The sequence below is a fragment of the Rhodococcus sp. ZPP genome (genome assembly GCF_017656075.1).
Lineage (GTDB): Bacteria > Actinomycetota > Actinomycetes > Mycobacteriales > Mycobacteriaceae > Rhodococcus_F > Rhodococcus_F oxybenzonivorans.
In genome coordinates this window covers 230,687-346,029 of the sequence record NZ_CP058638.1, presented here as the reverse complement: position 1 = coordinate 346,029, position 115,343 = coordinate 230,687, and the positions used below count along the sequence as shown (strand labels likewise).

Below are 115,343 nucleotides of genomic sequence, written 5' to 3'. Positions count from 1 at the left end.
TACGCCGATGCGCCCGGCACCACCGGGAAGAGCTACCTCACCGTCGACGAGATCGCGGCCCACCTCCGGGCCTGCACGATCGCCGGCATTCAGGCGGGCTTCCACGTGATCGGCGACGCCGCAGTCCGGGCCGCGGTCGATGCCCTCGCGCTGGTAGCCGGCGAACTCGGCGGACCCGCCGTCGCCGCGGCCGGACACCGGCTCGAGCACGCCGAGATGATGAGCACCGAAGACGCGGCCCGCCTCGCGACCTGGGGTGTGATCGCCAGCGTGCAGCCCGCGTTCGACGCCCTGTGGGGTGGGACGAACGGTCTCTACGCACAGCGTCTCGGCCGCGACCGGGCCATCACCTTGAACCCGTTCTCCGCGGCCGCGTCCGCCGGAGTGTCGCTGGCGCTGAGTTCCGACGCTCCCGTGACCCCGGTCGAACCGTGGGCGATGGTCCGTGCGGCAGTCCAGCACCGGACACCGGGAAGCGGCATCTCGCCGCGTGCCGCGTTCTCCGCGGCCACTCGTGGGGCCTGGCGGGCCGGCGGGGTCCGGGACGGGCTGGCGGGCACCCTCAACCCGGGCGCCCCGGCGTCGTATGCGGTGTGGGATGCCGGGGAGCTGGTGGTCAGCGCCCCCCAGGATTCCGTCCAGCGGTGGTCGACCGATCCGCGGTCCCGGGTGCCCGCCCTGCCGCGACTCGACGAAGACGCACCCACGCCGGTGCTGCTGCGTTCGGTGCACCGGGGGAGCATCGTCCATGAGCGCTGACGAGGCCGTGCCCGGCCGGTCGACTGGCGTTCGCGGGCTGGTGTGGCGTGCCCTCGTGTCCGTGGCCGCCGGGTTTCTGATCTTCGCCGGGTTTCCTCCCCGGCCGCTGTGGTTCCTGGCACCGGTCGGTATCGCACTGCTCGTCCTGGTTCTCACCGGCGCGGGCGGGCCGGCGCCGCGACTCCGCGCCGGCTTCGGCTACGGGTATCTGGCGGGTCTGGGCTTCCTGGTACCGCTGTTGCCGTGGATCGGTGTGTTCGTCGGCGCCCTGCCGTGGCTGGCGCTCGCGGCCGTCGAGGCGGTGTTCGTGGGCCTGTTCGGGGTGGTGGCCGTCCTCGTGTCCCGGTTGCGCTGGGCGCCCCTGTGGATCGCGGCCGGCTGGTCACTCACCGAATGGTTGCGTGCCAGCGTCCCGTTCGGCGGTTTCCCTTGGGGCAGGCTCGCTTTCGGGCAGTCGGAGGGATGGCTACTGCCGTTGGCGAGTCTCGGCGGCGCCCCACTGCTCAGCTTCGGGGTGGCCCTGACGGGCGCCGGACTGGCCTCCGCCGCCGTGACGGTGTGGGCTCGGGCGCACGGCGCGGCGGACTGGAAGCGACCTCTTGCCGGCGGTCTGGCCGCGGCCCTCGCTGCCACGGTGCTGTCGGTGGCGTTGGCGCCGGCGCTCGCCGACATGGGGTCGGGGGACCGGACGATCACCGTCGCGGCAATCCAGGGGAGCGTGCCCAAACTGGGGCTCGACTTCAACGACCAACGCAAACGGGTCCTCGACAATCACGTGCGGCGCACCCTCCAACTGGCCGACGAGGTGGCCGCGGGGTCGGCGCCGCAACCGGATGTCGTCGTCTGGCCGGAGAACGCGTCCGATATCGATCCGCTGCGTAACGCGGACGCGGCCGCGGACATCTCCCGCGCGTCCGACGCGATCGGCGCGCCGATCCTGGTGGGTGCGGTGCTGGTCAACGCAGACCGCACCACGACCAATTCGGTGATCGTCTGGGACGGCGACGAGGGACCGGGCGAACGACACGACAAACGCATCATCCAACCGTTCGGCGAGTACTTGCCCTACCGCGATTTCTTCCGGCACTTCTCCTCCTACGCCGACCGGGCCGGCAACTTCGTACCCGGCGGCGGGGACGGCGTCGTCCACGCGAACGGTGTCACGGTCGGGGTCGCCACCTGCTATGAAGTGGCGTTCGATCGGGCCTTCGAGGGGTCGGTGCGGGCCGGCGCGGAACTGCTCGCCGTTCCGACGAACAACGCCACCTTCGGCGATACCGAGATGACGTATCAGCAACTCGCCATGTCGAAGGTGCGGGCCGTCGAGCACGGGCGGGCGGTGGTGGTCGCTGCCACCAGCGGTGTCAGTGCGATCATCGCGCCGGACGGCTCCACCGTGGAACAGACGTCACTGTTCGTGCCCGCCGCCCTGGTGTCGGAGGTGCCGCTGCGGACCCAGCTGACTCCGGCGAGTCGCCTCCGGCCTCTGCCGGAGGTCCTGCTCTGCATCGCCGCCGCCGCTGCGGTCGTGGCCGCTCTGGTGCCGCGCCGACGATCCGCCCGCCCACCATCAGGCAAAATGCGGGCCGTTCCAGAATGTGGAATGGGTGAAACGCTTCGAACCGGAGGCCCGATAGGGAACCCGAGGCGTACTCCTGAGTAAGGTTTGGAAAATTCCCAGGGTCGCCGGTCACTGTCGGGTGGTGACGGGGTGGTTCGTCCGCCCGCCGAGATGAGAAACGGGGGGGACGGGTGGTCGACGCTGTGCCGGTTCGGCCCCTGCCTCCGACAGGTGATCTCCCGGAGAATGCCTTCCCGCTTACTGCCGCGCAGCAGGGAATGTGGTTCGCCCAGCAGCTCGAACCCTCGGTGCCGGTCAACATCGCACAGTGTGTCGAACTGGTCGGGGAGCTCGATGCGCCCCTGCTGTCCGAGTCGATAATCACCGCCGGCCGCGAACTCGGGTCCGCGTTCCTGCGCCTGATCGAGGTCGACGGTGTCCCGTATCAGGTGGTCGATCCCACCCTCGAAGCCTCGGTCCGCTTCGTCGATCTGCTGCATCAACCCGACCCGCGGGCCGCCGCCAAGGAGTGGATGCGGCAGGAGTACACCGCCCCGATCGACGTGTTCCGGGACCGGTTGGTGTTTTCCGCGCTGCTTCGAATCGCGCCCGACCGCCACTATTGGTACAGCCGGGTTCATCACGTGGCCCTCGACGGAATGGGCTCGGTCACGCTCGTCGACCGAGCGGCGGAGCTTTATACGGCCACCGTCCGAGGGGTGATCGCTGCGCCGTCCAAGGCGGCAGATTTGACGGAGGTCGCCGGCGTCGACCACGACTACCGCACCTCCGCCCGCTACGACGCCGACCGCCGATACTGGTCGGAACTCGTCGCTCGCATCGGCGAGCCGCACAGTTTGGTGGACCACACCGCACCGGCGCGCGCCCGCAGTCGTACCACGGGCAGTCAGCTGCCCGGCACCCTCGTCGATCACCTCGACGCAGCCGTCGATCGGCATGCCTCCTCCGTCGCGTTCGAGGTGATCGCGGCATTCGCCGCATACCTCGCACGCATGACAGGCCGCGAGGACGTGGCCCTCAGCTTGCCCGTCACGGCCCGAACCACCGCGCTGCTCCGCCGCTCCGGCGGCATGGTGTCGAACGTGGTTCCCCTGCGACTGCAGGTCCGCCCCGACATGACGAGCGCCGACCTCGTCGCCGCGGTCCGGCTCGAGGTGACGGCGGCGCTGCGCCACCAGCGGTATCCGCACATCGACATCCGCCGCGACGCCGCCGCCGACGACCAGGGCTTCTACGGACCACTGATCAACGTGATGCTCTTCCATAACGAGATCACGCTCGGCGACATCGTCGGCAGACTGGAATTGCTGTCGACCGGCCCGATCAGCGATCTGGCGGTCAACGTCTACCACGGGGTGGCCGGCACCAGCCTCAACCTCGATTTCGAGGCCAATCCGGACCTCTACTCGGAGACGGCGCTCGACGCGCATCACATCCGGTTCACCCGATTCTTCGGTGAGTTCCTCACCTCTGATGCCCTTCGGCCCGGTCGGATCGGCGACCTCGGCATTCTCGGCGAGCACGAACACCGCAGCCTGGTGCCCGCGACCGGCCGTGCCGGGTTCGCACCGGTCACCCTGCCGGATCTGCTCGCCGGGGCCGTCCGCAGCAACCCGGACGGTGACGCCCTGGTCGCACCGGGAACGGAAGCACCCGCCGGCGTCCTGAGCTACCGCGCCCTGGACGAGACGTCGAACCAGCTGGCTCGACTGCTGATCGACCTGCAGGTCGGCCCCGAGGTCGCGGTCGCCCTCGCGCTGCCCCGCTCGCTCGACTCGGTGTCGAGTGTGTGGGCGGTGGCGAAAACCGGGGCAGCCTTCGTTCCGGTGGATCCCCGCTATCCGCGCGAGCGGATCCTGCACATGCTCGAAAACTGTGGGGCGCCGATCGGCATCACGACCGCGGCCCTGCGCGCCGACCTGCCGGACTGCACACACTGGATCATCCTCGACGACAACGAATTCCGGGCCGAACTCGCCTCGTATCCGACCGGTGCCGTCGTCGACGCCGACCGCACCGCGGCCCTGTCGCTGGACCACCCTGCGTACGTCATCTACACCTCCGGGTCGACGGGCCGGCCCAAGGGTGTGGCGGTGACACACCGCGGTCTGGTGAACCTCGCCGCGGACGAACGCGACCGGCTCGGGGTCACACCGGACTCGCGGACACTGCATTTCGCATCCCCGAGCTTCGACGCCTCGGTGTTCGAGCTGGTGATGGCGGTGTGCGCGGGTGCGACGCTGGTGATCGCGCCGACCACGATCTATGGCGGCGACGAGCTTGCCGAGTTCCTCTCCGAGCAGCACATCACGCACGCCTTCTGTACCCCCGCCGCCCTGGCGTCGCTCGATCACCGCGCGCTGCACGACCTTCGGACGATCGTCGTCGCGGGCGACGTGTGCCCACCCGAGCTGGTCGCTCGCTGGGCACCCGGCCGGACGATGATCAATGCGTACGGCCCGAGCGAGACGACGATCATGTCCTCCGCCACCACCGCTCTGACGGCCGGACAGCCGGTGAGCATCGGAGCGCCCACCGTCGGTGTGGATCTCGTGGTCCTCGATCATCGGCTGCGGCCCGTTCCCGCCGGGGTTCGCGGCGAGCTGTACGTTCTCGGCACGAGCCTGGCCCGGGGGTACGTGCACCGGGCCGGGCTGACGGCGGAACGGTTCGTGGCCTGCCCGTTCGGAACGGGTGGACGGATGTATCGCACCGGCGACGTGGTCCGCTGGGTGTCCGCAGCCGACGGGACACCGGTGCTCGACTTCCTCGGCCGCAGCGACCATCAGGTCAAGATTCGCGGGTTCCGCATCGAACTCGGGGAGATCGACGCGGCCCTGTCGGCGCATCCGCTGGTGGAGTTCGCCCACACGATCGGCCACGAGGGCGCCGGAACCACACGCCTCGTCTCGTATGTGTTGCCCGCGCCGCATTCCGTGGTCGACACCCGGGAGTTGGCCGAGTTCGCCGGGCGGAGCCTGCCCGCGTACATGGTGCCGTCCGCGATCATGGTCCTCGACTCGCTGCCGCTCACGCCGGCAGGCAAACTCGACCGCAACGCCCTGCCCGCCCCCGTTTTCGCCGAGCGGTCCGGCTCGATCATGGGACCCCGGTCCGGCACCGAGGAGGTGCTCGCCGGGATCTTCCGGGACGTCCTCGGCGTCGACGACCTGAGCGTCGAGACCAGCTTCTTCGAACTGGGCGGCAACTCGTTGATGGCCACCCAGGTCGTGTCCCGGGTCGGATCCGCGCTGAAGGTGCGGATCGGTGTTCGTGACCTCTTCGAGTCGCCGTCGGTGGCCCAGCTGGCCGTCGCCGTGGCCGAGTCGACGTCGCACACGCGCGCGCGACCGGTCCTTCGGCCGCGGGAGCGCCCGGATCGGGTGCCGTTGTCTGTTGCGCAGCAACGGATGTGGTTCCTCAACCAGTTCGACCCGGCGTCTCCGGCGTACAATCTGCCGATCGCCCTCCGGCTCACCGGGGACCTCGACCACGACGCCCTCCGGTGGGCACTCACCGATGTCGCGGAACGTCACGAAACGCTGCGCACGATCTTCCCGGATAGTACTGACGGACCACGCCAGGTGATCCTGCCGTCCGGCGCGGTGCTGCCGCCGGGCGCGCCGGTCGCGGTGGACGCCGATTCCCTCACAGCCGCAGTGGCGTCGCTCGGGAGCACCGGCTTCGACCTGACCACCGATCCACCGCTCCGTATGGGGCTCTTCCGCGAGGCCACCGACCGTCATGTGCTGGTTCTGGTGGTTCACCACATCGCCGCCGACGGGTGGTCGATGACTCCCCTCGCCGGCGACGTGATGGTCGCCTACGCGGCGCGTGCCCACGGGCAGACACCGTCCTGGGCGGCGTTGCCTGTGCAGTACGCCGACTACGCGCTCTGGCAGCGCGACATGCTCGGCTCGGAAGCCGATCCGGACAGTGTGGCGGCCCAGCAGCTGAGCCATTGGCAGGGCGTTCTCGCCGGTCTGCCGCAGGTGCTCGACTTGCCGACCGACCGTCCACGCCCGGCCAAGATGTCGCATCGCGGCGGCCGAGTCGACTTCACGGTGCCGGCCCTCGTGCACGAGCAATTGACGCAGCTGGCTCACCGCACCGGCACCACGCCGTTCATGGTGACGCACGCGGTCCTGGCCGTGCTGTTGCACCGCCTCGGTGCCGGCTCGGACATCGTGATCGGCACCCCGATCGCCGGCCGCGGTGAGGAAGAACTCGACCACCTCGTCGGCATGTTCGTCAACACCCTGGTGCTGCGGACCTCCCTGGAACCGGACGACACGTTCGCCGACCTCCTGGGCCGTGTCCGCACCGCCGACCTCGCCGCGTTCTCGCACGGCGACGTTCCCTTCGAGCGCCTCGTGGAGGTCCTCAGCCCGGAGCGCTCGTCGGCGTATCACCCGCTGTTCCAGGTGATGCTCTCGTTCCAGAACACCGCGACCACCCGAGTCGAACTCGACGGCCTCACCGTGGAGGCGGCCGAGATCGACGTCCACATAGCGAAATTCGACCTCCAGCTCACCGTTGTCGAGCATGTCGACGCCGAGGGCCGGGCCGCGGGCATGTCGATGGACCTCTCGTACGCGACCGACCTGTTCGACGAGCGCACGATCGTGGCGATGGGCGCACGGTTCCGCGGAATTCTCGACGCCGTACTCGACGACGACCCGGTCACTATCGGCGACATCGAGCTGCTCGATGCACCGGAACGGGCCGCCCTCGACGCGCGCAATGCCACCGACCATCCCGTGCCCCCCGACACGTTGGTGTCGCTGTTCGCAGCCGGTGCCGCCGCGACCCCCGACGCCGTGGCACTGATATTCGAGGACGAGTGGCTCACCTACGCACAGTTCGACGAGCGTAGCAACCGCCTTGCCCACCACCTGGTTTCGGAAGGGGTGGGACCGGAATCGATGGTCGCCGTGGGCATGCGGCGCTCGCTCGACCTCATGGTCGCCATCTACGCGATCCTGAAAGCCGGTGCCGCCTACCTACCGGTCGACCCGGACCATCCGGTGAACCGCACCACGTATGTTCTGGAGACCGCGCAGCCGGTATGCCTCCTCACCCGCAGCACAGAGGGCGTCGAGTGGGTCACCGATGCACCGGTACTGCACGTTGACATTCTCGACCTGTCGACCGGCGAATCCGGGGCGCTGCCGCTGGCACCGGCTCCCGAGCACGCCGCTTATGTCATCTTCACGTCGGGGTCGACGGGACGACCGAAGGGCGTCGTGGTCACCCACGGTGCGATCGTGAACCGGTTGTCCTGGGCGCAGGATGAATACGCCCTGACTTCCACCGACGCGGTGCTGCAGAAAACGCCGGTCACCTTCGACGTGTCGGTGTGGGAATTGTTCTGGCCCCTCCAGGTCGGCGCGACACTGGTGATCGCCGCACCGGACGGACACCGCGACCCCGAGTACCTCGCCACGCTGGTGCGCCGACACCGCGTCACCGTCATGCATTTCGTGCCCTCGATGTTGTCGGTCTTCACCGCCGAACCGTCCGCAGCGCACTGTGATTCGTTGCGTATGGTCATTTGTTCGGGTGAGGCGCTGACACCGGATCAGGCCGCGAAGTTCCGGGCCATCAGCGCCGCCGACCTGCACAACCTGTACGGGCCGACCGAGGCCGCGGTCGACGTCACCTTCTGGCGCACCAGCTCCGCAGACACCGTTACGGTGCCCATCGGCCGACCGGTGTGGAACACCCGACTGCACGTGCTCGACGCCCGGTTGCATCCGGTGCCCGACGGGGTGGCCGGTGAGCTCTACCTCGCGGGCGCGCAGCTGGCCCGTGGCTATCTCCGCCGTGCCGATTTGACGGCAGACCGGTTCATCGCGGATCCGTTCGCGGTGGGCGTCCGGATGTACCGGACGGGCGATCTGGTGCGACGCCGCCCGGACGGTGCCGTTGAATACCTGGGCCGCACCGACTTCCAGGTGAAGCTGCGCGGGCAGCGCATCGAACTGGGGGAGATCGAGAGCGCCTACGAATCGCACCCGGACATTCGACGCGCAGTGGTGACGGTGCACCGCGACGACCGCGGTCAGGAGTCCCTCGTCGCGTATGTCGTGGGTGAGGAGCGGGTGAACCCAGCCGCAGTGCGCGAGCACGTATCGGCTGTGCTGCCGTCGTACATGATTCCGGCCTACGTGGTTCCGCTCGACGGTCTTCCTGTGTCGGCCAACGGCAAACTCGACCGGGCCGCGCTGCCGGCCCCGGTCATCGAGACCGTGAGCACCGAATATGTGGCACCTCGGACCGCCGTCGAGATCGCAGTCGCCGAGGCGGTCGCCGACGTACTCGATCTCGGCCGGGTGGGGTTGACCGACAACTTCTTCGAACTCGGTGGCAACTCGCTCGTCGCCACCCGCCTGGTGTCCCGGCTCCGCAGCGCCGCGGATCTTCCGGTGTCGCTGCGCGACGTCTTCGACGCGCCGACCGTCGGCGGGCTCGCACAACGATTCGACGGTGCCGATCGCCAGGTCCACCCCGATGTCCCGCCGCTGTCCGCTCGGGCCCGGCCGGAGCGGGTGCCGTTGTCTTCCGCTCAGCAGCGGGTGTGGTTCCTCAACCAGTTCGACACCGGCAGCCCCGTCCACAATCTTCCTCTCGCCGTGCGGTTCTCCGGCGACCTGGATGTCGCTGCACTAGGTCGGGCCGTGTACGACGTAGTCGAGCGGCACGAATCGCTGCGCACCGTCTTCCCCGATTCCGACACCGGACCGTGGCAGCACGTTCTCGACCCCGGCGATGTCGATGTAGAGGTGACCGTCACCGATGTGGACGTCGACCGACTCGACGACGCGATCCGTCAGTTCGTTCTCGCCGGATTCGATGTCACTGCCGACATCCCCGTGCGGGCCCGGCTCTTCCGAACGGGAGCCGGCGAGCACGTCCTCGCGTTGGTTCTCCATCACATCGCCGCCGACGGCTGGTCGTTCGCCCCCCTCTCACGCGATGTGATGGTCGCCTACGCGGCGCACAGCGCCGGACACGACGTGCCGTGGTCGCCGCTAACCGTGCAGTACGCCGACTACACCCTCTGGCAGCGCGAAGCGCTCGGTGACGAGACCGACCCGCAGTCGCGGGCGGCGCAGCAACTGGGGTACTGGGACACCGCGCTGGCCGGGCTGCCGGACAGCCTCGACCTGCCCACCGACCGTCCCCGACCCCCGGCCGCGTCGCAGCGTGGTTCGACGCTTGCCTGGGACATTCCCGCTGACCTGCACGAACGCCTTGTGGCGTTCGGCCACACACAGAACGTGACCCTGTTCATGGTGGCGCATTCGGCGTTGGCGCTGTTCCTGAGCCGGTTGAGCGCGTCCCGCGACATCGCGATCGGAACCCCGGTCGCAGGCCGCGGAGATCGTGAACTCGATGAGCTGGTCGGCATGTTCGTCAACACCCTCGTCCTGCGGACCGAGGTCGACCCGGCGATGTCGTTCACCGCCCTGCTGAACCACGTGCGTGAGGTCGACCTCGGGGCCTTCGGTCACGCCGAGGTGCCGTTCGAGCGGCTGGTGGAGCATCTCGATCCCACCCGCACCACCGCACACCATCCGTTGTTCCAGGTGGCGCTGTTCTTCCAGAATCATGCGCCCGCGCATCTGGAACTGCCGGGGTTGTCGGTGTCGAGTGAGCCGATCGTGCCCGATGTCGCTGCATTCGATCTGCAGCTCGTACTCACCGAAACCCACGACGACGGCCGCCCAGGCGTTATCGGGGCGCAATTCAACTACGCTGCAGATCTTTTCGACGAAGCCACAATCCACGGCTTCGCGGCGCAGTTCGTGCGCATCCTCGAGGTCGTCACCGCCGAACCCGGCATGGCGGTCGGCGACGTGGCGATCACCGATCCTGCGGTGCGCGCCCGGGAGTTGACGACCTGGAATGCCACCGACCATTTCGTTCCGGCGGGGACGTTGCCGGAGTTGTTCGGGGATCGGGTGGTGCGGTCTGCGGGTGCGGTGGCGGTGGTGTTCGAGGGTGTGTCGTTGACGTATGCCGAGTTGGGTGCGCGGGCGAATCGGTTGGCCCGGTATCTGATCGGGTTGGGGGTGGGGCCGGAGTCGCGGGTGGTGTTGGCGATGCGGCGGTCCCTGGATTTGGTGGTGGGGATGTATGCGGTGCTCGGGGCGGGTGGTGCGTATGTGCCGGTCGATCCGGATCATCCGGTCGAGCGGATCGGGTATGTGCTCGACTCCGCTGGGCCGGTGTGTGTGTTGAGCACGGCGGTGGATCGGGTGGGGTTGCCGTCGGGGGTCGAGGTGGTCTCGATCGACGAGGTGGATGTGTCCGGTTTCTCCGATGCGGCGGTCAAGGATGCGGAGCGGGTGGTTCCGTTGCGGCCGGAGAATCCGGCGTATGTGATCTTCACGTCGGGGTCGACGGGGAAGCCGAAGGGTGTGGCGGTGCCGCATGCGGGCATCGTGAATCAGTTGCGGTGGATGCAGGCCGAGTACGGGTTGACCGGTCGGGATGTGGTGTTGCAGAAGACGGCAACGACGTTCGATGTGTCGGTGTGGGGGTATTTTTGGCCGTTGCAGGTCGGTGCCAGGTTGGTGTTGGCGACCGCGGACGGGCATCGGGATCCGGGGTATCTGGCGCAGGTGATCGATGAGCAGGGGGTGACGGTCACCGATTTCGTGCCGTCGATGCTCGATGTGTTCGTCGCTGCGGTGCCGGCGGGTTCCTGTCGGAGTTTGCGGCATGTGTTCGCGATCGGTGAGGCGTTGCCGCCGGAGACGGTGGCCCGGTTCCGGGCGGTGACGTCGGCCCGGTTGCATAATTTGTATGGTCCGACCGAGGCTGCGGTGTCGGTGACGTTCTGGGAGTGTGGGGTCGCCGACACGGTGTCGGTGCCGATCGGTGTTCCGGAGTGGAATACGCAGGCGTATGTGCTCGATTCCCGGTTGCATCCGGTGCCGGCGGGGGTGGCGGGGGAGTTGTATCTCGGTGGTGTGCAGTTGGCTCGCGGGTATGTGGGGCGGGCCGATCTGACGTCGGATCGGTTCCTGGCCAATCCGTTCGGGGTGCCGGGTGCGCGGATGTATCGGACGGGGGATCTGGTGCGTCGGCGTCGGGACGGGGTGCTCGAGTATGTCGGGCGCACCGATTTCCAGGTCAAGTTCCGTGGTCAGCGGATCGAGCTGGGGGAGATCGAGTCGGTGTTGCGGGCGTATCCGGCGGTGACCGGGGCGGCGGTGACGGTGTATGCCGACGCGGTGACCGGTGATCATCTGGTGGCGTATGTGACGGCGGAGTCCGCGCTCGAGGTGTCGGTGGTGCGTGCTCATGCGTCGGCGGTGTTGCCGTCGTACATGGTGCCGTCCGCGTTCGTGGTCCTGGACGAGTTCCCGCTCAATACCAGCGGCAAGCTCGACCGGAAAGCGCTCCCGGCACCCGAATTCACCACTACCGGAACCGAATACACCCCACCGCGTACTCCGGGTGAGGGGCAGGTGGCCGCCGTTTTCGCCGACGTGCTCCAGGCCGACCGGGTCGGGGCGCACGACAACTTCTTCGACCTCGGCGGCAACTCGCTCATCGCGACCAAGCTGGTATCCCGGATCCGCGCCGAACTCGGAGTGCCGTTGGGGGTGCGAGACCTTTTCGAGGCGCCGACCGTGGCGGAACTCGCGGCCACGGTGTCGGGGACGACGGGTGATGAGGTCCGTCCGGCGCTGATGCCCTGGCCACGCCCGGAACGGATTCCGTTGTCCCCGGCGCAGCAGCGGATGTGGTTCCTCAACCAGTTCGACACCACCTCACCCGCCTACAACCTGCCCGTCGCGGTACGCCTGTCCGGCGTCATAGATACCGGCGCCCTGACCGCCGCGGTCGCTGATGTGATCGAGCGGCACGAAACCCTCCGCACCGTGTTCCCGGACTCGGAGACCGGACCGCACCAGGTCGTCCTCGACGCCGACTCGGCAACTCCCGAGTTGCCGGTCGCCGTCGTCGACGAGACCGGGCTCGACACCGAACTTGCCGACTTCCTCGGTGCCGGTTTCGACGTGACGACCGACCTCCCTGTCCGCGTCGCCCTGTTCCGGATCGACGCCGAGGAGCACGTCCTCGCGCTGGTCGTTCATCATATTTCCGGCGACGGCTGGTCGATGGCGCCCATGGTGCGCGACACGATGACCGCGTACGCGGCACGCACACAAGGGAAACCGCCCACCTGGTCACCGTTGCCGGTGCAGTATGCCGACTACGCGTTGTGGCAACGCGAACTTCTCGGGGACGAATCCGACCCGGACTCGCTCGCGGCACAGCAGCTGAACCATTGGACGACCACACTCGCCGGGGCGCCCGACGAACTTACCCTTCCGGCCGACCGGCCCCGGCCGGCTGAGCAGTCCTATCGCGGGGGCCACGTCGACCTCGCACTCGACGCGTCCGTGCACCGGGCCCTGGCGTCGCTCGCACAGTCCGAGCGGGCAACGCTGTTCATGGTGGTGCACTCCGCGCTCAGCGTCCTGCTCAGTCGTGCGAGTGCGACGCCGGTCGTCACGATCGGCACCCCGGTTGCAGGCCGCGGTGAACGTGAACTCGACGACCTGGTCGGCATGTTCGTCAACACGATCGTCCTCCGCACGGAGGTCGATCCCGGGGCGACCTTCCGCGAACTCCTGGGCCGGGTTCGAGACGCGGACCTGCAAGCGTTCTCCCACACGGACGTGCCGTTCGAGCGGCTGGTCGAGATACTCAGTCCCACCCGCAGTACCGCCCGCCACCCACTGTTCCAGGTGATGCTCACCTTCCAGAACCTCGAGCAGACCACGCGCGAACTCGACGGTCTCACACTGCGCGGCCTCGACGCGACCCTCGATGTCGCGAAGTTCGACCTGCACTTCACGCTCGTCGAACGGTTCGACGAGCAGGGGCTGCCGGACGGCATCTCCGCCCAGCTGATGTATGCGACCGACCTGTTCGACGAGTCGACGGCCGCGGCAATCGCCGAACGCTTCAGCAGGATCCTCGGTGCCGTCGCCGCGAACCCGACGGTGCGCGTCGGTGACATCCCGCTGCTCGACACCGCCGAACGCTCCGCGTTGGAGGCCTGGAACTCGACGGCACAGGACGTTCCGGCGGGGACGTTGCCGGAGTTGTTCGGGGATCGGGTGGTGCGGTCTGCGGGTGCGGTGGCGGTGGTGTTCGAGGGTGTGTCGTTGACGTATGCCGAGTTGGGTGCGCGGGCGAATCGGTTGGCCCGGTATCTGATCGGGTTGGGGGTGGGGCCGGAGTCGCGGGTGGTGTTGGCGATGCGGCGGTCCCTGGATTTGGTGGTGGGGATGTATGCGGTGCTCGGGGCGGGTGGTGCGTATGTGCCGGTCGATCCGGATCATCCGGTCGAGCGGATCGGGTATGTGCTCGACTCCGCTGGGCCGGTGTGTGTGTTGAGCACGGTTGCGGATCGGGTGGGGTTGCCTGCGGGGGTCGAGGTGGTCTCGATCGACGAGGTGGATGTGTCCGGTTTCTCCGATGCGGCGGTCAAGGATGCGGAGCGGGTGGTTCCGTTGCGGCCGGAGAATCCGGCGTATGTGATCTTCACGTCGGGGTCGACGGGGAAGCCGAAGGGTGTGGCGGTGCCGCATGCGGGCATCGTGAATCAGTTGCGGTGGATGCAGGCCGAGTACGGGTTGACCGGTCGGGATGTGGTGTTGCAGAAGACGGCAACGACGTTCGATGTGTCGGTGTGGGGGTATTTTTGGCCGTTGCAGGTCGGTGCCAGGTTGGTGTTGGCGACCGCGGACGGGCATCGGGATCCGGGGTATCTGGCGCAGGTGATCGATGAGCAGGGGGTGACGGTCACCGATTTCGTGCCGTCGATGCTCGATGTGTTCGTCGCTGCGGTGCCGGCGGGTTCCTGTCGGAGTTTGCGGCATGTGTTCGCGATCGGTGAGGCGTTGCCGCCGGAGACGGTGGCCCGGTTCCGGGCGGTGACGTCGGCCCGGTTGCATAATTTGTATGGTCCGACCGAGGCTGCGGTGTCGGTGACGTTCTGGGAGTGTGGGGTCGCCGACACGGTGTCGGTGCCGATCGGTGTTCCGGAGTGGAATACGCAGGCGTATGTGCTCGATTCCCGGTTGCATCCGGTGCCGGCGGGGGTGGCGGGGAGTTGTATCTCGGGGGTGTGCAGTTGGCTCGCGGGTATGTGGGGCGGGCCGATCTGACGTCGGATCGGTTCCTGGCCAATCCGTTCGGGGTGCCGGGTGCGCGGATGTATCGGACGGGGGATCTGGTGCGTCGGCGTCGGGACGGGGTGCTCGAGTATGTCGGGCGCACCGATTTCCAGGTCAAGTTCCGTGGTCAGCGGATCGAGCTGGGGGAGATCGAGTCGGTGTTGCGGGCGTATCCGGCGGTGACCGGGGCGGCGGTGACGGTGTATGCCGACGCGGTGACCGGTGATCATCTGGTGGCGTATGTGACGGCGGAGTCCGCGCTCGAGGTGTCGGTGGTGCGTGCTCATGCGTCGGCGGTGTTGCCGTCGTACATGGTGCCGTCCGCGTTCGTGGTCCTGGACGAGTTCCCGCTCAATACCAGCGGCAAGCTCGACCGGAAAGCGCTCCCGGCACCCGAATTCACCACTACCGGAACCGAATACACCCCACCGCGTACTCCGGGTGAGGGGCAGGTGGCCGCCGTTTTCGCCGACGTGCTCCAGGCCGACCGGGTCGGGGCGCACGACAACTTCTTCGACCTCGGCGGCAACTCGTTGTCCGTCACGCGGGTGGCGGCGCGGCTCACGGAACTGTCCGGCAACAGACTGTCGGTCCGGGATGTCTTCGACGCCCCCACCGTGGCCGCGTTGGCTCTGCGCTTGGCGCAGCCGGTGCCCAGTGGGCCCCGCCCGGCACTGACCGCGGTGACTCGCCCCGAGCACATTCCGCTTTCGCTTGCGCAGCAGCGGATGTGGTTCCTCAACCAGTTCGACACCACCTCACCCGCCTACAACCTGCCCTTCGCGGTACGCCTGTCCGGCGTCATCGATACCGGCGCCCTGACCGCCGCGGTCGCTGATGTGATCGAGCGGCACGAATCACTGCGCACCGTGTTCCCGGACACCCCGGACGGACCCGCACAGGTGGTGCTCGCGTCAGCCGATGCCGCCGTCACGGTAGAGACCGTCGACGCGACCGAGGGCGAACTCGGCGCCCGGATCATCGCCTTCGCCTCGCGGGGATTCGATGTGACGGTCGAGACTCCTCTTCGTGCCCTCCTCGTCCGCACGGGACCCACCGAGCACGTACTTGCCATGTCCCTGCACCACATCGCGTCCGACGGCTGGTCGTTCGGACCGCTCAGCCGCGATGTCGTGACCGCCTACGCGGCGCGCACGGCCGGTGTCCTCCCGCAGTGGGCGCCTCTGACGGTGCAGTATGCCGACTTCACCCTGTGGCAGCGAGCGGTTCTCGGCACCGACGACGACCCCAGTTCGCTGATGTCGACCCAACTCGCGTACTGGACGAACACCCTCGCCGGCGCTCCCGACGAACTCCGGCTTCCGTTCGACCGGCCTCGCCCGCCGCAACCCACGTTCGCCGGGGCGACGGTCGCCTTCGACATCGACCCCGCTATCCACCGCGGCATCGACCGGTTGGCTCGCCGGGACGGGGCCACCACCTTCATGGTGATGCACGCTGCGTTGGCCCTGCTGCTGGGACGCTTGTCCGCCACCGACGATGTCGTCATCGGAAGTCCTATCGCCGGCCGGGGCGAGCGGGCCCTCGACGACCTCGTCGGAATGTTCGTCAACACCCTCGTCCTGCGGACTGCCCTGCGCGGCGGCGACACTTTCCGTGAACATCTCGGCCGCGTGCGGGATGCCGACCTCGAGGCGTTCGGTTCGGCGGACGTTCCGTTCGAGAGGCTCGTCGACGTCCTCGCCCCCGTCCGCACCACCGCCCATCACCCGATCTACCAGGTCGCCCTGTCGATGAGCCCGATGCCCACCGGAACCTTCGACCTGCCGGGCCTGCGAGTCGGGGTCGAAGACATCGACCCGGGGGTCGCCAAGATCGACCTTCAGCTGACCCTGGGTGAGAACATCGACTCGGACGGTACCCCGTCCGGTATCCGCGCGGAATTCCTCTACGCCACCGCACTGTTCGACGCCCACACGGTGCGTGGCTTCGCGCGGCGATTCCAGCAGATTCTCGCCGTAGTCGTCACCGATCCGGACGTCGTCGTCGGCGACGTCGACATTCTCGAAGCGGACGAGCACGCCGCCCTGACGCCCGCCTCGGGCAGGGCGGGTTTCGATCCGGTGCCGTTGCCGCGGTTGCTCACCGCAGCGGTGCGGAGCAACCCGGAAGGTGTGGCGGTGACCGGGCCGTCGGTGGCCGGTGTGTGGGCGTCGCTGTCATACCGCGAACTGGACGAATCCTCGACACAATTGGCGCGGCTCCTGATCGATCTTCAGGTCGGCCCGGAGGTGGCGGTGGCGGTGGCGCTGCCGCGTTCGCTCGAATCGGTGTCGAGCGTCTGGGCGATAGCGAAAACCGGGGCGGCGTTCGTGCCGGTGGACCCGGGGTATCCGGCCGAGCGGATCGGGCACATGCTCGACGACTGCGGTGCCCCGGTGGGAATCACCACGACGGCGGTGCGTGCGGCGCTGCCCGACGGTGTGGAGTGGATCGTCCTCGACGATGACGAGGTGCAGGCTGCGCTGGCGGGATATCCGTGCCTGCCGGTGACGGATGCGGACCGGGCGGCAGCGCTGTCGGTGGACCATCCGGCGTACGTGATCTACACCTCGGGGTCGACGGGACGACCGAAGGGTGTGGCGGTCACGCATCGCGGACTCGTCAATCTCGTTGCCGACGAGCGTGATCGGCTGTCCGTGACCCCGCGGTCGCGGACTCTCCATTTCGCGTCCCCCAGTTTCGACGCCTCGGTGTTCGAATGGATGATGGCCATCGGTGCTGGGGCGAGGATGGTTGTGGCGCCGCCGACGATCTTCGGTGGTGCGGAACTGGCAGAGTTCCTGGCCGAGCATCGGATCACGCATGCGTTCTGCACACCGGCGGCATTGACGTCGGTGGATCATCGCGGCCTCGACCACCTCGAGACGGTGGTGGTGGCGGGGGACGTGTGCCCGCCGGAGCTGGTGGCGCGGTGGGCGCCGGGCCGGCGGATGGTCAACGCCTACGGGCCCAGCGAGACCACGATCATGTCGTCGGCGACGTCGCCGTTGGCGGCGGGGGAGCCGGTGACGGTCGGCTCGCCGACCGTGGGGGTGGACGTACTGGTGCTCGACGCGCGGTTGCGTCCGGTGCCGCGAGGGGTGCGGGGCGAGCTGTACGTGTCGGGACCGAGCGTCGCCCGCGGATATGTGGGCCGCGCCGGGCTGACGGCCGAGCGGTTCGTGGCCGATCCGTCGGGATCGGGCGGGCGGATGTACCGCACCGGTGACGTGGTGCGGTGGGTGCGCGACACGGCCGGTACCGATCTCCTGGAATTCCTCGGGCGCAGCGACTTCCAGGTGAAGATTCGCGGGTTCCGCATCGAGCTCGGCGAGATCGACGCGGTGCTGTCGGGGCACGAGGCGGTGGAGTTCGCGCACACCGTCGGGCACGAGGATGGTGCGGGACTGACCCGGCTGGTGTCGTATGTGCTTCCGGCGTCCGGCGCCGTGGTGGATCCCTCGGTGTTGACTGCGTTCGCCGGACGAAGTCTGCCGGGATACATGGTGCCGTCGGCGATCGTCGTTCTCGAGACGCTGCCGCTGACCCCGGCCGGGAAACTGGACCGGGCCGCGTTGCCCGCACCCGTCTTCACCCGACGGGGAGATTTCGCTGCGCCCGAGACCCCCCAGCAGCAGGCCGTCGCCGCGGTGTTCGCAGACGTGGTGGGGGAGACATCGATCAGCCTGGACGACAACTTCTTCGACCTCGGCGGTAACTCGCTGTCCGCCACCCAGGTAGTTTCGCGTGTCGGCTCGGCGCTGGGCACCCGCATTGCGGTCCGGACCCTGTTCGACAACCCGACCGTCCGTCTGCTCACAGCGGCCGCAGAGTCCGGGGCCGTCGTCGACCGCCCCGCGCTGGTAGCGACGGAGCGGCCGGTGCAGGTTCCGTTGTCACCGGCGCAGCAGCGGATGTGGTTCCTCAACCGGTTCGACCCCACCTCCCCGGCGTACAACATCCCCCTCGCCCTGCGCATGTCCGGGCGAATCGACGTGGCCACGCTGCGGGCGGCGCTCGCCGACGTCCTCGCCCGTCACGAGACCCTCCGCACCGTGTATCCGCCGACCGACGACGGCGCGGAACAGGTCATCGTCCCTGTCGACACGATTCCGCTCGACCTGACCCCGCTGCGGTTGTCGGGTGAAGACCTGACCACCGCCGTCCTGCGGTACGCCTCGACCGGCTTCGACGTCACCGCGGAGCCGCCGCTGCGCGTGCACCTCTTCCGCGAGAGCCGCTCCGAGCACATCCTTCTGTTCGTCGTGCACCACATCTCCGCCGACGGCTGGTCATTCGTGCCCCTGGCCACGGACGTCATGACGGCCTACGCCTCCCGCGCCGCGGGCCAGCCCCCGGTGTGGGCGCCGCTACCCGTGCAGTACGCGGATTACGCGGTGTGGCAGCGGACGCTGCTGGGTGACGCGGCCGACCCGCAGTCGCTGGCGGCCGGACAGCTCGCGTACTGGACGACAACGCTCGCCGGGCTGCCCGATCACCTGGCGCTGCCGACCGATCGGCCCAGGCCGCCCGTTCCGTCGAACCGAGGCGGCACCGTGCGGTTGTCCCTCGACAGCGACAGCCACCGCGCTCTGCTGGATCTGGCCCGGGCCCACAATGCCAGCCTGTTCATGGCGATCCACACCGGCCTCGCCGCCCTGCTGGCGCGGGTCGGTGCGGGCGCGGACGTCGCCATCGGCACCTCGGTGGCCGGACGTGGCGAGCAGGCGCTCGACGCCCTCGTCGGCATGTTCGTCAACACGCTGGTGTTGCGCACCGAGGTGTGGCCGCACGCCACGGTCGCTGAACTCCTGGGCCAGGTCCGGAGCGTCGATTTGGAGGCGTTCTCCCACGTCGACGTGCCCTTCGAGCAACTGGTCGAGGTGATCAACCCGACCCGATCGACGGCATTCCACCCGTTGTTCCAGGTGGCGCTCGCGCTGCAGAATCTCGAACGCCCGACGCTGGAACTGCCGGGACTCGAGGTGTCCGGACTCGACATCGACTCGCCCGTCGCCAAATTCGATCTCAACTTCGTTCTGGCCGCCCGGCACGACGACGACGGCACGCCGACCGGTCTGGACCTCGAGCTCGGCTACGCGCGAGACCTCTTCGATGAGGAGACGGCCCACCGGATCGGTGCTGCCTTCCTCCGCGTGCTCGCCGAGATGGCGCACCGTCCCCGCACCCGGATCGGCGACCTCGACCTGCTCGGCGACGACCAACGTGCCGCCCTTACCGAATGGTCCCGCGGTCCCGTCCGGGAACACCGGCACCGCACGCTCGTCGACCTCCTCGAGGAGCAGGCCCGCACCACACCCGAGGCGCCGGCCGTGCACTGGCGTGATTCGGCACTGACCTACCGCGACTTCGATGCCCGGGTGAACCGGCTCGCCCGCAAGCTCATCGGCGCCGGTGTCGCGCCGGATACCGTTGTCGCGGTGGAAGTTCCGCGGTCTCTGGACCTCCTCGTCGCGATTCACGCCGTGATCAGGGCGGGCGGCGCGTACACCCCACTGGACCCGGACCAGCCGGCGCAGCGGAACAACGACATCGTCGAGCAGTCCGGGGCCCGCCTGCTCCTGACGACGAGCGCACTCTCCGACGACGGGGACACCGCACGCCGGTACGGCATCGATGCGATCGTCGTCGACCACCTCGACCCGCACGAGTTCGCCTCGGCGCCGATCCGTCTGGACGAGCGCATTGCGCCGCTCCGCCCCGACAACATCGCCTACGTCCTCTTCACCTCCGGTTCCACCGGCCGCCCGAAGGGGGTCGCCATCAGCCATGCGGCGATCAGCGGGCAGCTCGACTGGTTGTGCGCCCACTACGAGATCGGCGGCGGCGACACCCTGCTACTCAAGACGCCGATCACGTTCGACGTATCGGTGTGGGAGTGCTTCGCCCCCTTGGCCGCCGGCGCCCGGCTCGTCATCGCCGAACCCGACGGGCATCGCGACCCCGATTACCTCACGGCGGTCATCCGGCAGCACGAAGTCAGCGTCATCCATTTCGTTCCCGCCATGCTCGCGGCCGTGGCCGGTGGACCGGGCCTCGCGGACCTGCCGTCCCTGCGATACGTGCTCGTCGGGGGAGAAGCGGTGTCCCCGGAAGCCGTCGACGATTTCCGGGCCGCGCACCCGGCGGAGATCGACAACACGTACGGCCCCACTGAGGCGGCGGTGACCACCGCCTCTTTCGCCGCCCGGTCCGACAACGGCGACACGGTGCCGATCGGTTCGCCCGTGTGGAACACCAGCACGCTCGTTCTCGACGAGCGTCTGCGTCCAGTGCCCATCGGTGTGCCGGGTGAGCTGTATCTCGGCGGGGCGCAGCTTGCACGCGGGTACCTCGGACGCCCCGACCTGACTGCCGAACGCTTTGTCGCCGACCCCTATTCGGCGGCCGGGGAGCGACTGTATCGCACCGGCGATCTGGTTCGCTGGAAGCGGGAAGGCCGGCTCGAATACCTCGGACGCACCGACTTCCAGGTGAAGGTGCGCGGTTTCCGCATCGAACTGGCCGAGGTGGTGTCCACCCTGCTGCGCCACGAAGACGTGCTCCAGGCCGTCGTGGTGTCACACAGCGACCCGCACACCGGCGATCACCTCGTCGGATACGTGGTGCCTCGCGCCGGGATCGACCTGGACGTCGACGCGGTCCGCGACCACGCCGCCGGGACGCTGCCGTCGTATATGGTTCCGTCGCTGCTGATTCCGCTGACCACACTGCCGCTCACCCCCAACGGCAAGGTGGACCGGAACGCTCTGCCCGCACCGGTGTTCGCGGTGACCGCCGACTACACAGCTCCCCGAACGGAGACCGAACGGCTCGTCGCCGACATCGTCGCCGACCTACTGGATGTGCCGCGCGTCGGGGTGCACGACAACTTCTTCGCACTGGGCGGCAACTCGCTGTCCGCCACGAAGCTCAGTACCCGCCTCGGCGCGGCGACCGGAACGCGAATCGCCATCCGCGACGTGTTCGACGCCGCCACGGTGGAGGCGCTGGCCCGCCGGGTCGCGGCGCAGGTGCCCTCGAGTGCCACCGCGCCGTTGACCGCAACGGAACGCCCGGCCCGCATCCCGCTGTCCCTGGCGCAGCAGCGGATGTGGTTCCTCAACCAGTTCGACACGTCCTCACCTGCCTACAACCTGCCCGCGGTAGTGCGGTTGAGCGGGGCGCTGGACACGGCGGCGCTCGCGGCGGCGATCGACGACCTGATCGCCCGCCACGAGTCGCTGCGCACCGTGTTCCCCGATTCGCCGGCCGGGCCGCACCAGATGATCCTCGAATCCGGCGACGTCGTCCACGACCTCACCCCGGTGCCAGTGACCGAGACCTGCCTGCGCGACGATCTCTCGGAGTTCGTGCTCACCGGTTTCGACGTGTCGCACGCGGTGCCGGTGCGAGTGCGGGTGTATTCGCTCGGCGCCTCCGAACACGTCCTCGCGCTCGTCGTGCACCACATCTCCGCCGACGGCGCCTCGATGGACCCGCTGATTAACGATGTGATGACGGCATACGCGAGCCGCGCCGCCGGATCGGAACCCCTGTGGGCACCCCTGCCCGTGCAGTATGCCGACTACGCGTTGTGGCAGCGACAAATGCTCGGCGATGATTCGGACCCGGCGAGCCTCGCCGCCGAACAGGTGCGTTACTGGACCCGTGCGCTGGACAATGTGCCCGACCAGCTTTTCCTGCCCCGCGACCGGGCCCGGCCCGCGGTTCCGTCGCATCGCGGTGCTGCCGTGCGTTTCTCGCTGTCCCCGGACACCCATCGCGCCCTGGCGGAGCTGGCCCGGGCTCACGGCGCGAGTCTGTTCATGGTGGCGCACGCCGCCCTCGCGGTACTGCTGAGCCGACTCAGCACCACCTTCGACATACCGATCGGCACCGCTGTCGCCGGGCGCGGTCGCCGGGAACTCGACGACATCATCGGCATGTTCGTCAACACTCTCGTTCTGCGCACCGAGCTCGACCCCGGGGCCTCGTTCGTGTCGCTGCTCGGGCAGGTACGGGACGTCGACCTGGAGGCGTTCGCGCACGCGGACTTGCCATTCGAGCGTCTGGTCGAGGTGCTGAGCCCCGTTCGCTCCACCTCCCATCACCCGCTGTTCCAGGTGGCGCTGGGCGTTCAGGCCCCGTCCCTGGACCGGCTCGAGCTCGACGGCGTCACCGCCTCGCCGCTGTCGGTCGACGTGGACATCGCCAAGTTCGATCTGCACTTCACCCTCGTCGAACGGGTCGACGGCTCTGCGGAGCCCGCCGGCATCGACGGCGAATTGGTGTATGCCACAGACATCTTCGATGCCGGTACCGCGGCGGAATACACACTGCGGCTGCAGCGGATCTTCGAGTCCGTCGTTGCCGACCCGCAGCGCGCCGTCGGGGACATCCCCGTACTCGGAAACGACGAATACGAGGCGCTGACGCCGGTTCGGGGCGCCGACGCCCGCCCGGTGCAGATGCTCACCGAGATCCTCGCGGACGCGGTGGCCGCCGCTCCGGACGAACCGGCCGTCGTCTTCGACGGCCGAAGCATGTCCTACCGCGATCTGGACGAACGGTCGAACCAGCTGGCCCGACTTCTGGTCGATCGGGGCGTAGGACCCGAAACGCGGGTGGCGCTGGCTCTGCCGCGCTCGTCCGAATCGGTGATGGCCGTCTGGGCGGTGGCGAAGTCCGGTGCCGCCTTCGTGCCGATCGATCCCCGCTACCCCGAGGACCGGATTCGGCACATGGTGCAGGACTCGGGCGCAATGGTCGGCATCACCGTGTCCGCGGAACGCCACCTCCTGCCGGATTCGATCCGGTGGCTGTTGCTCGACGACACGGCGCTCGAGGAGCGCTGCACCCACGAATCACGGCTGCCCCTCACCAACCGGGACCGCATGCGGCCGATCCTGCCCGACCAGGTGGCGTACGTGATCTACACCTCTGGGTCCACCGGGCGCCCCAAGGGAGTCGCGGTGACCCACCGTGGCCTGGTGAACCTGGTGACCGACGAACGCGAGCTTCTCGCGGTGACGTCCGGGTCCCGCGTCCTGCACTTCGCGTCCCCGAGCTTCGACGCCTCGGTGTTCGAGATGTTGATGGCGCTGAGCGCCGGCGCCACCCTGGTGGTCGCGCCGCCGACCATCTACGGCGGCTCCGAACTCGCGGAGCTTCTCGCCGCGGAACACGTCACCCACGCGTTCTCCACGCCCGCGGCCCTCGCCTCCGTCGACCATCACGGGCTCGACGACCTCGCTGTCGTGGTGGTGGCCGGCGACGTGTGCCCCCCGGAGTTGGTGGCCCGCTGGGCTCCCGGGCGTCGCATGGTCAACGCATACGGGCCGAGCGAGGCGACGATCATGTCGTCGATCACCGCGCCGCTCCGGGCCGGCGAACCGGTCACCATCGGCGGGCCCAGTCGCGGCGTGCAGGCACTCGTGCTCGACGGGCGGCTGCGTCCGGTGCCGGTGGGCGTGCCCGGGGAGCTGTATGTCAGCGGGCCGAGCCTGGCCCGCGGCTATCTCGGCCGCCCGGGCCTCACCGCCGAACGGTTCGTGGCCGACCCGTTCGGCGAACCCGGGGCACTGATGTACCGCACCGGCGACCTCGTCCGGTGGCGCGAGGATCGGGTTCTCGACTTCGTCGGCCGTACCGACCACCAGGTGAAAATTCGGGGCTTCCGAATCGAACTCGGCGAGATCGACGCCGCGCTGACCGCGCACCCGCAGCTCGAGTACGCCACCACGATCGGTCACCAGCATCCCAACGGGGACACCTCCCTCGTCGCGTACGTGCTGCCGTTCAGCGGCGAGGACGTCGACCGGGTGGAGGTGGCGAAGTTCATCGGCGAAACTCTGCCGGGGTACATGATTCCGTCGTCGATCACGATCCTCGACGCCCTGCCGCTCACCCCCGCCGGCAAACTGGACCGTGCTGCACTGCCCGAGCCGGTGTTCGCCGCTGCGGACCGCCCCTTCGAGGAGCCCCGCAACCCGCTCGAAGTGATCGTCGCGGGTGTCTTCGCGGAGGTCCTGGCGCTGTCGGCAGTGGGAATCCACGACGGATTCTTCGACCTCGGCGGCAACTCCCTGCTGGCCACGCAGGTGGTGTCGCGGATCAACGCCGCTCTCGACGTGCACGTCGGCGTCCGCGAGATCTTCGAAGCGCCGACGGTCGCGGCGCTCGCGGCCCGTCTCACCGAGTCCGCCCGCCAGGGTGTGCGCCGCCCGCCGCTCGTCGCCGGGCCCCGCCCTGAGCACATTCCGCTGTCACTCGCCCAGCAGCGAATGTGGTTCATCAACCAGTTCGACACGGCGTCGCCCGCCTACAACCTCCCGATCGCGCTGCGGTTGACGGGGGAGTTCGACCTACCCGCGATACGCGCCGCTGTCGCCGATCTGGTGGGCCGGCACGAATCGCTGCGCACCGTCTACCCCGACTCCGAATCCGGTCCACATCAGGTTGTCGTCGACGACGTGGGCGCGGTACCCGATCTGACCCCGATTTCCGAGCATCCCGACGACGTGCTCGAGCGGGTAATCGACTTCGTGACGACCGGATTCGACGTCACCGCAGAGGTGCCGCTGCGCGCCCGCATCTACCGCGTCGCCGCCGACGACCACGTCCTGGTCATGGTGGCTCATCACATCTCCGGTGACGGATGGTCGCTGGCACCGCTCGCGCGGGACGTCATGCTGGCCTACACCGCACGGGCCGAGGGGCACGTGCCCCAGTGGTCGCCGTTGCAGGTGCAATACGCCGACTACAGTCTGTGGCAACGGGAACTGCTCGGCGACGAGACTGATCCCGAATCTCTTGCCAAAGAACAGATTACGTACTGGAAGTCCGCGCTGGCGGGAATACCGGACCGGCTCTCGCTGCCGACCGACCGGCCCCGGCCCGCGGTGGCGTCGAATCGCGGCGCGCACGTCACGTTCACGATCGATGCCGACACCCACACCGCGCTGCTCGCGGTGGCACGCCGTCAGAACGCCTCGCTGTTCATGGTCATGCACACCGCCCTCACGGTGCTGCTGGCGCGGTTGAGCAACGACACCGACATCGCGGTGGGCGCACCTGTCGCCGGGCGCGGTGACCAATTCCTCGACGAGCTGGTCGGGATGTTCGTCAACACGCTGGTGCTGCGCACCTCGGTCGAGCTGGGTGGTTCGTTCGCCGACAATCTCGCTGCCGCACGAGCAACAGACCTCGGCGCGTTCGCGCACGCCGACATTCCGTTCGAACGGCTTGTCGAGGTGCTGAACCCCGCCCGCACCCGGGCGCACCACCCGCTGTTCCAGGTGGCGTTCTCGTTCCAGAACCTCGCCCGGACCGCCCTCGAACTCCCCGGACTGCACGTCGAGGGCCTCGACGTGCCGAGTGCCATCTCCAACTTCGATCTGCATCTGACGTTGTCGGAAACCTACGACCACGATCGGAACCCGGACGTGATCGAGGCGCAGTTCACCTATGCCACCGACTTGTTCGACGAGTCGACGGTGCAGTCCTTCGCGGACCGGTTCCTGCGGATTCTGGGATCGGTCGCCGGAGATGCCGATGTCGTGGTCGGTGGTATCGACCTCCTCGACGGCGCGGAGAAGGTGCGAATTCTCGGTGGATTCAACGACACCGCCGCTGAACTGCCGGCCGCCACACTGGTCGACCTGTTCTCCGCGCAGGTGGCGCGCACACCCGACGCGGTCGCGCTGTCCTTCGACGGCGTCGACGTGACCTATGCGGAGTTCGACCGCCGCGTCGGCGTGCTCGCCCGGAACCTCGCCGATCGTGGGGTGGGCCCGGAATCGGTGGTGGGGCTGGCGATGAACCGGTCCGTCGAACTTCTGGTCGGGATGTACGCCATCCTGCGCGCCGGTGGTGCCTACCTGCCGATCGACCTCACCCACCCCGCGGACCGCCTCGCCTACGTTCTCGACGTCGCGGCACCGGTCTGCATTCTCACGACGTCCTCGGACGGTTTCGTCGCCGGCGGCGTGCCCACCATCGAGATCGACGGGTCCTTCCTCGACACGCCGATAGCGTTCGACGCGCCGAACCTCGCGGCGCCGCGACCGGAGAACACCGCCTACCTCATCTTCACCTCCGGCTCCACCGGCCGACCCAAGGGTGTTGCGGTACCCCATGCCGCCATCGTGAACCAGCTGCTGTGGAAACAGCACCAGTACCCGCTCGACACCACCGACGCCGTGGTCCAGAAGACACCGGTCACCTTCGACCTCTCGGTGTGGGAACTGTTCTGGCCGCTCGTCTCGGGGGCGCGGTTGGTGATCGCCCGACCGGACGGCCACCGTGATCCGGCGTATCTGGCCGACCTCATGCGCGAACAACAGGTCACCGCAGCGCATTTCGTTCCATCCTTGCTCGAGGCGTTCCTTGCGACACCGGGTGCGGCGCAGCAGCCTGCCCTGCGACGTGTGCTGTGCATCGGCGAGGCCCTGCCCCCCGACCTCGCCGCCCGCTCCCGCAGCGCGTTTGGCTCGGCCGTTGCGCTGCACAACCTGTACGGGCCGACCGAGGCCGCGGTGTCGGTCACCTCCTGGCAGCACAGCGTCGACGATCGCGACAGCGTTCCCATCGGCACCCCCGCCTGGAACACGCAGGCGTTCGTGCTGGATGGGCGTCTGCAGCCGGTTCCGCTCGGGGTAGCCGGCGAGCTGTTTCTCGCCGGTGACCAGCTGGCCCGCGGGTATGTCGCCCGGCCCGAGCTCACCGCGGAGCGTTTCGTCGCCAACCCGTTCGGAGCGGCCGGCTCCCGGTTGTACCGGACCGGTGACGTGGTTCGCTGGCGCCTGCGCGGCACCGAGGGCGTGCTCGACTACCTCGAGCGCTCCGACTTCCAGGTGAAGGTACGCGGATTCCGGATCGAACTCGGCGAGATCGAGTCGGCGCTGAGCGGATGCCCCGGCGTGCAGCAGGCCGTCGTCGTCGCGCATCAGGACCCGACGACCGGAACGGCTCTGGTCGGATACGCCGTGCCCGAGGATGGCGCGACCCTCGTCGTCGCAGACGTGCTGGCGGACGTGGCCCGTCGAGTGCCGGGCTACATGGTGCCCGCGGCGCTCGTCGTCCTGGATGCCCTGCCCCTGACCGCCAACGGAAAACTCGACCGCAAGGCGCTGCCAGTACCGGAATTCGGGACCGCGCACGACGAGTACCGGGCCCCGGAAACGGATATGGAGGCCGCTGTCGCCGCGGCATTCGGGGACGTGCTCGGGGTCGAACGCGTCGGCGCCGACGCGAGCTTCTTCGAACTCGGCGGCAACTCGCTGGTCGCCACCCGGGTGGTGGCGCGGCTGTCCGAAACCCTGGGACGCCGGGTAGAGATCCGCACACTCTTCGAGGCCCCGACGGTGGCCGGCCTCGCTAGGCTGCTCGAGTCGACGGAGAACGCCGACGCCGACCGTCCGCGCCTCGCACCGGCCGAACGCCCCGCACGCATCCCGCTGTCGTCGGCGCAGCGCCGGATGTGGTTCCTCAACCGGCTCGACCCGGACTCGGCCGCCGACAACATTCCGGTGGCGGTGCACCTGTCCGGGTCGCTCGACGTGGACGCGCTGCAACACGCGGTCACCGACGTCGTCGGCCGCCACGAGTCGCTGCGGACGGTGTATCCGGATTCCCCGGAAGGGCCGCACCAGATGATCCTGCCCGTCGACCAGGTCGGGGGTGAACTGTCCGTGGTCAGCGCCGACGCAACGGAGCTGGCCGGGCTGATCGCCGCAGTGGCCACGACCGGGTTCGACGTCACCGCCGAGGTCCCGTTTCGAGTGCGAATCTTCCGGTTGTCCGACACCGAGCATGTGCTGGCGCTCGTCGTGCACCACATCTCCGGCGACGGCTGGTCGATGGCACCGATGGTGCGGGACGTGATGACGGCGTACGCGGCCCGCTCGGCGGGTGCCGCACCGCAGTGGTCGCCGCTGCCGGTGCAGTACGCGGATTACGCGTTGTGGCAGCGGGATCTGCTCGGCGACGAGTCGGATCCGACCTCGCTGGCGGCGCAGCAGTTGGCGTTCTGGACCCGCACCCTGGCGGGTGCCCCCGACCAGCTGAATCTGCCCACCGACCGGCCACGTCCGGCTGTGTCGTCGTACCGGGGTCGGAGCATCGACTTCCTCGTTCCGGCCGCCCTGCACCACGGCCTCCACCAGACGGCGCGGGACGCGAACGCCACCCTGTTCATGGTGGTGCATTCGGCCCTCGCGGTGTTGCTGAGCCGGCTCGCCGGGACGAGCGACATCGCGATCGGCACCCCGGTCGCCGGCCGCGGCGAGCGCGTACTCGACGACCTGATCGGCATGTTCGTCAACACCCTGGTGTTGCGACAGCAGGTCGACGGCGCACGCACCTTCGCCGAGTTCGTCGCAGACATCCGCGACACCGACCTGGCCGCATTCGCCCACGCGGATGTCCCCTTCGAGCGTCTCGTCGAAGTGATCAATCCCGCGCGGTCCACCGGGCGGCACCCGCTGTTCCAGGTGATGCTCACCTTCCAGAACCTCGACCAGGAAACCCTCGAGCTGGGGGATCTGGCGGTGAGCGGTGTCGACCTCGACGTCGACCTGGCCAAGTTCGATCTGCAGCTGACGCTGATGGAACGCGTCGACGCCGACGGCCGCGCGGACGGGATCACCGCCCGGCTCACCTACGCCTGCGATCTCTTCGACGAATCGACCGTGCACGTCTTCGGTGAGCGCTTCCTGCAAGTGCTGGCATCCGCCGTCGACGATCCGGGTGTTCCGGTCGGCGACATCGACGTCCTCGGCGCCGGTGAACGGAGGCAGATCGTCGGCACCAACGCGACGTCGCACGACGTCCTGGCGGGAACCCTGCCGTCGCTCTTCGGTGGGCAGGTCGCCGCCACCCCGGACCGGACCGCCCTGGTCTTCGACGGGGAGGAGTTGACGTACGCCGAGTTCGACGCGCGCGCGAACGCGCTCGCGCGCCGACTGATCGAGCAGGGGGTGGGCCCCGAATCGGTGGTCGCAGTTGCCATGCGCCGCTCCGTCGAATTGCTGGTGTCGATCTACGCCGTCGGAAAGGCCGGCGGCGCCTACCTTCCCGTCGACCCCGATCACCCGGCCGAACGCACGGCCTCGGTGCTCGAGACGGCGGCACCGGTGTGTGTGCTCGTCGACGGTGAGACCGTGGATACCGCGGTGCCGGTCATCGACATCGCCGCCGAGGATTTCACCGGATACAGCCGGGCCGTCGTCACCGACCGGGAACGGCTGGCGCCGCTGTCGTCGGCGAACACCGCGTACGTCATCTTCACGTCAGGATCGACCGGCCGGCCCAAGGGCGTCGCCGTCACCCACGGTGCGATCGTGAACCGGCTGCTCTGGATGCAGCACGAATACGGACTCACCAGCGAGGACGTCGTTCTGCAGAAGACACCGGTCACGTTCGACGTGTCGGTGTGGGAATTGTTCTGGCCGCTGCAGGTGGGCGCCGGCCTGGTGATCGCCGCACCCGACGGGCACCGCGATCCGCGGTATCTGTCCAGGCTCGTCCGGGAACGGCAGGTGACGACCATTCACTTCGTGCCGTCGATGCTTTCCGTCTTCCTCGCCGAACCCTCTGCCGCCCAGTGTGAGTCGCTACGATTGGTGTTCTGTTCGGGTGAGGCTCTCACCCCGGAGCAGGCGCAGCGGTTCCGGTCGGTCAGTGGGGCGGACCTGCACAATCTGTACGGCCCCACGGAGGCGGCCGTCGACGTAACCTACTGGGCCACAAGTGCCGCCGACCTCCACGCGGTGCCCATCGGGCGTCCTGTGTGGAACACTCAGCTCCACGTCCTCGATGCGCGGTTGCATCCGGTGCCCAACGGTGTGGTGGGGGAGTTGTACCTGGCTGGAGACCAGCTGGCGCGCGGCTATCTCCGGCGGCCGGACCTGTCGGCGGACCGCTTCGTCGCCAACCCCTACACGCCGGGGGCACGCATGTACCGGACCGGTGACCTCGTGCGACGCCGGGGCGATGGAGCGCTGGAGTATCTGGGCCGCAGCGACTTCCAGGTGAAGCTGCGCGGCCAGCGCATCGAACTCGGCGAAATCGAAACAGCCCTCGAAGCGCATCCGGACGTCAACCAGGCGGTGGTGGTCGTGCACCGCGACTCCCGTGGGGACGAGGCACTGATCGCGTACCTGGTGCGAGGGCACTCACCGAGTTCACCCGACGTGCGCGCCCACCTGTCCGCGCGGCTCCCGTCGTACATGATCCCGGCGCACGTCGTCGAACTCGGCGCCCTCCCGCTGTCGCCGAACGGCAAACTCGACCGCGCCGCGCTGCCCCTACCGGAGCTGTCCTCGGCTGCCGTCGAATACGCGGCGCCTCGCACCGCGGCCGAGAAAATGGTTGCCCGCGTCTTCGAGGAAGTGCTCGGCCTGGAACGGGTGGGCCGCACGGACAACTTCTTCGATCTGGGCGGCAACTCGCTGATCGCGACCCGTGTCGCCTCCGCACTCGCCGATGAACTGGCAAGCGACTTTCCGCTTCAGTGGATGTTCACCGACCCCACGCCGCAGTCGCTGGGGGAGCGGATCGCGAAGTCGACGGCGGACGGTGTCCTCGACACCGGTGCGTCCCTCGACGTCCTCCTGCCGATCCGCACCCGCGGAGCGGCGGAACCGCTGTTCTGCGTTCACCCCTTCATCGGGCTCGCGTGGAGTTACGCCGGGTTGAGTGGGCACCTGACCCAGGATCGGCCGATCTACGGGCTGCAGTCCCCGGCACTCACCGAGGACGAGGCGCCGCTCGCGTCGATCACCGAGTTCGCCGCGCGGTATGTGCGCGAGATCCGCTCAATTCAGCCCCACGGCCCCTATCACCTGCTCGGATGGTCCCTCGGTGGGGTGATCGCCCAGGAAATGGCCGTGCAGCTGCAGGCGGCCGGCGAGATCGTCCGACTCCTCGGGATGCTCGACAGTTACGTCGGGCTCGAGCGCAGTGCGAGCACCGAGAACCCCGCTACCGTGGCGGACCTCCTGGGCGGCTTCGGTCTCGAACTGCCCACGACGGGCGGATTCGACGAGCTCGCGGCGGACGGCATATTCGACGCAGAGCGAGCCGCAGCGCTCCTCGGGGCGATCGGGGGACCGCTGGCGAGCCTCACCGCGCCGCAACTCGCCCGTATCTACGCAAACGCGCAGCGGGCGCCGGAGCTGATCGATCGGCACCAGCCGCGGATGTTCGACGGCGACCTCGTATTCTTCACTGCTGCACTGGACGACGGATTCCACGTCGATCCGGTGACGTGCTGGAAGCCTCACGTCGGCGGCCGCATTCACGAGCACCCCGTCGACGCGACGCACTGGACGATGACGACGCCGGAGGCGCTCGCGGTGATCGGGCCGCGCCTCGCGACACCCGATCCGATGCGTGATGCCATCAGCGGACCCGATGGCAACGACCCGGACGACAGCGAGGAACGGCAGCCGTCCGTCCGCTAGGTGAGAGTGCCCGAAAGTCTGCCGCTCCGTGGGGCAGGTCCTGCTCGCCGACCAGTGCATACCCGTGGGTTCCGGAAACGAGGGGCATGCCTACAACCGGCGCAATTTCGACGAGGGCTCAGCGGCTTTCCATTGAGACCGACAGGTCCTCGAACCGGACTGGCGGATGTGCAGTGTTCGGGCACCTGCGGCATTCGCACCGAAGGCCGGCTTGGCAACCACACAGGGAAGGGCGCTTTTCGTAGTGCCACCGACAGACCCGGTTACAGAAGCGAAGAGACGAACGGCACGATCGCGATCACACACGCGGAGCGGGTAACGGCACCGCCTAGTGCCGCGATCACCGAGAGGACTGCCAGGGGGGCATGCACTTCGCGGACAAGTATTGCGGGGCCTCTCGCTGCCTCGCTTCTCTCGGTCTTCGACATTGTCAATTCGCCTCGGCCGCGGAACCGGGCACGGTAGGTGGGGTACCGGCGAGGATCTCTGCACGCGCTGCAACGACCGCGTCGTCGTGCGCGGACTGTGTCGCCGCATTGGGGCCCAGTGCGAGGTATTCCAAGAGAAGTCCGCGATGCACCGCAACGATCCGCGCAGCGATCGACCGAGCTGCCCGAGGCGGTGCCCCCGCTCTTTCGATCGCATCGGCCATTGGGGTAAGCCACTCGTCCACGGCGGGCCGGAGAAAGCTCTCACACAAACCTGGATCTCGCGCTGCTGCTGAATAGATTTCGAAGAACAGAGCAATTCGACGTCGCCCGGATGGAGCCGAAGCCTCCGCCCATGCCAGGTTCAATCCTTCGGCAATGACGTCCGCAACTGCTTCGGGTCCCGATCGCTGCTCCGACTCGGCAGCGAGGCAACGGATTCGGGAAATCAACTCGCGCGACATGTCCAGGTAGGACGCACGCACCCTGTCCACCACAGCGTCGATCAACACCTCACGGCTGCCGAAATGGTGAAGGAGATTGCGAGTTGACGTTCCGAGATCTTCAGCGAGTGGGCGCAGCGTCAGGCCGAACAAACCGTGCTCCTCGGCATATGCAGTACATCCGTCGAGCAACTCTCGGTACCTGGCGGCATCCTTGTGACGACCCATGCCGGCAATTTTATACTACGATCGGTTCATGAATCGTTCGTAGCAACAAAAAGGGATGGACATGCAGAGCCTGACGAAGAAGGAGATCCTTCGCTCCTTCGTCAACAGCTCCCAGAGCCGAATCAAGACAGTGGCCTTTCCTCCGAGCTTCGATGAGACGGAGTGGAAGGAGTTGGACTTTTACGGATGGGTCGATCCACGCTCCCCTCAACGGGCGTATCTGGTCACCACACACGCGTCCGGAGTGACTGGCATCGAACTCCGGAGGGCGAACTCCGAGGGTGCTCGTCCACGCAGCGCCATGTGCAACCTCTGCCACGCGGTACATCGTCACGGCGGGACTGCTCTTTTCACCGCGCGTAAGGCCGGCGCGTCGGGAAAGGCAGGTAACAGCATCGGCACCTACCTGTGCATCGATTTCTGCTGCTCGCTCTATGCCCGGGGCCTGAAATTCTTGCCGGACAATCAGCCCGAACATGCCCTCCCCACACAGACGCGTATAGCACAGCTATGCCATCGACTCGACGGATTCGTCGCCCGCGTTCTCACTACGTGATGAATACGCACTCCGCACGCGTATATGGTGTTCGAATCTCTTGACTCCGAGGACTACGAAGCTGGGCGGGGTGGATGGATACCGGATTATCTCCGGCTTGCGAATGCGGAAAACCCGGTCACCGTTCGCTGTGTTCTGGTTCCCGCGAGGAAAGCGAGACTTCATGGGAACGGCGCGTTGTTCCCAGTTTTCGAGTCGCACGCGAGGACGCAACGCCCTGTGAGGGCAAGAAGTGGGTCGCCGCATCAGGCGTTGTTCCTGTGTGCCGGTCAGGTGGAGGTGAAACCATCGGAGTATTGCAGCGAGTCGACCAGCACATAGACCGACCAGTTCTGATACATGTAGAGCCCGAGCGTGGCGCCGAACCAGCCGAAGCATTTTCTTGTTTCGCATCAGTTCGCGCAAGGTGTATTGGGTGCCGATTTCGATGCGTACGATGGGCTCCGGCAGCGTTTACCCGCTTGCCGAGCAATGCCTTCGAGGCCGCCATACAATTCCACCGGCCAGCCGGAAGTTGACCCACCCAACGACTCCGAGTTGAGGACCGTGCCGCTCAGGGATCACTCGGCATTGTGGACCCGTTCGGGCCCACCACTCGAATGGTGCCGAATGAGAACATCCTGGCCGGTGGTGAGCGTCGTGAGGACCTCGATTCATGCCGTCATCTCTTGAGACTGAATCATCGGCTCACATCAAACAGGCGTGCTGCGAACGGATCTCAGAGCGAGATGACAGCTTCGATTGCAGGCGCGGACACGTGAGCAGTAGCGGTACTCAGCCAGAACCGGACGCGGCCGAGGCCCGACGCGACATAGGCCGCGTTACCCGAGGTTTGATATCGATCCGGGCGGCTGTCCATCGGATAGACCGTGCGACTGCCCGCCGCGCCCGTATCAAGGTTCTCCCAATGCACGGTCACCGGGATAAGGCACGAGGTCAGTTCGTGCGGTACTCCTCGTAGCTCCGCGGGCACATAGAACTCTGGTGACAGCAGAATGTATGCCTCGGCACCTGGCCACCCGCTCGACAGACCCACCGTCATAGGGATCCGGGCAACACCGCATTGACTGACGTCCTCGGCCATAGCCCATGTGTCACCAGCTTGCACCGGCACCGGAGCGGCGGAGACCGATCCACCACCGACCACAGCGGCCGCAGAGACCGCGGCAGACGCAAACACAATCCGACCAACAGATTTCAACATCGCCCCCCATTTCGGCGAGGAAGGCTGTCCCACAGCCACTCGCATCTCCGTGAATCCATTCGAGTGGATATCACCATCTCCGAATCGATCGTTACACACTGGCGAGGGCTGACCGAAAGCACACGTTAAATGTGATTGGAGAGAGTCGGCCTACGCGGCAGGGTTCAATCATCTGCACCCTAGTCCGGAATGCCACCGGTGGACGCGCTGGTTCGCGGCGGCCTCGGCGCGGGTAGTTGGTACTCGCTCACAGGCAGGATCAGGCGGAGGTGATCGCCGAAGTGTGGGGGACAGGCTGGCGGGTTTACCTGAACGTGGGCAGATGGGTGCGGCTCTCGCCGCTTCCGTTGGCGGTTCGCATCGCGTCTAGCAACGATCTGATGTCGGCGGTGTGGGTCGCGGTGTCGAAGACGAACCAGACGCCGCGTGCGGGTACCGTGCCTGGGTTGTAGAACAGGTGTGGCCGGCTCGAGTCGAAGCAGAACGAGTCGCCGGGGCCCAGGTCATTTTCGTCGAAGTCGAGCCGATGATGCCCTCGCCAATCTTCCACAACCGTCGGCCGGAGGCCGCTTCCACCCATTGTCCGTCGATAAAACATCTGTTTGGGAGATCGCCTTGCGTGCCATTCTCTGGGCGGCGTATCGCAACGAGTGTGCGGCTCGTACGGACCTGTGTCTTGTCCCGAGTCAGGTGGGATTCGACCACTTAATTGAGGCCTCGAACTCGGCCTCGGGGTCTCCGAAAAGTTCGGTCACAGCGGCTGCAACTTCTGTATCGGACCCTGCCGGTATCGATTTGTCGGCAGTCCCGTCATGCCGATCTGGGCGCGGGCGCCACGGCCGGTGAGCACCGGCTTTCGAGCGACCGGCGGAATCTGTCAATGTTTCCGAACAGCCGTTCTGTTCGGTCGAACGGCTCTCCAAGGTCTATGGAAAGTCGCGTAGCGCCCTAGACGGCATTTGCCCCTGCCATCAGTCCCTGGTTTGTTAACAGTGAGGTAGACTGTTAGTAACTGTTAGGAGGTGTTGATGGGCACGATCGATGACCGCTACCTCGCCGGCGACGTCGACTTCGAGGCCGCGGTGGGGGAGGCGCTCGGCACCCCGGTCTCGCGGGAAACGATGCTGCCGCTGCTGCATGCGCTGCGCCGGGGAGCGCACCCCAACGCCCAGCTCAGCGACCACGACGCCGCCTTGTACGACGCGGCCGGGTTCACCGAGGACCCACTTGCCCCGGCCGCTGCGGCCGCCGAGCGGGAACGACGTATGCGTGAGCTGACCGCCTCCGCCAAGACGGTCGAGGAGGTGGCCCGCCTGCTTGGGGTGTCGACGTCCCGGATCCGGCAGCGGGCCGGGACGGGCAGTGTGTGGACGATCAAGGTCGGCAACAAACTGTTGCTACCTGCGGTGCAGTTCACCGGTGCGGCGATGGTGCCGAACCTCGACCGTATCCTGACGGCCCTCCCGGACGGTTTGCATCCCCTCGCGCTCGAGAGGGCCCTGACCGACCCCAGGGCCGACCTGGCTCTGGACGGGCGCCCGGTCTCGGTAATCGATTGGCTTGCCAGCGGCGGCGACGTCGAAACCGCACTAGAAGTGATCGCCCAAATCGAATGGGAGGCAGCGTAAGTGGCGAGGATGCTCCCGCACCCTCCGGCCGTCGACGACCTTTCCCACCACGGCATCCGCGACAACGAATACGCCCTGATCCCTACCACCGGGATGCTCTGGCGGGTGCACCGCACCACCAGCAGCCACGCGCTGGCCTGGAACGAGCTCCGCACCTATGGTCCGGTGCTGCGGTTCGACCCGCACCCGCTCCCGCGCGGTCACCACCCGCGGCACGGTGTCTGGTACGGGGCCACTGATGTGCACGGCGCACTCGCTGAAGCGTTCCAGGCCACCCGCACGATCGACCGGTTGGAGGAGGCGCCGTATCTGACCGGGCTGCATCCGGCCCGAGACCTGCGGCTCCTCGACGTCGGCGGGTTCGGGGCCGGCCGCTGGCCGACCCGGGTCGGTGGCACCTTAGCCCTCGATTCCGCCCCCCACGGCCTCACCCAACGGTGGGCCCGCACCATTGCTGCCGCGCACCCCGGGCTCGATGGACTGCTCTACCGGGGTCGGTTCTCAGGCGGCCCGTGTGCAGCGCTGTTCCCTCCGGCCGCCGACGCCTTCCCCGTCCGGCCGGCAACGTCGAATCCGCTCGCGCATCCCGGTCTGCAACGCCGTCTCGCCACGGCCGCGGAGGCGCTGGGCTACACCCTCGTCTGAGGTTGCGACGACCAACACGGGTGGAATCGATCTGACTCAACGGCTCAACGGCTCAACCGTGCGTTTCGGGTGAGGTTAGGGCCGTGGTCAAGAAGATGTTCCGTACTCAGTTCTGACGCGGGCAATTCGTTGGCGCCGCGCCCGGTGTGCACGTACGTGTGGATGATTCGCATTGCCCTGTCGTCCGCTCGTGATGAGGTGGTTCGCTGACGATCGGGGCGGTCGCGGGCAGCAGCCACCAGACCGCGGGCCGCCACCAGGCTGTTGCCCTGGGTTGATCTACTCGAATGGAGCCGAACCCGCCACTCCCCGAGAAAGGAGAACCCGACATCGAACGCGCTCTAGCAGAACCACTTCCATATTTCTTCGCGGCAGTGGCGAATTCGGAAAGTATCTGTGTATGCACTACCGCTCGGTGCGAATCCCAAGGGCTTGAACGGGATTACCCCTGACCTGGTTCGAATTCTCGCCTACCGCCGTGTGGCCGGCGATGAAACGGGGCGAGAACAGAAGTGGTGACGTGCGGTGAACATCAGGTTCCATGAGCGCGTAGTTCCGGACTTCGTGTACTGCGGTCCTGTTGCCCTACAGCCGAGCTTGCTCCGGGCTACTCGCCGGTAGAAGTTTTCGTGTGGGATCCGTGGTTTTTCTCGGGTACGCTCTCGTGATCCCGAGCCGGAAGGACCACACGTGAACGACTCATATCTCGTCATCGGCGAAACCACCGTGGCCCGACGGGTCTGTGCCTCCCTCCGCGAGAGGGACTTTCACGTACGCCATCTCGTTGCCCCCGACGACGACGAACTTCGCCTGGCGATGGCGGACGAGCCTTGCGGTATTGCCGTACTGGTGCGCGACGATGTCGTCGCGCTGCGCTACGCGCTGGCCGCGGCGCACATCTCGGCGTCGATCCCGTTGGTGGTGACTATCTTCGACCGCACGGTCGCGGACCAGCTGTCCCAGCTGCTTCCGCAGTGCGAGGTGACGTCACCGGCCGACCTCGCCGCACCGACGCTCGCCGGACCTTGTCTGGAATCCGGACTTGTCGCTGCCCGGCATGCGGGCGAGCACATGCTGACGGTCCGCATGATCGACGGCCACCCCGAGGGCGCGCACGTCGACCTGCCCCGGCGGGGCTGGTGGCGCACCGCGGCGACCGGCGCGACCGGACTGTTGCGGTCGCACGACATCGGCACGCGCATTCTGCTCGGTGGACTCGCCGGACTTCTCGTGGTCCTGTTCGCTGACTGGCTGTGGTTGATGCTCGGTCAGCACGTGGCACCGCTCGACGCGTTCAACGAGGCGGTGCGCGTGGTGACCACCGTGGGCCCGGGAACCGATACCCACGGCAGCCCCGCCTACGCTGTCTTTTCCTCGGTGGCGATGCTGTTCACCGTCGTCTTCACGGCCATGTTTACCGCCGGGATCATCGAGCGCCTGCTCGGCCCCCGGCTGGTTGGCCTGGTGGGCAGCCGCGTCCTGCCCCGCTCCGGCCACGTCATCGTCGTGGGCCTCGGCCAGGTCGGGCTCCGGCTCTGCCGGGAACTCCAGTCGCTCGGTGTCGCGGTGGTGGGCGTCGAACGCGACCCTCAGGCCAGGAACCTGCGGCTCGTGCGGTCGATGAACATTCCGACCGTCGTCGGGCACGGCGGCGACCGTGAACTCCTCGAGCGACTGGGCGTGCGCCGCGCGCTGGCCCTGGCCGCCGTCGGCTCCGACGACCTGGACAACATCGCCGTATCCGTGGCCGCGCAGGCACTGTCACCCGGACTGCGGCTGGTCCTGCGAGCCGGTGAGCAGGAGGCGATCGCCGAGACACGGTCGTTGCTGCGGCTCGGCATCATCCGCGACGTCACCAGCCTGAGCGCCACCTACGTGGTGGCCAAGCTGATCGGCCTGCAACCGCAGGGGGTCGTGGCCAACGGCAGCCACCTCTACCTGGAGGTGCCGACGGCGGAATCGCCCGAACCCGTGTTCACCGAGCTGCCCGTGTCGCCGCGGATGAGTTGCCGGCACCTTGTCACTGCCTAACGGCTAGCGCGTCCGCTCAGAGCCGCCGGTTCGCTCGAGTCCATGATCTGAGATCTTCTGGCATGGATTGCAAATCGGGAACGCGTCGGTTGCCGTCGGTTGGTCGAGCGGCCCGGTTCGTGGCGCGTGAGATAAGTGCGGAGTGGTCGGCGGTCGGTTCATCAAGGACAGGGGCTGGTGGAGACGACGACGGCACGCAGCTACGCAAGTACGACCGGGTGCGGCGCCGCGAAAGCCAGTGGTCGAACGACAACTACCGGGCGTTGACGGTCGATCATTCTCTGCGCACCGTGCACCTCCGCCGCGACTCGGCAATGGGAATGTCACCGGACGGTCCACTGGGACTGCGCTGGTCAGCGAGTTCGGTCGACGGTCAGCTCTCGGGACGTGCGGTTCGGGTTCCTCTATCGGAGCCGGACTACCGGGACTGAGAACCCAGAAAGGATCGCGCCGCCACGCCAGAAACGTTCTGCCACACACACGTCCGGCTCATCGTGCGCGCCGACACTCATTGCAGCAGTTTCTCGTACGCGCGGCGGTCGATGAGAGCGCCTTCGAAGGCCGCGGCGACGAGCCACCAGGTCCGCCGGCGTACCAGCGTGCCACCCACTACCGACAGCTGGATTGGACCCACCTGATGGTGCCCGGGAAGGTGGGCAGTGGGGAGTCCGGGGTTGTGTACCGAAACTGCGGTACGCGATTCCGGTCCACACCGGCGGTGCTACCGGACGAAGTCGCGGACCTGACCGTAGATCGTGGAGTTCTCGAGTATTCCGTTGTGGGTGAGGCATCCTGTCTGCCTGTTGGTCGCACCGGCAAGGGAAACGCTGGAGTCGGGGTTGATCACCGTGTCGCAGGGCGACCACCACGTTCCGTAGGCGGGCGCACCGGGCGTCTCGTCTCCGGAATTGAGACTCGTCAGATACGCCGAGCCGATCCGCATTTCGGTGCAGGAAGCGGTAAAGCAGCCGTTCGAGGTATCAGTGCCGTGGTTGGGGCCCGCGAGGGAGATCCAATCGTCGATTTTGGTGGCGCCGCTGAGGTTCTTGGCGTAATACCGGGTGGACAATCCGCCCATCGAGTGTGTGACGACATCCACCTTGGCGGCGCCGGTGATGCGGAGAATGTCGTCGACCTTCGCCTCCACCTGTGCGGCGGTCGTGACATTGGATTGATCGGAGTTGTACGACCAGTTGTAGAGCTCGGCGTCGGTCCATCCGTCTGCCTTGAATGCCGCGATCATGGTGTTCCACTGCGAAGAGCTGCCCTGCCATCCATGCACGAAGAGGATTGGATCGTGCCCGGTCGCGTGAGCGGGCGCCAAGGGTGCGATCAGCAACGACACCGCGACCAGGCCGACGGCGGCGAACAGACGCGAGAGTAGAACACGAGGCATGTAGGGCTCCACTTGTAGGAAATCGATAAGGACTGGTGATGTTAATCACCGGTAACTTAGCCGCTGACGTAGGAGCGGGGAGCGTTTTGGCCACACTCGTTCATGGGGACCAGGAGGGTGAATGTAACCCTGCGACAACAGATACCACCTCCACGCCATGGTTTCGCTGACGCGGTTCTCACTCCCGGCATCGGAGGGACTTCACAGGCTCGATCCAGCTCACGTACCCGTCATTGTCGAAGTCGGCAATCTACGCTGTGAGAAGTGGAATTCCGGCCGGAACCGCGCGGGCCACTCCCTCACCTCGGAGGCAGCGCACTGCGCGATCGCCGAACCAAGGACGACTTCCTCGCTCGAGGGCGCGAACATCTTGACGGCGGCGGGTTCCATCTCGCATTGGGCGGTCGAGACATCGCGGCTCTGCGACTAGTCCGGCCATCAGCTCAGCTAGACGGTATGAGGGCCTGCGTTGTGGGGCCGAGGGCCTCGTTCTGCAAAGCCTCGTGGGTTGCCAGGTGAAAGATCACTGTTGGTAGAGCCACATTTTCAGGTCAGGAGGCCCCGGTGAGAGTTCAGCATACGAGTGTCGGCTCGGATGTGCACGCGTTGTCGGTCGTGGCGTGCGGGATCGACGAAGATACTGGCGAAGTGTTCAGAAGGCGGCTGAGTCCCGACTACGGCGAGGTCCTTGCCTGGCTACGAACGCTCCCGAGTCCGGTGAAGGGGGTGTACGAGGCCGGCCCGACAGGGTTCGGGCTGTGTCGGGCACTGACCGCGGCCGCTGTGGAATGCGTGGTGGTGGCCCCGTCGAAGCTGCAACGCCCTGCCGGGGACCGGATCAAGACCGATGCCCGTGACGCCCTGCATCTGGCTCGACTCCTACGGTTGGGTGAGATCGTCGAAGTGAGCGTGCCCTCGGTGGAACAAGAAGCGGCCCGCGATCTCGTCCGTGCCCGTGAGGGCGCCCGGGGGATTTGATGCGGTGCCGGCATCGGTTGTCGAAACTACTGCTGCGGCAGGGCCTCGTCTATTCCGGTGGGGCGGCGTGGACCGCTGCTCACGACGTATGGCTGCGCGGACAAAATTTCGACCAACCGGCACTTCAAGCTGCGTTCGACTCGGACTACGAGGCGATGATTTTGACACTCGCCCGCCGTGACCGCCTCGATGCCGCGATCGCAGACATGGCCGCGGACAGCCCCTACACGCCGATGGTGCGCAGGCTCGGATGTCTACGGCCGAACGCAGTCAGCGTGGACACCCCACGTCGGTCTCGTGCCCTCGCGGTCGAGATCGGGGACTGGCACCGGGAGAAGGCGTCTCCCGCGGCGAGCACGAGGCCACGCAGGCAACCACCGACTCCACCACAAATGGGAACAGTTCACCGCCCGCAAAAAGCGTCCGGTGGTTGCAAATGTCGCCGTCGCGTGCGAGCTCGCCGGGTGGTGCCTGGTCCCTCGCCACGATCGACGACTGACTCTCAGTTCCCCCATGATCTGGTCGACGAGGCATCGGTGGCGAGACCGGCAGCGTGAGGAACGACCTGCGATACAGCTATGAGCAGCAACAGAATCCGAGAACCCACTGTTGCGACGCTCGACACTAGAGCAGCAGCACCGTTCCTGCCGAACAATCGTCCTGCGGTATCCAACCCGCGCATATCAGTCTGACCACGTGTCGCGAATATCGACATGCCGACCCCACTGCTGACACCGATCGTCGACCGAAACGGAGGCGGCCCCGGACACCGAGGTTCCCGGGGCCGCCTCCACCTGCCACTTGACAAGACACGACAACATATCAGTTGTCACGCGGGTACACCGCAACGCGGTGTACGGAACGAAGACCTGGCGACAACCGATCCCGCCTAAGGACTGTCCGTCCGCGACATCGCATACAAGTGGGTTTCAACCACGTGCCCCGATTCGCCGCCGCCTACCGTGAGCGATACGGCGTCCTTCCTTCGGAAGCCTTTCGCGATGTGTGACCCATAGCGACGGAGATCGCCCAGAATCTCGTTCAGACTCCGACCAATGACCCTCTGAGGAAAACGGCAAACGACGGTGCCCCACGCCCTTGTATCCACCTGACCTTACATTCCACGAGAACAGCACTGGCACTGTCGTTTTCATGCCTGCTGCCGCCCCGTTGATCCCGACGTCTTCTTCGCACCCGACAACGAGCACTACGGACCGCGGAAACCCTGTGAACGCGCAGCAAACGGATCTGCAGCACCTGCTCTGCTGTTGCGAACAACCTACGCCGAACAGGCCAATGAACGCTAAGGAGTATGGGGCGGAACATCTGAGCACGAAGGCACACCGAATCCCTGATTGAACGGACGTTCTTCTGGCACCGCTCTGCCGAGGCAATTCCGCCTCGTTCACTCTGCTCACTGGCCGGCCCGGTGTGAGATGCGGACTTGGTTACTCATGCGAGCAGCCGATTTCGGCGAGCAAGGGTGATCCCTATTCCTTCAGCTGCCGCGCGAACAGACGCGGCGTGGGTGTCAGGCCGAAAGCGGTATGAAGGGCCGGTCACGCTGATCGCGGCAACGACGTCCTCGCCGTCGCGGACAGGGGCCGCCACGCACACGATTCCGGTTGCGGATTCCTCGTATTCGTAACCGACGCCTTCGGCGGCGATGCGGTCGAGCTGGGTGCTCAGCGGTCCGGGCAGGATGACGGTCCGCGGGGTGTACCGGGCCAGTGGAGCGGAAAGGACCTGTTCCCGCAGGTCATTATCGGCGTGGGCGAGCAGCACCTTGCCGATCGCCGTGCAGTGCACCGGCATCCGGCCCCCGATTCTCGATGGTGCGCTCGCTTGCCGATGCCCGCCGATCTTGGACAGGTACACGACCTCGATCCCGTCGAGGACCCCCAGGTGCACCGTCTCGTGGGTGCGCACATACAGATCCTCCATGAACGGGATCGCCACCTCGAGCAGGCTGCGCTCGACCGACGCCCGCATGCCCAGCTCGAACAGGGAGCCGCCGAGCCGGTAGCCGGTTCCGGTGCGGTCCAGCATCCGCACTGCCGCCATGTCGGAGAGGATCCGGTGCAGCGTGCCCTTCGGGATGGACGTCCGGCGTGCCAATTCGGCCAGCGACACGGTGGAGTCTTCGATGGTGAATGCGTGCAGCACCATCATGACCTTTCCCAGCACCGTCGTGCGGTCGAACTCCTGATCAGACACTGCGAACATCACCTCCGTTGCCGCCGGCGCTACCGCCCACGATACCGGCAGTGTTCGGCTCAGTGGAACGCAATGCTTGGCGGACGATCACCCGGCGGCGACAGTGGAACCACAGTCCATTCCCCACGATCACATCGGGAAGTCAGATGAGCACACCTCAGGGCACCAGCCTGCCCCCCACGGCGCGAGCCTCCGCCGAGGCGGTCGCCGCGGCCGCCGAGCGGCTGAGTATCGCCGCCGCAACTTCCGCGCCGTGCCCGCCGGTCCGCGACCTGATCGGTACCGACGACACCGCAGCCGCGTACGCCGTCCAGGAACAGATCATCGCCGACCGGCTCGCCGCCGGTGCGAGTGTGGTGGGCCGCAAGATCGGCCTGACCTCGCCGGCGGTCCAGCAGCAGCTCGGTGTCGACCAACCGGACTTCGGGGTGCTGCTCGACGACATGCGCTGCGCGGAGGCCGTCCCTATCCCGCTGTCACGTCTGCTGCAGCCGAAGGTGGAGGCGGAGATCGCGTTCGTCCTCGACCACGATCTGGTGGACGGGCCACTGGACGACGCCCAGATCCGCGGCGCCGTCGACTACGCGGTGGCCGCCCTCGAGATCGTCGACAGCCGAATCACCGGGTGGGACATCACCTTCGGAGACACCGTCGCCGACAACGGGTCGAGCGGGCTGTTCGTCCTCGGCGCCGATCGTCGCACCCTCGACTCCTTCGACCCGGTCGCCGCGCAGATGCAGATGCTCATCGACGACACCGAGGTGTCGACCGGAACCGGCGCCGCCTGTCTCGGTGACCCGTTACGAGCGCTGGCCTGGCTCGCGCGCACGGCACGAGAGTTCGGCCAACCACTGCTGTCCGGCCAGGTGATCCTGTCCGGCGCCCTCGGGCCGATGGCCGTCATCGACACCGCCGGCACCGTCCGCGCCGACATCACCGGTCTCGGATCGGTCACCGCAACCTTCACCCAGGAGTGAGCACCATGAGCGAGAACACCCGTAAGGTCACCGTCGCAGTGATCGGATCCGGCAACATCGGCACCGACCTGATGATCAAGGTGATCCGCCACTCCGACGTCCTGCAGATGGGCGCGATGGTGGGCATCGACCCCGACTCCGACGGGCTCGCCCGCGCCCGCCGACTCGGCGTCCCCACCACCTCGGACGGCGTCCAGGGCCTGCTGGAGTTGCCGAACTTCGGCGAGATCGACGTGATCTTCGACGCCACCTCCGCCAAGGCACACGCCGCCAACACCGCCCTGCTCGAACCGCTCGGCAAACGGCTGATCGACCTCACCCCGGCCGCCCTCGGGCCGTTCGTGGTGCCGGCGGTCAACCTCGACGAACATCGGGACGCCACCAACGTCAACATGGTCACCTGCGGCGGTCAGGCCACTATCCCGATCGTCGCCGCCGTCTCCCGCGTGACACCGGTCGCCTACGCCGAGATCGTCGCTTCCATCGCGTCGAAGTCCGCGGGACCGGGCACCCGCGCGAACATCGACGAGTTCACCGAAACCACCTCCCACGCCATCGAAGCCGTCGGCGGCGCCGCCCGCGGCAAGGCCATCATCATCCTCAACCCGGCCGACCCGCCGCTGATCATGCGCGATACCGTCCTGTGCCTGATCTCCGCCCCCGACCCGGCCACCCACGACGCGGTGCGCGACTCGATCCAGACGATGGTCGACCACGTCGCGACCTACGTGCCCGGCTACCGACTCAAGCAACAGGTCCAGATCACCCCGGTCCCGGACGGCCAACCCGTGCACACCCTGCTCGCCTCCGGGGACACGGCGGCACCCACCCACCAGGTGACGGTGTTCCTCGAAGTCGAAGGCGCCGCCCACTACCTGCCGGCCTACGCCGGAAACCTCGACATCATGACCTCGGCCGCAGTGCGCTACGCCGAGTCCGTCGCCGACACGATCGCCGCCCCGACCGCGGCACAGGGAGCCACCCGATGACCACACAGCTGTTCATCCAAGACGTCACCCTCCGCGACGGCATGCACGCCGTCCGCCACCGCATCACCCCCGACGACGTCGGCAAGATCGTGGCCGCGCTCGACGCCGCCGGTGTCGACGGTATCGAGGTCGCCCACGGCGACGGACTCGCCGGCGGATCGCTGAACTACGGTCCCGGCAGCAACACCGACTGGGAATGGATCGAAGCCGCCGCCGCCAACCTCACCCACGCCCGGCTGACCACCCTGCTGCTGCCCGGTATCGGCACCATCGCCGAACTCGAACACGCCTACCAACTGGGCGTGCGGTCCGTGCGGGTCGCGACCCACTGCACCGAAGCCGACGTCGCCGCCCAGCACATCGGCAAAGCCCGTGAGCTCGGCATGGACGTGTCCGGCTTCCTCATGATGAGCCACATGACCACCGCACCCGAGCTCGCCGCCCAGGCCAAGCTCATGGAGTCCTACGGCGCGCACTGTGTCTACGTCACCGACTCAGGCGGCCGGTTGACCATGGACGGGGTGCGCGACCGGGTCCGCGCCTACCGGGAGGTGCTCGACGAGGCCACCGAGATCGGCATCCACGCCCACGAGAACCTGTCGCTGTCGGTCGCCAATTCCGTTGTTGCCGTGGAGGAAGGTGTCACCCGGGTCGACGCCTCGCTGGCCGGGCATGGCGCCGGCGCCGGCAACTGCCCGATCGAACCGTTCATAGCGGTCGCGGACCTGCAGGGTTGGAAGCACAACAGTGACCTGTTCGCCCTGCAGGATGCCGCTGACGACCTCGTCCGGCCGCTCCAGGACCGGCCCGTGCGCGTCGACCGGGAAACCCTCACCCTCGGCTACGCCGGCGTGTACTCGTCCTTCCTCCGGCACGCCGAGGTCGCCTCCCAGCGGTATGGCATCGACGTGCGCACCATCCTCCTCGAGGTCGGCCGCCGCGGCCTCGTCGGCGGACAGGAAGACCTCATCGTCGACATCGCCCTCGACCTGAGCTCCGCGAACACTGAAGCCGCAGTGAACTGAGCCCAGTTCGACGGGGCTTGCCCTGTCGTCTCCGCATGGGTCAAGACGCCGATTGCGTGGCCCTCGATGTACTCGCTCATGTCTGCCTGCGGTCGTCCCCAAGGGAGTCGGCGAGGAGCGGCTTAAGCAGTGGAAGCGATGCCAAAGCACGCAAAGGACGTTGCAGCGAGCCGTAACGTAGCGGTGGAGATCAGACCCCGGCGATGATCAGCTCGAACCGGGGGAACGCACACATCGGCGTAGAGTCCCGGTCCCACCAAGGCCGCGGTTCACCGCTGCTCGACCAGTCATCCGGCGTGGTCGTCTTCTCCCATTGGAAGCGGAGCCAGCCTCGGGCCCGGTCGTTGAGGGTTGTCGTGGACGTCATTGATCTCCTCGAGTCATCGTGTTCTCCCTCAGCCGGGGGGAGTGGCTCGCCGTTGCACGCCCGCACTTGCAGGAGCTTCGCCCGGGCCACCCAGGCCACTTGTCACGTCGGATCCAGCTGGTCGATTGCCGGCTCGCGAGTGATGCGGGCGGCCCAGGGGGCGTGGCGTTCGGGTTCCCGCACTTTGATCGTTGGTAGCCGCGACAGGCGGGGGCGGCGAGTGCTGCCGATTGGCACCACGGTGCGGGTGAGTGCGTGAAACCACAGCAGGCAGTACGGGGGTTGCATCCCGGCCACCTCTACTCCGTGTCGGCGCTCCTCGTGCTGGGGAAGGATCATCTTCCCGCGCCTTGACCGAGGTGACCGACCGATGGTGCCGCTGCAGTACTCCATGGCCGGTAGGTCTCCGATTGCGGTACAGCCTGATCGTGTTGCAGCACCACGAGGCGATTTCACGGCTGTGATCTCGCGGTGGCACGACGGAGTGGGAGCTGCCGCCAGTAGGGCTGCACCACGGTATCGATGGAAGGTCCACTTCGCTGTCGACAGGGCTATGTGTCACATCTGTTCTGCGGCAGTGGTTGAGGAGGCGATACCTGCGATCGAATGGCGGCCGGCGCCGAGAAGTTCCTCGGAAAGCGCTGGATCCGCGGCCCGGACGGCCCGAGCCAGTACCATGGCCCCGACCATTGAGGCGAATGCTTCGAGGGCGGGTTGACGAAAGTCGTCGATCGATGATGCGTCGCTTGTCATAGCTGAGCTAGTCGGGGCTTCGGGGTCATTCGAATCTGCGTCGTGGTTCCCCCGCGCGTTTTCGACCGGTTGGGGGCTTAATAATGCGGCGATGATCTGAAGATACGACTGGACGCCTTCTGCATAGGGTTGTTGAGCTGTTGCTGTGTGCCGGCTGATGTCCGCACCCATTGCTGGAGCGGGGCATGCTTCGCTCAGTACGTCGCGGTGGTACTCGGACAGGTAACGCTCCGCGAACCGTTCGAGTGGGCTCAGAGTCGTTGGGGTGTCGGGAGTCTGAGCTAGGAACTGTTTGATCTCGTCTAGTGTCGCCGTGAACGCAGAGCGACACGCTTCTCCGATCAGCGACTCCTTCGATTCGAAGTGGTTGTAGAAGCCGCCTCGCGTTAGTCCGACGTTATTCATGATCTGGTCGATGCCGACCTGATCTGTGCCCTGCTCACGGAACATCACGCTCGCTGTGTCCAGGATTTTTCGTCGATTCAGTTGCTTTGCTTCTTTCGAGATTCGCGGCACCCGCAATCCTCTCCCGTCTAATCCGAACAACAACATGCTGGCCGTGGGTTTAGTCTAGTGAGGTCCTGCCCACGCCAAGCGCAGCTGTGGGATCGCCCGGACCGGGGTTTTCTGCGACTCGGCGGCCACCGGGGCTCCCCGGCGGCCGCCGAGCTCTCATCACGGAGTTAGGTTTCGATCCGCCGCAGCTCGTTCACGTCACTGTTCATCGAGGAACTGCGTGGCGTGCTTGACGAACCGCTCGGGGTACTGAAAGTGGGCGCCGTGACCGGCGTCGGGGTAGAGGATCAACTGAGAGTCCGGGATGTGCTTGGCCATGTCGAGCGAGCTGGCAGTATCGATCATGATGTCGTCGATGCCGTTGACGATGAGAGTGGACTGCTTGATCGCTCCGAGGTAGTCGAAAGGCTTGTCCTTGTCGGCGCTGTCCCGGTAGGCGATCACCGCGGGCCACTGCTTCTGCGCGACCTCCGTAGAGCTTGGCGGATCGACGTCGACGGTGCGCTGGTGGCGCCGCTCCCAGAAGTCGAGTCCGGCCTTCTTGGCTTCCTCGGAGCGGCCGAAGAAGAGGTAGAGGAAGTCCGCCGCCTCCGGCACCGGATTCGCCGCCACCTTGGGCACCTTCGGGTCGCTTCCAAGGATCAGGCCTCGGGGCCCCGTTCCCAGAAGCAGAAGCTTCCGCACCAGCTCGGAGTGCCGGAGGGCGAGCTCCTGCACCTGCATCCCGCCGATCGAGAACCCGAGCGCGTCGACCTTGTCGACGCCGATCGTTCGGATGAATGCGGCGATGTCGTCGGCCATTTCCTCGATCGTTTCGCGGGGCTCACCTTCGGATCCCGCGATGCCCCGGCCGTCGAACAAGATCACCTCGCGATCCCGAGCAAAGCTATCGGTGATGATCGGGTCCCAGTGGTCCATGCCGGCACGGTAGTGCGGGATGAACAATACGGGGGTAGTTCCCTCCTTGCCCCAGCGGCGATAGGCGTACTTCAGGCCGTCGATCTCGACGAAGCGTGTGGGGGCGGTGGTATGGGTGTCAGACACGTGTTCCTCCTGCGGTGTTGGTGTGCCGGAGACTTAATAATGATGGGCAACATTAAAAATAGCAAGTGCGCCATTCGTGCGCCGTGTCGTGGAGAACGGCGACCGCGGCGGACGCCCGTGGCATTCGAGTCCCGCTGGGTGAGGGCCGTTCCCGGGCCGAAGGCCTCGAAGGTCTGGGATAGTCGACCAACACCGCCATCTCGTAACCGACTTGGCGGATGTCGCAGTCCGCCGAGGCCAGCACAGCCAGCTGCGATCCGTCACCGACGCTCGGCAACAGTAGGTATCCGCTGTGCATTTCGACGACCGACTGCAGCACCCCACCCGGTTCGAACAACTCGGACACGGCAGCCGACAGACTGGCCAGACCCGAACTGACTGCCGCCAGTTGAGTCGCCCGATCCTCGGTCAGATGTTCGCTGGCTGCCATGAGCAGCCCGTCTGCCGAGACGAGGACTGCATGGGACACGCGGGGCAGGTCGCGGGCCAAGTTCGATACCAGCCAGTCCAGCGGGGGTGTTTCATGGAACTCGTTAGTGGTGCTGCCTTTCATCGATAGGTGTCGCTGTCGATCCGGTCATCGTCACAAGGATCGACCCGATGCCTACCCGTCCCGTACGCCGCTTAGATGGGCCGTGAGATTGTCGCGATCGATTCCAGACCACGCCGCGCAGTACTGGCGCCGGCCACGCCACCGGGGACCATTCGTTCTCCTGGAACACGTTGCGGCAGGGGTGATCCGGAAACATATCGACTTGCGCCTCGGCGGCATGGCGAGCGGCCGACCACCCGGGTCGGCGGGCGAGACCCACTTCTGGCGGGGGTGTGAACTGATTGTTGCCGGGTCGGTCAGCCAATCCGAGACCATGCTCGAATAGATGGGGGTGGTGATCGTGGTCTCGTTCTCCTGCTCTCCAGGTGCAGTGCTGGGCGCTGGTGAGATGGAGCGAGCAAATCCTGTGGACCAAGTCTCGACGGGGTACTCCCGGTGCCGTTGTTGGACGGCGAGTTCTCTGCATGGGCGCCCAGACTCGTCTCTGAGGCTTTCCGCCCCTCCGGTGCGAAGCCCGGAGACAGGTACTTGTCAGAGGAGACGGCTGCGGCCGGTTCAGTGGCTGGATCTCCCCGCAGCGTCAGTGGCAGTGGCAGTGGCAGTGGTAGTGACGGGACTTCTGTGGGTTCGCGGCGGGTAATGGCGGCGGCCGGGCGAGGGTATTCGCGGCGGTCGCTGCAGGCCGTGAGGGGAGGTCGGTGTCGACTCGGGACACGAGAAGCCGCGCCGGGATACCGATGGTAGCGGTGACTCCGAACTCGACGACATCGAGGCCGCGACCGTGCTGGCCGCCCTGGTGGAAACCACCGGCGGGCGCTGGCCCACCCGCCCGTCACGCACCACCCGGCTCCTGGTCCGCCTGGACATCGCCGGCCACCATCCCCACATGGCCGAGGTCATCCACACACTGGCCACTGACCCGTGCTGGCCGCCACGCGCCCGCGAGATCGCGACGACCTCGGCCGACTGGTAGCGCCGAGGAGCTGTTGGTTCCTGCGAGCGGGTCGGGCTCGGTACGGTGCTGGGATGTCGCAGAACGGTGCTGATCCGAAGGACGATCCCGACTATCTGACATTGCCGAAAGCGGGGAAGAAGTGTGGCGTCGGGGTTTCGGTGTTGCAAGAGCTCATCCGGGCACGCACGCTCGTCGACGGGGTTGTTCGCACGAAGCTTGGCCACGCGTACCTGCATCGTGATCACGTGCCGAGTTGGTCCGAGGTGGAGTCCACCCTCGCCCCAGGTGTATCAGCAGCAGCTCGGCCGCGTCGAGAAAGCGATGGGAGCTTTCGAGGCGGAGGTGGAGGCGGTGCGCTTCGACCTCAACGAGGCGCAAGCCGATCCGAATGCGGCGCTCGGAGAAGATCTGCGCTCGGTGGGCGTCCATGCATAGAGCTCCAGCGGGAAGACGTTGTGCGGGGCATTGAGCAAATTGATCTGGAAGTGTTGGCGCTTTCCGCTGTAAGGGGCCACCTCGACGACGTCCGTCGCCCGAAATGACCGCAGGACTTGACCGAAGATGCGGATGATGTGCGTGTGTCAGGTCTCCGAGGGCGGTCAGCGTCGTGGGAGGCGCTCGGCGCATCCACACCGTGACTGACCTCTCGCGGAGCTGCGGTGGCAGTGGCCGGCGACGAGAGCAACGCGATGACACAGGCACTACCCGCACCGGCGCAGGCCAGCGAGCGCGTGAATATCGTCATGGTGAGACGATCCTTTCCGTTCGGGTGTCTACATCATGCGCGGCGACGTCCCTGGTTGTGCGCAGCCGGTCGTTGACCGAGGAATCGGTTGGCAGTGACCATAAGAGTTCACCGATACACAATTGTCGAGTGCTGCCTGGTCGGGGACTCGGGCGTCGTCGGCGATATCGAGCATGACCATGACCCCGGCCGGCCCGATGCCGGATCCGCGCATGTATGTGGTGAGGACGTCGGACACGAGACGGTCGGGCACGATCCGGCCGCTCGCGTTCAACAGCGGGATGGATCCAGACAGCAGGTCGTCGGCTTTCCTTCTGGTGATTCTCATCCGAAATATGCTGCCGAATAGTGTTATTCATTCCTAGGCGAGCTGTGCAGAACAGGGGTCGCCGGATGTGTGGCGGTGGAAGATGTCACAACCCACTGCAAGGCTCAGGTCAAGGCGTCCGACTCGCCTTGGCGGAGGCGGGGCCTCCGCGTCGGTGGGGGTTCCTTTTCTTTGCGCGAACAGGGCCTGCTGCTCCCGCTAGTCGGTAAACATTTCGGACACGCTCCGGCGCAAATTACAAGATGGAACTAGCGGTAATCGGCCGCGAAGACCTCACGGTGCACATCGAATGGAACCAGGGCGAGATCATCTCCTGGACCCCGGGCAAGTTCGACGAGGACGATCGGTGGATCGTCCTCAACAGTGACTCGCTGCGTGGCAGCGGGCCGCCGACGGTGTCGAGGAAGGTGGAAAACGCCTGATGGCAGGCGAACTCACGTTCGTCAAGGGCCCGATGACCGCGGCAATCGAAAACGCCGGAGCCCTCAACAACTTCCTGCGGTCCGGGGGTCGTGTACCGACCGAATGGGCAGTCTGACACTCGCAAATTCAACCGACCGGACGCGGTGTTCAGCACGGACACCAACGCCGCCGCGACCATTGTCTTTCGCCGCGATCACGCCACCGTCTGCAACGACATCGTGAACGACCCGCCGTCGTCGTGTGGGCGACCGTTGGACAGATTCTCGACGTCTCCCAACTGGAAATGAAGGCAGGCGGGCTACTGCCTGTCGGCTTCTTCACCCGGCGTCGAGTAGGGGTAGTACGCGACATCGTGACCACAAGCTGATCGTCAAGGGCCTGCTGACCCGTCCGATGACCGCACTGCGGATGATCGCCATGCTGTCCGTGGCGAGCTGATCGATCTCCCCTTCACCCGGAGGAACGATGCCCGTATCCGCCTTCGTGCACCGCTGGATCGCGATCGACCGCGGCGGTGCCCGTCCCCAGTCCGGAGTTCCATGAGCCTCCTGTCGCGTCCGGACTTTGACGCGCTCAACTCTCAAATCCGCTACCTCATGTTCTCGGTGTTCCAGGTGGAACCCGGTGTCCTCGGAGACGACCGAGAAGCGGTGATCAAAACAGGCACTGCTCTTCGTCGAAGGTCAGGCCGACAAGGGCGTCATGGTCCGCGGCCTCCACGACGTCGCCGGACTGCGCGCCGACGCCGACTTCATGATCTGGACGCACTCGGCGAGCATCGAAGCCCTCCAGGCCATCTACGCCGACTTCCGCCGCATCACCGCCCTGGGCCGCGCAAGCAAGCCCGTGTGGAGCAACGTCGCGTGCCACCGGCCCGCCGAATTCAACTAGAGCCACATCCCGGCGTTCCTGGCCGGCGAGGACCCGGGCAACTACATCTGCGTCTACCCGTTCGTCCGCTCCTACGAGTGGTACCTGCTGCCCGTCGACGAGCGGCGCAAGATGCTCGCCGACCACGGATGGCGGCCCGCACCTACAAGGACGTCCGCGCCAACACCGTGCCCGCGTTCGCGCTCGGCGACTACGAGTGGATCCTGGTGTTCGAAGCGCCGGAGCTGTACCCCATCGTCGACCTCATACGTGATCTGCGCGCCACCGAGGCACGCCTGCACGTCCGCGAAGAGGTGCCGTTCTTCACCGGCCCGCGGGTGGACGTGGAGACCTTGATCGCTTCGCTCCCGTGACGACACCGCGGCACCGCGTTCACGCGGTTCGAACTTCGGTCCACCTGGTGTTCCCGGCGAGTAGGCTCATCGGCAAGGGAGTCGAGACACGACCGGCTCGGAGTCCGTCGCCGCACGGCGGCGCGTGACGAGCGGGCTGTGCACGGATCGTGGCGGCGCAGTATGGACCAGATACACGAAAAACCTCGCCCACCGAGGGCGTGCTACCCATGACGGACAACGACGGTCCCGGGCCTGGCCACGGACTGATCCCCGCCCTGATCGCGGAACTCGAAGCTGACGGTTTCGAGGAGATCAGCGAGATCGGGCACGGCGGATTCGGTATGGTCTTCCGGTGCCGAGAACCGTCCTTGGACCGAACAGTGGCAGTGAAGGTGCTGAACTCCACCTTCGACGAGGACGGTTACGCCCGGTTTCTGCGCGAGCAGCGTGCGATGGGGCAGCTCTCGGGTCATCCGAACATTGTCAACGTGCTCCGGATCGGGGCTACCGCCAGCGGCAGGCAATTCCTCGTCATGCAGTACCACGCGCGCGGATCCCTGGACGCGGTGCTTCGTCGCAGTGGCCAGCTCGAGTGGAGTGCCGCTGTCCGAATCGGGGTGAAGCTCGCCGGAGCCCTCGAAACCGCACATCGTGCGGGAATCCTTCACCGTGATATCAAACCCGGCAACGTACTGCTGACCAGCTATGGCGAGCCGCAGCTGTCGGATTTCGGGATCGCACGGATCGCAGGCGGATTCGAGACCGACACCGGCACCATCACCGGGTCGCCGGCCTTCACGGCACCGGAGGTCCTTGCCGGTGATCCCCCAACCATTGCCTCCGACGTCTACGGGCTCGGAGCTACGTTGTTCTGTCTGCTCACCGGGCACGCTGCGTTCGAACGCCGCTCCGGTGAGCAAATCGTCGCCCAATTCTTGCGGATCGCGGCAGAGGCGGTTCCGCGTTTGCCGTCAGACGGCATCCCCGCTGATGTCCGCGCCGCAGTCGAAGCCGCGATGGCACGCGATCCCGGCCGGCGCCCGGCAACGGCAGCCGAGTTCGGGCATCAGCTACGGGCGGTCGAACGCAGCCACGGCCTGCCCGCGGACGAGATGGCGTTACCGCAGGGTTTGCACTCGGACGCGCCGGATCCCCCTCGGCCGAGCGATACCGGAACGGTCACTTACGCCCTGACCGAACACGGTCAGCCCGCTGATGGGGGCGAACCACCGCCGCAGCCTCCCAGTGCCTCCACCAAGTATCGGCCACCCACGCCGTCCCGCGCCCTCGTGGTGCGCGGCCGGCTCGCCGAGCGCTTACACGATGCCGGCCGCCGCCGGCTGATCTTGATTCACGCCCCAGCGGGTTTCGGCAAGAGCACCCTGGCAGCGCAGTGGCGCAGCATCCTCGCCGACGACGGTGTCGCGGTGGCCTGGCTGAGTATCGACGCCGACGACAACAACGTCGTGTGGTTCCTGTCCCACCTCATCGAGGCGATTCGTGTCGTCCGACCCGACCTGGCGGCCGAACTCGGGCAGATCCTCGAAGACCACGGCGACGAGGCCGACCGGTTCGTCCTGACGGCGCTGATCAACGAGATCCACACCAGCCGCGATCCGCTGACCGTCGTCGTCGACGACTGGCACCTGGTCAAGGATTCCGCCACCATCGCCGCGATGAGCTTTCTCCTCGACCACGGTTGCCATCACCTCCAAGTGGTGGTCACCACCCGCAGCCAGTCCGGCCTCCCGCTCGGCCGGCTGCGGGTCCGGGACGAACTGGTCGAGATCGACTCCACAGCCCTGCGGTTCGACGAGGAGGAATCGCGGCAGTTCCTGGTCGACGTCGGCGGACTGGCCCTCGATCGGCCAGCAATTGCTGCCCTGCGGGACTCCACCGAGGGCTGGGTCGCCGCCCTGCAACTGGCCACCCTGTCCTTGCGCGGACGCGACGATCCGGCGGAGTTCATCGCGAACCTGTCCGGACGTCACCGAGGGATCGCGGGCTATCTCGCCGAGAACGTCCTGAGCGCGCTCGAGCCGGAGATCCTCGACTTCATGCTGGCCACGTCGGTCACCGAACGCCTCTGTGCCGACCTCGCCGAAACCCTGGCCGGCGTTGCCGACGGCCAGGGTCTGCTCGAGCAGATCGAGGAACGCGATTTGTTCCTGCGCGCCCTCGACGAGGACCGCGAGTGGTTCCGGTACCACCACCTCTTCGCGGACTTCCTCCGTCGCCGACTGCAACGCGATCAGCCGGCGAGAACCGCTGAACTGCATCGCATCGCGTCACGCTGGTTCGTAACGCACGAGTTCCTCAGCGAGGCCGTCGACCAGTCGCTCGCTGCGGGAGACCCGGACCAGGCGGCCGAACTCGTCGATTCTCGCGGATTCGCCTTGATTGAACGATCCCAGATGGCGACGGTTCTCGGGTTGATCGGCAAACTGCCCCCTGATCAGATCGAGCGCCGTCCGCATCTGCAGATCGCCGCGGCGTGGGCGCACATCCTGCTCCACCATCGTCCGACCATCGTCGACAGCGCCCTCGACTCCGTTCGGATCGGGCTGGCTGCTCTGCCCGAGTCGGGCAATGCCACCGCGGCCCTGCGTGCCGAAGCATCGCTCGTCCAGGCCGCGGCGGACCTGTTCCGGGACCGCATTGATGATCTCACCGAGTTGATCTCGGACTGCCTGGCACGAGAGAAGACTATGCGGCCTTTCGCGTTGGCGGGCTCGGCGAACGTCGCCTCCTACGAGGCCATTTATCGCTTCGACTTCGAGGCCGCCAAGCGCTGGCAGGAGTGGGCCGCCCCCTTCCACGCGCGCACGTTGGGCCCCTTCAGTGCGATCTACGGATACTGCTTGTCCGGGCTGGCCGAGAGCGAACTGCTGAACGTCCAGGAGGCCGAAGGCTATTACCGCAAAGCCTATGATCTCGCCAGGCGGTCGGGAGGACACCGTTCCTACACCACCCGGCTCGCCGGGACGATGCTCGGCGAATCGCTCTACGAGCAAGGTCACCTCGACGACGCCGAACGTCTTCTCGACGAATGCTCCGAACTCGGATCCGAGGGCGGCGTCATCGATTTCATGCTTGCCACATACGGCACCGGCTCCCGGATCAAGGCCCTTCGCGGCGATATCGTCGCGGCCGCACGTCGCCTGGACGAGGGGACCCAGATCGCCACCGCGCTGTCACTGCCGCGTCTGGCCGCCCGGATCGAGAACGAACGCACGCGATGGCAGATCGCCCCGGGACAGTATCCGCCGGCGATGGCGGCGGTCCGTGACCCGTCCGACGCCACGACGCCAACCTCTCACCCCATCAACGGTGTCACCGAGGTGACCGCGGAACTCAATGAAGACTCCGCCATTCGCCGGCTCCTGACAAGCGGAGATCCCGGCGACGCCGCGCTCGCGCACAGGCGGGCCGAGAAGCTGCTGGCCAGGGCCACCTCGTTGCACCGCCCACGGGCCACACTCCGCGCGAGCCTGCTGCACGTCGTCACCACCCGTCGAGTGCAGGGAGAACACGCCGCGCTGGACGCCCTGGTCCCCCTCGTCACGCAGTGCTCCCACCTCGGGCTGCTCCGGCCGCTATGCGATGAGGGACCGACACTGACCCAGCTCGTAGCCACCCTGGCCGAACTACGAGAGGCCCGGCAATGGGAACCCGGATGGCCTGCAGTTCCGACAACATTCCTTCGTGCGGTGCTGGCCTCCAACGCCGAGACCTCCCCGCCGCCGACACCCGCTTGACCACCGACCGCTCGGCCGGGCGTCCATCGGGCGCCGCGTGACGGCAGCCGGATCATCCGTCGGCGCATCACCGGGCACTGAGTGATCTCACCGTATCGGACAGTCCAAACCCCCAGCGCTGACGCGACATACACCGCGGTCAAGTCGCCGCCGATGTTCGTTGCGCCGAGGGGATCACTCCTTGGGACTGCCCCCACCCTGGTTGACACACGGGGTGTGCAGTTTCAGGCCGCGGTGTGCGGGGTGACCTCGCCGCCCGCTGTCATCGGGTCGCGATCGAGGGCCGGTGGGCGACGACGATGCGGTTCTTCGCCGGCCCCACCCTGCTGGTCGTCGATGAACTGGGCTATCTCCCGTTGCCGGGCGAGGCGGCGTCGGCGCTGTTTCAGGTTGTCATGCAACGGTATTTGAAGTCCTCGATCATCATGACGACAAACCGCAGTGTCGGTGAGCGGGGTCAGGTCCTCGGTGACACCACCGTCGCCGCGGCCATGCTCGACCGGCTACTGCACCGGTCCGTGGTGCTCAATCTGGACGGGGACTCCTACCGCCTTCGTGATCATCACGCCCGCTCCGAAAACCTTCACAAAGCCACCACCACACCCCGCCAACCGCTACAGTAATCACCGCTCACAGGTGGGCACTTTCACCAAGCATGTCTGAGCACTTTCGCCGAGCGTCATCAGTCCAGGCTGACAAGGTGGGGGAGCAGCTGTACGCAGCCAGCCATCGCGGAGAATCCAGTCGCATCGCGCAGCGCCGAGTGCACTCGCAGCCCGCCCAACGTGACCGCGACGGCGAGCGCAACTGCCAGCACCACCGTGATCTTCCACAGCAAAGGCCAACCCGGGATCCGCGACCAGCTCCGCCTCTGCTGGGACGTGTGTTCACCGTGCATCGCGAACGCGGACTCCTTGAGTACGGGGGGTGCCTGCGAATGTCGAACCCGATGATCGACCCTTTTGGTTTACTGAGCGACCGTGACCCGGGTGCGCCCTCATACTCCGGATCCTCTGCTCGATCTCGGTGTAGATTCGGTTTTGGATCGGTGCGCCCAGGTCGGAGGCGGATATGCAGCAGCAAGCGAGCGCGAGAGTTCGGTGCTGATCTGACCGTCCTTTACCAGCTGCCGCAATCGTTCGAAGAAGCGGGCACGTGTCATCCCGAACAGCACGAAGGTGTCCTCGGCCGGCGCTCCACCAAATGGTGCCCACTTCAGCGCGAACTCGACGAAGTCCTCAGCCTCCGTCGTGAGTTGGGTTTGTCCCTGGCCGCGAAGCCACGCCGCGCGCAGGCGATCGCGGCCCCGTCGGTACCGACGGGGCCGTTGGTCGTGGTCGGCTGTCACGTCCCGTGTACCCGCGGGTTCGTGACGCCCCGCGGATGTCGGTTGTGGTCCTTCGGTGCTTCTGTACGAGACTGTGGTCATCGTAGGCTCCTTTTCGTCCCGGGACGGAGGGTCGTCGAGGAGGATGGGGTGCGCATCGGCTTGTAATCAATTGCCGATGACCGGCAGGAGCAGGGAGATCCGCAACTTCGAGTCGATGGTCTGGCTCAACGCGAGGGTCTGGTCCAGCAATGGGCCGAGGGCGCGCGCTTTGGTGTCGGCGTCGACGAGGGTTTCCGCGACGGACGCTGCAGGGGTCGCTGCCGCATTCGCCTGTTCCGTGGCGGACTGGCCGGCGGCGACAATGCCTTGCAACGGAGCATCGGCCGATTGCAGTGCGGTGGACAGGGCCTGCAGTTGCTCGCCAAGTGATCCCAGGGTGATATCCGCGCGGGTAAGGGAATCGATCACCCCCACTACCTGCGGCATGCCCCGATGGATAGCGTCGTTCGCTGGTGGCAACTGCGCAGCACCGTCTAACGCCTTATCGGTGGTTTGATCGACGGTTCTCGCCTGCGCGACACCGTCTTTGAAGATGTCATTGGAGACACTCAAGTCTCGTGTGACGATCAAGATGCCCACTAACATGGCAATGGTGAAGCCCAGGGCGATCGCCCAGGAAAGCCGAAACATAGCGGTGTCCTTTCGCTCGCTCAGCGAGCGATATTCCGAAGAAGGCGAGTTTCACGGGGTCGGGGTGGGTGCGGGAACTCCCAAGGGCGGAAGATTCAGTGAATTGACCGGCGGGCCGATAACAGCGAGCAGGGGGCCGAATTCCTGGACGTGCCTGGCCTCTTCCTCGATGTTCGCCAAGCTTTCTGCGATCGCCGAACCGCGGGGGCCGAGTTCGCTGAGGGTTCCCTGGATGGTGGTCAGATTCTGTTCGATGGACTCGAGTTGGGTGGTCACCGATCCGACTGCTGTGGCTAGTCCTGCGACGGTCGGGCTGGCTTCGTTCGCTCGGCCGGTGACTGTGGCGAGCAAATCGGGCAACGGTGCCGCGATCGTGCTGACGTCCTTGGTGGAGGAATTCACGCTGGTGGTCTGGCCGGGTAGTTCCCCGGCCTTGTTGGTCAGGCCCTCCAGATCGTTCGCCAGAGGAGTCAGGGCCTGGATGTCGACGGCGAGTTGCGCGTGCTTGGGCACGAAGATGGAGGCCAGCTCCTCGAGTTGTCCGGCCGAGGTGATCAGTTCCTGGCTCAACGCCGACGGCCGCCCCAACGGGTCACTCACGTCGTCCGGGCCGGGTACGAATCCGTTGAGGAGGCAGAGGGCTAGTGCGGGACCGATCCCGAGAACCATTACGACGGCGATCCATCGTTTCTTCGAAATCATCGCTGTCCTTCGGTGGGGGCGGGAATGATTGCCCCGGTCTCGGGAACCAACGCGAGCTTGTTCGTGGTGCGCGTCAGTTCGTCGTTGAGTTGGTTGACCAGCTCGATCGCATGGGTCAGTTCGCTGTCGACCGTCGTCACCGTTGTATCGGCGTTGGACGAGACTTCGTGCAAGGACGCGGCCGAACCCTGCAGACTGGTGGCGACCGTCTGGAGCTGCTGCGCGATCTGAGTGTCACCCTGGCCGGCGGCCACCAGCGCCTGCGCGTCCGGAAGTAGCGCCGCCAGATGGTCGACATCCGCTGCGGCAGTGAGGTTGAGTTGAGCCAGAATGCCGGCTAGTTCATCGAGCTGCTTGCGGGCGGTCGCGGGCGCGGTCAGGTCGGTGCGCTGGGCGAAGAAGTCATTGGTGAGCCGAAAATTGTCCACTGTCGTGCGAGCGCTGTCCTGCACCTGCAGACCCTTGTGGATGGTGGCCATCACCATCGCAAACAGCGCTACGGCCAGCACGGCGGCGAGACGGCCGAGCCACTCGGTGGCCACCGCGAATCCGGAGGAACCCGGAACCATCGCGGCGGGTACATCCACCCGCCGCCGCAGTTTCCTCTTCCGCATCGGCAGCGCCGACACGGGCCCATCGAATCGTTGAGCGCCGGGCGACCCGCGGTCCGGGAGTCCCTCTGGCGAAGCGTCAGAGCCCTGGTTCATGAATTATATCCAGTCGAGAGAAGGGACGGAGAGATCGAAGGCGTTGCGCGGCGACCTAACCGGGTAGCGGGAGCATCTGGTTGATCGTCTGCACAGACGCCACCGAACTCCGAAGGTCCGCAACCAACGCTTGGATTACCGTGAGGAGCTGATTGCCTTGCTCGCCGAACGCCTGAGCGGAGGTCACCAGCGGCAGTACGGTGTTCTGAACCTCTCCGAGAATCCCTTGGATGTTGGTGAGTTGCTCGTTGGTCATCTGCGCACCGGAGGTGTTGCTCGAGAGCATCTGGGCAGCGGGGCTGATGGCCTCGTCCAGTTTCGTCAGCAGCGGACCCAGCGCCGATGTGGCATCGAGGGCTCCACGCGCGGTGTTCGTCAGCTCTGTCATCTGGCGGAGTTCACTGGTGAGCTTGTCGTTGACACTGACGATGTCCTCGGACGCAGCAATGCTGGTCAGATTCGCTCGCTGCTGGTTGTCGAGGCGATTGTTGAGATTGAAGATTACAAAGGCGAGCAGGCCCAGCACACCGACCGCCACGATCGACAGGACCATGCGGGCGGGACCGCCACGTCGTCCGAAGAAAACCACGAATGTTCCCTACTTTCCGGACAAATCGTTTGCCGACTCTTCCGCGGAGAGGCGAGCGTTATGAACTTTGTCCGCGGTCGAGCGCGCGTCGGCAAGGATCGCGTCCATGGCGGCGGTGTTGCCGTCCAGCGCAGCGGTGGCGCCGTCGATCGGCAACTGCAACGAGTTGACGTGCGCGGTAAGCGTGTCCAGCGACGTCACGAGATCGGTGACATTGGCGCCGGCGTGTTCAAGGGTGGCCTGAAGATCACCGGTGATGTGGCCGGTCAACGTCGTCAGTTCCGCACTGACGGCTGTGTCAGTGGCGTGCACGCTCGCCAGAGCGGCCTCCATCTTGTCCAGAGCGGTGAACGCCGACAGCGTGACCTGCTCGTGCTCGACCAGTTCAGTGAGCGCCGGGTTGTACTTGTTTGCCGAGACCACCGCCTGATCGAGGCGGTACGGCGTCGCGGTCAGGTTGTAGACACGGGGTGCGAGGTAGAACGCACCGAGCGGAATCAAGGCCGCCACCAACACCGCACGCCCTATGTTCGTCATACGCGAGGCCTGCGCCGACTGCTCGACTACCGCATCCTGTTCGTCCGGCACAGGCCAATCGTATTGATCGGTGAGTGAATCGCCGCCACCAGGCTCGGTCCTGTGGCGGTTGCGTCCAGGCAGGGTCATTAGTCGGCCGCCGAGACCAGCGCGATTGTGCGCAGTGCTGTTACCGTGTGGGTCAAGAGCCCTTTGATGACGAGCCTGCGAGTAGCGATCTCCTTGAGCACCCTGATGCCGCGATTGGTGAAGAAGCCCACCGGAATCAAGCCGCCCGCCTTCATCGGCAGCTGCGAGACTTCGAGAAGCTGGTCGACGGTTGCATACACGGTCACGCTCGGCCGGCCGACGACATCGTTGTACACCACTGCCTTGTCGGTACCCAACACGATGGTGCATGCTTCCTCGGTGTCGGTGCTGACGATGGTGATCGGCCGGGAAACCTTACGTGCGAATTTCGCTCGGTCGGGGAAGTTTTCGAAGTTCTGACCGAGTAGCGTTCCTACGATGGTGGCGACGCCGTTCGCCTCCGGCCCGTCGAAAAAGGTGACGGGATACGCCGTGGGTTTGGCAGTTGTCATGGGTGGGTGCCTTTCAGGGTAGAGGGACGGTGCTCTACTTGTGTGCTGGACTCCCCTTGTTGTGGCAGCGGTGCCCGCATTGAAGTGATGCCGGACGGATCACACGTTCCAGTCTGTGTCGATCTGTCCCCAAGACCGGAGGAAGCTGTTGAGGGCGTCGGCGTTCGAGATCGCGGCGGCGAGAGGTCCCTTCACCAGCTTCAACCGCCCAGCCATCAGGAGCTTCTTGCCCTCCGAGACGCCGTCGGCACACTCGCGCCAGGTGGGGAGAGCTGCACCTACGATCAACCACAGGTCCTCGTCGTAGGACTCGGCGGGGGTCCAGGAAACAATCTGTCCCGCTTTCCATTCCACATGGGTGATCAGGTCATCGCGGTCGAGTGTGCTGAGAGCCATCCGGTTAGTGAATGACGCGGGATCGTGGAAACCCCGCTGCATCTCTTCATTTGCGTTCACCACTGCCTTGGCAGCGTCGCACCATTCCTGTGAGAAGAACGAGAGACTCATCTGATAACTCCTTGGTCGTTTCAGTGGATGTGAGCGGAAGTAGGGAATGCGGACCTGTCGTCGACCTTGCTGGTACGGCGATCGATGTTTTTCGGACTGTTCGATCAGGTTGTTGCAGGGCAGCGGGGACGGCAGCATCCGGCGTACGTGCGCAAAAAGTTTTGCCGCCGCAGTAGGCGACGTTTCAAGTGGTCCCTGTGGTTTCCATCTTGGTGAATGCGATCACAACCAATCGCCTGTTGTGATGCAACGCACGCTACCGGTGCTGAATTTAGATTGTCAACACTAGCTTCAACCGTCCAGCCATCAGGAGCTTCTTGCCCTCCGAGACGCCGTCGGTACACTCGCGCCAGGTGGGGAGAGCTGCACCCTTTTGTGCGAATAATGGCGGGACATAGGGTTTTTCGTGTTTTCACCATCGCCACGTCTGCCACCGATGCGTGTCACCGACCCTCCGGCCCGGCGCTGGCCACCTGCGGTGTCCCCTGATCGGAGCTCCGCTGCGCTCCGCTCTGTGGAAGAACACCGTTCTTTTTCACTCCCTTGAGGTGGCTGAACATGTCGTTGTCGTTCCACCGCGCCACAACCGGCCAGTGAGCCCGGAAAGTCGTTCGCCGTGGGGTTGTTCTCGCTGCCGCCACCCGTGGGTAGTCCCATTTCAGGGGAAAACCGCCGTACCGGCCTTTGTTAGGCATGAGTTGTGGGAGGTAACCCCAAGCTTGCCTGGTCGAACGGATGGCCGTTCGACACGGAGAAATCTGTCGGTTGGACGTTGTTGACGATCACGAAGACATCGTTGCGCGCGACGGCACCGTGTCGCTCGACATTGTCGGCGATGAGCGAGTACAGCTTTCGCTTCGTCAACGCCGACCGATCCCTGCCGCCGGTGACACGTACCAGCAAGAACTTCTCGCTCCTGAGTCCCATGAAGTGCGCGTCGAATACAAATTCGTGCGGCTCCAGTTGGTGCACAATCTGGAAGCGGTCGCCTCTCGGCACCTCGTACGCCTCAACCAACGCGTCATGCAGAGTGTCCGTGATCATTTGTATCTCCGCCGGCGTACGGCCTCGACGCATGAAGATCTCGACAACGGGCATTACGACTCCCCTGGGCCTTCGGCGGTAGCCGCGGCTTCCGATGCCACTATTGCCCCTGTCCGGGCCATCTCGGCAATATCCTCCCGGCTGAAGCCCAGTTCGGTCAAAATCTCGGTGTTGTTCTCACCTTGACGTGGCACGAACTGATCTTCTATCAGTTCGGCCGAGTCCGCGAAATGCCACGGTCGACCGGGAATGCGGTACTTCGTCCCGGAACTCGCCGACACAGTGCGGACCGCGCCCCACGCGCTCGACCAGTCACTCTCGGCGAATTCGCGCACAGTACGCACTTGACCGGTGGCCACCTTCGCCTCGTCCATCTGCGCGTCCAGCGTCGCCATGTCACTGAAGGTGAGAATCCAGTCCTGAATGATCTGTTTCAGTGCATCCATGTTCTGCAACCGGAGTTCCGGCGTAAGGAAGCGAGGATCATCGGCCAGGTCGCCGCGTCGCATCGCCGCCAGGTAGAACGGGAACGACATGCTTCCGACCAGGCTCATGGGGCTGACGAAACGCTCACCACCCGGGCCGATCAGATCAGGTCCGTCGACTGCACCAAGGATTGGTCTCTCTTCCCCCAAATCGTCGTCGGCGAGCTCGACGTGCACTCGCTCGTTGATGGACATCATCACTGCTGCCATGGCGACATCGACGTACTGGCCCCGGCCGGTTCGCTCCCGCTGAGTAAGGCACGCCAGGATGGCGATCGCGGCATGCAGGCCTGAATACACGTCGGCATGGGACAACGAGTCGCTACGCAACCCGTCGTGGCCGAAGTGTGCTGCCGTAGTGGCGGTCAGTCCCGTTTCGGCTTGCACCGTCGGCGCGTACGCCATCCTGGATCGCTCCGGACCGTGTTGGCCGTATCCACTGATCGAGGCGTAGACAACACGCGGGTTGCGGGCAGAGACCGACTCGTAGTCGAGACCGAAAGCCGCCAGCGCACCCGGACGAAAGTTCTCGACGATGACGTCGGCTTCGTCGCACAGGCGAAGCGCTATTTCCCTGGCACCAGGAACGGTCAGATCGACGCTGAGATTGCGCTTTCCGGCGTTCTGCTGAGCGTAGTAACCCGACACGCTGCCGTCATTCGGAAAGGCGCGCCGCGAAAGGTCGCCGCCCGGGGGTTCCAGCTTGACCACATCGGCACCGAGGTCGAGCAACGTCTTGCCGCAGTGGGGCCCGGCGAGCACGCGTGAGAAGTCGACGACCTTGATACCCGCGAGCGGAAGATTCGATGTCATCGCCTCAGGCCCCCTCGAACTGGGCCACGCCGATGCCGTTCTCACGGTAGGACTTGACGCCGGTGCGGAAATCAGCGGAACGCAACACCGCCTGCTGGATTTCGATCATCGCCTCATCGGCTGCAGCGACGCCCTGGTCCACTGCGACGGACACCAGCCTCTTGGATGCCGCATGGGCCACGGTAGGTCCATGTGCCAGCTCCTGAGCGATCACCATCGTCGCAGCGTCCAGCTTCTCGTCTTCCACAGTCCAGTTGACGATATTCCACCGTTCCAAGGTGCTGGCGGGGTAGCGACGGCCCAACAAGACCATTTCTTTGGCGCGCGCGGCACCCGCTCGGTGCGTCAATCTCTGGATTGCGCCCATCAGTGGTTGCAGTCCGACAGTGACTTCCACCGAACCGATTTTCGCGGATTCTGCCGCAACGATCAGGTCGCATGCCAAGGCGAGTTCGAAGCCACCACCGACGCACACGCCGTTGACGCTTGCCACGATGGGCGCGGGGAATTCGGTGAAGGCCTTCAAAGTCTGCACGAATCCCCAGTCGAGGTAATCGGCCTGATCCATTTCCGCCAGCATGTCGTCGAGGTTCGCGCCGGCCGAGAAGTGCCGCAACGAGCTTCGTAGCACTACTGCGCGCGCGCGTTGCTCCCGTGCCCAGTCCAACGTTGCCATCAGCTCATCGTTCAGGGCCCGATCCATCAGGTTGTACGGGGCCAACCCCAAGGTCACAACGGCAACCGCCCCATCCATCGATGCGTGGATCGCTCGACTCGAGTGCTGTGTTTCCGTCTCGATGCTCTCTTGTGTTGCTGACATAGTTACAAAATCCGTCCGTGAGTGGTTGTCGTTGTCGGCTCTGGTTTCATCGGCCCGCCGTCGACTGCAGTCGAAGCCTGTCGGCTGTCTCCTCCACACTCGCGATCGGACGATCGAGCGCCTTGGCCAGTTCAGCGACGCGCTGGACCAGCGGCAGATTCCCCTGGCTCAGTTCACCTTTACGCAAGTAGAGCGTGTCCTCGAGACCCGCGCGCGCGTTGCCGCCCAACGCAAGTCCCATCGCAGTCAACTCCAAGTTGGCGCGGCCGATAGCAATCACCTGCCAGACGCAATCCTGTGGCAGACGATCAACCATGGTGATGAGATTCGTTGCTGTCGCAGCCATACCGCCTCGTATACCGAGGACTATCGAAAACTGCAGCGGCTCACCCGACAACACGCCTGCGTCCCGAAGCCGCAATGCCGCCTCGAGATGACCGGTGTCGTAAATCTCCAACTCCGGTTTGACGCCGAGCTCTTCCATTCGGCGGGCCAACCGCTCTACGTCAGCCGGTGGGTTGCGGAATTCGCCGGCACCGAAACTCATACTGCACGGGTTCAGTGTCGCCATCTGCGGTCGCAACTCGACCAGCCGTTCGCGCTCCTCGAACGGGACCGACAGTCCCACTCCGGTGGACAGCTGGATGAGAATCGGGCAGCGTTCCGCGATTTTTTCCATGGTGATGCGGGCGATATCGATATCGGCGGTCGGCTGGTCCTGAGCATCTCTGATGTGTACGTGGGCTACCGACGCACCGACCTTATACGCCTCGTGAACCTGCTCGGCGATCTCGTCCGGCTGTGTGGGTAGCCAGGCGTTGTCTGCCTTGGACGCGATCGGACCGGTTGTCGCAACCGTGATTGTGACGCTCATAATTTATTCGATTTCTCCTTTGCCACCGCGGTGTACTGGCCAACCCCGGCCCCGCAAGGGGAGCCTGCGTCGTGGCGGCTCGACCGCTGAGGCGGACCTTCCTCGTTAGTCAACGTTTTCAGGCACCCATCCAACATCCGGTAAAACTACGGATGTTGGCACCGCCGAGCGCCAGCTAGGTTGTGGTTTCGTCATACATCCGCCCGCGGCCTGTCTCGCAACTTGATGCGTGATGGACCGCGGCTGTGGACGACGACGGCACGTCCCCCGCGTGGAGACGCGCCGCGATCAGAAGTGGACACACCGTGTTCGAGTTTGCTTTTCGGTTTATCTCAGGCCGGCCGTGGGCCCATTCGTCGGCCAGGGTGCGGTGGAAGCGCTCGACTTTGCCGTTGGTATGGGGCCGGTAGGGTCGCGTTCTGCGGTGGCTGATGTTGCGTCGGCGAGCGCATCCCGGAAAGGATGCGACCGGTAGCAGGCTTCGTTGTCTGTCTATATGTTTCGGACCGTGATGCCGAAGTTCATGAACCATGCATTGGCGCGGTCCAGAACGCGGCAGCGGTATCCTTTTGTTCATCGTCGAGCAACTCGCTGTGGGCCAGTCGGGGAGTGCGCATCGATAACGGTGTGCAGGAAGTGCTATCTGCGCGCCGGGCGGTGGAATTTGTCGAGTACACCGGTGCTGCGATCGGCGCGCGAGTTTCTCCTGCCCGCCGTACTGCCGAGCTTGCGCCATCCGCCGCCGGCGGGGAGCTTGCCAAGTTTCTTGACATCGGCGTGGACCAAGTCGCCGGGCCTGGCCGATGGGCCTTCCCCCCCCCTGATTGAGGACATCCTGAACACTGGGTCGTTAAGGTCCCGGAGGAAGAGACCACCGGCACGTCCACGGCCGAGCTCCGGGCCAGCGGGGCGGCGCGGCCGGTGTCCCGGGCGTGCGAGGTGTCGTCCGAGTCCGCGTTGGAGGAAGAAAACAAGCAGCTCAAGGCCCAGATCCGGGAACTCGAAACCGAACGGGAGATCCTGCGCAGGGCCGCGAAATATTTCGCGGGCGAGACCAATCGGTGAGCCGATTCCAGTTCGTCGACGACCACTGCGACACCGCTGAAGGTGAAGCGGCTGTGCCAGATCCTCGAGATATCGCGACCATCTGGAGTCAAGATGCCACCCGCAGGGAGTGAACTCCAAGTAGCTGAACTACCTCGATGAGCTGTGACCGCCAGGGGCGCAGATCGCCATCGATCTATATCGTTTTTAGATTCAGAAGATCGAGGCCATGGTTCTCACGTGGGTTCCGCGTGGTGAGAATGTGCGACCCTTTCGCTGCGGCGCTGAGTCTGCCAGGTAAGCGCGACGACGGTACCAGTCATGACCGTCAATGCGGCCGCTGCGATGAAGACGGCGATAGTCAAACCCCAGGAAGCTGCGACTGCGCCTACACCTAGCGCAGTACCGGCCTGCAGGACGTAGACGACGAGATAGAGCAACGACATGGTTGCGCCGCGGTGTTCGATGGGAGCGCGGTCGTTGATCAAACCCAGCCCCCCGGTGAACGCACACGAATAACCGGCGCCGCCAATGACGCACCACACGAGGAACACCGCCAGTGAACCGCCGACGGACACGATAGCCATGACTGCCAGACTGATCAGTGTCAGGACTGCTCCTGTGTACACGGCGATGTGAGTCCGTAGCCGGGCCGACATCAACGCCGTAATTCCGATCGCGGCTGAGGACGAACCCAGAATCAGACCGGTTGTGAACACGTTGCTCTGCGGCGAGAATTGTCTGATCATCAGCGCCCCGATCGAGAGAAAAATCGCGCCAACACAGTAGGCCAGCGACACCGACAATGTGGCGGCTGCAAACGGCAATCGAAGTTCGGGGACTAGACGTACATGAGCAGGACGCCACCGCGGCGGTGACACCGGACGATCGTCGCCCAGCATCGCCAGCGCAATTAAGGTCCCTAACGAGAGGACGAGCAACAATACGTAACTGACGACCAACGGAAATGGGGCGTACTGCACCAGAGCGCCGGCAGCGACCAACGCGGCGGTCAGACCCGTGGAAGTCGCCACGGCAGCGGACGCACTGGCGTATCGCGCGTGGGTCGATGGATTGTGTTCTACCAGGGCCGCACCGGCGGCCCCGATCGCCAGACCTGAACCTGCGCCTTGAAGGACACGGCAAGCGAACAACAAGCCAACATTCGGCGCCAGCGCGAATAAAGTCGCGGAACCGGCGATGAGCGCGATGCCCCACATCATGACTACTCGTCGACCGATCGCATCCGACAAGTTGCCGAAGGCCAGTAATGCCGCGATAAGGGCGAGCGGATAGGTTGCGAACACCGCGGTGATGGTGGCGGGCGACAAGCCCCACGCATCGACGTATAGAGGGTAAAGAACACTCGGGGCGCCGCTCGACCACAATGCGACACCCAACGCTGTCGCCGCCACGAAGAAATTGGCTCTACGCATAGTCTCTTTCCAACTTCGAAGGGAGCACAGGTGAAGACGAGGCGGACCTGGGCGTTGAACACCGGGCGCCAGCGTCCCGTCCCCCGGCGGGTCGCTCTCAGCGACCCACACATTGGCGCCCTTGGAGGCGGCCTCGTGATGTAGGCGGTGGTGGTGCTGACTTACCCCTCTACGCCATTGCGGTCGCGATCGGTGCCTTCCTTCCCGTTGCCTGGGCCTCCTCCGCGTCATAGACCCGCAACCAAGCTGATCCAGCGGCACGCCTCGCTTCCCGTCGCCGGACCGGACGAGGACGGACACGGCCAGTGTCACGTCGTCGCCGAGGCGGAAAGGTGCGGATTTCGCTTACGGCGGCCACGGTCAGCGAGATTTTCCCCTACGCCCCGGCCTCATACTCAGCTGAGAAGCGAAGAGATGCATTGATCACTTGCTCCATTGACGCCGACGGCCGGCCATCTGAAAGCACCAATCAGGCAACCGGCGGCACTGGATCGGCAATTTGCCCGGACTGTCCGCCTTGAAGCCGGTTCTTGGACGAGGCGTTCGCCTCGTGGGGGATACCGAGAGCAACCGCACTGACCTCGGTCAGAAGGTCGTACTGCTCAGGTGTGAGCGCTAGGCTCAGTGCGTCGAGGTAATCATCCAGCTGAGCGACATTGCGTGGTCCGATGATGGGCGTGGATGGGGTTGCCGATCGCCGTGCGCGCTCGTTGACCCATGCCGTAGCTACCTGGGCGGGAGTACGCCCGATCTGATCGGCAATAGCGACCACCGTGTCGACCACCGCTCGCTTCTGATCGTTGGATTCCGTGTGCACCAGAGTTTTCAGATCGGTAAGCCGTCCGTCGTCGCTGTGTCGGTACTTACCCGTCAGCAGGCCGCCACCGAGTGGTGACCACAGTGTGACACCCAAGCCGAGAGCCTGGGCCATAGGAAGCAACTCTCGATCGGCGGAACGTTCGACCAAGCTGTATTCGACCTGAATACCTGCAACCGGAGTCCACGCTGCTGCATCGGCTAACGCCACCGCGTGGGCAACGCGCCACGCAGGAAAGTTCGAGAACGCCGCATGTAAGATCTTTCCCTGAGTGACGAGGTCGTCCAGCCCTCGCATGATCTCCTCGATAGGGGTCAGTGCATCGGGGTAGTGCACCCAGAGGACATCGATATAGTCGGTGTCGAGGCGCCGCAAGCTGTCCTCTACTGAGGTGCGGAGGTTCTTACGGCTGTTTCCAGTGCGCGAGAGGGTGCCGCCGGGCTTGGCGCCGACTGTGAATTTTGTTGCAAGAACCAGATCATCTCGATCAGCGTGAACGAACTCACCGAGTAGTTCTTCAGATTGACCGAACTGATAGGCATCGGCCGTGTCGATGAAGTTTCCACCCGCCTCAACGAAGCGGTCGAAGATCTGCTTCGCCTCATCACGTTCTGCGCCGGCACCCCATCCGGTCCCGAAGTTACCGGTGCCCAAGGCGTACTGAGACACCCTCAGTCCGGTGCGGCGGCCGAAAGTGGTGTAGCGCATGTTCACACTCCAAGATATCAACACTGCTGACTTGTTATTTCAGAAGCTACATGGCGGACTTCGCTTGGGAAGTCAGAAATATAATCGCTGAATGCCTTCTCGTTTCAAAGCTGTCGATGGCGCGTTCTCCAGTATGTGCGCGATCAACCGGAGTCTCGGAGTGCTCAGTGACACCTGGACCTTTCTGCTGCTGCGCGAAGCACTCCTGGGTAGGCGTACATACGCCGAGTTCGAGCAAAACCTCGGCATCGGCACGGCCGTGCTCGCTGATCGGATAGCTCACCTAGTCGACTGCGGGGTGATGGAGAAGCTTCCCTATCGCATTCCGGTCAGAGAGTCCGTCACGCGTATTCGCTGACGCCGGCAGGAGACGAGCTCAGGATCGTCCTCGCGGCGCTTCATCAATGGGGCGCGGAACACCTGGCATCGTCGACGCCGCTCGCACGACTTCCCCTCGATCGCGCAATGCATCGCCGACTCCGAGTGGCCCTTATCGATGATCAAGGTCAAACGGTCGATAGTCAAGCGATGGAATTTTTCCCGGAGTCGTTTGCTACGCCAGATTGATCTCGTGCGGATCGGGCCGGGTGCGCTCATCGAGACAGGATTTTCCATAGGTGCAATTCCATCCTGAGCGCGTCGCGGGGGATTCGATTGCATACTGCGAAGCGCCATGCGATCCGGTTCCCGAGGTGGTGATCAGGCCGCCGACCGAAAATACGAACACGGTTCGACCTTATCCTGCACGGATAGCGGGCAGCACGCCTATGTGACGGCGATCTGCGAGACCACATTGACGTCGTGTTGTCGCGCGAGCTTGTTGATAGACAGACTCTCGCTGACGATAGGATCGGTAAGTCGTCGAGCATCGACCGTCCGCATCCCACCGGACAAGGACGGTGTGTCCTCGATGCCGGCATCATCGAAGGACAACCTTCTGCGCGACGCCGTCGCCCGTGGTGACTACGGCGACCTCCGCGCTCTCGAACTGCCCGACAGGCACCAGGTTGATGGCGCGAACTCGCAACGCGTGTGCACAGCGGGGCGAAGAAGCTCCTCGGCAGGTTTATCAAGGTCTGCATGGCAGGTGGGGCAAACACGGTTCTGGAGTGCACGTTCAGTTGGCGGGTCTGGGCCCATATTGTGGACTCACCTCGCCGAAGGCGATTACCCAGAAATTCACGATTCTCGACGTCGAAGCGCCCGCAGAGATTCACCCATGCACGCGCCTCGACCCACTCGTGGCGCTGCGGTCCCGTGGATGAAGGAGAACGAAATCCGCCAGCCCCGGATTGTGGAACAGACTTTCGCACAGTCCCGTTCAGACTAGGAGCGAAAGCCGGGTGGCTTTGCGTCAAGCTCCCTGCACAGAACGGCTGATGAATCAGGACGCCGGTTCAGTAGTTTTCCCGGATGTTGATCGGTGAGACGCGGGACACAATTGGTTCTGTTAGTGAGCACTCTTACGGATCTGATCCTTTCCCCTCGGAGAGGAATCGGTTCGACGCACACGCAAACGACGACCGTACAACGTTGCGGCTTACCGACGGGAGAAGGGCCAACCCTATGACTGAACCGAACTGTGGACCTACGCTGACGAAGGACAAGCCGAGATGGGCCGATGAGGACATCGCGGCGCTCGTCGACGAGAAGAACGGACGGATCGATCCCCAAATCTTCACCGACGAGGCCATCTACGAGCAGGAGTTGGAGCGCGTATTCGCTCGCTCGTGGTTGATGATGGGCCACGAGACCCAGATTCCGAACGCTGGCGACTTCATGACGAACTACATGGGTGAAGACCCGGTGATCGTCGCTCGTCAGAAGGATGGAAGCATTCGCGTCTTCCTCAACCAGTGCCGCCATCGCGGAATGCGCATCTGCCGCGCTGACGGGGGCAACGCGAAGTCGCTGACCTGCAGCTACCACGGCTGGGCATACGACATGGCCGGCAACTTGGTGAGCGTGCCGATGCAGAAGGAAGCCTTCCCCAATCTCAAGAAGGAAGAGTGGGGTCCACTCAAAGCTCGAGTGGAAACCTACAAGGGCCTCATTTTCGCCAACTGGGACGCCGACGCCCCTGACCTCGAGACCTACTTGGGCGATGCGAAGTTCTACATGGACCACATGTTGGACCGGACCGAAGCGGGTACCGAAGCTATCCCGGGCGTTCAGAAGTGGGTCATTCCGTGCAACTGGAAGTTGGCTGCAGAACAGTTCGCCAGCGATATGTATCACGCGGCAACCACCGCGCACCTTTCCGGAATTCTGGCAGGGCTACCCGAGCACATCGACATCAGCCAGGTTGCGCCCCCGACGACGGGCATCCAATACCGTGCTCCCTGGGGCGGCCACGGCACCGGGTTCTACATCAACGACCCCGCGCTGCTTCTTGCCATCACCGGACCGAAAATTGCGCAGTACAACACCCAGGGGCCTGCCGCCGATAAAGCGGTCGAGAGGCTCGGAAGCATCGTGCGTGGTTCTCAGGTGACTGCAGAGCACATGACCATCTTTCCGAACTGCTCTTTCCTGCCAGGTCTGAACACCGTGCGGTCATGGCATCCCCGTGGCCCGAACGAGATCGAAGTCTGGGCGTTCACCATTGTCGATGCCGACGCACCCGAGGACATCAAGGACGAATTCCGTATTCAGTCGATGCGCAGCTTCTCGGCCGGTGGCGTCTTCGAGCAGGATGACGGTGAGAACTGGGTCGAGATCCAGCAGGTGCTGCGTGGTCACATGGCTCGTAGCCGCCCGTTCAATGCGGAGATGGGGCTGGGCGAGACTCGGACGGACGCTGACTACCCGGGGACGATCAGCAACGTTTACAGCGAGGAAGCTGCCCGCGGGCTGTACTCGCACTGGGTGCGAATGATGACGTCCCCGGACTGGGCCGCCCTCAATGCCACTCGCATCCCGCAGGACGAAGCAGCGCTCACGTAACCGCCACCGGAGGTCTCTCGCACGAGAGACCTCCGGCAGACACATAGGACCGCCATGATCGATACAACGTCACCAACCATTCCGTTTCTTACTAAACCAGCGCCCATCGACGTGGCGCTGCAGCAGGAAATAGAGCAATTCTATTACTGGGAAGCGAAGCTACTCAACGACCGCCGATACCCAGAATGGTTCGCACTCCTGGCGGACGACATCCATTACCTGATGCCGATTCGGACTACGCGCGTCATGCGTGAAGCTTCTCAGGAGTACAACGGTCCCAGGGACTACGCGCATTTCGATGAAGATGCCCTGCAGATGCGTCAGCGTCTGCGCAAGATCACCTCGGATGTCAGCTGGTCCGAGAATCCCGCTTCGCGCACGCGGCACGTGATCTCGAATGTCATGGTGGTCGATGGCGAGAGGTCCGGCGAATACGAGACGTCGAACGTCTTCGTCGTCTACCGAAACCGTCTGGAGCGGCAGGTCGACATCTTCGCAGGCGAACGCAAAGACCTGCTGCGGAGAACGGGCAGCGACAGCGGATTCGAAATCGTGCGACGGACAATATTGCTGGATCAGAGCACAATTCTGTCCAACAATCTCAGCTTCTTCTTTTAGGACCCATCAATGCCTCTCACACGGATCTGTAACTCGAACGACCTACCACCGGGTGAAATGCTGCGCTTCGAAGGTGGCGCGGAGCCCATCTTGGTTTCCAATGTCGACGGAGAGTTCTTCGCAGTCCAGGACACCTGTTCGCACGACGAGTGGTCGCTCGCCGAGGGAATGCTCGAGGGCGGTGTCGTCGAGTGCACATTGCACTGGGCGAAGTTCTGTGTACGAACAGGCAAGGTGAAGGCTTTGCCCGCCTCCGTACCTCTCCGCACCTTCGCGACCAAAGTCGAGGGAGACGAAGTGTTCGTCGAACTGGACAGCGAAGCGACAGTCTGATGGTCTCGACTATTGCGGTCGTCGGCAGTGGCGTCGCGGGCGTGGCTGCGGTGCAGGCGCTGCGGTCTGAGGGATATGACGGGCGTCTATTCCTGATCGGCAAAGAGAGGGAACATCCCTACGACCGCACCGCGCTCTCCAAAACGGTCCTGTGCGGAGACAAGAGCCACCCTCCGCTGCTGTTACCGACGGACTCCATCGCCGACTTGCGGGTCGAGATGGTGCTGGACACGACGGCAGTGCGGTTGGACGTCGAACGTTGCGAACTCGAGTTCGACAATGGTTCCTCGCTGAAAGCCGATCGCGTGTTGCTGGCCACCGGAGCGCGTGCGCGCGCGGCAGCCATCCCCGGCGTGACGCTGGCCGGTGTTGCCACCTTACGGACCGCGACCGACGCCTACGAACTCCGCCAGCAGTGGCACCCGGGTCAACACCTCATCGTAGTCGGAGGAGGTCTGATCGGGTGCGAGGTCGCCACCACCGCCCGCAAGCTGGGCCTTGACGTCACCATCCTGGAAGCGTCGGACGAATTGCTCCAACGTGTTCTCGGTCGACGAATCGGTCGATGGTGCCGACAGCGTTTGGAAGAACTCGGCGTCACGGTCAGATTGAACGCAGGAGTGGCCGAGTTCACGGGCACCGATCGGCTCACCGGTGTTATCGACACCGCAGGAGAGGTTCTGTCCGCAGACTCCGCAATCCTGTGTGTCGGAGCCGAACCCGAGACAATGCTTGCCGAGGAGTCCGGACTGCGCTGCAGTCGCGGCATTGTCGTCAACGCCTCCGGCGGTACCGGTGCCGAGAGTGTCTTCGCCGCTGGCGACGCCGCTTCGTGGCCCCTTCGAACAGGCGGTCGACGATCGCTCGAAACCTACATCAACAGCCAGAAGGAGGCCGCCGCCGTCGCGTCGGCGATGCTCGGCAGCCCCGTTCCCGCTGCACAGGTACCTCTGTCCTGGACCGAGATTGCTGGTCGTCACATTCAGATGGTCGGGGATATCGAGGGAGCCGGCACTTTCGTCGCGCGAGGAAATCTCGAGGACGGCGCAGCTGTGCTGTTCAGGGTGGACAACGGCAGCGTGATGGCCGCGGTTTCGGTAGATGCGCCGCGCGACTTCGCCATGGCGGCTCGTCTCGTCGACGCTGGCCTCCATGTGAATCAGGACGCTCTCTCGGATTCCGATATGGAGTTGCGAAAAATTTATCAAGCAGCTCGTCGCGAAGCGGCACTTACGTGAAGGAGAAGGACATTGCAACTCAAAGGTGAAGTCGCGCTGGTGACCGGCGGAGCTGCTGGGTTGGGGCGTGCGATCGTCGATCGCTTCGTCTCCGAAGGCGCGTCCGTTGCCGTTCTGGATCGCTCCCCGGCTGGATTGGCGGAGCTGAAGGAGGCCCACGGCGACGCCGTGGCTGTCGTCGAAGGCGATGTGCGTTTTCTCGACAGCCATCGGGAAGCGGTCGCCAAGTGCGTGGAAAACTTCGGAAAGCTCGACACCCTGATCGGCAACGCGGGCGTGTGGGACTACTCGACGGCGTTGGTCGATATACCGGACGACACGCTCAGCGAGGCGTTCGACGAGATGTTCTCCGTCAACGTCAAGGGGTACCTGCTGGGCGCGAAGGCTTGCCTTCCCGCCTTGTACGCTAGTAAAGGCAGCATGACTTTCACTATCTCCAACGCGGGTTTCTATACTTCCGGTGGAGGTGCTCTGTACACGGGGTCAAAGCACGCGGTCGTCGGAATCGTCAAGCAGCTCGCGTACGAGCTCGGTCCCCACATCCGGGTCAACGGCATCGCGCCGGGCGGTCTCGGCGGATCCGACCTTCGTGGCCTCAAAGCGCTGAACCTCCAGGACACCAGCATCTCGTCGATTCCGTTGGCGGACATGCTTTCGCAGGTGTTGCCGACGGGCCAGATGGCCACCGCGACGGAAAGCACAGGAGCGTACGTTCTGTTCGCCACGCGAGCAGAAACCGTTCCGCTGACCGGGAGCATCCTGAATTACGACGGCGGTTTGGGAGTTCGCGGCTTCACCGAGGCCAACCGCGGATCGTTGCTCGACGACCACTTCGCGCCGAACGAGGTCGTCGGTCGCGTCGCCCCATAACTGCGCCCCGTCTACTGGCGCGCGAGGTCTCACTCGCCCGCCGGTAGCGCGTTTCCACCGTCGCCACACGGCGATCGGTGACTATCGACGGCGAAAGCCGCGTTCGGAAAGGCTGGAAAATGAGCGTTCAACGACTCGGTTACATGGGCTTCGAAGTATCAGATGTGCAGGCCTGGCGGTCGTTCACAACTGAGAAGCTGGGTGCGATGGAGGCTGCTGGAGACGATAACTCGGCTCGGTTCAGGACCGACAGCCGCAGCTGGCGACTGTCGGTCGAGAAGGGTGCGTCGGATGACATCTCGTTCGCCGGCTTCGAAGTCGACAACGCGGAGGCACTGCACGCAATCGGCGAGCGTCTCGAATCGCAGGGCATCAAGGTGACCGCGGAGGGTAGCGAGTTGGCGGCAGATCGGGGTGTCCTCGGGCTGATCTCGTGTTCGGACCCGATGGGCACGCGAGTCGAGATCTACTATGGTGCGACAGAGCTGTTCGAGGAGCCGTTCGTCTCGCCGACCGGCGTCGGATCGTTCCTCACCGGCGACCAGGGTCTCGGCCATTACGTGATGGCCGTGCCGGACATCGACGCTGCCATGGAGTTCTACGTCGAGGGTTTGGGCTTGCATCTGTCCGACATCATCGACTGGACGCTTCCCGGAGACGTGACGGCAAAACTTCACTTCCTGCACTGCAATGGCCGCCACCACAGCTTGGCGATCGTCGGTCTTCCGCAGACCAAGAAGCTTCACCACTTCATGCTCGAGCTCGAACGCATGGACGACGTCGGTTTTGCCTATGACAAGTTCGACGCGGACCAGTCGGTGGTCATGACGCTCGGTCGCCACACCAACGACCACATGCTTTCGTTCTACGGCGCAACCCCGTCAGGTTTTGCTGTCGAGTACGGCTGGGGGGCTCGGCAAGTTGAACCGGGATGGTCGGTAGTGCGCTACGACAAAATCAGCATGTGGGGCCACAAATTCGTGGGGAGTCACTAGGGCTGCGGCACACGTCCCAAGTCGTGGTGTGAACGCCCGTCGTAGGACACAATGATCTGGATGGCAACGATGCCACCGATGTGGAGTACAGCATGCGATTCGACACCGTGAGGGTGCTCCGGGACAGTCCTGGCATCACGACCACACTGGCCCTGTCGGACGAGGCGCACGACCGGTTCGTGGTGAGGCGCCTCGACCTGTCGATGGAGCGGCCGTGGAGTGCGCAATGGTTAGAGGGCGAGCTCGAGGCCACCTGCAGGGCTCGGCTACCGCACATCGTTCCCACCCGGATCGTCCGCAAGGGCCCTGATTACGTCGAGCTGGTCCGGCCCTTCGTCGCCGGTCTCGATATCCGGGAATGGCACGCCCAAGAGCCACGTGTGTCGAGCGAGGCCGAGCTCGAGCTGGTGTGTAACCTGTTCTATGCGCTGGCGCGCCTGCACCGCATGGGCATCGCCCACGGCGGAGTCCGGCCAGCCAACATCATGCTCACCGAGGGCAGCAACGAACTCGTGCTCCTCGACGCCACCGTGACGCGCAGTCAACTCGGTGGCCTGACCCACCCGGCCGATCTGACCGAAAGCCGATATCTTCTTCCAGAAGGACATGGACTGGCACACCCGACGGCGGGCTTTGCTGCCGACATCTATGCCGCGGGGTGGGTTGTGCTCGAGGCGCTCGCAGAAACCAATAGGACGGCCAGCGCCCTGCGCAGGGTGAAACCGCAGGACGATGCGTTCACCGAGCCCTCCCACCTAGTGGACATCGTTGGCGTCCCAGCCCCGCTGCGCCCGATATTTTTGAAGCTGCTCGATCCGCGGGCAGGCCAGCGGTTCGAAACCGCAGAGGACGTGCTCGCGGCCGCCGAAGCGGTTGTCGCGACCGGCAGCAGGGAGACCAGGCCAACCTCTGCCGGCGCGCCGTCCGGCCACCACGGCTCGCTCGCGTACATGGAGCCGCCGCTGGTAGGCAGGAGTGACGAACTTGCCGCACTCACCGCAAGCATCGACGGCGCAGCCCGGTCGCAGGGAACGGTGATGTGCTTGAGCGGTGAGTCGGGGGTTGGAAAGAGCCGCCTGCTGGATGCGGTAGTCGCTCACGCCGAGGAGGCCGGGGTGACTCTGATGCGAACGGGTGCGTTCGACCATGCGCCGGCACGTCCACTCGGACTCTTCGCCGGCCCCTTGCGCGACGTGGTTGCCTACTTGATGGCCAACCCTCTCGCAGCGCAGCGAGTGCGCGAAGACATGGCTGACCTGCTTCCCGCGGCACTCGAGCAAGTACCGGAATTAGCCGAAGCGTTGGAAGAAAATTGGCCCGCCGCGCATGGTGCGCAGCGGTCGTTCACCAAGAACACGGCGCCCGCCGGGCCGACGTCGATCGCCCGACTACTTCTGTCCGTCTTCGATGAAGAACGCCCTGGGTTGATCGTGCTCGACGACTGCCAATGGGCAGACGATCTCAGCTGGCAAGTGCTCGCGAGGCTGGCCGCGACGATATCGAGCGATAGAACGCGCTCCGATTCGAACGTCTCGCTGATCTGTTCTTGCCGAACGGAAGCTGTTGCACAGGTGTTTGCCTGGGGCGTCACCGACATCACATTCGTCGGGCTGGAAAGCCTGTCGGACAAAGACACAGAGACACTGATCCGGTCCATCAGTGACGGCATTCCCGACGAGGTCATCCCTTACGTCACGAAGTACTCCAAGGGCAATCCGCTCGAAACGCTGCTGGCCTTCCAGGCACTGGTCGATTCGTCGGCGCTGAAGCACAAGTCTGACCGCTGGTTTCTGGACGAGAGCGCGATGGCAGCACTGGCGTTGCAGCCCCACATCCACGATTCGCACGCCGAGCCGGGGAACAGCGGCGCGCGAACCGATGTGCTCATTTCGCCGCGGTTGAGCCTGCTGTCGCCGGAAACAGAGCGGGCAATCCGTCAAGGCGCGGTGCTGGGGCGCCGGTTTTCCTCACGACTCTTACAGGTGTGCCTACAGGCCAGCCCGACGGACGTCGAACAGCTCATGATGGAAGCAGCCCAGCTCAGAATTGTGCGCCGCGTCGCCGATGGCGATGGCAACGAATTCGAATTCGCACACGATCGGCTCCGCGAAGCCGTACTGGGAAACCTGACAGACGCCACCCGCCGGGAGCTGCATTTGCGCGCGGCGCATGCACTCCAGGGCCACTTCGAAGTTCGAGCCGACTACGACATCGCCTATCACTTCGACCAAGCCGGTCGCGCCGCGTCTGCGGTGCCCTTTGCTCTGCGCGCGGGCGAGGCGGGGCTGAGGCGCAACGCACTCGATGTCGCCGAGCGCAACTTCAAGATCGCCGAGACGGGACTCGCCCTGTGCGAATCCGCGGACGACATCGCGAGGTTTCGCCTGTACGAAGGCCTTGGTACGGTCCACATGCTTCTCGGGAGCTACGACCTGGCTGCGCACGAACTGGCCCGCGCACATGAATTTACCGGTACGCATTCGGGACTTGACGCTGCACGAATCGCAGCTCTGCTCGGTGAACTTGCCTTCAAAACAGGCCGATTCGACGACGCCACAGATTGGATGCAGCGGGGTATGCACGGCCTCGACCTGAGGATGCCCCGAAGTTCGGCCCATGCCGGTCTTCTGGCCGTCGGCGAAGTCGGTCTCCTCGCATTGGGATGGTTGTCTCGCCGACTACGTTTGGGCCGGGCGACCGTCGATACGGAGCGCTGCCGTCTGGCCGCTCTGATCCATGACCGGCTGGTGTACCAACTGTGGTTCATCAAGTCACCGATCTGGGTGGCGTTGGCGATTCTGCGTTGCGCACGTTTCGCCAATACCGCCGGCGGCACTCGTGAGCGCGCACACGCATACTGCGGCGCTGCCGTGATCGCCGGGATTGCCCCCATCCTCGCGCCACTCGCGTTGCGGCTAGCCGACTTCTCATTGCGACTCAGCCAGACCGCCGGCGACGACTGGGGGATCGCCCCCAAGCAGTACGCACCAGCCCTCGACGCGTTTCGGCAGGCGGACGAGATCATACGTGCCTCTGGCTTGCGGAACCACTTCCTCGTCCCAATCCTCACCTCATATCTTCAGGTTCTCCGTCTCTCGCTCGCAGCAGGACCCGACCCGTGGACCGCGGAATACCGTGACCAGGCGAAAACGGCCCGGCGCCTGCTTCGCCGCGCACGTCGGTTGGCGGTCGTCTTCTGCAGTGAGCGGCCCGCGGTATTGCGGGAATGGGCACTGGCGTCGTTCTCTCAGCGACACAAATGGCGTGGGCGCATCCTGCTGGGCGCCGCCTGTCGCAGCGCACACCGCCAACAAGCGCAAGGCGAACTTGCCGCATGTGCCCTGGTTGCGGCATTGGTGGGACTCGAGCCCCGACGGGGGCCGCTGCGCGGCCTGCCGCCGCTGGCCGAACAATGCCTATCGCTCGGCATACGGGTGGATGGTGCGATTGTCGAATCGGCGCACCCACGCGAGCTATTCGTCGGCAGGGGTCCAGCCCGTCACCGTGCCCTTCTCGACGCCGTGAGCTCCATTGTTGCGTCCGATGATCTCGATGAGGTTCTTGACAAGCTGCGAGACGCCACCTTCGCTACGACGACCGCGCGGCGGGTGGAAATCGCTGACGGGCCAGCGCCGAGCGACCTGGTCGGGGTTCATGAGCCATTGCCGACGCCATTGTTCGGAGATTCGAGGACGGTCGGCGAAGGCCCGGAGATGAGGGTGACCGATCGCCTCTCTGTGCGGGTCCCCGTAGACGGGCACGCCGAAAAGTCAATCATCGCCGCCTTTCCGCTCGGGGAAGGGGAGTACCACCGGCCAACCATGGAGGTTCTGGCCGCGCTCGCCGGCGCCGTGATCGAGCGGGAAGGTCTTCGGCGGCAGTCCGTCGAACAGATGGTTGCCGTTCAGGAAGCCGAGCGGGGGAGAATCGCACGAGATCTGCACGACGAGTTCGGTCACCTGTTCGCCACGGTGATCGACAGACTCAGCACGCTACAGAACTCCGAAAGCCCGACAGCGCGCCAGACCGCCGCCGACGTCCGGAAGATCGTCCGTCAGGGAATACAGGTTGCCCGATCCGTCGCGTGGTCATTGAGGCCTTCGGGGCTCGATGACCTCGGGCTCATCGGGTGCGTTGAACAATATGTCGAGGACTGCCGTCAGATCTACCCGATCCGCATCGAACTCATCTCTCCGACACGGCCGCCAGCCCTCTCGGCTGCAGTCGCTACCGCCATCTTCCGGATCGTGCAGGAGGCACTCACCAATATCGGCCGACACAGCGGCGCCAGCGAGGCCAGCGTCACGATCGTGAACTCCGGTGATGCTCTGCGTGTCGTAGTCGAAGACAACGGCACCGGATTCGATCTCGAGGTCGCCGGTCAGCGTCGTTCGCTCGGGTTGATCGGAATGCGCGAACGGGCGCGCCTTGCTGGTGGACGGCTAAGTGTCGAATCCCCTCCAGGACAAGGCGTAACGATCATGGTGGAGGTGCCAATCGAACGATGACCAGCGTAATTGTCTGCGACGACCACGGCATCATCCGCTCCGGTATCGCGCGCATCCTCGAGACCACCCCGGACTTCCAGCTGATGGCGTCCCCATCAACCGGGACGCGTCTTATGGAAACGTTGCAGCACGTCAAGCCGGACCTACTCGTCCTCGACATTCGACTAACCGATTGCAGTGGTCTCGACCTTTTGGGGCAGATCTCCATCGTTGCACCAGAAACCCGTGTCGTGATGCTCAGTATGTACGGCGCCAAGGGGTACATCGACAAGGCCAAGGCGCGGGGTGCGCGAGGTTACATCACCAAGGAATGCCTCGACGAGGAGCTTGTATCGGTCCTGCATGCGGTGATGCGGGATGAAGGATTTATTTCCTTCCCTTCAGCGACGCCCAACACAGGGAGTCGCGAAAAATTTTCCGAGGCCAACATTGACGCACTGTCTTCGCGAGAACTCGAGGTGATGAAACTTATCGCGTCAGGCCTCACCAACACGGAAATCGGCGAGGAACTTACTGTCTCACCACGAACTGTCGAGAGCCATCGGGCCAGCATCCAACGCAAGCTGATGATCCGTACGCGTGCCGAACTTGCCCGCGTAGCCCGAGACGCGGGCCTTCTGGACTAGATCGTCGCGCGAGAGGGCATTCCTGGTCGCGGGGGCCCAGGCGTGGCGCCCGTCGACTGATCCTGTCAATATCTCAGTGATGCAACGACATTCCGAAGCGAGCTGCGAGCCCGAATCTTCGCAGCGCGTGCAATCTGCGGCGTCGACGCGATATGGACATCCGTAGTTTTCCCGGATGTTCGGCGAGTCCCCGAACACGTTAACTGGATCACAGACACAGATGAATGCAAACGAAGGAAAGGCCCGCCGATGACTGTATCGACAGAAACGACAGAACAGCCAGGATCCACGATCGAGGTAGCCGGCATCGCCACGAACTTCCATGAGGCGGGATCCGGCGACCCCGTGTTGCTTCTGCACGGCTCAGGACCCGGCGTATCGGCGTGGGCGAACTGGCAGCACACCATCCCGGTGCTCGCTGAGCGTCACCGCGTGCTGGCGCCCGACCTCGTCGGGTTCGGCTACACCGAGCGCCCCACCGACATTCGATATTCTGCGCAAACGTGGATTGATCACGTATGGGGATTCCTCGATGCGATGAAGATCGAACGCACTTCGATCGTCGGCAACTCGCTAGGGGGTTTTCTCGCTTTGGCCACGGCCATCAAGCGCCCCGAACTTTTGAATCGGATGGTGCTGCTGGGTACTCCAAGCCCTGGAATGACCCCCAGCGAGGGCCTAGCCGCACTGCGCACATACGAGCCTTCGTTGAAGGGCATGGAGGAACTGCTCATCAAGTATTTCGCCGTCGATCCGACCATCATCACCCCCGAACTCGTCCAACTCCGGCACGAGGCCAGCATCGCCCCCGGGGCATTCGAGACGTACCGCAAGATGGAGATCAACCCCAAGACCGGGGCCAGCGAGCTAGGAATCGAGGCAGGTGATTACGCCCGCATCGCCACCCCGACCCTGATCGTCCACGGCCGTGAGGATCGCGTAATTCCGGTCGAGGCGGGGATCAACCTGATGAACACGCTGCCGAATGCTGATCTTCACGTCTTCAGTCGCTGCGGCCATTGGACGCAGGTCGAGCGGGCAAGCGAATTCTCGGCGGTCGTGGATCGGTTTCTGTCGAACTAGGGCATCTCCGACAAATGTTGGGTCCAGGCGATGACGGTGTTGAGGACCACTGCGGCTCGGTAGACGATGGCGAGTTTGTCGTAGCGCGTGGCCAGTCCTCGCCATTGTTTTAGATGACAGAACCGGCGTTCGACGACGTTGCGACCCCGGTAGTCATCACGGTCGAATGCTGGCGGGCGGCCGCCACGTGAACCCCGCCGGCGCCGATGTCCGGCCTGATCGTCCGGTTCCGCGATCACCGCCCCGATTGCGCGGCGGCGCAGTAGGTGGCGGTGGGCTCGCGAGGAGTACGCCTTTGTCGCCCCGGACTCGATCCGGGCGGGTGCGGGGACGCCCACCATCGGCACGCGGTACCTGCAGGTGTGCGAGCAGGTAGGGAAAAGCTGGTGATTCGCCCGACTGCCCCGGCGCCACCAGCACCACCAGCGGTAACCCGTGACCGTCGACGAGCTGATGGATCTTGGTCGACAGCCGCCGCGGGAGCGGCCTATGGCGTGGTCAGGCGGCTCGAGGTGTGGATTCGTGTAATTCGATCCAGCCCCCTGTGTGGCGGGTGACGTTCGTGGCGTGCTGATGGGCGCGAGCGATGGTCGAGTCCACCGACACCGCCCAGTCGATCATTCCGGAAGCGTCGGCCGCGGTCAGAAGCCGTTCGAGCACTCGATCCCAGGTGCCGTCACCGGCAAGCCGCCGATGCCAGGTCCAGATTGTCTGTCAGGGGACGAACACCTGCGGAACGTCGCGCCAGGCGATCCCGCACCGATACCGGTAGATGATGTCCTCGACGATCGACCGGGCATCGGCGAACGGACGACCACGCCGGCCCGTACGGGCCGGCGTGGTCGTCCCGTACGGGCCGGCAACAGCTCCGCGATCGCATCCCATCGTTCATCCGACAACACCGGAAACCGAGTCACCCGAACATCATCGTGCACAACGCTTCACATGTTTGTCAGACGCGCCCTAGGCCAGTTCACATCCCCAGGACGGCTCGCCCCCATCGGCGCCATCGCCGAGAACTTCGAATTCCTCGGATACGCTGTCGTTGGCGCATTCGCTATCACCTGGACAGCCACGCTGGTACTGACCCATCGCCAGGTCACCCCGCACCATGCACCGGTGAACCGGGCTGTCCCATAAATCTTCCCACCCGACCCGGCGCTGGATTGCTATGCCCTGGAAGAGATGAACCGCGCCAACCGCACCGTCCATAGCGGAGATGGAAATGCAATGGTGACGGATATGTCCGAATTCGTCGCCCGGACTCGTCCGGGTCCGTTCTGGTCCCGCTCCGGAGCTGGGCGCCTACCGGGGGATCCGTCACCGCGGGCTGGACCGAGATCAGCGCTGTATGCACTGCACCTGAGGCGCGCGGCGGTGGCCACGCCGCCCGTCCCGTTCGGACCCTTATGGACCGAATCTCCGCCCGCGGGGAACGTGCCTTCTTGCACGTGGTCCCAGCAATACCGGTGCAATTCGTCTCTACACGAATCAGGGGTTCCGGCCCCGTTATGAGGTGACTTTCCGTGGATTTCGGGTTCCCTGACGATACGCCAGGCCAATGCGGTCGGATTTGGGGTCCGTCTCTACAGGGCGTTCGCGGGACGCCCATCCTCGGGCGACCATCTTCAGGGCGCATCGACAGCACCGTAAGTCGATGCATCTGATGAAATACGGAGCAGTCAAGGTGGCATAATATGTGTTGTCGGCAATCGAAAACTATTGTGGTGCAATAACATAGAGACGGAATGTAACGGATACACCTCGAACGCCGACCTCCCGGGATGAGACTCTCGCGAATTGCCCGGCGCGCCTTGTCGGTGGTGGCCCTATGTAGCGCCGCTTCGATGTGGTCCGCACGACGGCCTTGGCCGACGTCACCGATGTCACAGTGCTCCCGGGATTGAGCAACGGCCCCGCTTCCTACGGATCCGGCTGCACGTATCTCGTGGTGGCGAGGACCTCCACTCCGACAGAGCGAAGCGTGTCGATCGTGGACTACAACCGTGCCTCGACATTCTTCCCCCAGGAACTGATCTGGGACACCATCGATCCGTACTACAACTCACCGGTCATCCTCGGCCACGCGTTCTCGCTCTGGACCCCGGTCAGCTCGCGAACGAACACCGCGACATCAGCCCGGTTAGCGGCGACCGGGTCGATGCCATGGTCCTCACAGACCTGCAGGAACTCCGCCAGCCCGCGCGTATACGCGTCGATCGTCCGCGGTGCTCGACCCAGATCGACCCACACTCGCAACCAGCCTGCCGCGTGCTCGTGCCTGCCGCGCACCGGCCACTTCTCCTCCAGCACCACCGTTCTCAAGCCTGCCTCCCAGTTCCGTGGTTTCCTTGGCCCAGATCGTTCCAGCCTCGTTCTGATTCCACGTAATCAATAAGGCCGCGGCCCTGAAGTGTGTGTACCTGGCCATCATGAGCCTCGACCCCACAGGCACCGCCCGCCAGCGCTGGTCCAACCGATGGAAGGCAGCACTGAATGCCTTCGAGATCACCTTCGACGGACGTCTGTCCGCCGGACGAAAGTAGCTACATTCCAAACAGTTACTCCGTTAACTGGACAGTCCCTAGCTCTCGGCGTCGCTTGGTCCCATCAGACCGTGATGTGCGATGTGAGAAGTAAATGGATCGGAGCGTGGTGGCGATCTGGGGGTCGCAGTCCGGCTTTGAGAGGGCATCGGCAAGAACCTCGAGGTATCGCGCCGCTGTCATGCCGTATCGGACGAAAATCTCTTCCGTGGGCACCCTTCCGTAGGGTGCCCATGCCTGTGCGAAACGTATGAGATCAACGCTTTCGTCTGGTAACTGGCGGTGTCGCGCTCGACGCAGTTTCTCGGACATTCGAGCGCGGCGCTGGCCGCGGTAGGCGCTCAGCTGGTCGGTGAGGGAATCTGAGGACATGGACGTGTGGTTTCCGGTGGTAGTGCTGCGTTCGGGATACTCCGAACGGCTATTCGATTTCGTTTGTTTGGACATGATCGTTTGGAGAACTCGGTGCTCGCTCCGCTCAACTGCAGATTGTCGGTGGTGTGGCGTCCAACTTGTGCTGGCAGAGTGCGATGATGTGTTGCCGGTCCGATGGATCCAGGCGTGGGCTCGGGGGCGTCAGAAGGAGTGTGAGGAGTCTCCGATAGTAAACCTTTGGATGCAGTCCGAACTCCGGCAAGATGTACTCGTCGAAGTCGGGGAAATTGTCGTTGAGGGCAACTATCGGTGCCCACCGTAGGGCGAATTCGACGAGTCTTTGATCGTCACTGGTGCGGTGTCCGGGCATAGAACCTGGGACGTGTGCTGGCGCATTCACTGCAGGTCCGAGGGGAGAAATCCGCCTTCGAGGATGCGACGGACGGCGGCGAGGTAGCCGGCAGCGTCGGCGCCGTCGACGATGCGGTGGTCGTATGACAGTGAGAGGTACGCCATCGACCGGACGCTGATCTGGAGTGCGCCGCCCTCGCCGCGCGTGGGGACGACGCGTTCGACGACGGTTCCGATGCCGAGGATGGCCGATTGCGGCTGGTTGATGATCGGGGTGTCGAACAGGGCTCCGCGGCTGCCGGTGTTGGTGATGGTGAACGTGCCGCCGGAGAGGTCGTCGGGCCGGATCGTCCCGTCCCGCACGCTGTCCGCGACGACGGCGATTGCATTCGCGAGCTCAGGAATTCGCAATGCTCCTGCGTCGCGGATGACGGGAACCATCAGTCCCTTGTCGCTGTCGACGGCCATGCCTAGGTGCACCGCCCCGTGGTACGTCACCTCGGTGCAGTCGGCGTTCAGGGACGAATTGATCACGGGATGCGCGGCGAGCGCTTCGACGGCGGCGGTGACGAAGAACGGCAGAAAAGACAGCTTCACCCCGGTGCGGCGCAGGAACGCATCTTTCTCCCGGAGACGCAGACGTGCGATGCCGGTGACGTCGACTTCGACGATCGTGGTCAATTGCGCTGATGTCTGCAGGGATTCGAGCATGCGCTTTGCGATGGTTCGCCGAATGCGGGGCAGCTTCTCCACCCGGTCACCTGCGGAAGGCGGTGAAGCTGGAGGGGGAGCCGGGTTCGATAGGGATGTGGGTGCAGGCCCCTCTGGAGCGGCAGCGGGCGCCGGCGTGTCCTGGGGATCGCTGCACTGTGGGCCGAGGATGGCCATTGCCGCCCCGACCTCGACGACAGTGTCTTCCGGGGCGACAATTTCGAGGAGGGTGCCTGCGGCAGGGGAGGGGACCTCGGTGTCGACTTTGTCGGTGGCCACCTCGAGCAGCGGCTCTCCGGCCTCGACTCGGTCCCCACGGGCCTTGAGCCAGCGGGTGATCGTGGCTTCGGTGACGTTCTCACCGAGCGACGGCAACACCACGGTGGTGCCTGTCTGTGTCGTGGTCATTCGTGATGTCTCTCTGGGTCAGTCGGTGAGGTCGAGGGCGGCGCGGACGATGTTGTCGGTGTCGATGCCGTGGTAGCCGTAGACGTCGTCGAGGGAGCCGACCTGCCCGAACTTGCTGACGCCGAGCGCCGCGCCGGGGACGTTGTTGATCCCGGTCAGGAATGCGAGGGTGTGCGGGTGGCCGTCGAGGACGGTTACCATCGGTGCCGCCCGGTCGGCGGGGAACACCTGGTCGAGGATCCACGACGGGCCGTCGGCGAGTCCACGGCGGGCCTGCACCGCCTCGAACAACAACCCGGGACTGGTCACGCACACGGCGTCGGCGGCAATCCCCTGCTCGGCCAGCCGGTCGGCGGCGGTGAGGGTTTCGGTGATCATGGCGCCCATGCCGACCAGGGTGACCGCCGGGTTGTCGGTGTGGCGGAGGGTGTAGGCGCCGGCGACGACCTGACGGCGGCGACGTTCTCGCGCAGCGGGATCGGTGGGGACGGCAGCGAGGGTCTGATCGACGGGGCGGGTCGACAGGCGCAGGTACGACGAGGAGCCGTCGGGGCGGCCCAGGCGAGAGATGCTGTCGAGCAAGGTCCACTCCACGTCGATCGCGAACGCTGGTTCGTAACTCACACACCCGGGTTGTTCGAGGCCGATCGACGGGGTCTTGATCGACTGATGCGCCCCACCCTCCGCGGCCAGGGTCACCCCGGACGGGGTGCCGACCAGGATCGACTGCCCGCCCGCGTAGATGCCGTACGACCAGGGTTCGAGGGCACGTTCGACGAACGGGTCGTACATCACCCCGATCGGGAACAGCGGCTGCCCCCACCGACTCCACGTCGCGCCGAGCTCGCCCATCAGCCCGACCAGGTTCGTCTCGGCGATGCCGAGTTCCATGTGCTGCCCGGTGGGCTTTTCCCGCCAGTGCATGATCGTCTCGGCGTCGTCGTCGAACCAGTCGCGCCGCTCGTTCGGCGACCACACCCCCACCTTGTTCAGCCAGCCGGCCAGGTTGGTGGTGGAGCTGACATCGGGGCTGACGGTGACGACTCGCTTCGCGGCGTCCGGGGCTTGGCGGCTCAGGTCGAGCAACGCCCGGCCGAGTGCGGCCTGCGTCGTCGATGTGCCGGACGGCGTGCGGCCGATGTCGGCCGGTACCGCGGGCGGGGTTGCCAGTTCGACGGGATCGCGGGCGAGCCATTCGGCGGAGGCGGCGCAGACGCGGCCTGCGGTGCTGTCGGTGTCGAACCGGGCCCATGGGTTCTTCGAGTCCATGCCCAGTTCGGTGGCGAGTTGTTCGTACTGTTCGACGGTCAGCAGCGAGGAGTGGTTCTGCGGATGCCCCTGCGTCGGCAGGCCGCGGCCCTTGATCGTGTAGGCGATGATCACCGTCGGACGGGTGTCGTCGATCTGCGCGTACGCGGCGCGCAGGGCGTCCAGGTCGTGACCACCGAGATTGCGAATGGCGCGCAGGACGGTGTCGTCGTCAAGACCGGCGATCAGGGCGGCGATCTCCATCGCATCTGGACCGCGGCCGGGCAGCCGGTCCCGCACCTGCTCGGCCGTGCAGCGCAGCAGCCGCTGGTACTCGGGATTGGGCATGTCCAGGATTCGGGTGCGCAGCGCCGACCCACCCGGTCGGCTGAACAGTGATTCGAGCAGGGTCCCGAATTTCACGGTGAGCACCTGCCAGCCGGCGGCAGCAAACATTGCCTCGAGTCGGCCGGCGGCGATGTTCGGGACCACCCGGTCCAGGGACTGCCGGTTCAGGTCGACGATCCACACGATCTCCCCGAGTTCGGCGACGGAGTGATCGAGGATCGCCTCCCACACCGCGCCCTCATCTAACTCCGCGTCCCCGACTAGCGAATACTGCCGGCCCGTCCCGGCACCGCCGAGATGGGTGTCGACGAAGCGGCGGGCGATGGCACCCCAAATCGGCGCCGTCGCCCCGATCCCGACCGACCCGGTCGAGTAGTCCACCGGATCAGGATCTTTCGACCTGCTCGGGTACGACTGCAACCCACCGAACTCCCGCAACGTCGTCAGATACTTCTCGTCCAGCTCGCAGAGCAGGTAGTTGATGCCGTGTAGCACCGGAGAGGCATGCGGCTTGACCGACACCCGGTCACCGGGACGGAGCTGCTCGAACCAGAGCGAGGTCATAATGGTCACGATCGACGCACACGACGCCTGGTGACCACCGACCTTCAGCCCCGTGGGGTTGGGGCGAACCCGGTTCGCGTGGTGGATCATCGCGGTCGACAGCCACAACACGCGTCGCTCGATCTCCACGAGCGCCTCGGGGCTCGGGGAGGGAGCGGCGTTGATGCCGGTGTCGACTGTGTTCGTGCCCTGCATAAGATTGCGTCCTTGCCTATGAGTTCGTGGGACCGACTGAACTGCGGCCAGACACAGGTCGTGAGCGGTCGGTCGGTGATGTCAGCGGGCGGCTCTGGTGAGAGCCCGACGCCGCCAGTGGCGGTCGGTGAATCCGCCTGCTGAAGAGGAAGTCCCGTGTGCAGAACTCGCCTATAGTTGAGCATCGGCATGTAGTTTGTGCAACACCCATCGCAAGACTTCAGCATTTTGCGCACCAGTGCGCCTACAACCTCGCTGGGGGTTAGCACAATGCCCAAGCACGACCACCATTTTTCGGCGATCTCCGCGCCGCGGCGACGTGATTACTGCGCTCTCCGATAGACGCCGGAAGTGCTCTGGTGCAGGCATTCTGCGAAGCAGTCACGGTGCAAACGCGGGTCGGCCCGAGGAATAGCCTTTCGGCACCGGACATGCCCCGGCGCGGCGGCGGGCGCCACCGCCAGTGCAACAGCTCGACAGTTCTCAGCCGTTGATCATGTTGTGCCGTGAACTCCACTCCGCATCACGCAGTTCGTTCTTGCGGATCTTTCCTGTTGACGTTCTGGGAAGGTCGTCGACGAACTCGACCGATCTGGGTGCCTTGTATGACGCGATCCGCGACTTCACGTGTGCGATGACCTCGGCCTCGTCGATGTGCGCTCCATTGCCAGTCATCACGAACGCTTTTGGCCGTTCGCCCCACTTGTCATCAGGTACCCCCACGACGGCGGCTTCGAGTATCGCCGGATGCGACAGAATTGCCTGCTCTACTTCGATCGTCGAAATATTCTCTCCCCCGGAGATCACCACGTCCTTCGCACGGTCGAGAAGTTGCACGTATCCGTCGGGATGCATGACGCCCAGGTCACCTGAGTGGAACCAGCCACCCTCGGTTGCCTTCCGCGTCCCGTCCTCGTCGTCGTAATAGCCTTTCATCACGGTATTGCCGCGCATGACTATCTCGCCCATCTCTGTGCCGTCTGCGGCCACGTCGGTCAACTCGCCCGCCGGTGAAAGCCCGGGACGCACAACCCGCAGCCGCTGGGCAGTGATCATGCCGACACCCTGGCGCGCCATGAGTTTCGCGTGGTCCTCGACATCCACCTCGTCCCACTCGGGCTTGGGTTCACAGACCGAGTAGGGTCCGTAGGTTTCAGTGAGGCCGTAGATGTGCACTATCGATGCGCCAAGAGCGCGGATCCCGGCGATGATGGTGGGGCTGGGCGGTGCACCTCCACTGCTGATGGTTAACGGTGTCGTGAGGGGATGGGCCTGCTCAGCGTTAGCCAGGAGGGTCAGAACTGTCGGTGCTCCGTTGAGGTGGGTAATCTGGTGCTCGTCGATCAGCGACCACATGCTGTCGGCGCGCACCGCCCGGTAGCAGACGTGTGTACCGAGCGCGGCAGTGACCGCCCAGGTCGTGCACCATCCGTTGCAATGGAACATCGGCAGAGTCCACAGATACTTGGTGGTCTTGTCAAAGCCTGCATGTAAGATTTCGCCGAGCGAGTTGAGGTAGGCGCCGCGATGGGAGTACATGACTCCTTTAGGGCGGCCCGTGGTGCCGGATGTGTAGTTGATTGCCAGCGTACGGTTTTCGTCGTCAATCGCCCAGCGTAGATCATCGCCCTGGCCGCGTGTCAGCAGCGAGTCATAGCTGTGAAGTTCGTTAGATCCGGTGAAAAGACCTTCCACCGTCGGTAGTTCGATCCACTCGTCGACGGTGGAGAAATCGAGTCCGGCGTGGAGCAGCGGCTTCAGTAGCTCGATCTCGCCGAAGAGCAGGTGCACACCAGAATGCCCGCAGATGTATTCGATCTCGGCCGCTGACAAGCGTGTGTTGATCGCAACGAGTACCCCGCGCGCGAGCGGGACGGCGTAATGGGCGATGAGCAGCTCGGCGGAGTTGGTGGCCAGATATGCGACGCGTTCGCCATCCGTAATACCGGAAGCGCGGAGCGCTTTCGCGAGGGACTGTACCGAGGCACCGAATTCACGGTAGGTCCATCGACGCTCGCCGTCGATGATTGCGATTTTGTCGGGCATGACCTCGACTGCACGTTCGAGGAAGCGAATGGGTGTCAAAGGAACGTCGAGACCGGTCACGGATCCTCCAGTTGAGGCAGCGCTTCATCCGAAGCGCTGGGCGGGTCGGGTTGCGAGTTGGCGGTACCGACTACGTCGGTACCTCGAGGGGAAGTGGAGTTTCAGCGGCGTCAAGTTCGCGCCCACGGTTTTGGTCCCCTGCCCCGGTTGGAGGCAGTCAGAGCGAGGCGGCGATCTTGTAGGCCGGATTGCGGACAGTCGGCGTCAGGTGGAGCGCGCGGGCCGATGTCGGGTGCTGATCACCCGGCCATCCGGACACGATGACCGTGGTGAATCCGAGGTGGGTGAGGATGGAACTGATGGATCCCTGTGCGAGTTCGTGTCCCTGAACCGTGTACTGGTTGGCGGGCCGCGGGTTCGACCGCAAGTAGACGATGATCCCCCCTTCTGCGGCGATTCGGGTACGACGGGTCTCGAACTCCTGTCGGCACCCGCAGTCGGGTGCGAGTGGATCGCGGTGCGAACATTCGAAGACGATGTACACCGTCGGAGCTGCCGCAGGCGTCGTCGAACCGATGAAGGCTGTGTGGTGGGCACCGGTCAGTTCGTCGTCGAAGTCGACTACGCGCATGCACCTGTCAGGAAGGTCCACAATCCGTGTAGCCGTCTGGCGAACCCGCCCAACGTGGCCGTCGCCGTGGTGTAGGCGGTAGTGCACCACATCCTGGACCTGCACCGCTGGAACGCTGTGAACCTGGGCGAAGGCCGCGAGTTCCGTGCCCTGCAGCAGGGTTCCATCATCACCCAGCAACGTGGCCGTCAGCGCTACCGGCGAAAGTCCGGCGATTTCGCACAGGTCGACCGCCGCTTCCGCGCTGTTTCGGCGCTCGAGCACTCCACGTGAAGCCGTTCTCAACGGCAGGACGTGTCCCGGCCGCGTCAGATCCACTGGGCGGGTCTGCGGGCTGGCGAGCACGCGAGCGGTCCGCGACCGGTCTGTCGCACTGATACCGGTTCCGACGCCGGCGACGGCGTCGACCCCTACACCGAAGGCCGGAGTTGTCGTGCTGGAGCCGTTGCCCCTCACCATTGCGGGCAGTTCCAGCTCGTCTGCCCGGGTCGAACGCATCGCCGCACACAACAGCCCGGAGGTGTATCGAACTGCCCAGGCGGTCCACCGTGGGCCGGCTAGGGCGGCAGGAATCAGCACATCGGCGACCTCCTGATCGTCAGCTCCACTGACGATCAGTGCCGGCCTTCCGGTGGCCAACGCGTTTGTCGCGGATTCGATTCTCTTTTTCACATCGCAGACGTCGGTCATCGCTATCCCTCACCGATCACGAGGGTGCGGAAACGGCTGTCATGAAAGACAAGGGGTTGCGCTGTCTCATTTACCGCGGTGCTGTTGACCTCCAGAATTACAACATCGTGGTCCCCTGCGGGGATCGACGTCGAAATCCTGCAATCGAGCCATGCTGCGGCGTCGGCTAGGAATACTGCAGTGGATTCGCCTGCGAACCAGGAGATCCCGGCGAACCGGTCGACGTTCTTGGCCGCGATCTGGCGACTCGCCGCTTCGTGCGTCGATGCCAGGACCGAAATACCTAGACGGCCGTCCTTCGACAGAGTCGGCCACGTCGTCGAAGTGTGCTGCACGCAGATCGATACCAACGCCGGGTTCATGGACACTGGTGTGAACGAGGTAGCTACGATTCCCACCGGTCGTCCCTCCTGGAGCGCGCATACTGCCGCGACGCCAGTCGGATACTGCCCATACAGTCGGCGGAGCCTGGTGGTATCCCGTTCCGAGTCACCCGTCTTTACTGGATCGAAAATCATCATGGCGTACCGCCTTGGCTGAGAGATGAATTGGATTTATCGGCGTCGGATGATCGCGTAGGGGTTGCTCGCATTTCGTGCATGTCACGCACCCCTGGCACGCGCATGCTGGACAATGAGTGAGGTGACGGCGTCGAGGCATACCGTCCCGATGGATGCAGACGCGCCTGCAGGGTCTCCCAGGATTCCGTTGGGGGATATCGAATGGATGCCCTCCAGGAAGGCACGATCGAGGAGTCTCTTGTCAACCAAGCCCGCGTATCCGCGGGCAAAGCGTTCGACGCGAACCTTGTCGGGATGAAGTGCGAGCATCACGGAGGTTTCTGCGACGTCAGCATGCCCACCGACGTTGCCGCCCAGGGAGGCCACGTCCTCGGCGGCCCAGCGCCAGGCGTCCAGAATCGCTTCACTGTCGGTGAAGACGATGACCGACAGTGGTGCCAATTTGTCCGCCAGACGTAACTCGAAGTCGCGCATGACCGGGTAGTTGCCGATGTGGCCCGAGAACACGACAATCCGCTCGAAACCGGACGCAGCCAGGTGCGCGCTGTAATCTTCACAGATCGCCTCGAGAGTCGATGCGCGGAGGGACAGTGTGCCGGGGAATCCGAGGTGATGCGGCGAGTACCCGACACGAACGGTCGGCAGGACGAGCGCACCTCCGAGGTCGCGCGCGACCCGCACTGCAAGCGCGTCGGCGTGGTCAGCGTCCATCGACAGCGGTAGATGCCGGCCGTGCTGTTCGACTGCACCGAGGGGCAGAATCGCGGTGCGGGCCCCACCTGCGATTGCGTCACCGATCTCGGCACTCGTCATGTACTCGATCCGAAGTTCGTTCATGGTGGCACCTACTTGCGATCCGGCCTGGCAAATCGGGCCTGGCGGGCAATCTCGTCCTGCTCGCCTGCGTCGTACATCTCGTCGACGAGATGGGTGAAGGAGGCGAGGATGTTAGAGCGTCGGATAGTGGCTTTGGCCGTCAGCTCTCCCGCTGCCGCTGACAACGCCCGCGGCAGAACCCGGAACTTCTTCAATTGCAACGGGCGGGCGAGTTCGGAGTTGACCTCGTCGATCCATCGGGTCAGAGCAGCATCGCGGGCATCCCGAGTCATTGCCTGCACCTCGTCGCTGACGCTGAGCAGTACGGTGAGGTACTTGCGGCCTTCGCCCACAACGATCGCCTCGTCGATAAGCGGACTCGCTTTGAGCCGTACCTCTATCGGCTGCGGGCTTACGCTCTTGCCGCCACTGGTTTTGAGGACATCCTTCATTCGCCCGATGATCTTCACCTCGCCATCGGAGCTCTGCTCGACAAGATCGCCTGTGCGGTACCACCCCTCCTCCAGCGCCGAGGCCGTCGCCTCCGGATTGTTCCAGTAGCCGTCGAAGAGACATGGGCTGCGCACCTGCAACTCGCCTTCGTGGGATACACGGACAACCCACCGGGGATCGGGCATGGCCTTTCCGATGGTTCCCGGCGCTGGAAAGGCGCGATCCCACTGGGCGATCACGGAGCCGCACGTTTCCGTTGTACCGAAAAGCTCGCGAAGATCGAGACCCCACATATGCCAGAGCGCGGTTACGTCGGGGGCCATGCTCCCGGAGGCTGTCCAGCTCACCTTGATGCGATCCATGCCGACTTTCGCCCGCAGTGGCAGGAACACGTATTTCAGGCACACGCCGTAGAGGACTTCGAGGTACCTTGGCACCTGTTGCCCACGCCAGCGTAAATCGCTGACCCTGCGCGCGACCTTCATCGCAATCGAGTATCCGAAGCGGAGAGCTCTGCCGGACTCGGCAAGCGCCTGCAGTACTTCGCTGGCGAGCTTCTCGTGCATCCTCGGCGGCCACAGGACAGCAGTTGGCCGCACCCCACAGAGCGCTTCGACCCGTTGATCCATGGTGCAGTAGGTGACGACGAGCCTGGTCATTATCGGCGCGAAGACTCCGATCAGAGCCGGCGCAACATGTGAAAGTCCGAGGAATCCCACGAGGTCGTGCCGGGACCTGCCGATCTCGGGGTAGGACATCGCGAAACCAAGTACCGAGTACTGGAGTGTGCGGTGCGTGTGCCTCACGCCCTTCGGCGCTCCAGTGGATCCTGAGGTGTAAAACAGGGCCGCCAGCTGGTCGATGTCGCCCGCTTCGACAAGAAGCGAGAACAGTTCCGGCTCAGCCACAGCCCGGGCGCTCCCGACGGCGCGTAAAGACTCCCAATGTACTGCTTTGACGGTTTCCGGAAAGTCTGCCGGTTCGGCATCGAAACTGACAGTTGCACGTAAGTGCGGCAACTTGGGAGCGACCGCAGCTACTTTCGCGATATCGGACCTGCCCTCGGCGAAGATCGCGGTCGCGCCGCTGCTCTCGAGCGCGTGCTCTACCTCAGGGGTCGAGCTTGTGGGGTATACCCCGACGGGAACGCCACCCACACTCAGGATCCCGAGTGCCGCCACAACCCACTCTCGGCGGGTGGAAGACATGATGGCCACCCGGTCGCCCGGCGCCACCCCGAGATCATGGAGGCCCAGTGCGGCCGCCCGCACTTCGTCTAGATACTCGCTCCAGCTGGTCTGGCGTGCAGCGCCGTCAACCCAGCTGCAGAATGCGACCGTGTCCGGTTCGCGCTCGGCGCGGTCGCACAACATCTGCGCGAAGGTGCGATCCACGGCCTCGAATCCCGAGACGCTGCGCAGTACCGGTATTCCATCCCTGCCGCCCTCACGCGAACTCATTGAAACAGTGTTCTCCATCTCCATGGTCACTGCAATTCCTCAGCTAAGTCGTTGATTTCGGTGCCCGTGTAACGCTTGACTACCTGCCACTTCCCGTCGACTACCTGATAAATCCCGTAGTCGGGCACCGCAGTGTTCGTCGAGTTGAAATTGACGGGACCGCTGGCACCGTGATAGTCGATCGTTTCATCTCTCGCCAGGAGATCCAGGCCTTCATCCAGGGAGAACACCGGAGTGCCGCCGGAATCAGTCACGTTGTGAAGGTTCTCGGCAATCGCCGTGCCGGTGGCCTCGCCGCCGGCCGCCATGGCCAAGAGTCCCGAAACGATCGCATCGTATGCCATGGCCGCCGTTGGCTGCTGAGCGATGGCCGCACCTTGCTCGACGCCATACTCCTCGACCAGCACATCGCGCATCCCCGCGACGGACGGCGAGTCTGCCGCGACCGCGGACTGACCGTACGCGCCTTCGAGGTATTGCGCACCAACCTCGTCGAGCAGCACGGGGAAGGTCAACTCTGCGATAAATGCCCATTTGCCAGGTAACCCCGACCGCGCCCACTCGCGCACGATCGGTACAGCGGGCTCCACGGAGCCGGCGAGGAACACCATATCGGGTTGAGGCTCAAAGGCGCTGCGCACCTCCGGCAGATAGGAACTCTGTCCGCCGTTGAAAGCGACCTTCGCCACCACCTTGCCACCGAGCTTCGTGTAATAATCCTCCAACCAGCTCGACGTGCTTCGCGCTGAGTCGGAGTTTTCGTAGAGTATGGACAGGGTCTTGATGCCGTTGTCCCAGATGTTTTTAGCGACCGCCAGGCCATCGAAAGTGTCCGGACCAATAGTGCGGAAGGTGTAGGGATTGGCCTGGTCGTCGTACTCGACGATGCCGGAGTACGGAGACGCGATCGCAACCTCGCTGCGTTCTGCCTGGCTGAGCGTCGCCATGAACGTCGATGACGTCGGACCCACGATGAATTGCGCGTCGTCTTTATTGATGAGCTTGGTGACGGCGCGGACTCCATCCTCGGCGTTGAACTTCTCGTCCTCGCTCACAACCTCGAGGGTCGTCCCATTGATGCCGCCGCGCTTGTTGACATGGTTCACTACTGCTCGGGTGATCGAATCGACAGGCCCGCCGAAGACCGCCGCTTCGCCTGATAGCGGCGCGGCCACACCGATCACCGTGGTTACGCCCGACGCCCCTCCACCGTCGCCGCAACCTGTGAGCACTGCCCCCGTCGCCATGACGACGCATGCGACCGATACCTTGCCTGCTGTTGTTCTGAGTACTTTCATCGCTCAATCTCCTGTGAACTATTGCTTTGGGGGGGTCGGACTTTCTCTGGTAGAAGCGAGGAGAGTGAAGCCTGCTTCTCTTCTGCGATTGCGGTAGGCATGCGTGCTGCTCACGCCTGTGGGATTCGAGCACCCAGGAACATCTCGGCGAAGCCCGGATCAGCTAGCAGCTGCGGCCCGCTTGCCTCGTGATGGATTTGGCCCGATTCCATGAGAAATACGCGTTCGCACAGTGGCAGGATCTGGCTGGGATGCTCCTCGATAATCCATAAGACGCCGGTCCCGCTGCGCTCGATGACGCAGATCTGCTCGATGAGCGAATCGACAATCTGGGGCGCAAGACCGGTAGTGGGTTCGTCGAGAATCAACAGCCGTGGTCGCATGAGCAGCGAGGAGGCGATTGCGAGCTGCTGGCGTTGTCCGCCGGAGAGCGTTCCGGATCGCTGCTTTCGGCGCTCTGCGAGGATCGGAAACAGTTCGAACACCTCGTCCACGCGATCATGAGGCAATCGCATCGCGCGGGTGACAACTTCCAGATTGTCCTCGACGGATAGTGCACCGAAAACGTTGCGCAGCTGAGGTGTATATCCGAGGCCACGGCGTGCGCGCTCGCGGGCGGACATCCCATCGAGGGGCTCGCCACCAAGTCTGACGCTCCCGCCGCGTGCATCGACCACCCCGGCGATGGTCTGCACGAGGGTTGTCTTGCCGGCTCCATTAGGGCCAATGATGGCTGTAATCGATCCTTCTTCTGCGGCAAGAGAAATGCCCCGGATGATGTTGTTTCGACCGTAGCCGCTGGTGAGGTTTTCGACATTAAGCAGTGGCACGGCGTACTCCCAGATAGGTTTCGACAACTAGGGGGTCGCGGATGACGTCCGCCGGTGGGCCGCTTGCAATGACATGGCCGTCGTGCATGACGTACAGCGCATCGGAGATTGCGTTCATGAAGGACATGTTGTGCTCGATGACGAGCACCGTGACACCCTCTACATCGCGCAGCTGACGCACTGTCGCAGATAAGCGGTCTTGATCGTCGGGGTTGAGGCCCGAGGACGGCTCGTCGAGCATCAACAGCGACGGCGGTTCCATGAGCAGCCGGGCGATCTGCAGTAGGCGGCCTTGGCCGATCGACAGATCTCCCGCCCGGACGTTCGCCAATTCGACCAAACCCAGGCGATCAAGCAGAATCCATGCACGGTCGACCAAGCTGCGCTCACTCGCCGAGATCGCGCGCGGAGACGTGAAGAGGCGTGAGAGGCGCTCGCCTGGCACAGTGCGCACAGAGGTGAGCAAATTCTGCACGACTGACATGTCAGTGAAGTCAGCAGTGTTCTGGAACGTGCGCTTCAGACCCATCCGCGCAAGTTGATGCGTCGGAGCCCCTGTCACGACACGCCCGTCGAACACGACCGTCCCTGCATCAGGCTTCAGGAAACCGGAGACTGCATTGAACAGCGTGGTTTTGCCGGAGCCGTTTGGCCCAATGAGTCCTGTAACCTTGCCCCGGCTAACGGTCATATCGACACCGTCGAGCGCCCGGAGCTGACCGAAGCTCTTCACAACGCCCTTCACTTCGAGCAAGGGATTCGGTGCAGTCATCAGCGACCACCTGCCACAGAAGTCGCCAACACAGCAGGTGTCACGGAGGGGGAGCGTGGTGGCGGGTAGACGGACAGTCGCGGCCGGAAGAGGCCACCCGGCCAGAACAGGAGAATCACAATGAGGACCAAACCTTGCAGTGCGTCCTGAAGGCTGGCCAGCAGCTCCGGTGTAATAAAGTCCACTTGAATGTATGTGAGGCCCTCCCGCAGGCCCAACAGAACAACCGCACCAAGAATCGCGCCGACATTGCTGCCTGTCCCGCCGATAATCAGAGCAATGAAGACCGTGAAGGTGATATTCACGTTGAAGAAAGTCGGAGTAAGGATCGACAGATACCACACATACATCACTCCGGCCAGACCCATGAAGAACGCCGCAAAGACGAAAGCTTTGAGCTTTACCGCGTATACGTTCACCCCGAGCGAACGTGCCACTGCTTCGTTCTGGTTGATCGCGAGCAGACTTCGGCCGAACGCCGACCGAGTCACCCGCCGGAAGAGCAAGAAGCTGATTCCTAGAACAACCACAACGATCGCAGCGACGAACAACACCTGCGCTCGACCCGGGACGATATCGAGGCTGGGCACCGGCGCATTCAGCAGCCCGCGCGCCCCATTGGCGATCGCCGGCTGGTTGATGAACAACTGGCGGATCACCTCGGCAAGCGCAAGCGAGACAACGGCGAGGTACTCCCCACCGACCTTCAGCAGGCCGCTTCCGACAACGAACGCGAGCAGAGCTGATACAAGACCACCAATGATTGCGCCCGCCCACCACGGCAAACCGAGCCCGAGAAGGTATGTGTATGACCCGGACGGTGCCGGCAGAACGGTGAGTGCGTAGGCATAGGCGCCGACACCGAAGAATGCCGCCACACCGAAATTCACCATCCCGCCAACGCCGAACTGAAGGTTCAGTGCCAGGGCTGCGACGGCGTAGATCCCCATTAGAGTGATCAGTCCGCCAAGAATCAGCAGAGTGCTCATGCGACACGCTCCTTCGGCCCGCTGAAAAGGCCCTCAGGCCGGATGAACACGACCAAGGCGATTACCGCGAACACAACCATCTGGGTGTATTCGGACGGAATGACAAGGGTCGCGAGACTTGACGTAAGACCGACGAGGACTGCCGCGAGCATCACGCCATAGATACTGCCGAGCCCGCCGATGATTGCGGCGGCGGAGATGATCAACACCTGATCCCAGCCAAGCTCAGGGTAAATGCGTGCGGTGAAGGCGATGAGCGTTCCCGCCAGCGCAGTCAGCGCACTCGCTACCGCCCAGGTGATGTATTGCAGATAAGTGGTGTTGACACCGCGAATCTGAGCCAGTGCCTGATTGTTGGCCATCGCGCGCAACGCCCGTCCGCTGTAGGACTTCGACAGCCAAAAGTGCAGTGCCATGACCACCAGAGCGGCAATGACGATTACAGCGACCTGATCGATTCCGGCCACGGCAATCCCACCGATACGGAAGGTCTCTTGAAGAGGGACGTCGAGTGTCTTTACTCCGTATCCCGTGAAGACCTCGATCATTGCGTGAATGAAGAACGCGAGACCGACAGATGCGATCATGGGGATATAGTGCGGACGCCCGCGCATCGGCCAGAAGATCAGCCGAGCTGATACGACGCCCGCCACCGTCGTGACCGCGATCGCCGCGAGACACGAGACTATCCAGTGAAACCCGAGCAGCACGTTGAACCCGTACGCGCTGAACCCACTGAGTACGATCAGCTGGGGCAGCGCGATATTCAGGAAGCCCTCCACCCGGCGCACCAATTCGAAGCCCACGGTCGCGAGCAGCAGAACCGCACCGCTGACCAGGCCCGCAACGAGGACGGCTAACATGACTCCACCCTCATCCCTGACCTCCTCGAGTGCGACTGCCGTTCCAGCTATCTCGTAGTCCACGGGCGACGGGGTCATCGAAGTACTCGGCGGCAGACCCAAGTGTGCGATGCAGGGAGACCTCGTCGCGTGAGTCGTCGGAATCGTTGACACTGCGTTTCAATGCGCTGTAGAGCACCGGTGCCTTGGCCCCGGCCTCGCGCGCCGATGCGACAGCCGCAGCGACAAGCTCTGCGGGGTCCGCGAGGACATCGACGAGACCGATTTCCAACGCGGTTTCAGCATCGAATAGTTCCCCCGACAACAGCAGTCGCTTCGCGGTACGTGCTCCGAGTAGTCGGGCGGCACGCTGAATACCCTTATCGGCCGGTAGGAGGCCGTTATTGATCTCTGGGAATCCAAAACGCGCACCGTGGACGGCCAGCACAGTATCGGCGAACAGAGCAATCTCCATGCCACCGCCCACACAGTGACCATTGATCGCGCTGATCACCGGTCGCGGGTATCTGTCCATTGCTACAAGTAGCGTGTGAAACTCCCGCATCCGGGCGTCCAACTCTTGTTGGGGTGCTTGTTCGAGTTCCTTTATATCGCCTCCGGCGCAGAAGAATCGTTCTCCCTGGCCTGTGAGGACGACGGGGGGTGCTTCACGCATCTCGGTGAGGTCGGCAAACAGCGCCGCGAGATTGCGAATGGCTGATCGGTTCAGTGCGTTTGCCGGCGGCCGGTCCAAGGTGACGACAAGGACACCCGTAAAGTCCGCGGCGGTGAACCCGGCGGTTTGTGTGGTCTCAGGCCCTCTCATGCTTCACCCGGCAACTTCTTGCGTCGCCGGGGAACCAACGACGAGGTGGTCATCGCGGCGGGCGGAGGGAAATTGGGCCGGTCGCCCTTCGCGGAAGGCTTGTCGGGCCTCGGCGTAGTCTGCGCCGGCGAAGTTGAGGGTTTCCAACGCAGCCGACAATTCCTGCTGCGGAAGGGCGTTGGTCAGCCAACCAGAGTTCAGTGAACGCTTCGTCCAGCGGATTGCCTGCTGCGAGCCCTGGGCAAGGTCATCGGCGATCGCCAAGGCGCGTTCGAGCACGGCGCCTTTCGGTTCAGTGAGGCTCACCAAGCCGATCCGCTCGGCCTCCGCACCGGTCAGGCTTGCGGACGTCAGCTGGTAGTACTTAGTTTTGGCCATGCCGACCAGCAGCGGCCAGATCAGGGAAGAATGGTCGCCGGCAACCACCCCGATGCGGGTATGGCCGTCCAGAAGCAAGGCGTCTTCAGCAGCTACGCTGATATCCGCGAGCAATGCCATCGACAAACCCCAGCCCACCGCTGGTCCGTTGATCGCGGAGATGAGAGGCTTGTCCATGTTCAGGAGGGTCGTAATCCGCCGCCGCTCATCCTCCATGAGTTCGATCGCGTCATCCAGAGTAGGGTCTGGTTCGCGTACGTCCATGCCCGTGCAGAAACCGCGGCCGGCGCCGGTGATGACAGCCACACGCGTGTGGGGGTCTCGGTCAACGTCCTCCCAGATTTCGGACAGATGCTTGAACATCGGCAGCGTCAGGGAGTTGAGTCGCTCGGGACGATTGATGGTGATGAGGAGTACCCCGTTCGGCTTGCGCTCGATCAAGATCTCCTTCGGGTATCGGCTGAAAATGTCGTCCGTGGCCAATGTGCTCATCGTGCTTCTCCTACCTCGACACTGTTTCCGGTTGTTTCATTCTGTGCACTTTCGAACGCTTCGACCTCGGCGTAGTGGGCCGGCCGGGCGGCGCGAATGTCGTCCAGAACCGCGGCAGGGGTGCGCACCACAGCGCGGGGGTTCTTGAACTTGGGGATTACGTACTTGCCGAAAAGTTCGATCGACTTCATCAATTCCCTGTGGGGGAGCCCGTCGATGCGCATAACGAGCGAGTCGGCACCCAAGTCGGCGAACCGCTGTACCTGGGCGACACAGTCGTCGGGATCGCCCACGATGAAGCCAGAGGAGTCCTCGAACATGTAGCGCTCATCGTTGAAGTCCAGATGCTTGACGGCTCCCATGTACTGGTAGTCGTCGGAGAGTTTCGAGAGGCGTTGGTACGCGTCGGTCGAGAGCGCGACCGATTCAGTGAGGCTTCTCGCCCATTTGACGGCTTCGTCGCGTGTTTCTGCGCAATGCATACCGCCGCCGACTGCAACGAGCTTCTGTGCCTGAACTGGGTAGGTGTGCGTCGCGCCGTCGAGAGCGTCATCGTAGATACGCAGCATATTCTCGAGGAATTCGAAGCCTAGGTAGAAGCCTCCGACGATCGCGCCGACGCCGAGCTCCGCCGCAGTTCGAACAGACTCGGGACTCCCGGTCGCCATGTGGATCGGAGGATAGGGAGTCTGAAGTCCTCTGGGTACGAGGCTTCGTGGTGGGATCTTGTAGTGCTCGCCCACAAAGGAGAAGACGTCGTTGTGCAGCGCGCGGCGAATGACTTCGAGCCCCTCGATCTGCTGGGCCTTGTTTTCCGTCGGTGAAACCTCAAAGGCCCGCAGTGCAAGGGTGGTGTTGCCTCGGCCGACACCGAGTTCCACACGGCCGTTGGACAGAATGTCCTCGGTGGCCAGCCTCTCGGCGACCCGAAGCGCGTGGTTGATGCGTGTGGGCAACAGGGTCACCAGGTGCACGAACCGAATGCGTGAGGTCAGCGCCATCAGGTACGGATAGAGGACCTCTGGCGCGGACGTCGTCGCCGTGCCAATCGCCACATGCTGCTCAGAGGTGCCGAACGCATCAAAACCCACCTCTTCGGCGAGGAGGACCTCGTCGACGAGCTCCCGGTAACGGTGCTCGTGGGTATGCCCCGGGGGCGTTTCGCCCTCGCTCATGAAGATGAATCGCATGGCCACAACCTTTCGTGTGTGAATGCGCATTAACGTGAATGGGCATTAACGTAGAACGGGAGTGTGAGCTTGTCAACACTCGGCGGGCATTTGGGCGCTTTCACTCGCCACGGCTCGCAACATGCCTGGCCAAGCGCGCAAGTGTGCGGTCGCGCGGGGAGTGTGGGCCCGCAGCTAACACCGGCAGGTGTCCGACTGCTGTCCGATTGTGTTAATGAGTGTTACTATTGGTCGCATGGAGCTGATCAAGGTGGATGCGGGCGACGCTTGCAGGCGGTGTGCCACTCGGCATGTGCTGATTTCAGATTTCTCGGGCTGCCCCGTTGCTGTTGTGAACCATGAAGGCTGACCAGATGCCGTCAGCCGCGCCAACGGTTCGCCGGTCACGCCGGGAGCTGCTGCTGGAAGTCGCCGCCGATTTGTTCCTGCACAAACCCTACGACTCGGTTACGGTCGAGATGATCTGCGCGAAGGCGGGAATCTCCGCTCCCGGGCTCTATCGTCACTTCCAGAACAAGCAGGCCCTCCTCATCGCAGTGGTGGAGAATCCGTTGGAGTTTCTCCATCAGTCCGCCCGGGCGACGGTGGAGTCGGAACCCGATCCGCGTGCTGCGCTGGACGCCATGGTCGAATTCCACATCAGGTCGGTCCTGTCTGCGGCTCCGACAACGCTGATTTTCCTCAAGAACGAGCACGCGTTTCCCGAAACGGATCGCCGGCGCATTCGACGAGCGATGAATATGTACGCCGAGGAGTGGATTTCGACAGTGTCGCTGCTGCGGCCAGAGTTGTCGGATCCGGAGGTACGCCTGCTTACGCAGGCGGTGTTCTCGATGTTGAATACCGTACCCACCCTCAACAAAGGGCTTGACCAGGAGTCGATCGTCAAGACGATGTCAACTGCGGCGGTCCAGGCATTGACCTCTCCTCGGGCCGAGTGAGGTCGGACCTGCCGGATCGATCAGGCGCCTACTTGACGTTGCGATGGCGGCCGGTACTGGCCTGAAAGTTGACCCCGTCGATCGGATATCCTGATTGAACGGGGTTTGGCGTTTGATCGTCGACGATCGAGCGAAGGCGACTTCCGCCTGTGTCGGTCGCACCAGTCTCGGCGTCGAATCTTCAAATTTGCTGTTGCACAGTCGAATACTTCAGACCGAGCGATCCTCGATGCGGCACGTGGAACGGAACAGTGACGCCGGCCCGGGTGTCGCGCAATGACAGGATCCGCGCCCTTCGGTGCGGAAGTGCCTGGCCGGTCCCGCAACCCGAATCTCAGGGAGGCTCAATTGAGCGAACATAATGTGCGAATGATCGTCCTGTCGACCGACAACTTGGACGAATCGGTCCGGTTCTACTGCGAGACCCTGGGAATGCCGTTGAAGTTCCGCGACGGGGACCACTTCGCGGCCCTAGATGGAGGGACAATCACCGTCGCGTTGGCGACTGCGGTGGACCATCCCATGCCCGGGCAAGTTGTCGTCGGCATAAGGACCGCCGATGTCGACAGTGCGGCGAAGGCCGTGGAAGCCAACGGCGGTGGCATTGTGGGAGGCCCGTATGACCACGGACACGAACGCCGTGCAGTGGTCTACGACAATAACGGCAACGGCTTGGTCTTCTACAGCCCGCTGACCCGATAACACAGGACTGTCGGGGCCCGCGCATTCCATGTGGTCAGCCCTGCATTACGCGATGCGTGTGGGTGTAGAGGTTCATGTTCTGGCCGCGAAGAAACCCCACGAGTGTCAGTCCTGTTTCGTCTGCGAGGTCGACAGCGAGTGACGACGGCGCGGAGACAGCGGCAAGTATGGGTATGCCTGCCATTGCGGCTTTTTGGGCGAGTTCGAACGAGGCGCGACCGCTGACCATGAGGATGCTGCCCCGGCAGGGGATGCGGTGTTGAGCGATTGCCCAGCCGACGACTTTGTCTACGGCATTGTGTCGGCCGATGTCTTCGCGGAGGGCGAGTAACTGCCCGTACTGATCGAAAAGTGCGGCTGCATGTAAGCCACCGGTGCTGTCGAATACCTTCTGCGACTGGCGTAGTCGGTCGGGCAGTGTCGCCAGAACATCGACATGCACCGTGGTGCTGTCCTCGGCCGGGGAATGGACCGTCGCGAGGCGAACGGCGTCGAGCGATGCTTTCCCGCATACTCCACATGAGGAGGTTGTGTAGAAGTTGCGTTCGACACCGGATTGGGGTGGGGGGATGCCCACGGTGAGGGTGATGTCGAGGACGTTGTAGGTGTTGAGGCCGTTGTCGTCCACTCCGTCGCAGTAGCGGGCCGAAGCGACGTCGTCAACGCTGCTGATGACTCCTTCGGTGAGGAGGAAGCCGTGCGCGAGTTCGACATCGTGGCCTGGGGTGCGCATGGTGACCGCGAGCGGGGAGCCTCCGACACGGATTTCGAGTGGTTCCTCGACGACGAGTGTGTCGGGCCGAGTTGTGGAGTTCGGTCCACGCACGCGCACGATGGGGCGACGAGTAGTGATGCGTCCCATCAGGGTCGGTGCTCGAGCCGAATCAGGATGGCTTTGCTGACGGGCGTGTTGGATTTGTGTGCGACGTGGTCGAGGGGAATGAGGGGATTGGTTTCGGGGTAGTAGGCGGCGGCGTTGCCGACAGGCGTGGGGTAGGCGACGAGTCGGAAGTTGTCGGCTCGTCGTTCTTCGATGTTCCCGCTCCGGTTCTTCCATTCGGAAATCAAGTCGACGTGGTCGCCGTCTCGGTATCCGAGTTTTTCGATGTCGTGGGTGTTGACGAACAGAACTCGCCGGCCGCCTTTGACGCCGCGGTAGCGGTCGTCGAGACCGTAGATGGTGGTGTTGTACTGGTCGTGACTTCGCATGGTCTGCAACATGAGTCGGCCAGGCGGGACAGGTAGCCACACGAGGTCGTTGACGGCAAAATTCGCTTTACCGGTCTCCGTCTGGAACGTGCGTGAGTCTCGCGGCGGGTGGGGGAGTCCGAACCCCTCTTTCTGTCGGACCTTGGTATTGAAGCCGTCGAAGCCGGGCACGACGCGCGAGATCGCATCCCGGATGAGGTCGTAATCGGCGGTGAACGACGTCCACGGCACGGGATGGCCGGGGCCGAACAGTGTCTCGGCGATGCCGCAGACGATGGCAACTTCGGAGCGCATGTGGATGCTCGACGGGTTGAGACTTCCGCGGGAACGGTGGACCATCGACATCGAATCCTCGACGGTCACGAACTGCTTGCCAGTCGCCTGGACGTCTTTGTCGGTGCGGCCGAGCGACGGCAGAATGAGTGCGGTGCGGCCGTGAACGAGATGGCTGCGGTTGAGTTTCGTGGACACCTGGACGGTCAGCGAACAGTTCCGGAGGGCGGCCTCTGTGACGTCGGTGTCGGGTGTGGCGGACACGAAGTTGCCGCCCATTGCCATGAACACCGAGGCTCGCCGTTCGCGCATGGCGCGGATGGAGTCGACGGCGTCGAGCCCGTGTTCTCGTGGTGAGGTGATGCCGAATTCGGTGTCGAGGGCGGCGAGGAACGATTCTGGCATCTTCTCCCAGATGCCCATGGTGCGGTCGCCTTGGACGTTGGAGTGCCCGCGGACGGGGCATACCCCGGCTCCGGGTTTACCGATCATGCCGCGCATCAGCAGCAGGTTCACGGCTTCTTCGATCGTGGCAACACCGTGTGTTTGCTGGGTCAGTCCCATCGCCCAGCAGATGATGGTGGCGTTCGACTCGATCAGGGCCTGCGCTGTGTCGTGGAGTTGTTCGATTGTCAGGCCGGTGGCGTCGACGACCGTGCCGAGATCGACTCTGCGGATGTGATCGAGCCAAGCGTCGAACCCCGCGGTGTGGCGGTCGATGAAGCGTCGGTCGAGGACGGTGCCTGGTGCGGCGTCCTCGGCGGCGACGAGCAGTTTGGCCAGCCCCTGGAAGAGGGCCATGTCGCCGCCGATACGGATCTGCAGGAAATCGTCGGAGATCGCGGCTCCATCGCCGATGACACCATGAACCTTCTGTGGGTCTTTGAACCGCAGCAGTCCGGCTTCGGGAAGCGGGTTGATGGCGATAACCCGGGCGCCGTTGGATCTGGCTTTTTCGAGTGTGGAGAGCATGCGTGGATGGTTGGTGCCCGGGTTCTGGCCGGCGATGAGAATGAGGTCGGCGTTCTCGATATCCGGAACGGATACGGATCCTTTGCCGATGCCGATCGAGGCGGTCAGTGCGCTGCCGGACGATTCGTGACACATGTTCGAACAGTCGGGCATGTTGTTGGTGCCGAAGGAGCGAATCAGTAACTGGTAGAGGAACGCCGCTTCATTGGACGTTCGGCCAGAGGTGTAGAAGATCGCCTCATGTGGGCTACCCAGCGCGTTCAGTTCGTCTGCGATGATGCGGTTCGCGTCATCCCATTCGATTGGTTCGTAGTGTGTGGCGCCTGGGCGTAGCACCATGGGGTGGGTGAGACGTCCCTGCTGTCCGAGCCAGTACTCGGTGCGGCCGAGGAGATCGTCAATGGAGTGTGCGGCGAAGAAGGCTGGGCCGACGGTCCGCTTGGTGGCTTCTTCGGCAACGGCCTTGGCGCCGTTCTCGCAGAATTCGGCGTGCTTGCGGTGGCCGGGTGTTTCCGGCCAGGCGCAGCCGGGACAGTCGAAGCCTTTGCGCTGATTGAGTTTGGCGAGAGTGGCAGCGGTGCGCGTAGCACCCATCTGTGACATGCCGCGTTGAAGTGATACGAGCACCGCCGGTACGCCTGCGGCGTACTGCTTGTTCTTCGTCACGACGATGCTGTTCTCGTCGTATTCGTAGTCGTCTCGACGAGCCATCAGCAGTGCAGCCTTCCCCAGGTTTACAGACAGTCGGTCGAGGATGCACCACGGATATGGGTTGTGTCCAAGATACCCGTCCTACTGGTCGATAGGCGTCGCCGATGATGTCTGGTCGAGGACCGAAGCCGTCGCTTCGAGAGCCTGAACGAGGAGGGATGACGGGCCTTCTGCGCGGGTGATCAACCCGACCACTGGAGCTGTGCGACCTTCGATGAGTGGAGTGGACCGGAGGCCGGGTGGTTCACCGAATACTTTGAACCACACCTGAGGCACCACTGCAGCCCACTGCCCGGTCTTGACGTGGGCATAGAGGGAAGCGATGGAATCGGTTTCGACTTGTGCGGTGTGGACTGCTCCGTCGTCGGCGAAATAGTCGTCGAGGATGCGCCTGCCGCGCATGATCGACGGCAATGTGCACATCGGCAACGTCGACGCTTCGCTCCAGGAGATGTCGGCGCGGCGCGGGAGGGCCGGATCGTCGGCGGTCAAGAGTGCGTATCGCTCGCGATAGAGCGGGAAAGTGTGGTAGTGCAGGGCGATGTCGTCGTCGAGGTAAGTGATGCCGCCGTCGAGCTCGAAGCGATCGAGCCGAGCTGTGATTTCGCTCGAGGACAGGTCTTCGGCGAGACGAACCGTGATGAGGGGATGCCGCAGACACAGTGGGCTCGACAGGTCGGCGACTGTCGCGGATGCGGTGGGAATGACCCCTATTCGGAGGGTGCCGGTGACGCCCGACCGTAGGCTGGCGGCCTCGTGTAGGAGTGATTCCTGGTTGGCGAGAATTCTCTGAGCCCAACGTACGATCTGCTCGCCCTCCACTGTGAGGCCTTCGAACTTGCGGCCTCGAACGATCAGCGGCAGATCGAGTTCGATCTCCAGTTTGCGGATCGCCTCCGACAAAGCCGGTTGAGAGACAGCACATGCATCCGCTGCGCGAGTGAAGTGCTTCTCACGCGAGAGAACGACGAGGTACTCGAGCTGCCGGAACTGCACAGCATAATCTTCTCATCCCGTCTCGCTCCCCGGAGGAGGCGGCGAAGGTTTGCGGCTCGACAGCCGAGTATCGGATGTGTTGTTTGGTGCCAAGGTCACCTCTCTCGCATCGCTGGCCAGGGTCTAGGCCAGGTCCGTTCTGGCCGTTTCGTGGATCGTGGTGAGGCCTCCCCAGGCGACTGCAACGGGACCAGACGGTCGGTATCGATGATTCGGATCAACACAATTGCCCCGACTCGGTGGCAGGTGGCGTTACCCTGAATTCAGATCATTGAGGAACAAAGAAATGCTGTGTCTTTGGGGTACCGCCGGATCGAGTGAATCGCCAGCTGCGCATGGCAAATGGTGATCCACTCGAGACTCAGCGTGACGTGGCGTCCGCCGTCGTTGCGGAGTTGACCACGGCAGGGTTTACGGAGGTCCACGAAATCGGACGTGGCGGCTTCGGCCTTGTCTACCGTTGTGGGCAACCCTCGCTGGACCGCACTGTCGCGGTGAAGGTCCTCACCGCCAATCTGGACGAAGACAACCGGGCACGGTTCTTTCGAGAGCAGCGGGCGATGGGCCGCCTTACGGGTCACCCGAACATCGCTAACGTGCTCCACATTGGAACCACAACCAGTGGTCGGCCCTACATCGTGATGCAATACCACTCACACGGTTCGTTGGACACCCGAATCCGTCGGCATGGCCGACTCGAGTTGGACGAGGCTCTGCGATTCGGAGTGAAGTTGGCCGGCGCGCTCGAGACCGCGCACCGGCTCGGCATCCTCCATCGAGACGTAAAGCCGGGGAATATCCTGATCACCGATTACGACGAGCCGGCCCTGACCGACTTCGGCATCGCTCATTTTGCTGGGGGATTCGAGACCTCGACGGGCATTCTCACCGGATCCCCGGCTTTCACAGCCCCCGAGGTCCTCGAGGGAGAGGAGCTGCCCAGCGCGGCCTCAGACATCTACAGTCTCGGCGCGACCTTGTTCTCCGCCGTGACCGGGCACGCAGCTTTTGAACGTCACAGCGGCGAGCAATTAGTCGCACAGTTCATTCGCATCACTACCCAACCGGTACCAGATCTCCGCGAGCAGGGAATTCCGGATGATGTCAGCGCGGCTATCGAACACGCGATGTCAGAAAATCCTCGGGAGCGTCCCCTCAGCGCGGCGCAGTTCGGTGACGAACTACGCCGGAGTCAGCTCGCTCACGATTTCCCGGTCGAAGAGATGAACCTGCTCGCCGAACGAGGCGCGAAGCGCTCCGAACAAGACCAACCAAGAGCCCGTCGCCGCTCCACCGCCGGCCTCCTCCACAACGCGATCCCGCCGTCAACGTGGGGAGCGGCGGGAGATCTTCCGTCGGACCTCACCAGCTTCGTAGGCCGCCGTCGCGAGCTGGCCGACGCCAAGGCGAAGTTGTCGACCTCCCGTCTGGTCACCTTGACCGGGATCGGAGGGGTCGGCAAAACGCGCCTTGCACTACGCGTTGCGACGGAGGCGCGGCGCGGATTCAGCGGCGGTGTGAGGTTGGTCGAGCTAGGCGAACTGAACGAGCGGTCACTGCTCGTGGATGCGGTCGCTGCGGCCGTCGGAATACATCATCGCTCGGCACGACCGCTTGAACGCGTAATTGCGGAGTTCCTCGCCACACGCAACCTTCTGCTTGTTCTGGACAACTGTGAGCGTTTGGTGGATGCAGTCGCCACGCTCGCCGGGAAACTGCTTCGGACCTGTCCCGAGGTGCGGATTCTGGCCACGAGCCGGGAGGCCCTGGATATCGAAGGGGAAGCGGTGCTGCGCGTACCGCCGCTGACGATCCCCGACGCCGACGATGAGTCGTCCCTGCGCGGGTTTTCCCAGTATGACGCGGTGACGCTGTTTTTGGAACGTGCCGCCGCTGCGGTGTCCGGGTTCGAGTTGACCGAGGAAAACCGGATCACGGTAGCGCATATCTGCCGGGCACTTGATGGTCTACCCCTGCCGATTGAGTTGGCGGCCGCGCGGTTGCGGGCGATGTCCGCCGACCAAATCGCCGAACGACTGAATGACCGGTACAAACTGCTGACCCTGGGACGCCGCGGTGCGCCGAGGCGCCAACAGACGCTGTGGTTGTCGATGGACTGGAGTTACGACCTGTGCAGTTCCTCGGAACGGCAGCTGTGGGCACGCGTGTCGGTATTCGCCGGGAGCTTCGAATTGGACGCGGCGGAGGGCATTTGCGTGGGGGAGGAGGCTCCTGAGGATCTGCTCGACGTGCTCACGGCGTTGGTCGACAAGTCGATCCTGATCAGGGAGGCACCGGGCGGAGTGGTCCGTTTCCGCCTTCTCGAGACGGTACGTGACTACGGCCGACACAAAGCAGAGCAGTCCGGTGATTACGAGGCGTTGCGCTCGCGGCACCGGGATTGGTACGAGAGGTTGGCACTGACAGCGGAGGCGGAGTGGGTCAGTTCGCAGCAGTTGAAATGGATCGCACGGCTCGGGCGCGAGGAGTCGAATCTGCGTGAGGCGATGACGCTGTGCCTATCCGAGGTAGGCGATACCGACCCCGGGGCCGGGCTGCGGATCGCAGCTGCGCTGTATCCCTTCTGGCTTACCCGCGGCAAGCTCACCGAGGGACGATACTGGCTCGACCGAGCCCTCGCCTGCCATCCTCGGCAGCCAACCGCGACACGAGTCAAAGCCCTCTACTACAGCAGCGTGCTGTCCGAACTTCAGGGCGACCTCCCCGCTGCGACTGCGCTGGTCGACGAGGGGCGATCCTTGGCTGAGCAGATCGACGACCCGATGACGCATGCACTCGTCGCACAAGCGGAAGGGCTACTCGCGCTCAACAACAGCGACCTCCAGCGCGCGAGCGGGCTTCTGGAAGAAGCCCGCACCATGTACGCGACACTGAACGACGACCATCGGAAGGTTGCAGTTGAGTATCTACTGGGTATGGCATATGGACTGCGTGGGGACATTCCGCGGGCGATGGCATGTCATGACAGGGTTATCGCGATGACGGAGGATCTGGGCGAGTCGATATATCGCTCGTATTCGTTGTGGTCCATGGGTGTTGGGGTATGGCAGCAGGGAGATACGAATCGTGCCGCTCGCTTGCTTGAAGACAGCTTGCGGCTCGGCCGACTGGCGGACGACCAGATTACCGTCACCGTGTGTCTGGAATCCCTGGCGTGGCTCTGTGACGAGCGCCATGCACAGCGTGCCGCGGTGCTGATGGGCGCCGCCGAGGAATTGGGGCACACCGTAGGCAGCTCGACGGTGATGTTCCCCCACCTCCTCGTCCACCATGAAGAGAACAGGCGCCGGATTCGCCATACACTCGGTGAGCGCGCCTTTCAAGCCGCCCATCGGGAAGGGCGCGCGCTCGGAACTCACGATGCCATTGTGTATGCCCTGAACGAACAGCCCAGGGACACGACGCGGCCCGCCGGTATCGCGACGAACCTGACCAAACGTGAATGGCAGGTTGCCGACCTGGTAGCAAAGGGTTTGACCAACAGGGCGATCGCAAAGAGTCTCGTCATCTCGGACCGTACCGCCCAAGGCCACGTAGAACACATCCTGAGCAAGCTCGGATTCACCTCACGAGCACAGATCGCGGCCTGGTTCGTTGACCAGACCCAAGGCGAACAACTCTGACTCGTGAGCTCCGCGTACCCGCTCGGATCGGTCAACGGCGCACCCGATAGCGCAGGTGAAGCACCCGATTGCCTTGAAGCACCACGTCAGGATCCTCCAAGAGGTGCTGCGCGTGGACCGACCCGAAGAAACGCTTGCCGGACCCGAACACCACGGGTGCGACGTCCATGCGCACCTCGTCGACCAAACCTGCGGCAAGCACCTGGCCACCGACGTCGCCAGCGGCGACCTCGACGATGCGGTCACCCGCGAGCTCCTGCGCCTTGGCCACGGCTGCGTCGATGCCGTCGACGAAGTGAAACGGCGCCTCGGGGTCCCAGCCCTCGGGCATCGGCCGGTGCGTCACGACGATCACGTGGTCGATTCCGCCCGGAGGCTTTCCGTCCCAGCCGTCCGTCATGTCGAAGACGTGGCGGCCGACGATTGTCGCCCCGATCTGATCCCAGTACGGCCGGGTGTAGTCGTAGGACGTCTGCGACATCTTGATCTCGCCGCTCTCGTCCAACGGGACGTCACCGCTGGACAACCAATCGAACAGCGGTCCGGGCTGGTCGTCCTCGTCCGCGATGAAGCCGTCCAC

Annotated in this window: 79 protein-coding genes and 7 pseudogenes (2 of these 86 running past the window's edge); 36 read left to right on the top strand and 50 right to left on the bottom strand. The window is 64.6% G+C overall.

Features of this window, described 5'->3' with window-relative positions; all coding sequences use genetic code 11:
* The 4 genes from HYG77_RS01545 to HYG77_RS39390 form a co-directional block, all read left to right on the top strand.
* Nucleotides 1–759: the final stretch of an amidohydrolase family protein gene (locus HYG77_RS01545; protein WP_208961683.1), read on the top strand. 846 nt of this gene lie to the left of the window's left edge; 759 of the gene's 1,605 nt are visible here — the last part of the coding sequence; the start codon falls outside the window, past its left edge; it ends in the stop codon at nt 757–759.
* Nucleotides 749–2,422, top strand: coding sequence for an apolipoprotein N-acyltransferase (gene lnt / locus HYG77_RS01540; RefSeq protein ID WP_208961682.1), 1,674 nt, complete (start codon nt 749–751; stop codon nt 2,420–2,422). Before HYG77_RS01545 ends, lnt begins: the two co-directional genes overlap by 11 nt.
* Nucleotides 2,423–2,511: 89 nt before the next feature.
* A complete protein-coding gene (locus tag HYG77_RS39395) occupies nt 2,512–14,541 on the top strand; it encodes a non-ribosomal peptide synthetase (protein WP_244373410.1) in 12,030 nt (4,009 codons plus the stop codon).
* Nucleotides 14,502–32,021 carry a non-ribosomal peptide synthetase gene (locus tag HYG77_RS39390; RefSeq protein ID WP_244373408.1) on the top strand — a complete coding sequence of 5,840 codons (17,520 nt, stop codon included), beginning with the start codon at nt 14,502–14,504 and terminating at the stop codon, nt 32,019–32,021. The genes HYG77_RS39395 and HYG77_RS39390 overlap by 40 nt, the downstream gene beginning before the upstream one ends.
* A 430-nt stretch (nt 32,022–32,451) precedes the next feature.
* Here the strand turns inward: HYG77_RS39390 and HYG77_RS01530 are convergent, their stop codons facing one another.
* Nucleotides 32,452–33,120 carry a TetR/AcrR family transcriptional regulator gene (locus HYG77_RS01530; RefSeq protein WP_109329673.1) on the bottom strand — a complete coding sequence of 223 codons (669 nt, stop codon included), beginning with the start codon at nt 33,118–33,120 and terminating at the stop codon, nt 32,452–32,454.
* Nucleotides 33,121–33,181: 61 nt separating this feature from the next.
* On the opposite strand from HYG77_RS01530, the gene HYG77_RS01525 reads away from it, so the two are divergent.
* Nucleotides 33,182–33,676 (top strand): FBP domain-containing protein, encoded by a 495-nt coding sequence (locus HYG77_RS01525; RefSeq protein WP_208961681.1) that lies wholly within the window; start codon nt 33,182–33,184, stop codon nt 33,674–33,676.
* Nucleotides 33,677–34,394: 718 nt separating this feature from the next.
* On the opposite strand, the gene HYG77_RS01520 is transcribed toward HYG77_RS01525, so the two are convergent.
* Nucleotides 34,395–34,760 carry a hypothetical protein gene (locus HYG77_RS01520; protein WP_162603219.1) on the bottom strand — a complete coding sequence of 122 codons (366 nt, stop codon included), beginning with the start codon at nt 34,758–34,760 and terminating at the stop codon, nt 34,395–34,397.
* 1,148 nt (nt 34,761–35,908) lie between these two features.
* Here HYG77_RS01520 and HYG77_RS01515 point away from each other — a divergent pair.
* From HYG77_RS01515 to HYG77_RS01500, 4 genes are all read left to right on the top strand, one after another.
* Nucleotides 35,909–36,508, top strand: a complete 600-nt coding sequence (locus HYG77_RS01515) for a DNA-binding protein (RefSeq protein WP_208961680.1) — start codon at nt 35,909–35,911, stop codon at nt 36,506–36,508.
* Nucleotides 36,509–37,153 (top strand): RES family NAD+ phosphorylase, encoded by a 645-nt coding sequence (locus HYG77_RS01510; RefSeq protein ID WP_208961679.1) that lies wholly within the window; start codon nt 36,509–36,511, stop codon nt 37,151–37,153.
* A gap of 690 nt (nt 37,154–37,843) precedes the next feature.
* On the top strand, nt 37,844–39,184 hold the full coding sequence (locus tag HYG77_RS01505) for an NAD(P)-binding protein (RefSeq protein ID WP_208961678.1): 1,341 nt from the start codon (nt 37,844–37,846) through the stop codon (nt 39,182–39,184).
* 119 nt (nt 39,185–39,303) lie between these two features.
* Nucleotides 39,304–39,615, top strand: coding sequence for a hypothetical protein (locus tag HYG77_RS01500; protein ID WP_208961677.1), 312 nt, complete (start codon nt 39,304–39,306; stop codon nt 39,613–39,615).
* Nucleotides 39,616–39,692: 77 nt separating this feature from the next.
* Here the strand turns inward: HYG77_RS01500 and HYG77_RS40590 are convergent, their stop codons facing one another.
* Nucleotides 39,693–39,818 (bottom strand): hypothetical protein, encoded by a 126-nt coding sequence (locus HYG77_RS40590; protein ID WP_257792478.1) that lies wholly within the window; start codon nt 39,816–39,818, stop codon nt 39,693–39,695.
* An 87-nt stretch (nt 39,819–39,905) separates the two neighbouring features.
* Nucleotides 39,906–40,580 (bottom strand): triacylglycerol lipase, encoded by a 675-nt coding sequence (locus HYG77_RS01495; protein WP_208961676.1) that lies wholly within the window; start codon nt 40,578–40,580, stop codon nt 39,906–39,908.
* Nucleotides 40,581–41,144: 564 nt separating this feature from the next.
* Between HYG77_RS01495 and HYG77_RS01490 the strand changes: the two are divergent.
* Nucleotides 41,145–42,057 (top strand): annotated as a pseudogene (locus tag HYG77_RS01490) (transposase).
* 953 nt (nt 42,058–43,010) lie between these two features.
* Here HYG77_RS01490 and HYG77_RS01485 read toward each other — a convergent pair.
* Nucleotides 43,011–43,775: an IclR family transcriptional regulator gene (locus HYG77_RS01485; RefSeq protein WP_208961675.1), complete on the bottom strand. Its 765-nt coding sequence runs from the start codon at nt 43,773–43,775 to the stop codon at nt 43,011–43,013.
* A 146-nt stretch (nt 43,776–43,921) separates the two neighbouring features.
* On the opposite strand from HYG77_RS01485, the gene HYG77_RS01480 reads away from it, so the two are divergent.
* From HYG77_RS01480 to dmpG, 3 genes are read left to right on the top strand one after another with little or no spacing between them, the layout of a single operon-like run.
* Nucleotides 43,922–44,752 carry a fumarylacetoacetate hydrolase family protein gene (locus HYG77_RS01480; protein ID WP_208961674.1) on the top strand — a complete coding sequence of 277 codons (831 nt, stop codon included), beginning with the start codon at nt 43,922–43,924 and terminating at the stop codon, nt 44,750–44,752.
* Between the two features lie 5 nt (nt 44,753–44,757).
* On the top strand, nt 44,758–45,741 hold the full coding sequence (locus HYG77_RS01475) for an acetaldehyde dehydrogenase (acetylating) (RefSeq protein WP_109329687.1): 984 nt from the start codon (nt 44,758–44,760) through the stop codon (nt 45,739–45,741).
* Nucleotides 45,738–46,766: a 4-hydroxy-2-oxovalerate aldolase gene (gene dmpG, locus HYG77_RS01470; protein WP_208961673.1), complete on the top strand. Its 1,029-nt coding sequence runs from the start codon at nt 45,738–45,740 to the stop codon at nt 46,764–46,766. Before HYG77_RS01475 ends, dmpG begins: the two co-directional genes overlap by 4 nt.
* Nucleotides 46,767–46,956: 190 nt before the next feature.
* Here the strand turns inward: dmpG and HYG77_RS01465 are convergent, their stop codons facing one another.
* From HYG77_RS01465 to HYG77_RS01445, 5 genes are all read right to left on the bottom strand, one after another.
* Nucleotides 46,957–47,133, bottom strand: a complete 177-nt coding sequence (locus tag HYG77_RS01465; RefSeq protein ID WP_162603147.1) for a hypothetical protein — start codon at nt 47,131–47,133, stop codon at nt 46,957–46,959.
* A 102-nt stretch (nt 47,134–47,235) separates the two neighbouring features.
* Nucleotides 47,236–47,472 carry a hypothetical protein gene (locus HYG77_RS01460; protein ID WP_208961672.1) on the bottom strand — a complete coding sequence of 79 codons (237 nt, stop codon included), beginning with the start codon at nt 47,470–47,472 and terminating at the stop codon, nt 47,236–47,238.
* A 219-nt stretch (nt 47,473–47,691) separates the two neighbouring features.
* Nucleotides 47,692–48,402 (bottom strand): TetR/AcrR family transcriptional regulator, encoded by a 711-nt coding sequence (locus HYG77_RS01455; RefSeq protein ID WP_208961671.1) that lies wholly within the window; start codon nt 48,400–48,402, stop codon nt 47,692–47,694.
* Nucleotides 48,403–48,600: 198 nt separating this feature from the next.
* The gene (locus HYG77_RS01450) at nt 48,601–49,446 is read right to left on the bottom strand and encodes an alpha/beta hydrolase (protein WP_208961670.1); all 846 of its coding nucleotides are present in this window, start codon (nt 49,444–49,446) and stop codon (nt 48,601–48,603) included.
* Nucleotides 49,447–49,498: 52 nt separating this feature from the next.
* Complete coding sequence (locus tag HYG77_RS01445; protein WP_208961669.1) at nt 49,499–49,999, bottom strand: roadblock/LC7 domain-containing protein; 501 nt, start codon at nt 49,997–49,999, stop codon at nt 49,499–49,501.
* Nucleotides 50,000–50,780: 781 nt separating this feature from the next.
* On the opposite strand from HYG77_RS01445, the gene HYG77_RS01440 reads away from it, so the two are divergent.
* Nucleotides 50,781–50,972, top strand: a complete 192-nt coding sequence (locus HYG77_RS01440; RefSeq protein WP_244373406.1) for a hypothetical protein — start codon at nt 50,781–50,783, stop codon at nt 50,970–50,972.
* Nucleotides 50,973–51,239: 267 nt separating this feature from the next.
* Nucleotides 51,240–51,389 carry a hypothetical protein gene (locus tag HYG77_RS01435; RefSeq protein WP_162603220.1) on the top strand — a complete coding sequence of 50 codons (150 nt, stop codon included), beginning with the start codon at nt 51,240–51,242 and terminating at the stop codon, nt 51,387–51,389.
* 338 nt (nt 51,390–51,727) lie between these two features.
* Here the strand turns inward: HYG77_RS01435 and HYG77_RS39385 are convergent, their stop codons facing one another.
* Nucleotides 51,728–52,027: a hypothetical protein gene (locus HYG77_RS39385; RefSeq protein ID WP_244373404.1), complete on the bottom strand. Its 300-nt coding sequence runs from the start codon at nt 52,025–52,027 to the stop codon at nt 51,728–51,730.
* A gap of 242 nt (nt 52,028–52,269) precedes the next feature.
* On the opposite strand from HYG77_RS39385, the gene HYG77_RS39380 reads away from it, so the two are divergent.
* From HYG77_RS39380 to HYG77_RS01410, 5 genes and pseudogenes are all read left to right on the top strand, one after another.
* On the top strand, nt 52,270–52,449 hold the full coding sequence (locus HYG77_RS39380; protein ID WP_244373402.1) for a hypothetical protein: 180 nt from the start codon (nt 52,270–52,272) through the stop codon (nt 52,447–52,449).
* A 120-nt stretch (nt 52,450–52,569) separates the two neighbouring features.
* A pseudogene (locus HYG77_RS39375) lies at nt 52,570–52,888 on the top strand (hypothetical protein); the annotation flags it as partial.
* Nucleotides 52,889–53,152: 264 nt separating this feature from the next.
* Nucleotides 53,153–53,677: pseudogene (locus HYG77_RS01420) on the top strand (chlorite dismutase family protein).
* Nucleotides 53,678–53,903: 226 nt separating this feature from the next.
* On the top strand, nt 53,904–57,434 hold the full coding sequence (locus HYG77_RS01415; protein ID WP_208961668.1) for a serine/threonine-protein kinase: 3,531 nt from the start codon (nt 53,904–53,906) through the stop codon (nt 57,432–57,434).
* A 245-nt stretch (nt 57,435–57,679) separates the two neighbouring features.
* Nucleotides 57,680–58,057 (top strand): annotated as a pseudogene (locus HYG77_RS01410) (ATP-binding protein); the annotation flags it as partial.
* A 59-nt stretch (nt 58,058–58,116) separates the two neighbouring features.
* Here HYG77_RS01410 and HYG77_RS01405 read toward each other — a convergent pair.
* From HYG77_RS01405 to HYG77_RS01345, 13 genes and pseudogenes are all read right to left on the bottom strand, one after another.
* On the bottom strand, nt 58,117–58,332 hold the full coding sequence (locus HYG77_RS01405) for a hypothetical protein (RefSeq protein WP_162603148.1): 216 nt from the start codon (nt 58,330–58,332) through the stop codon (nt 58,117–58,119).
* A 597-nt stretch (nt 58,333–58,929) separates the two neighbouring features.
* Complete coding sequence (locus HYG77_RS01400; RefSeq protein ID WP_208961667.1) at nt 58,930–59,454, bottom strand: hypothetical protein; 525 nt, start codon at nt 59,452–59,454, stop codon at nt 58,930–58,932.
* A 51-nt stretch (nt 59,455–59,505) separates the two neighbouring features.
* Nucleotides 59,506–60,156, bottom strand: coding sequence for a hypothetical protein (locus HYG77_RS01395; RefSeq protein WP_109329700.1), 651 nt, complete (start codon nt 60,154–60,156; stop codon nt 59,506–59,508).
* Nucleotides 60,153–60,863 carry a hypothetical protein gene (locus HYG77_RS01390; RefSeq protein WP_109329701.1) on the bottom strand — a complete coding sequence of 237 codons (711 nt, stop codon included), beginning with the start codon at nt 60,861–60,863 and terminating at the stop codon, nt 60,153–60,155. Before HYG77_RS01390 ends, HYG77_RS01395 begins: the two co-directional genes overlap by 4 nt.
* A gap of 55 nt (nt 60,864–60,918) precedes the next feature.
* A complete protein-coding gene (locus HYG77_RS01385; RefSeq protein ID WP_208961666.1) occupies nt 60,919–61,452 on the bottom strand; it encodes a hypothetical protein in 534 nt (177 codons plus the stop codon).
* A gap of 9 nt (nt 61,453–61,461) precedes the next feature.
* A complete protein-coding gene (locus HYG77_RS01380; RefSeq protein ID WP_244461409.1) occupies nt 61,462–61,989 on the bottom strand; it encodes a hypothetical protein in 528 nt (175 codons plus the stop codon).
* 128 nt (nt 61,990–62,117) lie between these two features.
* The gene (locus HYG77_RS01375; RefSeq protein ID WP_109329707.1) at nt 62,118–62,570 is read right to left on the bottom strand and encodes a hypothetical protein; all 453 of its coding nucleotides are present in this window, start codon (nt 62,568–62,570) and stop codon (nt 62,118–62,120) included.
* A 99-nt stretch (nt 62,571–62,669) separates the two neighbouring features.
* Entirely contained in the window at nt 62,670–63,077 is a 408-nt protein-coding gene (locus HYG77_RS01370) for a hypothetical protein (protein WP_109329709.1), read from the bottom strand.
* Between the two features lie 687 nt (nt 63,078–63,764).
* The gene (locus HYG77_RS01365; RefSeq protein ID WP_109329711.1) at nt 63,765–64,175 is read right to left on the bottom strand and encodes a tautomerase family protein; all 411 of its coding nucleotides are present in this window, start codon (nt 64,173–64,175) and stop codon (nt 63,765–63,767) included.
* Nucleotides 64,175–65,419 (bottom strand): CaiB/BaiF CoA-transferase family protein, encoded by a 1,245-nt coding sequence (locus tag HYG77_RS01360; protein ID WP_109329713.1) that lies wholly within the window; start codon nt 65,417–65,419, stop codon nt 64,175–64,177. The genes HYG77_RS01365 and HYG77_RS01360 overlap by 1 nt, the downstream gene beginning before the upstream one ends.
* Nucleotides 65,420–65,423: 4 nt before the next feature.
* A complete protein-coding gene (locus HYG77_RS01355) occupies nt 65,424–66,239 on the bottom strand; it encodes an enoyl-CoA hydratase/isomerase family protein (RefSeq protein ID WP_204164924.1) in 816 nt (271 codons plus the stop codon).
* 46 nt (nt 66,240–66,285) lie between these two features.
* The gene (locus tag HYG77_RS01350; RefSeq protein ID WP_208961664.1) at nt 66,286–67,113 is read right to left on the bottom strand and encodes a 3-keto-5-aminohexanoate cleavage protein; all 828 of its coding nucleotides are present in this window, start codon (nt 67,111–67,113) and stop codon (nt 66,286–66,288) included.
* Between the two features lie 337 nt (nt 67,114–67,450).
* Nucleotides 67,451–67,917: pseudogene (locus HYG77_RS01345) on the bottom strand (DDE-type integrase/transposase/recombinase); the annotation flags it as partial.
* Nucleotides 67,918–67,986: 69 nt separating this feature from the next.
* Here HYG77_RS01345 and HYG77_RS01340 point away from each other — a divergent pair.
* Nucleotides 67,987–68,256: pseudogene (locus HYG77_RS01340) on the top strand (IS3 family transposase); the annotation flags it as partial.
* Nucleotides 68,257–68,393: 137 nt separating this feature from the next.
* Here the strand turns inward: HYG77_RS01340 and HYG77_RS01335 are convergent.
* Together HYG77_RS01335 and HYG77_RS01330 are read right to left on the bottom strand one after the other, a co-directional pair.
* Nucleotides 68,394–69,593, bottom strand: coding sequence for an MFS transporter (locus HYG77_RS01335; RefSeq protein WP_109329720.1), 1,200 nt, complete (start codon nt 69,591–69,593; stop codon nt 68,394–68,396).
* A 469-nt stretch (nt 69,594–70,062) separates the two neighbouring features.
* Nucleotides 70,063–71,118 carry an aldo/keto reductase gene (locus HYG77_RS01330; protein ID WP_109329722.1) on the bottom strand — a complete coding sequence of 352 codons (1,056 nt, stop codon included), beginning with the start codon at nt 71,116–71,118 and terminating at the stop codon, nt 70,063–70,065.
* A gap of 91 nt (nt 71,119–71,209) precedes the next feature.
* Here HYG77_RS01330 and HYG77_RS01325 point away from each other — a divergent pair, with 91 nt between their 5' ends.
* Nucleotides 71,210–71,476, top strand: coding sequence for a winged helix-turn-helix transcriptional regulator (locus HYG77_RS01325; protein WP_208961663.1), 267 nt, complete (start codon nt 71,210–71,212; stop codon nt 71,474–71,476).
* Nucleotides 71,477–71,671: 195 nt separating this feature from the next.
* Here HYG77_RS01325 and HYG77_RS01315 read toward each other — a convergent pair whose 3' ends face one another.
* The gene (locus tag HYG77_RS01315) at nt 71,672–71,845 is read right to left on the bottom strand and encodes a hypothetical protein (RefSeq protein ID WP_208961662.1); all 174 of its coding nucleotides are present in this window, start codon (nt 71,843–71,845) and stop codon (nt 71,672–71,674) included.
* 839 nt (nt 71,846–72,684) lie between these two features.
* Between HYG77_RS01315 and HYG77_RS01310 the strand changes: the two genes are divergently transcribed.
* The 9 genes from HYG77_RS01310 to HYG77_RS01270 all read left to right on the top strand — a co-directional run bounded on the left by HYG77_RS01310 (nt 72,685) and on the right by HYG77_RS01270 (nt 84,335).
* Nucleotides 72,685–74,064, top strand: coding sequence for an aromatic ring-hydroxylating dioxygenase subunit alpha (locus HYG77_RS01310; RefSeq protein WP_109329726.1), 1,380 nt, complete (start codon nt 72,685–72,687; stop codon nt 74,062–74,064).
* A gap of 54 nt (nt 74,065–74,118) precedes the next feature.
* A complete protein-coding gene (locus HYG77_RS01305; RefSeq protein WP_105416146.1) occupies nt 74,119–74,682 on the top strand; it encodes an aromatic-ring-hydroxylating dioxygenase subunit beta in 564 nt (187 codons plus the stop codon).
* Nucleotides 74,683–74,691: 9 nt separating this feature from the next.
* A complete protein-coding gene (locus HYG77_RS01300; RefSeq protein ID WP_109329728.1) occupies nt 74,692–75,015 on the top strand; it encodes a non-heme iron oxygenase ferredoxin subunit in 324 nt (107 codons plus the stop codon).
* Nucleotides 75,015–76,253, top strand: coding sequence for an FAD-dependent oxidoreductase (locus HYG77_RS01295; protein WP_208961661.1), 1,239 nt, complete (start codon nt 75,015–75,017; stop codon nt 76,251–76,253). Before HYG77_RS01300 ends, HYG77_RS01295 begins: the two co-directional genes overlap by 1 nt.
* A 12-nt stretch (nt 76,254–76,265) precedes the next feature.
* Nucleotides 76,266–77,123 carry a cis-2,3-dihydrobiphenyl-2,3-diol dehydrogenase gene (gene bphB, locus HYG77_RS01290; RefSeq protein ID WP_208961660.1) on the top strand — a complete coding sequence of 286 codons (858 nt, stop codon included), beginning with the start codon at nt 76,266–76,268 and terminating at the stop codon, nt 77,121–77,123.
* A gap of 119 nt (nt 77,124–77,242) precedes the next feature.
* A complete protein-coding gene (gene bphC / locus HYG77_RS01285; RefSeq protein ID WP_105416154.1) occupies nt 77,243–78,118 on the top strand; it encodes a biphenyl-2,3-diol 1,2-dioxygenase in 876 nt (291 codons plus the stop codon).
* A gap of 92 nt (nt 78,119–78,210) precedes the next feature.
* Nucleotides 78,211–82,626, top strand: a complete 4,416-nt coding sequence (locus HYG77_RS01280; protein ID WP_208961659.1) for an AAA family ATPase — start codon at nt 78,211–78,213, stop codon at nt 82,624–82,626.
* Nucleotides 82,623–83,252 carry a response regulator transcription factor gene (locus HYG77_RS01275; RefSeq protein WP_109329736.1) on the top strand — a complete coding sequence of 210 codons (630 nt, stop codon included), beginning with the start codon at nt 82,623–82,625 and terminating at the stop codon, nt 83,250–83,252. Before HYG77_RS01280 ends, HYG77_RS01275 begins: the two co-directional genes overlap by 4 nt.
* A 249-nt stretch (nt 83,253–83,501) precedes the next feature.
* Entirely contained in the window at nt 83,502–84,335 is an 834-nt protein-coding gene (locus HYG77_RS01270) for an alpha/beta hydrolase (RefSeq protein WP_208961658.1), read from the top strand.
* Here the strand turns inward: HYG77_RS01270 and HYG77_RS39370 are convergent.
* The 3 genes from HYG77_RS39370 to HYG77_RS39360 form a co-directional block, all read right to left on the bottom strand.
* Complete coding sequence (locus tag HYG77_RS39370; RefSeq protein ID WP_244373400.1) at nt 84,332–84,676, bottom strand: transposase; 345 nt, start codon at nt 84,674–84,676, stop codon at nt 84,332–84,334. The genes HYG77_RS01270 and HYG77_RS39370 overlap by 4 nt on opposite strands.
* A gap of 157 nt (nt 84,677–84,833) precedes the next feature.
* Entirely contained in the window at nt 84,834–84,995 is a 162-nt protein-coding gene (locus HYG77_RS39365) for a hypothetical protein (RefSeq protein WP_244373398.1), read from the bottom strand.
* 54 nt (nt 84,996–85,049) lie between these two features.
* Complete coding sequence (locus HYG77_RS39360; protein ID WP_244373396.1) at nt 85,050–85,220, bottom strand: hypothetical protein; 171 nt, start codon at nt 85,218–85,220, stop codon at nt 85,050–85,052.
* Between the two features lie 365 nt (nt 85,221–85,585).
* Here HYG77_RS39360 and HYG77_RS39355 point away from each other — a divergent pair, with 365 nt between their 5' ends.
* Nucleotides 85,586–85,855: a GNAT family N-acetyltransferase gene (locus HYG77_RS39355; RefSeq protein WP_348273594.1), complete on the top strand. Its 270-nt coding sequence runs from the start codon at nt 85,586–85,588 to the stop codon at nt 85,853–85,855.
* Between the two features lie 538 nt (nt 85,856–86,393).
* Here the strand turns inward: HYG77_RS39355 and HYG77_RS01255 are convergent.
* Nucleotides 86,394–86,660 (bottom strand): hypothetical protein, encoded by a 267-nt coding sequence (locus HYG77_RS01255; protein ID WP_208961657.1) that lies wholly within the window; start codon nt 86,658–86,660, stop codon nt 86,394–86,396.
* 68 nt (nt 86,661–86,728) lie between these two features.
* Between HYG77_RS01255 and HYG77_RS01250 the strand changes: the two are divergent.
* Nucleotides 86,729–86,881 (top strand): annotated as a pseudogene (locus HYG77_RS01250) (IS256 family transposase); the annotation flags it as partial.
* A gap of 771 nt (nt 86,882–87,652) precedes the next feature.
* Here the strand turns inward: HYG77_RS01250 and HYG77_RS01245 are convergent.
* The 15 genes from HYG77_RS01245 to HYG77_RS01175 form a co-directional block, all read right to left on the bottom strand.
* The gene (locus tag HYG77_RS01245; protein WP_208961656.1) at nt 87,653–88,726 is read right to left on the bottom strand and encodes a 2-oxo acid dehydrogenase subunit E2; all 1,074 of its coding nucleotides are present in this window, start codon (nt 88,724–88,726) and stop codon (nt 87,653–87,655) included.
* An 18-nt stretch (nt 88,727–88,744) separates the two neighbouring features.
* Nucleotides 88,745–91,081 (bottom strand): pyruvate dehydrogenase, encoded by a 2,337-nt coding sequence (locus tag HYG77_RS01240; protein WP_208961655.1) that lies wholly within the window; start codon nt 91,079–91,081, stop codon nt 88,745–88,747.
* 483 nt (nt 91,082–91,564) lie between these two features.
* Entirely contained in the window at nt 91,565–93,187 is a 1,623-nt protein-coding gene (locus HYG77_RS01235; protein ID WP_208961654.1) for an AMP-binding protein, read from the bottom strand.
* Nucleotides 93,188–93,344: 157 nt separating this feature from the next.
* Nucleotides 93,345–94,448 (bottom strand): 3,4-dihydroxy-2-butanone-4-phosphate synthase, encoded by a 1,104-nt coding sequence (locus HYG77_RS01230; protein WP_208961653.1) that lies wholly within the window; start codon nt 94,446–94,448, stop codon nt 93,345–93,347.
* A 2-nt stretch (nt 94,449–94,450) separates the two neighbouring features.
* Complete coding sequence (locus tag HYG77_RS01225; RefSeq protein WP_208961652.1) at nt 94,451–94,969, bottom strand: flavin reductase family protein; 519 nt, start codon at nt 94,967–94,969, stop codon at nt 94,451–94,453.
* An 81-nt stretch (nt 94,970–95,050) separates the two neighbouring features.
* A complete protein-coding gene (locus HYG77_RS01220) occupies nt 95,051–95,806 on the bottom strand; it encodes a creatininase family protein (protein WP_208961651.1) in 756 nt (251 codons plus the stop codon).
* 8 nt (nt 95,807–95,814) lie between these two features.
* Nucleotides 95,815–97,698, bottom strand: a complete 1,884-nt coding sequence (locus HYG77_RS01215) for an AMP-binding protein (RefSeq protein ID WP_208961650.1) — start codon at nt 97,696–97,698, stop codon at nt 95,815–95,817.
* Nucleotides 97,699–97,724: 26 nt separating this feature from the next.
* The gene (locus tag HYG77_RS01210; protein ID WP_208961649.1) at nt 97,725–98,996 is read right to left on the bottom strand and encodes an ABC transporter substrate-binding protein; all 1,272 of its coding nucleotides are present in this window, start codon (nt 98,994–98,996) and stop codon (nt 97,725–97,727) included.
* Nucleotides 98,997–99,106: 110 nt separating this feature from the next.
* Nucleotides 99,107–99,826 carry an ABC transporter ATP-binding protein gene (locus tag HYG77_RS01205; protein ID WP_208961648.1) on the bottom strand — a complete coding sequence of 240 codons (720 nt, stop codon included), beginning with the start codon at nt 99,824–99,826 and terminating at the stop codon, nt 99,107–99,109.
* Complete coding sequence (locus HYG77_RS01200) at nt 99,813–100,598, bottom strand: ABC transporter ATP-binding protein (RefSeq protein ID WP_109335082.1); 786 nt, start codon at nt 100,596–100,598, stop codon at nt 99,813–99,815. The genes HYG77_RS01205 and HYG77_RS01200 overlap by 14 nt, the downstream gene beginning before the upstream one ends.
* Nucleotides 100,598–101,587: a branched-chain amino acid ABC transporter permease gene (locus HYG77_RS01195; RefSeq protein ID WP_109329756.1), complete on the bottom strand. Its 990-nt coding sequence runs from the start codon at nt 101,585–101,587 to the stop codon at nt 100,598–100,600. The genes HYG77_RS01200 and HYG77_RS01195 overlap by 1 nt, the downstream gene beginning before the upstream one ends.
* Entirely contained in the window at nt 101,584–102,450 is an 867-nt protein-coding gene (locus HYG77_RS01190; protein WP_208961647.1) for a branched-chain amino acid ABC transporter permease, read from the bottom strand. The genes HYG77_RS01195 and HYG77_RS01190 overlap by 4 nt, the downstream gene beginning before the upstream one ends.
* A 10-nt stretch (nt 102,451–102,460) precedes the next feature.
* A complete protein-coding gene (locus tag HYG77_RS01185; protein WP_208961646.1) occupies nt 102,461–103,255 on the bottom strand; it encodes an enoyl-CoA hydratase/isomerase family protein in 795 nt (264 codons plus the stop codon).
* A 3-nt stretch (nt 103,256–103,258) separates the two neighbouring features.
* A complete protein-coding gene (locus tag HYG77_RS01180) occupies nt 103,259–104,125 on the bottom strand; it encodes an enoyl-CoA hydratase/isomerase family protein (RefSeq protein WP_208961645.1) in 867 nt (288 codons plus the stop codon).
* Entirely contained in the window at nt 104,122–105,315 is a 1,194-nt protein-coding gene (locus HYG77_RS01175; protein WP_208961644.1) for an LLM class flavin-dependent oxidoreductase, read from the bottom strand. Before HYG77_RS01175 ends, HYG77_RS01180 begins: the two co-directional genes overlap by 4 nt.
* A gap of 353 nt (nt 105,316–105,668) precedes the next feature.
* Here HYG77_RS01175 and HYG77_RS01170 point away from each other — a divergent pair, with 353 nt between their 5' ends.
* Together HYG77_RS01170 and HYG77_RS01165 are read left to right on the top strand one after the other, a co-directional pair.
* Nucleotides 105,669–106,256: a TetR/AcrR family transcriptional regulator gene (locus tag HYG77_RS01170; protein ID WP_109329766.1), complete on the top strand. Its 588-nt coding sequence runs from the start codon at nt 105,669–105,671 to the stop codon at nt 106,254–106,256.
* Nucleotides 106,257–106,604: 348 nt separating this feature from the next.
* Entirely contained in the window at nt 106,605–106,958 is a 354-nt protein-coding gene (locus HYG77_RS01165; RefSeq protein ID WP_109335083.1) for a VOC family protein, read from the top strand.
* A 34-nt stretch (nt 106,959–106,992) separates the two neighbouring features.
* On the opposite strand, the gene fdhD is transcribed toward HYG77_RS01165, so the two are convergent.
* From fdhD to HYG77_RS01150, 3 genes are all read right to left on the bottom strand, one after another.
* Entirely contained in the window at nt 106,993–107,820 is an 828-nt protein-coding gene (gene fdhD, locus HYG77_RS01160) for a formate dehydrogenase accessory sulfurtransferase FdhD (protein ID WP_208961643.1), read from the bottom strand.
* Nucleotides 107,820–110,123 carry an FdhF/YdeP family oxidoreductase gene (locus HYG77_RS01155; RefSeq protein WP_208961642.1) on the bottom strand — a complete coding sequence of 768 codons (2,304 nt, stop codon included), beginning with the start codon at nt 110,121–110,123 and terminating at the stop codon, nt 107,820–107,822. The genes fdhD and HYG77_RS01155 overlap by 1 nt, the downstream gene beginning before the upstream one ends.
* An 81-nt stretch (nt 110,124–110,204) precedes the next feature.
* Nucleotides 110,205–111,119, bottom strand: coding sequence for a LysR family transcriptional regulator (locus HYG77_RS01150; RefSeq protein ID WP_208961641.1), 915 nt, complete (start codon nt 111,117–111,119; stop codon nt 110,205–110,207).
* 335 nt (nt 111,120–111,454) lie between these two features.
* On the opposite strand from HYG77_RS01150, the gene HYG77_RS01145 reads away from it, so the two are divergent.
* Nucleotides 111,455–114,763 (top strand): protein kinase, encoded by a 3,309-nt coding sequence (locus tag HYG77_RS01145; protein ID WP_208961640.1) that lies wholly within the window; start codon nt 111,455–111,457, stop codon nt 114,761–114,763.
* A 31-nt stretch (nt 114,764–114,794) separates the two neighbouring features.
* Here the strand turns inward: HYG77_RS01145 and HYG77_RS01140 are convergent, their stop codons facing one another.
* Nucleotides 114,795–115,343, bottom strand: partial view of a dihydrofolate reductase family protein gene (locus tag HYG77_RS01140; protein WP_208961639.1) — the 3' portion only. Its footprint extends 33 nt past the window's final position; 549 of the gene's 582 nt are visible here — the last part of the coding sequence; the start codon falls outside the window, past its right edge; the stop codon is at nt 114,795–114,797.

What these genes read in the sequence shown, in the direction of transcription:
- fdhD (WP_208961643.1), bottom strand. Translation starts at nt 107,820, where the DNA reads ATGGGACGCATCACTACTCGTCGCCCCATCGTGCGCGTGCGTGGACCG.
- HYG77_RS01335 (WP_109329720.1), bottom strand. Translation starts at nt 69,593, where the DNA reads ATGCGTAGAGCCAATTTCTTCGTGGCGGCGACAGCGTTGGGTGTCGCA.
- HYG77_RS01155 (WP_208961642.1), bottom strand. Translation starts at nt 110,123, where the DNA reads ATGGCTCGTCGAGACGACTACGAATACGACGAGAACAGCATCGTCGTG.
- HYG77_RS01390 (WP_109329701.1), bottom strand. Translation starts at nt 60,863, where the DNA reads ATGAACCAGGGCTCTGACGCTTCGCCAGAGGGACTCCCGGACCGCGGG.
- HYG77_RS01460 (WP_208961672.1), bottom strand. Translation starts at nt 47,472, where the DNA reads ATGATCCTTCCCCAGCACGAGGAGCGCCGACACGGAGTAGAGGTGGCC.
- HYG77_RS01475 (WP_109329687.1), top strand. Translation starts at nt 44,758, where the DNA reads ATGAGCGAGAACACCCGTAAGGTCACCGTCGCAGTGATCGGATCCGGC.
- HYG77_RS01280 (WP_208961659.1), top strand. Translation starts at nt 78,211, where the DNA reads ATGCGATTCGACACCGTGAGGGTGCTCCGGGACAGTCCTGGCATCACG.
- HYG77_RS01395 (WP_109329700.1), bottom strand. Translation starts at nt 60,156, where the DNA reads ATGATTTCGAAGAAACGATGGATCGCCGTCGTAATGGTTCTCGGGATC.
- HYG77_RS01375 (WP_109329707.1), bottom strand. Translation starts at nt 62,570, where the DNA reads ATGACAACTGCCAAACCCACGGCGTATCCCGTCACCTTTTTCGACGGG.
- HYG77_RS01310 (WP_109329726.1), top strand. Translation starts at nt 72,685, where the DNA reads ATGACTGAACCGAACTGTGGACCTACGCTGACGAAGGACAAGCCGAGA.
- HYG77_RS01480 (WP_208961674.1), top strand. Translation starts at nt 43,922, where the DNA reads ATGAGCACACCTCAGGGCACCAGCCTGCCCCCCACGGCGCGAGCCTCC.
- HYG77_RS01295 (WP_208961661.1), top strand. Translation starts at nt 75,015, where the DNA reads ATGGTCTCGACTATTGCGGTCGTCGGCAGTGGCGTCGCGGGCGTGGCT.
- HYG77_RS01355 (WP_204164924.1), bottom strand. Translation starts at nt 66,239, where the DNA reads ATGTCAGCAACACAAGAGAGCATCGAGACGGAAACACAGCACTCGAGT.
- HYG77_RS01445 (WP_208961669.1), bottom strand. Translation starts at nt 49,999, where the DNA reads ATGAAAGGCAGCACCACTAACGAGTTCCATGAAACACCCCCGCTGGAC.
- HYG77_RS39360 (WP_244373396.1), bottom strand. Translation starts at nt 85,220, where the DNA reads ATGGGATGCGATCGCGGAGCTGTTGCCGGCCCGTACGGGACGACCACG.
- HYG77_RS01400 (WP_208961667.1), bottom strand. Translation starts at nt 59,454, where the DNA reads ATGTTTCGGCTTTCCTGGGCGATCGCCCTGGGCTTCACCATTGCCATG.
- HYG77_RS01370 (WP_109329709.1), bottom strand. Translation starts at nt 63,077, where the DNA reads ATGAGTCTCTCGTTCTTCTCACAGGAATGGTGCGACGCTGCCAAGGCA.
- HYG77_RS01515 (WP_208961680.1), top strand. Translation starts at nt 35,909, where the DNA reads ATGGGCACGATCGATGACCGCTACCTCGCCGGCGACGTCGACTTCGAG.
- HYG77_RS39380 (WP_244373402.1), top strand. Translation starts at nt 52,270, where the DNA reads ATGGAACTAGCGGTAATCGGCCGCGAAGACCTCACGGTGCACATCGAA.
- HYG77_RS01405 (WP_162603148.1), bottom strand. Translation starts at nt 58,332, where the DNA reads ATGCACGGTGAACACACGTCCCAGCAGAGGCGGAGCTGGTCGCGGATC.
- HYG77_RS01365 (WP_109329711.1), bottom strand. Translation starts at nt 64,175, where the DNA reads ATGCCCGTTGTCGAGATCTTCATGCGTCGAGGCCGTACGCCGGCGGAG.
- HYG77_RS01145 (WP_208961640.1), top strand. Translation starts at nt 111,455, where the DNA reads ATGGCAAATGGTGATCCACTCGAGACTCAGCGTGACGTGGCGTCCGCC.
- HYG77_RS01215 (WP_208961650.1), bottom strand. Translation starts at nt 97,698, where the DNA reads ATGAGTTCGCGTGAGGGCGGCAGGGATGGAATACCGGTACTGCGCAGC.
- HYG77_RS39385 (WP_244373404.1), bottom strand. Translation starts at nt 52,027, where the DNA reads ATGAGAATCACCAGAAGGAAAGCCGACGACCTGCTGTCTGGATCCATC.
- HYG77_RS01380 (WP_244461409.1), bottom strand. Translation starts at nt 61,989, where the DNA reads ATGACGAACATAGGGCGTGCGGTGTTGGTGGCGGCCTTGATTCCGCTC.
- HYG77_RS39370 (WP_244373400.1), bottom strand. Translation starts at nt 84,676, where the DNA reads ATGGTGGGCGTCCCCGCACCCGCCCGGATCGAGTCCGGGGCGACAAAG.
- HYG77_RS01210 (WP_208961649.1), bottom strand. Translation starts at nt 98,996, where the DNA reads ATGAAAGTACTCAGAACAACAGCAGGCAAGGTATCGGTCGCATGCGTC.
- HYG77_RS01465 (WP_162603147.1), bottom strand. Translation starts at nt 47,133, where the DNA reads ATGACGTCCACGACAACCCTCAACGACCGGGCCCGAGGCTGGCTCCGC.
- HYG77_RS01530 (WP_109329673.1), bottom strand. Translation starts at nt 33,120, where the DNA reads ATGGGTCGTCACAAGGATGCCGCCAGGTACCGAGAGTTGCTCGACGGA.
- HYG77_RS01275 (WP_109329736.1), top strand. Translation starts at nt 82,623, where the DNA reads ATGACCAGCGTAATTGTCTGCGACGACCACGGCATCATCCGCTCCGGT.
- HYG77_RS01325 (WP_208961663.1), top strand. Translation starts at nt 71,210, where the DNA reads ATGCCTTCTCGTTTCAAAGCTGTCGATGGCGCGTTCTCCAGTATGTGC.
- HYG77_RS01305 (WP_105416146.1), top strand. Translation starts at nt 74,119, where the DNA reads ATGATCGATACAACGTCACCAACCATTCCGTTTCTTACTAAACCAGCG.
- HYG77_RS01195 (WP_109329756.1), bottom strand. Translation starts at nt 101,587, where the DNA reads ATGAGCACTCTGCTGATTCTTGGCGGACTGATCACTCTAATGGGGATC.
- HYG77_RS01525 (WP_208961681.1), top strand. Translation starts at nt 33,182, where the DNA reads ATGCAGAGCCTGACGAAGAAGGAGATCCTTCGCTCCTTCGTCAACAGC.
- HYG77_RS01360 (WP_109329713.1), bottom strand. Translation starts at nt 65,419, where the DNA reads ATGACATCGAATCTTCCGCTCGCGGGTATCAAGGTCGTCGACTTCTCA.
- HYG77_RS01170 (WP_109329766.1), top strand. Translation starts at nt 105,669, where the DNA reads ATGCCGTCAGCCGCGCCAACGGTTCGCCGGTCACGCCGGGAGCTGCTG.
- HYG77_RS01175 (WP_208961644.1), bottom strand. Translation starts at nt 105,315, where the DNA reads ATGCGATTCATCTTCATGAGCGAGGGCGAAACGCCCCCGGGGCATACC.
- dmpG (WP_208961673.1), top strand. Translation starts at nt 45,738, where the DNA reads ATGACCACACAGCTGTTCATCCAAGACGTCACCCTCCGCGACGGCATG.
- bphC (WP_105416154.1), top strand. Translation starts at nt 77,243, where the DNA reads ATGAGCGTTCAACGACTCGGTTACATGGGCTTCGAAGTATCAGATGTG.
- HYG77_RS01230 (WP_208961653.1), bottom strand. Translation starts at nt 94,448, where the DNA reads ATGACCGACGTCTGCGATGTGAAAAAGAGAATCGAATCCGCGACAAAC.
- HYG77_RS01240 (WP_208961655.1), bottom strand. Translation starts at nt 91,081, where the DNA reads ATGCAGGGCACGAACACAGTCGACACCGGCATCAACGCCGCTCCCTCC.
- HYG77_RS01300 (WP_109329728.1), top strand. Translation starts at nt 74,692, where the DNA reads ATGCCTCTCACACGGATCTGTAACTCGAACGACCTACCACCGGGTGAA.
- HYG77_RS01350 (WP_208961664.1), bottom strand. Translation starts at nt 67,113, where the DNA reads ATGAGCGTCACAATCACGGTTGCGACAACCGGTCCGATCGCGTCCAAG.
- HYG77_RS01330 (WP_109329722.1), bottom strand. Translation starts at nt 71,118, where the DNA reads ATGCGCTACACCACTTTCGGCCGCCGCACCGGACTGAGGGTGTCTCAG.
- HYG77_RS01415 (WP_208961668.1), top strand. Translation starts at nt 53,904, where the DNA reads ATGACGGACAACGACGGTCCCGGGCCTGGCCACGGACTGATCCCCGCC.
- HYG77_RS01270 (WP_208961658.1), top strand. Translation starts at nt 83,502, where the DNA reads ATGACTGTATCGACAGAAACGACAGAACAGCCAGGATCCACGATCGAG.
- HYG77_RS01495 (WP_208961676.1), bottom strand. Translation starts at nt 40,580, where the DNA reads ATGCCTCGTGTTCTACTCTCGCGTCTGTTCGCCGCCGTCGGCCTGGTC.
- HYG77_RS01185 (WP_208961646.1), bottom strand. Translation starts at nt 103,255, where the DNA reads ATGAGAGGGCCTGAGACCACACAAACCGCCGGGTTCACCGCCGCGGAC.
- HYG77_RS01180 (WP_208961645.1), bottom strand. Translation starts at nt 104,125, where the DNA reads ATGAGCACATTGGCCACGGACGACATTTTCAGCCGATACCCGAAGGAG.
- HYG77_RS01520 (WP_162603219.1), bottom strand. Translation starts at nt 34,760, where the DNA reads ATGGCCGAGGACGTCAGTCAATGCGGTGTTGCCCGGATCCCTATGACG.
- HYG77_RS01225 (WP_208961652.1), bottom strand. Translation starts at nt 94,969, where the DNA reads ATGATGATTTTCGATCCAGTAAAGACGGGTGACTCGGAACGGGATACC.
- lnt (WP_208961682.1), top strand. Translation starts at nt 749, where the DNA reads ATGAGCGCTGACGAGGCCGTGCCCGGCCGGTCGACTGGCGTTCGCGGG.
- HYG77_RS01190 (WP_208961647.1), bottom strand. Translation starts at nt 102,450, where the DNA reads ATGTTAGCCGTCCTCGTTGCGGGCCTGGTCAGCGGTGCGGTTCTGCTG.
- HYG77_RS01220 (WP_208961651.1), bottom strand. Translation starts at nt 95,806, where the DNA reads ATGAACGAACTTCGGATCGAGTACATGACGAGTGCCGAGATCGGTGAC.
- HYG77_RS01200 (WP_109335082.1), bottom strand. Translation starts at nt 100,598, where the DNA reads ATGACTGCACCGAATCCCTTGCTCGAAGTGAAGGGCGTTGTGAAGAGC.
- HYG77_RS01245 (WP_208961656.1), bottom strand. Translation starts at nt 88,726, where the DNA reads ATGACCACGACACAGACAGGCACCACCGTGGTGTTGCCGTCGCTCGGT.